The sequence below is a fragment of the Eubacterium sp. CAG:161 genome (assembly GCF_000432355.1).
In the GTDB taxonomy this organism is placed as follows: Bacteria; Bacillota; Clostridia; order Lachnospirales; family Lachnospiraceae; genus Eubacterium_G; species Eubacterium_G segne.
The window spans coordinates 27,001-111,675 of sequence record NZ_HF991862.1; the positions used below are offsets into that span (position 1 = coordinate 27,001).

Here is an 84,675-nt window from a genome sequence, read left to right on the forward strand (position 1 = left end):
CACCTGCCTGCAAACGCCACAGGGTGCTGTCATCTCTTCTATTTTTCCTCCTTTTCCTCCAACAATACATATTCCCATAAACTCCCTTTCTCCCTGACTTATGGCTTTGAAAAATGCCGTACGTTCAGCACAGTTTGTAGGAGTATATGCTGCATTTTCAATATTACATCCCGTGTATAACTTTCCTGTTTTTGACATGAGCACCGCTCCTACCTTAAAATCAGAGTAAGGGGCGTATGAATATTTTATCTGCTCTATTGCAAGGTTAATCATGTTTTTTATTGTATCTGTGTTAATATCGGTCATAACTTATCTCCCTTAATTTTTATGACTTCATTATACCACTTTTTTTGTTATTTATCTTGCTATAGTTCCTCCCCAATTATACTTTACTTCTTTGTAATTACTATCAACAACTGTTAATATATCCTCATATAAATACCTGTGACCTGCATATGTAGACATTAATGCATTATCATATAGTTTTTTTGCCACATCATATATGGAATAACTATATACTTTACTATAAAGGTAACTACCATCAGATAGTTTTGCATAAGCTCTTACATAATACTTTCTTGTATATGCAGCCACTGTTGTTCCGTTGTCACACATTGTCATAACATAATTTACAGCCGTTTCAGATGATGAATACTGTTTATTAATAATTCCATTTTCTGTTGCCTTCACTGTGGAAATATATTTACTTTCACTTCCAACATACATATCATCTTCACTTACACCATTTTCATATACACCGTAAACGTTACCAAATTCAGTCACTTCCATGCCGTCTATTTGCGGCTCCACGGTGGATACTGTTCTAATTCCCTTTAATACATTGCTAATCTGAAATCCCTGAACATTAACCTTATCTGATATGTTTTGCTGCTGATTCTCTATTAGTTCAATTTCTGATAACTGTAATATGTTTCCACTGTTTATTTCCAAAAAGCAAATTGCGAAATAGCAATACTTTCCCGGATTCTTTGATTTAAAAATAGTTCCTGTATAATTTTTAGCTGGTAAATTTCCATCTGACACAGCATCAATTATATTCCAGTTTTTTCCATCATTTGAACCCTTTAATATCCATTTTACGGGATTTCTTCCAGGATTATTTTGTGTGTCATTTGCAGTATATAAAACATATTCATCTATGGAAACCGGTTTAGTTGTCTTCCACTTTATATTTGCCGGTATGGTTTCCGTACAATATTTCGTGGATGTTGAACCGTCAAATGCCATATATGCATTTTCTGTTCTTATGGCATTTCCTGCATTCTTTGATGATACCGGTGAACCATTTACAGACACTGTTATTAACTCATCTCTTAATTTTTTTCCCTTTTCAATATCACTATCACTTCCTATTACGGCATTTTTCCCATTTACTTCGCTTAAATTGCCACCTGGTGCATCAAAATCTATTCCCAGCTCTTTTCTATAATTATCATAGGTACTCATTTGTATTCCGTTATCTGTTGTTATTTTGTAGGTATATTCCCCTGCAAATATTGCTTTAGTTGCACCTGCATCTAAAATATCCTGCAATTTTTGTTTGTTACCGCTATTAAGCCCTGCATTTTCTTCCGAATTAGGACATATAGCATATTTTGCACCAATGGCTTTATATAAAGATGTAAGGCGGTTATATCCATGATGGGCAACCTGAACCATATCACTTTTTAGCTCATTTCCGTACATTTTTTCCAATTGGTCACTTTTTGTAATATCCCCTAGCAACATAAGACTTTTTCCGTTTATTGTAATCTTAAGCACTGTGGATGCTGTATTCATGTCACCGCCTAAAGTGGTTTTTCCATCAGTACCTACCCAATCTTCATGCGTACACATTACGTCAAAATTAACCCCTTGCATTGAAAACCTCTGTCCTGTATGAAGAGATACATGATTAACATTCGGAAAATATGTGTTAAATGCCTTTTTCATTTTAAAGGTTCCCCCATCATAACCACCTACGACTCCATATGCCGGGAAATTAAACAACACACTTTCCACATCGATGTAGTCATGATACATTGTTACAAATTGATGTGCCCCAAAAACGTGATCTCCATGGGCATGTGAGAAAAACCATCCTCTTATTTTAACTTTATCATTTTCGGAGGTATTTGTTATTTTCCTCATAAAATTAAGTTCAGCTGCCATTGCCTCCTTTGATGACTGCCTTTCATGTCCACTGTCAATTAAGAACAGACTGTTATCTGCCAGCTTTATTATAAACATCATACCACAATCTATCTGCCAGTAATCCGTTACACTGGTAGTTGATTCTCCTTTAGTGTAATCTATGCTATACATATACATTTCTGTTTCACTGTCACCTGTCAGTTTTGTGCTGATGTTTGAAAGCAATGTATTTGAAGCATAATCGCATATTACCCTTACTTCATTTTTACTATAAGTATAATATATATAGTATATACGTCCGGCTTTAGTTAAAGTATAATACATATTGTTTTCCATCTCTCTCTTGCTCGTTTTCCCGTACCCTCTGCACACTAACTTGTCTACATAATCCTCAAAAGTGCTCCTACTTGTATCTTTTATTACAACCATCTTTGCATCCTCTGATGTGGTTCCATTTTCATCACTTGCCATACCCGGGCCACAATTATAAATGTTATCAGAAACCACTCCGTCAATGTATTTTGGCATATTTTCTAACTTAACATCTACTGTATCATTATCTGTGGGATTGCTTTCATATACAGCGTTTTTTTCAAAATAAAGCACCGGATAACCACCCTGACTGTTTTTCCTGTAGGCACTTGCACCCTCAGTATAAGCTGTTATTTTATTATACAATTCAGTTGAATTTTGAAATGTTTCTCCTGCTGTACCTGCTGTTGCATTACTGTTTAATTCTGTTTCATATTCACTTCTGCCTGACATATAGAAGTTTTTAAATTCTCCATTAGAAGGATTTCTAACTGCACATATTTCTGCCTCAAGTTTTTTCTCACTGGCATTATAGCAATATAATACAGACAACTTATTATCAGATGACAGGTTTGCATAACCAAATATTCCAAAATAATTTCCATATCCGTTTCTTGCCAATGTATTTCCATTATCAGTGTATTCCACTACATTTCCCACATTGTAACAATATCTTATTTTTCCACTCTTAACATATCCTATAATTCCTGCTGCTCTTTCCCCTTCTGTTTTATATACCTCTATATTACCTTTATTGGCACAATAACTTATATCAACATATGTAGAATTTTCATTAACGGAAGTTTGTCCCACAATTCCACCTATATTGTCCTTACCGCCATTTACAATAATCTCACCATTATTAATGGTTCTTGCTACTTTAACACCACTTTTAGCAACCACTAACCCTACTATTCCGCCAACAGCTCCTGATGTACCGTTGTTATAATCATTTTCTCCTCTTTGGGCTGACATGGCATTAACATTTATCTCACCATTATTCACAGAGTTTTCAATGGTACTTTCCTTTTGTTCATTTTTCACACCTCCTGCTATTCCACCTACATTTAGCGCCTCTTTCGTTCCTGTGGCGTTAATTGCTACATCCGTTGTACAGTCATATATATATCCTCCTGATAGTACAGCTGAAATTCCTCCTACATATCCACCTGCCACAGAAACATTTATACTTCCTGTAACAACCAAATTATGTATTTCTCCTGAAACATAATTAAACAGGCCTATTTTCTCTATTTCCTCTGTTGAATCCGTCCTGTTAATTCCTATCTTTATAGAATGTCCATTTCCATTAAATTCCCCTGAATAAGGTTCTGTTTCAGTTCCAATTCCCTGAAAATTTTCATATCCTGATAAATCAATGTCACTAGTAAGTATATAGTCCTTACCGGGATTTTCTTTTGCCCACATTAATTCCTTTGCACTTGAAATCTGATATGTACCATCAACCATTTTCGGTTGTGATAATTCATTTTCATCCGCCATTACATTCATACTTTTAAAGTCATGGGATATCCCTGAAAACATCTGAAAAACCGTGGCAATAATTACTATATAAGCCAATATTCTATTCTTCATAACAACTCTCCTCTCTTATGATAATAATATACTTAAATTATATAATGTTGTTTTTTCTTATTAAAGGCTTCTAATTTTATAATTGTTTCTTTTTTCAATGTGTTCCCACGTTATTTTCAACTTTTATAAAAAAAGCAGTTGTGGTATTTAATGGATATTTCACCATTAACACTCCAACTGCTAAATTAATTCTTTATATCATTTCATTCGTAAATTATTTACCGCTTGTAGCCTTAAGTCTTGTCATTGCTCTTGCAAGAGATGCTCTGGAGTGGTAATACTCCTGGATACTCTGCTTCTGTCTCAATTGCTCCTGAGCTCTTTCTTTTGCTTCCTCAGCCCTTACCTTATCGATTTCTTCCGGCCTCTCTGCAGTTTCCACCAAAACCGTAACTCGGTTATTTATGGTTTCAACAAAGCCTGCACCAACTACAACTGTTTCGTAGTCTTTTTCTCCGTCTTTTTTGAACTTCAAGACTCCATTTTCCACGGCACTTACCATATTTTCATGGTGTGCCATAATTTCTTCCTGACCGTCATGTGCCGGCACAATAACCGATGAGCATTTTCCCGAAAAGAACACTCTGTTTGCGGCAATTATATTTAAATTAAATGTATTTGTTGCCATATGTTACCCCATTCCGTTTTCATTTGAAAACAATGTATTATGATGTGAGTATCAAAAGCCAATTTTGTAACATTATTCAGCCATACTTTCAGCTTTTTTCTTTACATCTTCAATAGTTCCTACGTTAAAGAATGCATTCTCAGGATATTCATCCATCTCGCCGTCAATTATAGCCTTAAAGCCCTTTATTGTCTCGCTAAGAGGAACATATACACCTTTAACCCCTGTAAAGTTTTCTGCCACATGGAATGGCTGTGACAAAAACTTCTGGATTTTTCTTGCTCTATATACAAGCATTTTATCATCTTCTGATAACTCTTCCATACCAAGAATTGCGATAATATCCTGTAATTCCTTGTATTTCTGAAGAATTTCCTGAACCTTACGTGCTACATCATAATGTTCTTTTCCAACAATATCTTCCTCTAATATACGTGATGTAGACTCCAAGGGATCAACTGCCGGGTAAATACCCTGTTCAACAATCTTTCTTGATAAAACTGTTGTAGCATCCAAATGGGCAAATGTTGTAGCAGGTGCCGGGTCAGTTAAGTCATCAGCCGGCACATATACTGCCTGTACTGATGTAATTGAACCATTCTTTGTAGAGGCAATTCTTTCCTGAAGTTCACCCATTTCATTGGCAAGGGTTGGCTGATAACCTACCGCTGACGGCATACGTCCTAAAAGGGCTGATACCTCTGAACCCGCCTGGGTAAATCTGAAAATATTATCTATAAACAATAATACATTCTGATGTTCCACATCTCTAAAATATTCTGCCATTGTAAGTCCTGTTTCAGCAACACGCATACGTGCTCCAGGTGGCTCGTTCATCTGTCCGAACACTAAGGCTGTTTTTTCCAGAACCCCTGACTCTTTCATTTCTGTCCACAAATCATTACCTTCACGGGATCTTTCTCCAACACCTGTGAATATGGAATATCCGCCATGCTCAGTTGCTACGTTGCTGATAAGTTCCTGAATAAGCACTGTCTTACCAACACCGGCACCACCGAACAAACCGATTTTACCACCTTTTGCATATGGTGCTAACAAATCAATAACCTTAATTCCTGTCTCTAATATTTCCTGTGCAGGATTTTGTTCTTCAAAGCTAGGTGCTTCTCTGTGAATTACCCATTTTTCTTCACTGTCAGGCTGCTCGCCACCATCTATTGCCTCTCCTAATACGTTAAAGAGACGACCTAATGTTTTTTCACCAACAGGTGTCTTTATACCACTTCCCGTTGCCACTACTTCCATGTCTCTTGAAAGTCCCTCACTTGACGCTAACATTACACAACGTACAACATCATTTCCTATATGCTGTGCCACTTCCATAACACATTTTTTGTCACCGTTTTGTACTTCTAATGCATCTTTAATTGCCGGAAGCTTTCCGTTTTCAAAGACAACATCCACAACAGGACCTAAAACCTGTACTATTTTTCCTGTTTCCATATAAAATGTTCCTCCATTTTATGAATCTTAACTGTAGATAAATTCTATGTATTATGCTACTTTTTCTTTTTCTGAGACTTTGCACCTGCTATTACCTCGGTAATTTCCTGAGTAATGGCAGCCTGTCTTGCACGATTGTATAAAATACTTAATTCATGCAACATATCTTTAGCACTTTTAGTTGCAGCTTCCATAGCCATCATTCTTGCATTTTGTTCGCAGGAATAACTTTCAACTAAAGCACCATATACAAAACCTTCAATATATCTTGGAACAATTCTGTTCATAACCTCCTCCGGCGATGGTCTGAAGGATACCTGCTCTATAGGTATTCCTGCCGGAATCTGAACCTGAAAGTCTGCTTTTTTAAGAGGAAGTAACTGTAAAAGCTCCGCCTCTTCCTTTATGGGACTAACCATCTTTGTATATATAATATATATTTCATCAAGTTCACCCTTTACATATGAAAGAAGTAATTCCTCCGTAATGTTTCTTGCCCTGTTTAAGGTAGGATTCTGAACTGTGTAATGAAACTGCTTATCAATATGGCATCCTCTTTTTTCAAAATAATGCCTTCCTACCTCTCCCAGTACAAAAAGCTTGTGCTTCTTCTGACTTTTCAGATGTTCTTCTGCAATTTTTAATATGTTATGATTGTATGAACCTGCAAGTCCTTTATCCGCCGTAATAACAATGTACCCGGCTCTCTTTTCTTCAGGACTTTTTTCACTTGTTCTGAAAAATATGCTTTCCATATCCGGAACATGTCTTAAAATTCGCCCCATCTGAGACTGTAACGCGTAAAAATAAGGTTCCGTATCTTCCAGCATTTTCTTTGATTTTTTTAACTTTGACGAGGAAATCATATACATTGCATTTGTTATTTTAAGTGTATCATTGATACTCGCCATTCTCTCCTGAATTTCCTTTGTGTTTGCCATTTCTGACCTCTCTTACTTCAAAAATCCATCAATTACTTAGTAGCCTTATATTCATCAGCTGCTGCTAATATTGCCTTTGACAATTCATCTGATAAATCTTTTTTGGTCTCTATTTCCTCTGAAATTTCCGGATGCTTCAAATCAATATAATTTAATACTTCTCCGCAATATGACTTAACTTCATCAGTTGGAATATCATCAAAAACTCCATTATTTGCCATATGCAGTATAAGAACCTTTTCATGTAATGAATAAGGCTTACACAGCTTCTGCTTCAATAATTCCATAAGAGCTTTTCCGTGATTAAGCTGTTTCTTTGTAGTTTCGTCCAAATCTGATGAAAACTGGGTAAACACTTCCATTTCCCTATACTGTGCCAAATCAATTCTTACGCTTCCTGCTGCTTTCTTCATTGCCTTAGTCTGTGCCGCACCACCTACACGGGATACGGAAAGACCAACGTTTACTGCCGGTCTCATACCTGAGAAGAATAAGTTGCTTTCAAGGAATATCTGACCATCAGTAATTGAAATAACGTTTGTAGGAATATATGCTGACACATCTCCTGCCTGAGTTTCAATAATAGGAAGGGCTGTTATGGAACCGCCACCTAATTCATCACTTAACTTACTTGAACGCTCCAACAATCTTGAATGAAGGTAGAATACATCTCCCGGATATGCCTCACGTCCCGGTGAACGCTCTAACAATAATGATATGGCTCTGTATGCTACCGCATGCTTTGATAAATCATCGTATACAATAAGTACGTCTTTTCCCTGATGCATAAAATACTCTGCCATGGCTGTACCTGCATATGGTGCTATGTACTGTAATGATGCTGCATCACTGGCTGTAGATGACATTACTATGGAATAATCCATTGCCCCATGAGTTTCTAACGTTGAAACTATCTTTGCTACAGTTGATGCCTTTTGTCCAATGGCAACATATATACATATAACATCCTTGCCCTTCTGATTGATTATGGTATCTGTGGCAATGGATGTTTTTCCTGTCTGTCTGTCACCGATAATCAACTCTCTCTGACCACGTCCAATAGGGAACATTGAGTCAATGGACAAAATTCCTGTTTCCATTGGTGTATCTACTGATTTACGCTCTACAATGCCGGGAGCTTCATTTTCCACCGGCATGTATGCCTCTTCTTCTATGTTTCCTTTTCCGTCAATAGGTTCTCCCAATGCATTTACAACTCTGCCTATAAAACCTTTTCCTGCCGGAACTCCGGCTTTTTTCTTTGTTCTTACTACCTTAGTTCCTTCTTTGATTCCCGTATCACGTCCAAACAAAATGCATCCGATTTCATTTTGACGGATATCCTGAACCATTCCTTTTACTCCATTATCAAAAACAACAATCTCACCATACATGGCATGTTCGATTCCATATATGGTTGCAATACCATCGCCTACCCATATAACGGTTCCTGTTTCTTTTTCGCCATTTTCGTTGAAATCAAAACCTTCGATTTCACTTTGTATAATAGAGATTATATCTGTTGCACTAATCGCACTCACTTATTTCACCTCCCGGTTAATTTTTCTTCCAGCTGTCTTAAACGGTTTCTATAGCTTTTGTCATATTCTATATTTCCAACTTTTACTATGTAACCGCCAAGCAAAGTATCATCAACTGTTTTTTTCCAATCTATGGTGTAGCCGCTATACTTCTCTGAAAGTAATTCTTTTGCCTTCTCCTCTTTCTTTGCAGTAACTGATGAAGTACAAAAGAATTGTGCTCTTATTATTTTTTTCATTTTATCGCTATATCGATAATACTCTTTAAAAATATCTTTCATTTCACAGCTTTCATTATGCTTACACATAACCTGAAAAAACTTTACAAGTTTCTCTGAAATACCAGCCTTAGAAAAAATCTTTTCCAGTATATCCGCCTTTTTTTCATAAGGTATGGTTGGGTTATTCATAACCTGCTGTAACTTAGAACTCAAAAAGTAAATCTCCTGTGCTCTTTCTACTTCACTTCTGTCAAAAGATAAACGGTATAATACCTTTGCATTATTTACTGATTCTCTTGTCACTCTCATCACCTGATTTTATAATTTTTTCTGCTGCTACCATAGCAAGTCTGGCAATATCAGCCTGAGCTGCCCTTCTGGCACTTTCTTCCTCTCTTGCAATATCGGCTTTTGCCCTATCCATCATGGTTTGTGCTTCTTTTCTGGTTTTTTCCATAGTTTTAACCTTTTCACTTTCAGCACGTTCTCTTGCCTCCATGATAATCTTATCTGCTTCACCCTTTGCAAGACTTAACTGTTCCTCATAGTTCTTTTTCTTCTCCAATGCATCTTCGTTAGTTTTTTTAGCATTCTCTAACTGTTCATTAATTAAATCTTCTCTTGCTTTAATTACATTTAACACAGGCTGAAAAAGGAATTTTTTAAATATAAGGTACAAAACTAACAGATTGACAACTATCCATATAATGTTCCATGCATTTAAACTAAGCATATGCTTTCCTGCCTTTCTGCTTTATTATTTTAAAAGAAGGATTATTAACAATGCAATTACGAAACCATAAATAGCTGTTGCTTCTGCAAGTGCACATCCTAAAAGAAGTGACTTACTGATTTTTCCTTCTGCTTCCGGCTGTCTTGCAATTGCGTCACATGCTGATGCTGTTGCCTTACCGATTCCAATACCTGCTCCAATACCTGTTAATACTGCTACTCCTGCTCCTATTGCTACTAATAATGATGTTGACATATTGATTTCTCCTTTTCTTTCTTATCTATATTTTTTATTATTTATTCAGTGGCTTCTTTAATAAACAATGCGGTTAGAAATACAAATACATATGCCTGTATTAATCCGTCAAAAATATCAAAATAACAACTGAATACTGCCGGTAAAACCGGAGGAATTATAATTTTTATCAATTCCATAATTACAAAAGATCCAAGTACGTTACCAAACAATCGCATACACAATGACAACGGTTTAATGAAAATCTCTAAAACGTTTATTGGTAATACAATTGGCATAGGCTCTGCAAAACTTTTCAGCCAGCCCTTAGTACCCTTTTGTCTTATTCCGGATACTTCAATTAACACGATGCTCATAACTGCTAAAGCTACCGTAACATTCATATCCTTTGTTGGTGGTTTAAAACCTAACAGACCAATCAGGTTTGCAATACCTATGTAAAGTGCAACTGCCATAAGATATGGTATGTATGCAGTTCCATGCTCCCCTATTGTGTCCTTGAAGAAATTATACAGTCCCTGAACTGCTGTCTCCAGAACCAATTGTTTTTTACCAGGATTTTCAACCTTAAGATTTCTTACAAAAATAATACATAAAAGAAATACTACAGCCATTATAATCCAGGTTACCACAACCGATTCATAAATTGGAATCCCGCCAAAGATTGGAATTTCAAAAACTGTATCGCAGTTTAATTCTTCTAACAATCTGTCCACGATGTCATTCAACAGTTTCACCCCTTTCTAAGACAATTATTAATGTATTTTCTTCGATGTTTGTATTATACTTCCAAGTTTTGTAATATGTAAAATACATATTTGATATATTCATTATATTATTTTTGTATTATAATTTTGAATTAAGTTATATTGACGAGTTTTTTGTACAATTGTCACATTTTTATGGCAATTTTTACTATATTATTTTTTATGCTCGTGTCTAAAAAGCTATTTTTCACGAAAACATTGACATTTTTTTCACAAATATTACAATATAAGCACAATGTTAACTGTTTATTAACTATATTTTTGTGTTTTAGGAGGGCAAAAATTTGATTACATATGACTATTACAGAATATTTTATTTTGTGGCAAAATATAAAAGTTTTACAAAGGCTGCTGATATTCTTCACAATAACCAGCCTAATATTACAAGATGCATGAACAATTTAGAGCAGGAATTAGAATGTACATTATTTCTCCGTTCTAACCGTGGCATTGTTCTTACCCCTGAAGGCGAAAAATTATATAAGCATGTTGCCATTGCATACAAGCAGCTTTCTTTAGCCGAAGAAGAATTGCGTCAGGATAGAACCTTGGAAAACGGTATTATTACCATTGGTGCCAGTGAAAACGCCTTAAGGCTTTTACTGTTAAGCAAGTTGGAATTTTTTCGCAAGGAATATCCTAATGTGCGTATCCGTATACTTAACTACTCTTCTCCTGATGCCATTCGTTCATTAGAAGCTAATTTAATAGATTTTGCTGTTGTTACAACACCCTTTAAGTTAAAAAAGACCATGAATCAGTTTTCCCTTACCACATATGAGGAAATATTGATTTGTGGCCCAAAATATAAATATCTTACAGCTCACAAACAGTACCTAAAGGATTTAACAGAAATTCCTCTTATTACATTATCAGAAGGAACCGGAACTCATAAGTTATATAACAAATACTATATAAGTAATAATATTCCCTTTAACCCTGACATGGAGGTTGCCACCACAGATCAGATTCTTCCTATGGTAATCCACAACCTGGGCATAGGTTTTTATCCTAAGGAATTAGCAGAAGAGGTTATTGCTGCCGGCAAAGTTTTTCCTATTGAATTAGAAAAACCTTTACCTGAACGTGAAATATGTTTAGTAACCAACAAAAACATAGCAATGAGTACATCTGTAAGGAAAATAACGGATTTCATTTGTGAAAACATGTAATTATCTAATTTTTATACGGCAACATTATAAATAGTCTTAAATACACAAAAACAACCACGTTTATGGATAATCCCAAACGTGGTTGTCTTTTTATATCAATAATTTCTTATTAAATCTGTGGTCCTGCTGAAACTAAAGCCTTACCAACTTCATTTCCTTCGTACTTAGCGAAGTTCTTGTTGAATCTTTCAGCTAAGTCCTTAGCCTTAGCTTCCCATTCTGAAACATCAGCATAAGTATCTCTTGGATCAAGAATTGCAGGGTCAACTCCAGGAAGTTCTGTTGGAACTTCAAAGTTGAAGTAAGGAATCTTCTTTGTAGGTGCATCTAAAATATCACCATTTAAGATAGCATCGATAATTCCTCTTGTATCTTTAATTGAGATTCTCTTTCCTGTTCCGTTCCATCCTGTGTTTACTAAGTATGCCTTAGCGCCACTCTTTTCCATCTTCTTAACTAATTCTTCAGCGTACTTTGTAGGATGAAGCTCTAAGAAAGCCTGTCCGAAACATGCTGAGAATGTAGGTGTAGGTTCTGTAATTCCACGTTCTGTACCTGCAAGTTTTGCTGTAAATCCTGATAAGAAGTAGTACTGTGTCTGCTCAGGTGTAAGAACTGATACAGGAGGAAGTACTCCGAAAGCATCTGCTGAAAGGAAGATTACATTCTTAGCTGCTGGAGCTGAAGAAATTGGTCTTACTATATTCTCAATATGATTGATTGGGTAAGATACACGTGTATTCTCTGTTACACTCTTATCTGCAAAATCAATCTTTCCATTTTCATCAAGTAAGAAAATTACGTTCTTTGCTGCAGGTGCTGATGAAATAGGACGTACAATATTTTCAATATGATTAATTGGATAAGATACACGTGTATTTTCTGTTACGCTCTTATCTGCAAAATCAATCTTTCCATTTTCATCAAGTGTTACATTTTCAAGAAGTGCATCACGTCTGATTGCATTATAAATGTCAGGTTCTGAATCCTTATCTAAGTCGATAACCTTAGCGTAGCATCCACCTTCAAAGTTGAATACACCATTGTCATCCCAACCATGTTCATCATCACCAATAAGGAGACGCTTAGGATCTGTTGAAAGTGTTGTCTTACCTGTTCCTGAAAGTCCAAAGAAGATTGCTGTGTTTTCACCATTCAAGTCTGTGTTAGCTGAACAATGCATTGAAGCAATTCCCTTAAGTGGAAGATAGTAGTTCATCATTGAGAACATACCTTTCTTCATTTCTCCACCGTACCATGTATTAACAATAACCTGCTCACGGCTTGTAATGTTGAACATTACAGCTGTTTCTGAGTTAAGTCCTAATTCTTTATAATTTTCAACTTTTGCCTTTGATGCGTTGTAAACAACGAAATCAGGTTCAAAGTCCTTAAGTTCTTCAGCTGTTGGCTTAATGAACATATTTGTTACGAAATGAGCCTGCCAAGCAACTTCTACGATAAAACGAATTGCCATACGTGTATCTTTGTTTGCTCCACAGAAAGCATCTACAACATAAAGCTTCTTATTTGAAAGTTCTTTAATTGCAATATCCTTTACTGTTTCCCAAGCTTCCTTGCTAGCCGGATGATTGTCATTCTTGTATTCATCAGTTGTCCACCATACAGTGTCCTTTGAATTCTCATCTTCTACGATAAATTTGTCTTTAGGTGAACGTCCTGTGTAAATACCAGTCATAACGTTAACTGCACCAAGTTCACTTTCCTTTCCTTTTTCGTAGCCTTCAAGTTCCGGCTTTGTTTCTTCTTCGAATAATAATTCATAAGAAGGGTTGTACACGATTTCTGTGGTACCTGTAATACCATACTTGCTTAAATTAATCTCTGCCATGTTGCCTTAAAACCTCTTTTCTTCTTATTTTGTGATATAATTAATATCTGCCATGCAGAATATTATATCAACAATAGTAAAGAACCATACCGTACATATCCAGTCCAGGTTCCCTACCTTAGTATTATACATATTTAATTGATAAAATCAATAAAATTTGTATTAGAAAATTTTTATTTAAGATTTTAAACTAAAAGCCCACAGATTTTTTATCTGTCCTTCAATTTTGTCGTAATCCCATAACCGGCTCCTTGATCTGCTGTTAGGGTCATTTACTTTTACCTTATTATTTTGAGCAGAAGTAAGTACAATAAAATGTCCCTCCGTTGTAAAATCTCCCGGTCTTACACTGCAAATAATGGGATTTCCCTGCTGCAAATTAGACATAACCGTTTCTCTGTCAAGAGATATTTCCCTGCCATCTACGCCAAAATCTGCTGTCCCCTCCGTCATAAGACCCCAGGATGTTCCCGTATTTTCCACATAGTACCCATTATCCTGTGCGTACTTTGCTACCTCATATGGTGTCGCACTGTCATCATGAGTTAATCCTACAATTACCATGGATAAACACGTTGGTGCACACCCTGCCATTCCTATATCTGATTCTCCATAAGGTGCGTACCCCCATCTTTTATCCCACTGAATCAGTAATGGTATTTTCGCCTGTTTTTCTTTCTTTGTAAGACCTCCCTTTGCCTTATTACCTGAATCTAAGTATCCCTTAACAAATTCAATCATTTCAGGCGTATTGCAAAGAGATTTTATTATTTCCTGCGGATACTCATTTCTGTTATTATATATTGGCTTAAATTCCGGATATTTTTCAGATAGCCCGGCTAATTTTTTCTCTGCTTCATTATAATCTCTTTTTACGGGAGTTTCTGCTTTATATTTTGCCGTAACCTCTTCTGTGTCTGTTTGCTTTAGGTTTATGAGAAAACCTGCCCCTTTACTTCCTACAAATATTACAATAAGTATAGCTACTACAAAAATTGTCACCCTTACAACTCTTATTTTTCTCCTTCTTCTCCTTTTCATATGTAAAAAACCTCCTACAAGTTATACTTTGTTTTCATTAAAAGTTTAACTTATAGGAGATTTTTATGTTTTAATTATTTGTATAACCATTGTTTCAAAACACTTGCATATTTCTTACGAAATTCTTAAGGCTCACTTAATGGAAGTGCCACCTGAAAGGCAATGCTTTCATCCCTACTTTCTGCTGTAATTGTTCCGCCGTGAAGTTCCACTATTTCTTTTGCTATGGCAAGTCCTAACCCTGCGCCGCCGGTAGCTGTCCCACGGGAGGAATCCAGCCTGAAAAACTGTTCAAAAATACGCTTTAATTTTTCAGGTGCAATAGTCTTTCCCTTGTTTTTTATTTTGAAATATACAACATTGTCTTCTAATGTAAGACTACATTTTATTTCCGTATCATTATAACTGTAATTTATGGCATTTCTTATAAGATTATCAAATACCCTTAGGATTTTGTCAGTGTCACACATAATAAAAATGTCAGGAGTAATTGCCAGATTCCATGTAAGACCTTTTTGCATAAGAACCGGGATAAATTCATTGCACACCTGCTCAATCATTCTGCTTAAATTGGTTTTCTCCAAATCAATTTCAATTTTGCTAAGGTTAAATCTTGTAATATCAAAAAATTCATTAATTAGTTCCTCTAAGCGTTCTGCCTTCCTTAAAGTAATTCCCACATATTTTGCCCGTGTTTTTGCCGGTATGTCCGGTTCCTCACTCAGCAGGGTAAGGTAGCCTATAACACTTGTAAGGGGGGTTTTTAAATCATGGGCTAAATATACTATTAAATCATTCTTTCTTTGCTCCGCCTCTTTTGCAACCCTGGCATTTTTAATTGCTTTTTTTCTTAATTCATTTAACTGATCCTGAATTTCCTTCAAATCGTCATGAAGTATAATTGTATCCTCTGACAAATCGGCAAGTTTCTCTGAAGCCAAAGCAATTTCACCAATATATCCAATCCATTTCACCATAAAAAAACATGCTATAATAATCCATCCAATGCCCACAAAACCAATGCCTATCTGCCACTTGTTTTGGTCTATCATTTTTAGAAATATATAGGTAGGGTCATCTCCATACCATATTCTGGTATGACATAATATAACAGCTCCCACAGCCAACCCAATAACTAAAAGAGTAAAAACCGCACCTGTTACTATGTATTTTCTTATGAATCTCCCTGTTATTTTACTTTTCATTTATTTATTCCTCAACTATGTAGCCCACACCCCAAACGGTTTTTATATATTTAGGATTTCTTGCCGGCTCTTTCATCTTTTCCCTGATTCTCGCAATATGAGTCATTACTGTGTTGTTGCTGTCCATGTATTTTTCCTTCCATACAGCTTCAAACAGTTCCTCTGAAGACACTACTTTGCCTTTGTTTTCGCACAAATACCACAATATATCAAATTCAATGGGAGTGAGAAATATTTCTTTTTTATTTAAATAACAGCTATGATTTTCTTTATTGATATGAAGTCCCCTAATATCATATTGATTATCCTCCTGATTTTCCAACCCATTATATCTGGTATACCTTCTAAGCTGAGTTTTAACCCTCGCCAAAAGTTCTAATGGATTGAAAGGCTTTGTGATGTAATCGTCTGCTCCAATTGTAAGTCCCGTTATTTTATCCATATCTTCTACCTTTGCCGTTAGCATAATGATAGGAAAGTAAAACTTTTCTCTTATTTTTCTGCAAAGTGAGAATCCGTCAATATCAGGAAGCATAACGTCTAAAATTGCCAAATCTATGTCATTATTAAGTATACAGTTAAGGGCATCTTCTCCATTATAAAACTTGTAAACCTGATATCCGTCATTTTCTAAATAAATTTCAACTAAATCAGCAATTTCTCTTTCATCATCTACAATAAGTATCTTGTTCATAGTTTTTATCTTCTTTCTGCTACTAATAAATAATCTCTCTTTGCTCCAAATGCTTTAGTAACAGCCCCTAATACCGTTCCAACTAAGACTGCTGCCACAACAGTTCCCATGCCAACTGACCCAAACGCCTTTAGCACAACTATACAGGATATAAGAGATACCGAAACCATAGATACATCAAATCCTATTTTAACTTTGTTAAAAGCAATATTGGAGTTTTCAGTTATTGCCTGCATAGCACCTTCCCCTGCTAAGGGTACAATATCTGCCAGCAAATAAAAGAATATTTCCACGGCAATGAATACCGCGCTGCCAAGCATTAATGCTATCCTGATAATCATATTATCAACATCCGGTAAAAATGAAAACAGGTAATTAGAAAATGTTGTAAAGTATCCAAATACAATTCCCACAAATACCTGCAATAAATTTTTTATTTTAAAATCTTTTCTTAAAATTATTATTTGAAGAACCACCAGTCCTACATGAAAAAGTATTGTTGCTTTTCCCATTTCCATTCCAGTAATACATGTTATGGTATAAGGTATTGAGCTGACCGGCGAAACTCCAAAATCAGATTTCACTGACATTGAAATTCCTAATGTCATAATAAACAATCCTATAAAATAAACCGGTAATCTGGTGATGTAATTTTCCTCTTTTAGTTTTTTCTTTAGTAATTCCTGCATTGTTTGCCTATTCTCCCTTCCATTTCTTCAGCTATTTCCATACATTTTGATATATCAATTCTAAACTCTTCACCAAAACTTTCGCGAAACACTTCATATATTATTTCCCCTAATATTTCCTGACCTTTTACAAATCTGTCCAATATTAATTGACATTCGTAATCATACTCATCTTGGGGTGCAAATCCCATCAAATGAATGGGATCCCATTTTACAATAACCTCTTTTATGATATTAAACATAATTTTGCCTCCTGATTGTGAAATAAAATTATAAGCATTTTCGTTACTTACAACGTCATACTTTAAATATATTGTGCCTACATCCTTTTGTTGTCATCATAATATAAATGCTACCCTATTCGGTAGGCGGTTATCCTAATCCGTCCACATACCGGGCTAACCGCCTATCAATATCCCCTTTTTGTGTTTATGCCAGCATTAGCCCCAAAAGTCAACCAATTTTTTTGTATCGTCCTCTTCCTATAAACTCTATAATTCCATTATCCCTTAACATTTGTAATTGCTGTCTTATTTTTTCTTTTATATGATGGTTATCCGGATGTTTTCCCGCAAGAAACTCTTCAAATCTATACATCTGTTCCAAAGTAAAATTTTTATTTTCAATCATGTTAACACAATTTAGCACATCCAAAGTCCATCCCCTTGCATCCAACTTACTACCACGTAAAAATTCTGTTTTATGTACTTTTTCGATTATCTTTTCAATAGATACTTCCTTCTCATTTTGTACAATATAAATTCTTCCTTCTTCCGGGATTCTTCCCAATAAAATATTACATCCTGTCCAGCCTGCCCGTCTTGCTGTATCTGACAATGGCTTTCTCTTTTCTATTATGTCTGGCGAAAAAAAATATTTTGGTACCATAACAAAATTTTCAATCTGAAGATTGGTTTTGTTATAATGCATGAAGAAGAAATTAGGATTATTGACTGATGTAATCCTTTCAATCATTGTATTATATGCTCCATCATTTACCTTATTGCTAATAGATGTACCTTTGCTTTTTAACTCATATTCTTCCATACATGAAGGGCAAAAGAAATCAGCCACAGGTCTATTGTTTTCAAAATGAGATACATATGGATTACCACAGTAAGGACAAAACATATTTTTATCTACCCAATTTTCTGTCATAACTCTTATTTTTTGCGCATTACTTGAATAATTTTCTGCTTTTCTTCTATCCATTTGTAAATTCAAAACTATCACTCCAATACTGTTTGATATAATACGCTATTAAAACGTTCTCTTATTTTTTGTATATTTTCTTTCAATATTTCTACAAGTATACAGCTTCTTTTTTTATTCAAAGCAGCTACTCCTACAGCTCCGCTACCTGCAAATGAATCTAATACTATCTCACCTTCATAAGTAACATATTCCAATATTTGTTCACAAAGTTCTACCGGCAATTCACTCTGATGTATTTTATTTTTTCTGGCTACCGGCTGTACATCAAACATAGTAGGTAGCATTCCATTACATCCACTCATATAATGCTTTTTACCTGTTATATCGGACTTTTTTTTATCATATCGCATACTCCTGGCTTTCCCTTTGGAAAAAATCATTATGTCTTGCGTATTCTTTGCTTTTCTTCCGGTATTGCTTACAAATGTCCCCTTTTTCCAAGATACTTTAGAATAATAAACAAATCCGGCTTCTTTAGCATATTTCTTTATTTGATATAGATATTCGTAATTATTTTCGTTCTCCGCCGGTAATACTTCAACAAGAAAGCATCCATCTTTTAATACTCTGGCCTTTTCTTTAAAATCTTCTAATGTGTATCTAAAACAATCGTATAATGCAAAATTTCTTGTTCCACCTTTATTTGATTTTACATCTAGCCAAGGATGATCTGTGAATATACAATCAATGCTTCCATCCTTTAACATAGATAAATCTCTACCATTACCTTCTATTAGCACACACTGTTCATCTTTATTGTCAATAGTACAATATACACCCTTTGACACCCTTTCAAACTTAACACCTATTTTTTCATAAATACGTGCTCTAACGGTTTCCTGCGGCTTATCAGCATTTTGCTGATAAGCTTCTTGTAATGAAAAACTTTCACAATTCTTAAAACAATTAAATATCTTTTCTGCTAATGTCATTTTGTATAACCTCCTTCGATTTTGGATCTTGATCCTATCATAGGAATTACACAAATAAAAGTACTAAATTTTATATTATAAAATTTTACATGCGTAACTCTGAAATAAGTTTGATTACACTTCGTTTCATCTCGCCCATTTCAGATTTCTATGGAATTATGAATATACAAAAATACCACCTGCAATTTGCAAGCAATCATTATCCTTTTGGGAGCATTTGTAGAACAAGAAAAACCCATAAATATGTGTTTTATGTTCGGCAATGTTGCATAGTGTTATATGCTGATGGCTTTCCACACGTTCCCATAACTACGCATCAGCCTAATGTTTATAACAGCAACATTATTCCATCAATCCTAATATATCCTGCTCACTCCAATACTCATTCGGATATATTGATAATTCTTCTTTATGTTTACGAATAATTCTTCTTGGGGTTTCAGTATTATCATAAACATGCATAATATCGCATATATTAAGTAATTCTTTTATATTATTAATTGATTTATAATATCTTTCAATAACTTTACTGCTATCAACATTATGTCCACCTGCTGCTACCCGGGCTTCTATTCTGACAATATTAATTTGTGGATCAACTGTTAATACGAATACGCATTTTATAAAATATCCGTCTTCTTTCGCTTTTCTTAAAATGTTTAACTTATATTCAGATGACAAGACTGTTTCAAATGTAAAATCTTCTTTCTTGTCAATCGATTCATACCTCATCCTATCAACCATAAGAGCTGCTTTCATATTATCCATTCCTGTAGTTGCAACAACATCATCGGCATTAGTATATTTACCAACTTTATCGAAAAAAGTTGTTATTGTACTTTTTCCCGAGCCATTTGGTCCCGCTAATACAAGAATCATCGGTTTTCTATTTTGCATACTTTCTTTCTCCATTTGCATACTCAACATAAGCCCGCTTCTTTTCTTTATCGTAACCCGCTATAGGTTTTTTACAAATTTTTGCTTTATTTATTGCTGCCTTAACAGCCTCAACCGCTCTTTCATCCATTTCATTATCTGATTCTGTCAATGTACTTTTCTCTTCTTCTCTCGATACAACTTTTATAATTCTACCACTTTTAGTGCTTACAGTTGTCATATAAACATCCCTCCATTCTAATTAATATGAAAGTAACTTATTAATTACATTTAATCTTCAACTATTACAATATATTTTATCATAATTTATATAAAAAAACACCTTCGATCCGAATTTCTGAGGTGAAATAAACTTTTTTTCAGATTCCTATGGAATTATGAATATGCAAAAATATTGCTTGCGAATCTAAGAATCACAATGCAAAGAAAAAGCCCTTGAAGCCCCAAAACATCTGCGTAACTCTGAAATAAGCTCGATTACACTTCGTTCCATCTCGCCCATTTCAGATTCCTATGGAATTATGGACATCCCCCAATATTGCTTGCGAATCTAATAATGAGCCTCGAATCCGTTCGCTTCGCTCACTTCTTCTCGGTCATTCTTAGATTCTAATGAATCACAATGCAAAGAAAAAGCCCTTGAAGAATAAATTCTTCAGGGCTTTCCATTTGCATTGCGATTCGCAAGCAATCATTATCTCTTTGAAAACTGTGGTGCTCTTCTGGCTGCTTTGAGACCGTATTTCTTTCTTTCCTTCATTCTTGAATCTCTTGTTAAGAATCCGGCTTTCTTTAATACTGGTCTGTTTTCAGCGTCTGCCTGAACTAATGCTCTGGCGATACCATGTCTGATGGCACCAGCCTGTCCTGTATATCCACCACCATGTACATTTACAACAACATCAAACTTATCAGCTGCATCAATAGCTGCTAATGGCTGACGCACGATTACCTTTAATGTCTCAAGACCAAAGTAATCATCAATGTCTCTCTTGTTGATTGTTACATTTCCTTTACCAGGCATAATGTATACTCTAGCGATACTGCTTTTTCTTCTACCTGTTCCATAATACTTTTCTATAGCCATTATCATTTCCTCCTCTCAGTTAACTAAAATGTTAATTCTTCCGGTTTCTGAGCTGCATGTGGATGCTCAGCACCAGCATAAACAAAAAGTTTCTTCATCATGCTTCTTCCTAAAGGTCCCTTTGGAAGCATGCCTTTAACTGCGAGTTCAATAACACTTTCAGGTTTCTTAGCAAGTTTTTCCTTAAGTGTAACTTCCTTCATACCACCAACGTAGTCTGAATGATGATAATAAACCTTCTGGTCTAACTTCTTTCCTGTAACCTTAATCTTGTCAGCGTTTGTAATAATTACATAGTCACCTGTATCAATATGAGGTGTGAACTGTGGTTTGTTCTTTCCTCTTAAGATTTTAGCAACTTCTGATGACAAACGTCCTAATGTATATCCTGTAGCATCAACTACATACCATTTTCTTTCAATATCTGCTGGACTAGCCATATATGTTTTCATTGGTTTACCTCCTGAAATTTTGCTTATCTTTTAATATTTCTTTTATAAAACGTTCTATATCCATACCGGGGCTTTGGCTAAGACATAAAACAAACGTGCATAACACGTCACAATAGAACTTATTATATAATAAGTATTTTTTACTGTCAATTAATTTTTGTTGATTTTTTTAGTTTTTTCAATAAAAAACCATAGTTTCCTTATAATCAACCGGATTATATCATTAATCTACGCTGGAAATTACCCAAACACCATTTTCTGTAGATGCTGAAACGGTAAATCCATCATAATAAAACATTCCATCATATTCTCCGTCAACTAAGCAGCTCTTTGATTTGTCCATACTGTTGTACTGACCTATTGCAGCAACAAGCTGGTCTATTGTTTTTCCAACATAACTTTTAGCTGTAGCCTTAGCTTCTTCCGGACTAAGTGCTTTTGGTGCCTGTGTTTCCGTATTTTTCTTAACTTTCTTCTTTTTTACAACTTTCTTTGTAGGAGCCTCTGTTGTTTCCTCTGCCGTAGTCTCCTCCACTGTTGTTGCTTCTTCAGTTGTTACCTGTACTGTTGTTTCTGCTTTTGTTGTTTCATTATCTTTGCTATCTGAGCCACATGCAGTAATTGCAAATGCCATCATTGTAACTGTAGCAATCATTAAAATATTTTTTCTCATGTTCCATTTCCTCCACAATCATTCATTATACATTTATTTTATTTCTTGTAAACATCTTTTTGCGAAATTAATTATTTCTTAATCTATTCCTCAAGTTCCACTTCCACACCGCTGCCGGAAGTATAATATTCATTTCCCTTTTGAGAAATCACTTCCACATCATAACTTCCTGATGCAATTTCTGCCGTGTCAATATAAAGTCCAAAATGGTATCCATCTGCTTTTTCATTTTCATAGGATGCCGGGAATGCCTCAAAAGTATAAGAATTTTTATCATTGTACATTCTTACATATATATTTCCGTCATCGCTTAAATAGTTTTTGTCTACAGCACCTTTAAAGGGCAGATACTGGTTTTCACTGTCCACCATTTCAATAACAGACTTGCACTTATCCGTTGTCTGTACCGATAAGTTTTCAGTTCTAAGAGGCGCTGCCATATATGGAACTTCCTCAATAAGTGACGGAATATGTCTCTCAGTTATTTCAATAACAACTGCATCCGCATTATAATCATCCGCTAGATTTAGATTATATGGCACAGCCTTTGAAAAATAACCATGGTTATATTCATCTGCCACAAAGGGTAACAAAGCATTTCCAAAAGAATCCCTGTACATCACAATAGACCCTTTTTTAGAATCCTCTTTAGTTTCAAGAGAAATATCCTCCACGTTATTTGTCTTTGAAAGATATTCATATGTATGCTTTTTTTCGTAAATCACATTGTCATCCTTTTTCTTTCCCTTTGGGAAAAGCATACCATATAAATCTCCTGAGAAGTTCTTCTTAATAGTGTACTTTTCATTGCTGTAATCATAATGGCTCTTCCCTAAATCATCCAAAATCCAGCCACAAGCCATAGCTGCACCCTCATTATTCCAATGAGTGTCTAATTTATGATAAACACGTTTATTTACATTTTTAAACATCTGCTGCAAATCAAGAGTATTAACACCTAACTTTTCCATTTCAGCCTTTAACAGTGAATAATTGTTAACATCACTTATCTTTATGTATCTCGAAGGCATATACTCAGGATATAAGGCGTTTTTATCCGGTGCTGCTATAAACAAAAACTTTCTGTTATTGTTATTGGCGTTTTCCTGAATCAGGGAAAGTACCTTTGCACAGGAATATATTTTTCTCTCTGACAATGTGTTTCTTCCAATATAATCATCTAATGTTTCACTGAAAAACAGCCAGCCGTCTTTGCCTACAATTACATTGTCATTATTAGATTCCTTAAACACATTACTTTTAATGACACCGTCAGCCTCAATTAATTCCTGCCTGAAGGCAAAATTATCTGCGAAAAAATCCGTTAATTCCGAAAAATAATCTCCATTTATATGCCCATCTTTCTTTAATTCCGGGAAACCCTGAACCTGACGTTTTTCCGCATTTAAATCCGTCTTGTAAAAAAACATGGCTACTGACGGAAGACAAATTATTATAAAAAATAAAATTATGAATATTTTCTTTTGCATTCCAATCACCACCTAAAATCTAAAATAAATAAACGGATTATATGTAGCCGTTGCTAAATTTATAACACATAGTAAAACAAGCAAAATGTCAAATGCATAAACAGCTGTATTTATGGTGTATTTTGCTTTTACGCTTCTGCCATCTACATAGCTTAGCAGATTTTCCCTTACAGGATATGCAAAAACCACAGCCAATATCAAAATAAATATGTAATAAGGACTTAATAATTCAGCTATGTAGCTTACAGAATTTATTCCAAATGTAAAGCCTGTAAACATTGTTTTAATCATTCCAAAGCCTTCAGCCACCGTGTCTGCCCTAAACATAACAAAAGCTACTGTTGCCACCAACCACACATATATATTTTTTATGACTTTGTTTTTTATTTTTATGCCCTTTCCTACAGTGTCCTCTAAAACATTTGCCACACCATGAATCATTCCCCATACAAGGAAAGTCCAGTTAGCACCATGCCATATACCTGTAAGTGCAAAAACAATTAACTTATTTATTTCTGTGCGAAGTTTTCCTTTTCTGTTGCCCCCTAATGGAATGTACACATACTCCTTAAACCATGTAGAAAGGGATATGTGCCATCTGCGCCAAAATTCTTTTATGCTCTTTGAACAATATGGATGTTTAAAGTTTTCGCTAAATTCAAATCCAAATATTTTTGCCATTCCAATTGCCATATCAGAATAACCGCTGAAATCATAATAAATCTGTAAAGTATAGCTTATAGCTCCTACCCACGCCACAAAAAAGCCATAATCCCCTATGTTTAACTTAAATATGGCATCTGCTATATAACCTGCACCATTGGCTATAATTAGTTTTTTTGCAAGACCTCTTATAAACCGCTGAATGCCTGCAGCTGCCATATCTGTACTTGATTTTCTGCTATTTATCTGTTTTGCTATTTCATTGTACCTTATAATAGGGCCCGCAATAAGCTGTGGAAAAAATGATACATACAAAACAAGGTTAAATAGATTTTTCTGCTCTAATTCAGGTTCCCTGTAAACATCAATTACATAAGACAAAGCCTGAAACGTGAAAAAAGAAATTCCAATAGGAAGGGCAATATTAGGATTCTTTATATTTATTCCATTTATGTGATTAAGATTTTCCACAATAAATCCGGTATATTTAAACACTCCCAAAACTCCTATATTGGCTATTACAGCTAATATAAGACAAATCTTTCTGCCCGCCTGGTTTTCATTTTTTGAAAACACGCCAATAAGCCTTCCGAACATGTAGTTTACAGCAATAGAGGCCAGCATAAGTAAAATATACACCGGCTCTCCAAATGCGTAAAATATCAGGCTGGCTATAATTAACAGTGCATTCTTTGTCTTAATGCCCGGTGCACAAAAATACAATGCACACACTATCGGCAAAAAAACAAACAAAAATATCGCTGAACTAAATACCATACCGTACTCCTATTTTATATCTTTCTCTTATCTACTGCCCAGCATGAATAATTTTTATATGATAAGCCGTAGTACTTTTCATAATCCTTTGCTCTGGCAAATAATGTATCATAAACTTTTCCGTTAAGTTCCATCCATGCATGTTCCGTGTCATGAGCAACATAAACTGTTTTATATCCGCTTTCATGTACCAGAAAAGCTAATGCTGCTGCTTCCGAAACACAACATCCGTCTCCATTTTTAAAGATGTCATTGGCAAACGTTGATTCCCAGCCTTTTTGCTTATATATTTTGTTAAGGAAACGGTATCTCTTGTAAGGTGCCTTGGCAACCCAGTCAAAACATTTTCTCAACTTTACTTCCTTGCTGTCTGTAGCCTTGCAAATCTTATTTACCTTCAACCTTGCTGTAATCATTGTGTTAATTTTATCAATATTTAAATCTGTCTTTTCTGCCTTGCCCTTTTTATCCAGCTTAATTCCGTCCACCTTACGGTTTTTAAACATTTTTCCATTTACACGGCTGAAACAATAGTAATTTCCACGGCTTCTAAGCCATCCTAATGTCATTGTTCCGTCTTTTCCAAAGTGGTATGTTTTTCCCTTAATCTTTACAAAGCGTTTTTTCACATACTTTCCATTAACCTTATAATATGTATAACCGTTCTTTGTAACTAATTTTCCCTTCTTTTTTGCTGCCTTTTTCTTGGTATTCTTTGATACTGTAGTAGTTTTTTCAGACTTGCCATCCTTATTGTCTACTGTGGCTGCTGAGGTAACTGTTAATGTACCTATACATAAAAACAATGCAACTAACATTAATACTTTGTGAATATGTAATACTCTTTTCATTTTCTTTTCCCTTTCTCATTAAATGTGATGTAATTATGTCTTTTAATCATTGGTATACTAGCACTGCAACTATACAAAATCAACATTTTGTTTATTACATTTCTATTACAAAAATTAACAATCTATTCTTGGTATTCAATGCCTACTAAAGTAAGTCCTTTTGCCGGTGCTTTAGGCCCTGCCATGTACCTGTCTTTTGCCTCAATTATCTCCTTTACATGTTCTGGCGGATACACCTTGAGTCCCACCTTCATAAGGGTTCCCACTATTATTCTTACCATATTATAAAGAAAACCGTTTCCACTGATTTTAATTGCTATAATATCATTTTCTTTATTTATGTCTAATTCATAAATTGTTCTCACAGTGGTTTTCACCTGGCTTCCTGCAGAGCAAAAGCTGGCGAAATCATGTTCTCCAACTATATATCCGGCAGCTTCCTTCATCAACTCCACATCCAAAGGCATATATACGAAATGAGTATACAACCTTACCATAGGATTTGGAAATCTGCGGTTTAATATTTTATATTCATATGTTTTTTTACTGTTGCAATATCTTGGATGAAAATCAGTAGATACTTCTTCTGATTTCTGTATTCTAATATCCTCCGGAAGTCTCTGATTCAGTGCAAAACTGATTTTTTCAGGAGGTATTTTTGTTTCCGTATCAAAAACAGCCACATTTCCTATGGCGTGAACCCCTGAGTCAGTTCTGCTTGCACCAATTACCGCAATTTCTTCTCCAAGAAGTCTTGTTAATTCTCTATTTATTATTTCCTCCACCGTAATACCGTTAATCTGTGTCTGCCACCCGCAATAATTAGTTCCGTCGTAGGAAATTATCATTCTTACTCTTTTCATTAAAACCTGCTCTCTATATGAAATATGCAAACACTTTGTCTGCACCTATTACAACTACTATCATACATAAACTTAACGCGTATCCTATGGCATCCCGCTTAGCATATTTTAACGGTTTCATTTTCGTTCTGTTTCCTCCATGATAGCACCTTGCTTCCATTGCCGTTGCCAAGTCAATGGCTCTTCTAAGGGATGATATAAACAATGGAATAAGTATAGGTATTAAACTTTTTGCTTTCTGCAAAATATTTCCCGTATCAAAACTTGCCCCTCTTGCCTTCTGGGCTTTTGTGATTTTGTCTGTTTCCTCCATAAGAGTTGGGATAAAACGCAATGCCAGTGACATTATCATGGCAATTTCGTGAACCGGGAATTTCACTACCTTAAGTAAACCAAATGCCTTTTCCAGCCCGTCTGACAGGTCATTAGGAGTCGTTGTAAGAGTCATTATGGAGGTACATATAATAAGGTATATAAGTCTCACGGAAATATATAGTGCCTTTATAAGTCCCTCTTTTGTTACGGTAAGAAATCCTATTTCCAACAGAACTTCGCCTTTTGTCATAAAAATATTTAATACCACACTAAAAAGCAGTATAAATAAAATTCCCCTGACTCCCTTCAACAGTTTCATAAATGGAATTTTTGAAGCTTTTATAACTGCTGCCATAAATATTGTAAATAATCCATAACCTGCAATTGTATTTATCTGAAAAAGTACAATTATACAAAGCATCGTTCCTGCTAATTTGACTCTTGGGTCAAGTTTGTGAATTATTGAATTTTCGGGATAGTATTGTCCTATAGTAATATTTGCCATTTATCTTATCTCCCTAAACATTTAAGAATGTTTTCCTTTGCTTCTTCAAGATTAATAATATTTTCATCTACGTTGTATCCTGCTTTTTTTAATTCATGCATTACATAAGTTATTTGCGGGGCTGCCAGTCCCACCTTTTCAAGTTTCCTGTAATGGGCAAAAACCTTGTGAGGCACATCATCATACATTACCTCTCCGCCATTCATTACAATTATTCTGTCTGCATAATTTGCCACATCTTCCATGCTGTGGGACACCAGAACCACTCCTATTCCACGTTTTTCCCTTAAATCACTGATACATTGAAGAATTTTATCCCTGCCTTCCGGGTCTAATCCCGCAGTAGGTTCATCAAGAACTAATATTTCCGGATTCATTGCCAGTGTTCCTGCAATTGCCACTCTTCTTTTCTGTCCACCGGACATTTCAAAAGGTGATTTTTCGTACATTTCTTCGCCAATTCCCACCAGTTTCAGTGCCTCTTTAGCCCTAATCCGTGCATCCTCATTACTTAGTCCTTCGTTTTTCGGTCCAAAACAGACGTCCTTTAACACAGTAGCTTCAAACAACTGATGTTCCGGATACTGAAAAACCAAACCTACCTTGCACCTTAATTTTCGCAAATCAAAGTCCTTGTCAAATATATCTTTTCCATCATATAAAACTTTTCCTTCCGTAGGCTTTTCAAGGCCATTAAAATGCTGTATCAAAGTTGACTTTCCGGAGCCTGTGTGACCGATTATGGCCACAAATTCTCCTTTATTTATTTCCAAATCAACATTTTTTATGGCTGCAGTTTCCTGACTTGTTCCTTTTTCATATATATAACTTACATTTTCTAATTTAAGCGACATATTAATTATCTCTTTCCATCTTATTTATCTGTTCTAACAGCTGGTCTACAGTAAGTATTCCATCTTCTATGTCAAGACCGCTTTTCTTTAGCATATAACCTAATTCCGTAACCTGCGGCACCTCAAGTCCATATCCTTTTATTTCGTCCACCCGGGAAAAAATTTCTTTTGGAGTTCCCTGCATTGCCAACTTTCCCTTGTCCATAACAAAGATTTTATCTGCTTTAATTGCTTCATTCATATAATGAGTTATTAAAACAATGGTTATGCCTTTTTCCTTATTAAGCTGATGCAATGTTTTGATAACTTCTCTTCTTCCTACCGGATCAAGCATGGCAGTTGGTTCATCTAAAATAATGCATTTCGGTTCCATGGCTATTATTCCTGCAATTGCCACTCTCTGTTTTTGTCCACCGGAAAGCTTTAAGGGAGATTTGTGCCTGAATTTTGTCATTCCAACGGCACCTAATGCCTTCTCCACTCTTTTCCATATTTCCCCTGTGGGAACCGACATATTTTCCGGGCCAAAGGCAACATCCTCTTCCACCATGGTTGCCACTATCTGGTTATCAGGGTTCTGAAAAACCATTCCTGCCGTCTGTCTTATGTCCCACAAAAGCTTACCATCCCTTGTATCCATATCATCTACCCAGATAGTTCCGTCAGTGGGCATTAACAGGGCATTTATATGTTTAGCCAAAGAAGATTTTCCGGAGCCGTTATGACCTAATATTACAATAAACTGCCCCTGTTCAACATCAAGGGATACTCCGTCAATGGCCCTTACCGTCTCTGTTTCTTCATCAGCTGTTCTATATTCATGAATAAGATTCTTTATATTAATTATTTCCATTTTAGTCTCCGATTAAATTTTGCTACACCACCGCACTTATTTTATTCTATTTAGATTTTTTTTGCAACTTATATGCCAAATATTAGTTTAGACATTTGTAATTATTTATGGTATTTTATTGTGTGGAGGAATATTACAATGATTAATTCAATAAAAAACATAAGTATTAAGTTAAAAAAAGTTATTATCACTAACAAGGTTATTATATTAATGACTCTTCCATTCTTTGCAATGGATATTTTTACTCGTGCTTTCGGTCTTAAAATTTCATATTTTCCGATTTACTATCCGGCTCCTAATATTTTCACTTTATTGTGGATTGTATTTTTTATGGGAATTGTCACTTCCTTAAAAGGAATTGCCGGTAAAATTCTTTACTGGATTTTTTTCATTTTGTCCTTTGGGATGTTTTTGACTAACACCATTTATTATTCCCTTACAGGATTTTATTTTAGTTTTAATCTTACTAAATTGGCTGATGAAGGAAGTTCTTATATATTAGATACTATTGTTCATACAAATCCAGTTATATACATATTTGCCGTAATTGTACTTGTATACACTATTATTGTGGCAAAAAAGTATAAGAAATATGACGAGTTTCGTTTAAAGAGGCTGCTTATTTTTGTGGTGGTTTTTGTTATACTTCATCTTTTAGCACCTCTTATGTTTGGTCACTCCAGTTCAGGGCTTAAGTGGAATAACTTTAAAAAGCCAAGAAGCGTGTACGAAAATTATAGTGACAGCAACAAAAGTATGAGAATATCAGGACTTTATGAATATTCCGTTAGAAACTTTTATTTTACTTTCCTTAAACCTAAGGATAAAATCAGCAAGGAAGATAAAAAGTTTTTAGATGACATATATAATGCAAAAACCGAAGATGAAACTAATTCATATACCGGTCTATTCAAGGACAAGAACGTGATTTTCCTCCAGTTAGAAGGAATGGATACATGGCTTTTAAGCAAAGAAAATACACCTAACCTTTATAATTTACTTAATCACTCCATTAATTTCACGGATCATTATTCCATATATACCGGTGGTGGTTCTACCTTCAATTCAGAATTTGCAGTTAATGCGGGATTTACCACCCCAATATCTTATACTGAAAATGTATATACTTTTAACACTAATACCTTTGACAATTCCATGGCAAGGTTGTTTAAAAAGGCCGGTTACAGTGTTAATGCTTTCCATATGAATTCGGCAGATTTTTATTCCCGTGGCATTAACTACAAAAGCTGGGGATACGATAACTACTATGGTTTAAAGGATATTGCCAAGTATAATAATTTAGATTATGAGTTAGACAGGGAATTGATTCTTAACAAAACATTTTACAATAAGATGTTTAAGCAAAAGGGAAAATTTGTGGATTATATTATTTCTTATTCTCCTCATACACCTTTTACAACCTCCAAAGAGGTGGGAAAGCTTATTGCCGAAAAAAAATACGGTGTAGGTAATGTTCCCGATTTGTCGGAAGAGGAAACTGCCAAATTAATGGTGGGAGAAACAGATTATATGGTAGGTCTTTTAATTCAGGCGTTAAAAGATAATAACCTATACGATAATACAGTTATTGTTGCGTATGCAGACCACTATCTTTACACAATTAATGATAAGTCAGTTCTTGATAAATATAAGGAAACTGACAACAATCTTATTAATCATACACCATTCTTTATATGGAGTAGTGATGTTAAACCAACCGATGTTAATGAGGTTACAATGCAGATGAATATTCTTCCTACTGTGCTTAACCTGTTTGGAATAAAATATAACAGCAATAATTATATTGGAAAGAATGCTTTGGCAGATAATTACCACGGTTTTGCCTTTTTCAGCGATTATTCATGGTATGACGGAAAAGTCTACGTTGAAGATGGAAAAGTCACTAACGGTGGCAAAATCAGTCAAAAGAAGTTAGAACAAATGAGTATTTTGGTAAACGATACCATTAAGAAAAATGATTTAACCTTGAAATATGATTATTTCAGAAAATAATTTTTAATTTATAAAATAAGCTACAGCTTAAGTGTTGCCTTAAACTGTAGCTTATTTTTTATCCTACCTGCTCTTCTATATCTTCAATTGTAATCTTGCTGTTGTGGGGAATTGGCTTCCACTCAACCTTTTTAAACAATGCTACATACTGGGTATATCTTTGTATAATATCAAAAGTAGGCCAGGTAAATACATAAAGTACCTTTCGCCATATGCTAAACTTCGGTATTCTTCTATGCTCAATTATAAACAGATAAACAGCTACCCATATATTCACAAAATATCTTCCTATTCTATAGAATAATCTTATCCATATTGCCAGTAAAATGCTGAAAAAATAAGCTTTTACTCCCGAGTCTAGGGCTACAGTGGTATTACCTGTAAAGTGTCTCACAATGGCAGATAAATATGTATCATTGCTAAAGACGTACATTGTAGCTCCTGTATTCCACGCAACAAAAGGATCAATTATTAATTTCAGTAAAATCCACTTGGCTGCATAGACAATATTTTTAGGAAGAAGTTGTGCAAAAGTATCAAAGGACATAAATCTATGCCTTATGGTTCTTATTAAATAGCTGTACCATTTATCATCTTCATAGTGCTTTGTGTTTTTATCTATGAATATATTTTTAAACAAACCCCATCCACTTTCAGCAAATGCCTGAAGATGCCCCTTAGACCAACGTAACCTTTGTCTCAACGCTACCTTTAAACTAACAGGTTGTTCATCATAGAAGATTGCATCATCATTGTAGGATATTTCATATCCCTCCACAACGCAATCTGCTGTTAATGCCCTATCTTCCGTAAGGGATGTATATTTCCATCCGTCTTTTACTATTTCATTGGAAAACAGAAAACCTGTTCCCTGAATGTTAGTTGCTAAGTGAAGAAGAGAACGGGCTCTATGCCTGTATCGTATTGACCGTAACCAATGAATGGCATATGTGGATGCTATCCAGCTTTCCGTCCAGTTCTTTGTGCTTCTATATGATGTGATTATCTTCTCTCCTGCATCAAAGGAATCATTCATTCTTGAAATATAATCTTTTTTCAGCAAATTGTCTGAGTCAAATATAAAATACCCTTCAAAGGACTCTATGCCATAATCTCTTTGTATTTGTTCAAAAAGATACTTAAGGGCAAATCCTTTGGTTCTCTCTTCAGGATTAAAATGCTCATAGCATATGGCTCCCTTTTCTCTTGCCACCTTTGCTGTATTATCAGTGCAGTTATCTGCCACAACGAATATGGTTATTAGTTCCTGGGGATAGTCCTGCTTTCTTATACTGTTAATAAGATTTGCAATAACCGGTTCCTCATTTCTGGCAGGAATAAGCACTGCATATTTGTGCTGCTTCTTTGCCGGTTTAAATTTTCTGGTGGCAAACAAACCAATAAGCATATATGGTTTATCCTGTATTACAAGAATTCCCATAAATATTCCTACTACATAGCAAATCGCCAACACCGGCGACTTTATATTACACATAAAATCAACGATTCTGTCTATTATAGTCATTGACATAATCCACATGATTCTTTCCTCTCTATTCTGTAAAATCTATTACACTATACTAAGTTATATTAAAAAAAGCAAGTGGGAATGTTTTCATTTATGCACTATATAAAACAGGCTTTTACTTTATTTCTCTATATTACTTGCCACAATAAGTGGTGCGTTCTCCCCTTGTGTACTGTTTGCTATGTAATTATTATATTCCTTTTCATCTAATATCGCATTTCCTAAAATATAATCCTGGGATATCTCATTTCCTTCTGAATGGGTTATTTTATAAAAATACTTATATGTCTTTCCGTTACAAACATACTCATCCCCATATCTCTCGACACTTATTTTATTTATACCTGTGTCATCTTTTGAGGATTTGTTTATTATAGTTATTTCCTTTGCAGCCTTATTGTCAATAAATGCATCAATACTGTCACCTCGTTCTTTCTATACAATTTCTATAGAGTTTTTTTCTTTTAACTTTGTCAAATACAAAAAATAACAAATATTCATGGTTTTCAAAGAACCATGCCCCCACTCTTGTATAGTGCCGTTTATTTTTACTGTTAAACAAAAATAAACAGCCAACTATGTATAACATAATCGACTGTTTGTTTTATTTAATGCGAGCTTAACACTCAATATATTGCTATTATACTAATTCAAGTAATACTTCCATAGCAGCATCACCTTTACGCTGGCCAATCTTAACGATTCTTGTATAGCCACCCTTACGGTCTGCGTACTTAGGAGCAATCTCGTCAAATAACTTCTTAGTTAAATCAACTTTCTTTGCTTCATTCTTCTTGCCAGTTTTGTCTGTTACTGTGTAAAGAACCTTGTTCATCTGGCGTCTAGCATGAAGACGTGAAGGCTGGTCTTTCTTGATAGTCTTCTTTACTTCATCGTAAACTGTTACTTTCTTGCCATCAACTACTTCTTTAACTCTCTTGCCATCTTTATCTTTACGAGCAACTTTAGCTGTAACTTCAACTTCATCAAAGTTATCTTTTTCTTTTACAGCTAATGCAATAAGACCTTCAGCAACCTTGCTAATTTCTTTAGCTCTTGCTTCAGTTGTAACTATTTTGCCGTTATTTAAAAGACTTGTAACCTGACCTCTTATTAAAGCCTTTCTCTGACTTGAAGTTCTTCCAAGTTTTCTATAACCTGCCATTTTCTTACCTCCTGTTTTGTATTGTCACCATTGCTTAATAGTGGCAAATCGTCGGTGGGATATGTATATACCCTGCACCTCCTCTAACAAACTCATGTCTATTAGTTCTCGTCGCCTGGTTTCAATGCAAGGCCGAGTTCTTTTAACTTAGCAAGTACTTCTTCTAATGACTTACGTCCAAGGTTTCTTACCTTCATCATATCATCAGAAGTCTTATTTACTAATTCCTCAACTGTATTGATACCTGCTCTCTTCAAACAATTGTATGAACGAACTGATAACTCTAATTCATCGATGTTCATCTCTAACACTTTATCAATTTCATCATCGACCGGTTCTGCTATAACTTCAATATCCTTTGAAGTATCAGAAAGATCAATAAATAACTTTAAGTGTTCGCAAAGAACTTTTGATGCCAAACTAACAGCTTCATCAGTATCTAATGTTCCATTAGTATAAACATCTAATGTAAGCTTATCAAAGTCTGTAACCTGACCTACACGAGTGTTTTCAACTGACATATTAACTCTCTCTACCGGAGTGTAAATTGAGTCTACAGCGATAACACCGATTGGAAGATTATCATTCTTATTTTTCTCTGAACTTACATAACCTCTACCCTTAGTAATGATTAATTCCATACTAAGTTTGCTATCTGCACCACCACTAAGTGTTGCAATAACTAAATCCGGGTTTAAGATTTCAATATCAGAATCTGTCTGGATATCAGCTGCTGTTACGACCTGGTCTCCAGTTACATCAATATGAGCAATCTTCGGTTCATCTGTTGTACTGTTGTTTTTAATCTCAAGCTGTTTAATGTTCATTACGATTTCCGTAACGTCTTCTTTTACTCCAGGTACTGAACTGAATTCATGAAGAACTCCGTCAATCTTAATCTGGCTTACAGCTGAGCCTGGTAATGATGAAAGCATAATTCTTCTTAATGCATTACCAAGTGTTGTACCATATCCTCTTTCAAGAGGTTCAACTACAAACTTACCATATCTTCCATCATCTGATTTTTCTACTATAATATTTGGTTTCTCAAAATCGAACACTAATTAGCCCCTCCTTTATTGGGAATTGCTTAAGCCTACTGGGAACAATCTTAATAAAATATATGAATATATTATTTAGAATATAATTCGACAATAAGCATCTCATCTACAGGTACATCAATCTCTTCTCTCTTTGGAAGTTCCTTGATTTCACCTTTAAGATTATCCTGGTCTACTTCAACCCATGCTGGGACTGTTCTTCCACCAGTAACTTCGATGATATCTTTATATCTCTGTGAACCTTTGCAGTTCTCTTTGATTTCAATAACATCACCAACTTTGATTAAGTAAGAAGGAATATTTACCTGCTTTCCATTAACCAAAACATGCTTGTGATCTACGATCTGTCTTGCTTCTTTTCTTGTTCTTGCAAATCCCATACGGAATACTACATTGTCAAGTCTTGTTTCAAGCATGATCATAAGATTTTCACCTGTCTGTCCAGGTTTCTTCTGTGCCTTCTGATAGTAATTTCTGAAAGGCTTTTCTAATACACCATAAATGAATTTAGCTTTCTGCTTTTCTCTAAGCTGAAGACCATATTCACTCATCTTTCTGCTTGATCTGTTTAAATTTCTATTTGATTTCTTGTCTATTCCTAAATAAATCGGATCTAAACCAAGTGATCTACATCTTTTAAGAACAGGAACTCTATTTACTGCCATCTTTTCCCTCCTAAATTAGACTCTTCTACGTTTTGGTGGGCGACATCCATTGTGTGGTACTGGAGTTACGTCCTTAATAGATGTAACTTCAAGACCGCATGTAGCAAGGGCACGAATAGCTGCCTCTCTACCTGATCCTGGACCCTTAACCATAACATCTACTGTTTTCAAACCATGTACTAAAGCTGCCTTTGTTGCAGTTTCTGCTGCCATCTGAGCTGCATAAGGAGTAGATTTCTTTGAACCTCTAAATCCCAGACCGCCAGCACTTGCCCATGATAAAGCATTTCCTTCAGCATCTGTCAATGTGACAATTGTATTGTTAAATGATGCCTGTATATGTGCCTGTCCGTGTTCAACGTTTTTCTTAACACGCTTCTTTGTCACTTTCTTTGTAACTTTCTTAGCCATTTTCTAAACTAACCTCCCTTATGGGTTTATACTATTTTTTCTTGTTTGCTACAGTTCTCTTAGGACCTTTTCTTGTTCTGGCATTGTTCTTTGTGTTCTGGCCACGAACAGGAAGTCCACGTCTATGACGGATACCTCTATAGCATCCAATTTCCTGTAATCTCTTAATGTTTAATGCGATTTCTCTTCTTAAATCACCTTCAACTGTCTGACTTGCATCGATAACGTCGCTGATTTTCTTAACTTCTTCGTCAGTTAAATCCTTACAACGTGTGTCAGGATTAACGCCGGCTTCTGATAAGATTCTCTTTGAACTTGAAACACCGATACCATAAATATAAGTCAATCCAATTTCAACTCTCTTTTCTCTTGGTAAATCAACACCTGAAATACGAGCCATATGAATAACCTCCATTAGTTAAATTGTATGAATCTTCAAAATACGTAGCCCGTGTTTCCACGTCTGAAATGTTGTACGCTCCCAAAAATTCATATTTGTAAGTTTCAAACGAATAACCGGTTCAGCAAATTACCAGTCATTCTTTCTGAAAATATAAATCAATTATATCTTCTTTATTTCATAGTAACGTATATATAAAATATAGTTACTGCAGCCGCAAATTCGTAGTAAAACTACCTGATGCTCTCTAAATATAGCATCATTAATACGGTTAATACCGCATTACAATAAACAGCACAAATAAGTGAACAATATGTATCATTCACTTCTTTTCCGGATTAAATTAACCCTGACGCTGTTTGTGCTTAGGATTCTCGCAAATAATTCTTACGATTCCTTTTCTTTTAATGACTTTGCATTTTTCGCATATTGGTTTAACTGATGATCTAACTTTCACAGTAAATCCTCCTTCCACAAAAAAGTCCGAATATAATGTTATCATAAGATTATAATTATTACAAGGACTTTTTTTCAAAAAAATTATATTTTTTAGTTACTCTATAAAAAGCTGCACCAATTACAGCCTTTCTTCCTCTTAAGCTACGCCAACTCAATTCCGCTTCGCTTCATTGACCTTTCGCTTCTCTTCCTTATAAGCTGCGCCAGCTCAATTCCGCTTCGCTTCATTTCGCTGCGGGGCATACGCCCCATAATAATAAAATTTTGTGCAAGGGTTTGTATGTAAACATCCAAACCCTTTTACAAATTTTATTATTGCGCAGCTTATTTATCACGCCATATGATTCTTCCTTTTGAAAGGTCATATGGAGACATTTCTATTGTTACTTTATCTCCAGGGAGTATTTTGATATAGTTCATTCTAAGCTTACCGCTGATATGTGCGAGCACTATATGTCCGTTTTCAAGCTCTACCCTGAACATCGCATTTGGCAATTTTTCTACAACTGTTCCTTCTATTTCAATTACATCTGCCTTTGACATGATTTCATTCCTCCACTTTTATAGTCTTTTACAGTGTTAATATTTCCGGCTCTCCCTTTGTTATAAGAACCGTGTTTTCATAATGTGCTGCCAATGATCCATCGTCTGTAACCACTGTCCAGTCATCATCCATAAATGCCACATCTGCTCTTCCCATATTAATCATAGGTTCAATACAAAGTGTCATTCCTGCCTGTAACTTCATTCCTCTTCTTCTTTGTCTGAAATTCGGAATCTGCGGATCTTCATGCATTTCTCTTCCAATGCCATGACCTACCAAATCCCTGACAACTCCATATCCGAATTGATCAACATAATCATTTATAGCTGCTGATATTTCGTATAAGTGGCATCCCTCTTTTGCAAACTTAATTCCCTCGAAAAAGCTTTGCTTTGTTACCTCTAACAATTGTTTTGCATCATTACTTATTTCCCCAACAGGCAATGTTCTTGCACAATCTGACTGGTAACCTTTATAGCTTAAGCAAAAATCAAGACTTACAATGTCGCCATTGTCCACAAAGTGATCTTTTCTAGGTATTCCATGAACGACTTCGTCATTTACTGATACACACAACGCTGCCGGAAATCCTTCATATCCTTTACATGTTGGAATACAGCCATAGCTTCTTATTAACTCTTCTCCAATTTTGTCAATTTGATAAGTACTCATGCCCGGCTTTATTTCTTTTGCCAGTTCCTCATGAACCTTGGCAATGTATTTGCCGGCCTGACGCATAAGTTCAATTTCTCTTTCTGATTTAATTGTAACTGCCATTTTTATGCTCCTAAAATATCAACAATTGCATTGAATACATCCTTCATGTCAACTGTTCCATCAACACTCTTTAAAATTCCCTGTTCATTATAGTAATCTATAAGTGGCTGTGTCTGATTGTGATATACTTCAAGTCTGTTTAATACTGTTTCAGGCTTATCATCATCTCTTACAATAAGCTCTTCTCCACACTTATCGCACACACCTTCAACCTTTGTCGGGCTGTATACTACATGATATGTTGCTCCACAGCCTACACATGCTCTTCTTCCACCCATTCTCTTTACAATGTTTTCATCCGGTACGTCAACATCTATTGCGAAGTCAACTTTTTCACCCTTAGCTTTTAATGCTGTATCAAGAGCTTCTGCCTGTGGAATTGTTCTTGGGAATCCGTCTAAAACATATCCGTTTTTGCAATCATCCTGTTTAAATCTATCCATAATTAAGTCTAATGTTAATTCATCAGGAACCAACTGTCCCTTATCCATATAAGACTTAGCTTTTTTTCCTAATTCTGTTCCATTTTTAATATTTGCTCTAAAAATATCTCCTGTTGAGATATGTGGAATGCTGTATTTTTCAGCAATCATCTTTGCCTGTGTTCCTTTTCCGGCTCCAGGTGCGCCTAACATAATAATTTTCATATTTTTTTCCTCACACAATAAACAATAGTAGTTTTAGGGGGCAGCATAAGCCGTCCCCTAAATTATCTGATATCTTCTAGAATATTCCTCTGACTGTACTGTAACTGCGTTCTGAAACCATTGACTTAATAGTCTGAAGTGTTTCAAGAATAACACCTACGATAATGATAATTGATGTACCGCCAAATCCAACTTTTGCTCCTGTTACACCTGAAGCAACGATTGGAATAACCGCTACAATAAGGAGTCCTACTGCACCGATTAAAATTATATAATTTAATATCTGTGTCAAATATTCAACTGTTGGCTTACCGCTTCTGATTCCCGGTATAAAACCACCTCTGTCATTAAGGTTTTTAGCAACCTCACGAGGGTTAAATGTTATTGATGTGTAGAAATATGCAAAGAAAATAATAAGTAATATATATACTACAAATCCTATAGAATATTTCATATTCGCCGGATTACACCAATATGACTGACTAAGATAATGAGCCCATTCCGGATCTTTTCCGAAGAACTGAGCAATTACAACAGGGAACTGTAATAATGATGATGCGAAGATAATTGGAATAACTCCGGCAGTGTTAACCTTAAGAGGTATGTTTGACTGCTGTCCGCCAACCTGTCTTCTTCCCTGTACTTTTTGTGACATCTGCACTGCAATTTTTCGTGTTGCCCCCTGAAGGATTACTACAAGAACGATAATTCCCACAACTACTCCGATAATAATCAAAGCTGAAAGGCCTCTCATTCCTGGAGATATACCATCTTTAGCAACAAAGTTTGTAAATAAGTTGGCAATATCACTTGGCATACCTGAAACGATATTAATTGTAAGTACAATAGAAATACCATTTCCTACACCCTTTTCTGTGATTTGTTCACCAATCCACATAAGAACTGCTGAACCGGCTGTCATTGCCAAAATTCCTGTTACAATTACTCCCCATTTTCTTATGGCATGCATATCACCATACTTAATAGCGTCTGTATCAAATATTCCCTGATTTGCAAATCCAATAATCATGGCAGTTGACTCGATTAATGCAAGAGCAACTGTTAAATATCGTGTAACTTCTGCTAATTTCTTTCTGCCTTCTTCTCCATCTTTCTGAAGTTCATCAAGTTTTGGAATAGCAATTGTTAATAACTGCACGATAATAGATGCAGTGATGTACGGTGTAATGCTCAAAGCAAACACCGACATCTTTTCCATTGATCCACCAGTGATGGCAGTAAAGAAACTAAAGTTTTCATTTGAGAAATTGCTCATAATATCTTTTATTGCATCACCGTTTACAAATGGAATAGGTATCTGACTACCTAATCTTACAACTATTAACATCAGAAATGTATAAAGTAATCTTTTTCTTATCTCTTTAACTTTTAATGCTTTCTTTAAGGTTTCTAACATATTAGATCACCTCACAAGTTCCACCTGCGGCTTCAATCTTTGACTTAGCACCTTCACTAAAAGCATCAACTTTTACTGTAAGTTTCTTAGTGATTTCACCATTACCAAGTATCTTAACACCGTCTCTAGGATTTTTGATTACCCCAGCCTCAAGTAATGTTTCTACAGTTACTACTGTATCATTGTCAAATCTTTCCAAAGCTGTAACATTAATTCCTACAATGTTCTTTGTATTAATATTTGTGAAGCCTCTCTTTGGGATTCTTCTGTATAATGGCATCTGACCACCTTCAAAACCTGGTCTAGGGCTTCCTGAACGTGCTTTCTGTCCTTTATGACCTTTACCGGCTGTCTTGCCATTTCCTGAACCATGTCCACGGCCTCTTCTGAAATTATCACTATGTTTTGAGCCCTCAGCAGGCTTTAAGTTTGATAAATCCATTGTCGCACCTCCTTATCTAATTAGATTAAATTTCTTCAACTTTAACTAAATGTCTAACCCTCTGAATCATACCTCTGACTGCAGCATTGTCAGGCATTTCGACTGTCTTGTTAAGCTTTGTAAGTCCTAAAGCTTCTGCAGTCTTCTTGTTTTTTGGAACTGCTCCAATTGTTGATTTTACTAAAGTAATTTTTAATTTATCTGCCATTTTCATTTCCTCCTATTAGCCTAAAATCTCTTCTACAGTTTTACCGCGAAGTGAAGCTACTTCTTCCGGAGTCTTTAATGCAGCTAATCCTTCAATTGTAGCAAGAACTACATTCTGCTTATTCTTTGAACCTAAAGACTTTGTACGGATATTTGTGATTCCGGCAAGTTCTGCAACACTACGTGCAGGGCCTCCGGCGATAACACCAGTACCTTCCTTAGCTTTCTTAAGAAGTACTTCAGCACTTCCGAATTTTCCAATAACATCGTATGGAATACTGTTATTCTCATCTACAGGAACAGTAATAAGGTTCTTAATAGCATCTTCTTTACCTTTACGAATTGCTTCAGGAATTTCAGCTGCTTTTCCTAAACCTGCACCAACGTGTCCATGTTTATCACCAACTACTACTAAAGCTGCGAAACGCATATTACGTCCACCCTTTACTACCTTAGTAACACGTTTGATTGATACTACTGTCTCTTCTAATTCTAACTGACTTGCATCAATTATCTCACGTTTCATGTGTGTTACCTCCTCAACTAAAATTCCAGTCCAGCTTCTCTAGCTGCATCAGCTAATGCCTGAACTTTACCCTGGTATATAAAGCCGCCTCTGTCGAAAACAACTTCCTTAATACCCTTTTCTACTGCTCTTTCTCCGATAACCTTACCAACATATGCTGCGGCATCAACGTTATTAGTCTTTTCTAACTCTTTCTTAATGTCAGCTTCTAATGTAGATGCTGCAACGAGAGTTTTTCCAACTGTATCGTCAATAATCTGAGCATACATATGATTATCACTTCTAAAAACTGCTAAACGTGGGCACTCTGTTGTTCCACTTAAATGATTACGCAGTCTGTTATGTTTCTTAACGCGAACTTCGCTTCTAGATTTCTTACTAACCATCGTCTACACTCCTTTAATTATTTCTTACCAGTCTTACCAACTTTACGTCTGATAACTTCTGTTTCATATTTGATACCTTTGCCCTTGTATGGTTCAGGAGCTCTCTTGCTTCTGATTTCAGCAGCATACTGGCCAACTTTTTCTTTATCAATACCTTTTACAGTGATCTTATTCTGTCCGTCTAAAACAGTTTCGATTCCTTCAGGATCTTCCATTTCAACCGGATGTGAATAACCAAGTGAAAGAACTAACTTCTTTCCCTGCTTCTGTGCTCTGTAACCAACACCGTTTACTTCTAATACCTTAGTATAACCCTCTGTTACACCAATGATCATGTTGTAAATAAGTGTTCTTGTAAGACCATGTAAAGATTTGTTTTTCTTTAAGTCATTTGGTCTTGTTACAACGACATTGTCGCCGTCTAATTTAATGTCCATAGCCTCAGGTAAAACTCTTGAGAGTTCTCCCTTTGGTCCCTTGACAGTCACTTTATTATTTTCTGCTATATCAACAGTTACTCCTGCCGGTACAGCGATAGGCATTCTTCCTATACGTGACATTTCGCCTTACCTCCTAATTTTTATTTACCAAACGAATGCGAGAACTTCTCCACCTACGTTTGCTTTTCTTGCTTCCTTATCTGTAATCACACCTTTGTTTGTTGAGATGATAGCTACTCCAAGTCCACCGAGAACTCTTGGTAATTCATCTTTTCCGGCATAAACACGAAGACCCGGTTTTGAAATCTTCTTGATTCCTGTAATAACCTTATCGTTTTTGTCCTTACCGTATTTCAATGTGATTCTGATTGTTTTGAAGTTTCCTTCTTCTATAATATCATACTTTTTGATATATCCTTCATTTAAAAGAATGTCAGCAATAGCTAATTTCATCTTTGATGCAGGAACATCTACAGTATCATGTTTTGCAGTATTTGCATTACGAATTCTTGTAAGCATATCTGCGATTGGATCACTCATAGTCATAGTTTACTTCCTCCTTCAAATTTTCTCTTACCAGCTTGCTTTCTTTACGCCTGGGATCTGTCCCTTGTATGCTAATTCACGGAAGCAAATTCTGCAGATTCCGTATTTCTTTAAATAAGCATGTGGACGACCACAGATTCTACAACGGTTATAAGCCTGTGTAGAGAACTTAGCTTTTCTTTGCTGTTTAACTTTCATAGCAGTTCTAGCCATGGATCTACCTCCTAATTACTTTGCAAATGGCACATTAAATAATGTCAATAATTCACGAGCTTCTTCATCTGTGTTAGCTGTTGTAACAAAAATAATGTCCATACCTCTAACCTTATCAACCTTATCATATTCAATTTCAGGGAAGATAATCTGCTCTTTAATTCCAAGTGCATAATTTCCTCTTCCATCAAATGCGTTAGGGTTAACACCTCTAAAGTCTCTTACACGAGGAAGTGCAAGATTTACTAATCTGTCTAAGAATTCGTACATCTTATCTCCTCTAAGAGTTACTTTACATCCGATTGGCTGTCCTTCTCTTAACTTGAAGTTAGCTACTGAATTTTTAGCTCTTGTAATAACTGCTTTCTGACCTGTAATTGTCTCAAGATCCTTAACAGCTGTATCTAAAATTTTATGGTTTTCTTTAGCTTCGCCAACACCCATGTTTATTACAATCTTATCGAGCTTTGGAATCTGCATTACGTTCTTATATTCGAACTTTTTCTGCATAGCGTCCATAATCTCGTTTAAATAAGTTTCTTTAAGTCTGCTCACTTTTTCGGACCTCCTCTCTTAATTAATCGATTACGCTGCCATTTTTCTTGGCAATACGTACTTTCTTTCCATCTTCAACTTTAAATCCAACTCTTGTTACCTGTCCTTTAACAACAAGCATAACGTTAGAAATGTGAATAGGTCCTTCCTGTGTGATGATGCCACCATTCTGATTCTGAGCACTTGGTTTTGTGTGCTTTGTATGCATGTTGACACCTTCGACTGTTACAGTTCCGTTCTTAACGTCTACTGCACTAACTTTTCCTTCTTTACCTTTGTCTTTACCGGCAATAACTCTAACTGTATCACCTTTTTTAATCTTCATAGCTGACATTATGCATACCTCCTATAAAACTTCAGGTGCCAAAGAAACAATCTTCATAAACTGTTTGTCTCTTAACTCTCTGGCAACCGGCCCAAAAATACGAGTTCCTCTTGGGGTCTTATCATCTTTTATAATTACAGCAGCATTTTCGTCAAATCTGATGTATGAACCATCTTTACGACGAGCGCCCTTAACAGAACGAACTACTACAGCTTTAACAACGTCACCTTTTTTAACAACTCCACCTGGTGTTGCATCTTTAACAGTAGCAACGATGATATCACCAATATTAGCATATCTTCTAGTAGATCCGCCCATTACTCTGATTGTAAGTAATTCTTTAGCGCCTGTATTATCAGCGACCTTAAGTCTACTTTCCTGTTGAATCATGCTGTATTCCTCCTATCTCTATATAAGGCCTATTTAGCCTTTTCAATAATTTCAACAAGTCTCCATCTCTTATCTTTAGAAAGTGGTCTTGTTTCCATAACTTTTACTGTATCACCAATACCGCACTGGTTTTCTTCGTCGTGAGCCTTTAATTTGTAAGTTCTCTTAACGATTTTGTTATATAAAGGATGCTTTACATGATCCTCTACAGCAACAACGATTGTCTTATCCATCTTGTCGCTGACAACTTTTCCTGTACGTGTCTTTCTTAAATTTCTTTCCACAACAATTCTCCTTTCTTATTGGATTAACCTGTAACTATTCAGCAGCATTTGCCTTTTCAACTATTAAAGTCTGAATTCTGGCAATGTTTTTTCTAACTTCTTTAATTCTGCTTGTGTTATCTAACTGGTTTGTTGCGTTCTGGAATCTTAAATTGAAAAGTTCCTTCTTAGCAGCTACTAATTCCTCTTGTAAATCTGCAGCTGATTTACCTCTTAAATCTTCTACATAATCCTTAATTTTCACTGTTATCACCGCCTTCTAAATCTTCACGAGATACAACCTTGCATTTAATTGGAAGTTTGTGTGTTGCAAGACGTAATGCTTCTCTTGCTGTTTCTTCCGGAACACCGGCAATTTCAAACATTACTCTGCCCGGCTTAACTACTGCTACCCAATATTCAAGTGCACCTTTACCTTTACCCATTCGAGTTTCAGCTGGTGTTGCTGTTACCGGCTTATCTGGGAAAATCTTAATCCAAACTTTACCACCACGCTTTACGTAACGTGTCATTGCGATTCTGGCTGCTTCAATCTGATTTGACTTAATCCAGCCCGGTTCCATTGCTACGATACCGTATTCACCATATGAAATCTTGTTTCCTCTAGTTGCCTTTCCTCTCATAGAACCACGGAACTGTTTTCTATGTTTAACTCTTTTTGGCATTAACATTATTTATCGCTCCCTTCTTTAGTTGGAAGTATTTCGCCGTTGTAAATCCAAACCTTTACACCTACTTTTCCGTAAGTTGTATCAGCTTCCGCGAAACCATAGTCGATATCAGCACGTAATGTCTGAAGTGGAATAGTACCTTCGCTATAAAACTCAGTACGAGCCATATCAGCTCCACCAAGACGACCTGAAACAGATGTCTTGATTCCTAACGCACCGCTCTTCATTGTTCTGGACATTGCTGACTTCATAGCTCTTCTGAATGATACACGGTTTTCTAACTGTGTAGCAATGTTTTCAGCTACTAACTGAGCATCTTTGTCAGGTCTCTTAACGTCCTTAACGTCCATAAATAACTTCTTTCCTGTCATTTTCTGAACTTCAGCTTTTACTTTTTCAATTTCAGCACCGCCCTTACCGATTACGAGACCAGGCTTAGCTGTATAAACATTAACTCTTACTCTATCAGATGATCTTTCGATTTCAATCTTAGAAACACCTGTGTTGTATAATTTCTTCTTAAGGTATGTTCTGATGTTATAATCTTCGATTAAGTTATCTGCAAAATCTGCTTCTGCATACCACTTTGAGTCCCAGTCTTTAATAACTCCGACTCTTAATCCATGTGGATTAACTTTCTGTCCCATACTTTGCCTCCTATCTTATCTCTCATCAAGCACTACTGTAATGTGGCTGTTTCTCTTTAATATTCTATAAGCTCTACCCTGTGCTCTAGGTTTAATTCTCTTCATTGTAGGTGCTGAATTTGCATAGCATTCTGCAATGTAAAGTTTACTAACATCCATGTTATTGTTGTTTTCAGCATTTGCAATTGCTGAATTTAATAATTTTAAAATTACACTTGATGCGTATCTTGGATTGTATGTGAGAATACCGATAGCACTCTGAACATCCTTTCCTCTGATGGCATCTAATACGAAGCATGCTTTCTGTACAGACACTCTAGCGTAAGATAATTTTGCTGATGGTCTTGTATCTTTATTAGCATTTCTTTCTCTCTTTATCTGGGATCTATGTCCTTTTGCCATAGATGAGACCTCCTTTCAAATTCTAAAGGGTATTATTTCTTACCCTTCTTTTCATCTTTTCCATGTCCTCTGTAAGTTCTAGTAGAAACAAATTCACCAAGTTTATGTCCAACCATATCTTCTGTAACATATACAGGAACATGCTTTCTACCATCATGGACAGCGATTGTGTGTCCAACCATCTGTGGGAAAATTGTTGAACGTCTTGACCAAGTCTTAACAACTGACTTGTCGCCTGATTCGTTCATAGCATCAATTTTCTTTAATAAGCTCTCATCCGCAAATGGGCCTTTTTTTAATGATCTAGCCATTAGTTTCTACCTCCTATTTCATGTTCTTTCCGTCACGTCTTCTAACGATCATCTTGTTAGACTTCTTATTCTTTTTACGAGTCTTCAAACCAAGAGCCGGTTTGCCCCAAGGTGTACATGGGCCCGGACGACCAACTGGTGCACGTCCTTCACCACCACCGTGTGGATGGTCATTAGGGTTCATAACAGAGCCACGAACTGTAGGTCTGATACCCATATTACGCTTACGTCCTGCTTTACCAATGTTTACAAGACCGTGTTCAATGTTTCCAACTGTACCGATTGTTGCACGGCAAACGATAGGAACCATTCTCATTTCTCCTGAAGGAAGTCTAAGTGTAGCATACTTTCCTTCTTTAGCCATTAACTGAGCTACGTTTCCAGCAGCACGTACTAACTGTCCGCCCTTTCCAGGATATAACTCAATGTTATGAATTTCTGTACCAACCGGGATAGCTGATAATGGTAAGCAGTTACCAACTTTAACATCAGCATTTTCACCGTTCATAAGTACGTCGCCAACCTTTAATCCGCTTGGAGCAAGGATATAAGCCTTTTCTCCATCAGCATAGCTAATTAATGCAATATTAGCTGTTCTGTTTGGATCGTACTCGATACTCTTAACTGTTGCCGGAACATCAACTTTATTTCTCTTAAAATCGATGATTCTGTATTTTCTTCTAGATCCACCACCGTGGTGTCTAACTGTTATTTTACCCTGATTGTTACGACCAGCTGTTTTCTTAAGAGATTTTGTTAAAGACTTCTCTGGAGTAGCCTTTGTAATCTCAACGTTATCAAGCATGGTCATAGCTCTTCTTGAAGGTGTATATGGGTTAAATGTCTTAATTCCCATTTTATTTCTCCTTTCAAAATCAAACTAGATTTATTATCACGCTTCTATTGCGTTTAACATTACGACAGATTATTTATCTGCCCAAGTGATAAGTCTCCTTTTCACTTTTATCTTACAGTCCTGCAAAGATTTCAATATCAGCGCTATCTTCCGTTAACTGAACAATAGCTTTCTTTCTCTTTGCTGTCTTTCCTGTAACATATCCTCTTCTACGGTTCTTACCGTCTAAGTTCATTGTGTTAACCTTAGCAACCTTTGCTCCTTCGAACATTTTTTCAACTGCTTCCTTAACCTGAACCTTTGTTGCGTCTGTGTGAACGTAGAATGTGTATTTCTTTTCTGACATAGCGTTCATACTCTTCTCTGTAATTACAGGAGCGAGTATAACGTCATAATACTTAAGGTCTGCCATTATGCGTACACCTCCTCAATTGTTTCTACAGCTGCTTTTTCAACAACTACTGTATCGTACTTAAGGATGTCGTATACATTAATAGTATTTGTTAAAGCTGTCTTTACTGTAGGGATGTTCTTAGCTGACTTTACAACATTTGCATCGTTCTCGCTTAATACTACTAAAGCTTTGTTAGCTTTTAAGTTAGCCATAACCTTTGCAAATTCTTTTGTCTTTGGAGCTTCAAGCTTAAGCTCGTCAACTACGATTAATTTTCCTTCGTTAACTCTTGATGTCAATGCTGACTTAAGAGCAATTCTCTTTTCTTTCTTATTCATCTTAAATGAATAATCTCTAGGCGTTGGAGCAAATACAACTCCGCCACCTGTCCACTGTGGAGATCTTGTTGAACCCTGTCTTGCATGACCTGTTCCTTTCTGTCTCCATGGCTTTCTTCCGCCACCGCTAACCTCTGAACGGGTTTTAGCTTTCTGTGTACCCTGACGGTTATTTGCGAGCTGGTTCAATACTGCCTGATGTACTAAGTTTTCATTAACTTCAACACCAAATACTGCATCGCTAAGTTCTATTGTTCCAACTTCGCTTCCTTCCATATTTAAAACAGATACTGTTGCCATCTGTGTGTTCCTCCTTTCAAATACTACTTACCGGCTTTAACTGATTCTTTAATTGTTACTAAAGCTTTCTTAGGTCCCGGTATAGCACCTTTAACTAAGAGTAAATTCTTTTCTGCGTCAACACGAACGATTTCAAGGTTCTGTGTTGTAACTTTCTTGCCACCCATGTGACCAGGCATCTTCTTGCCCTTAAACACCTTACTAGGAGTTGAACATGAACCGTTTGAACCTGCATGTCTGTGGTATTTAGAACCATGAGCCATAGGTCCTCTTGACTGTCCGTGTCTCTTGATTGCGCCCTGGAAGCCTTTTCCCTTTGCAATTGCAGTAGCGTCAACCTTATCTCCTGCTTCAAATACGTCAGCCTTGATTTCATCTTTAACTGCGTATTCTCCTTCAAGTTTGAATTCTCTTACATATCTCTTGTAAGAAACTCCTGCCTTGTCAAACATACCTTTAACAGGTTTGTTAACAAGCTTTTCTCTGATATCCTGGAATCCAACCTGTACCGCACTGTATCCGTCATTTTCCACTGTTTTTACCTGAGTAACAACACATGGTCCTGCCTGAAGAACAGTCACAGGTACTAATTCACCATTCTCGTTGAATATCTGAGTCATACCAACTTTTGTAGCTAAAATAGCTTTCTTCATTTTAATTACCTCCTGTTAATCTACAGCGGATCGCTTACCGCGATCATCCTAGAACAGTTTCCGTAACTATTAGTTACTATATAAACCTTCAAGGATAACTCTCTAAAATTATTTGTCGTTCTTCATCTTAATATCGATGTACACACCTGCTGGCATTTCTAATCTTGATAAAGCTTCAACTGCCTTCTGGTTTGGAGCTACGATATCGATAAGTCTCTTGTGAGTTCTCTGTTCAAACTGCTCTCTAGAGTCTTTGTACTTGTGTACAGCTCTAAGAATTGTAACTACTTCCTTCTTTGTTGGAAGAGGTACAGGACCACTCACTTCAGTTCCTGTTTTCTTTGCAGTTTCAACAATTTTCTTTGCTGACTGATCTACTAATTTGTGATCGTAAGCCTTAAGTGTAATTCTCATTACTTGTGCCATAAAAAAAGCCGCCTCCTTTTCGTACTATTTAGCACGACAAGCGGTGACCGTACAACCTTTCCGTGTGTGTCCCAAATCAAAGGACCATAAACACGGTGTTTCCACTACCTCGGTGGACTGATTTTTGTACAGTGACTTGTCGCCAGTTTTCTAACTTGACATTCGCTCCACGGAAAACCTGCATCTGGTGCAGCAACCTCTCGCTTCTACGCTATCAATGTCACAGCAAGGAACAGTTTAGCATACACTGTTTCAAAAATCAACCCCTATTCCAATTTTTTTCCATAAAAAAATATGAAAGATTAGCATCCCTCTAAATCTTAGAGAGATGCCATATAAAAATCAACACTTATCCTTTCACAACTGTACTGCTCCAGTCGTAATCTTTTGTCTTATACTCCTTGTTCACTACTGATAAAATATCATTATATAAGTATTCATGATGCTCTTTTGAATTCATCTTACATCCCTGATATAATATATCAGCCACATCATAAATCGTATATGTATATGAATTTGTATATACATAAGTTCCATCGGATAGTTTTGCATATGCACGGATTCTCCATATATCACTATACTCTGGAGCTGTACCTGCAGCAAATTTCATTGTCATTGCATAACTTGTAGCAATATCCGAATCCGAAAACACTCTATCTGACTTGCCCGCAGATGTACTTTCATAACTGCGTACATAATAACTTGAACTTCCTACATACAGTTCCGATGCATCCACATAATCTGCCAGAGAATATATCAGTCCTGAACTTACAACTTCTTTTCCATTAATTTCACTATCCACAGAATAAACCACGCGCATACCCTTTGTTGTGGCACTTATCTGATATCCGTTTATTTCTATTCCACCGTTTATTGTATTTATAGTCTTTGTTGTTTCTTCCTGCGCCGTCATTTTTTCTGTTGTTGGCTCTTCTGTTGTTGGTTCCTCTGTTACAATATCCGATTCTTTTATAAACTTAAAATAATCAACATTTGCCACATAATAGCAATCACCGGTAGTAACGTATTTTACATATACTATATGGCTTCCCGCAGATATTTCGCTGTCAAGATTTGCAGTAACATTTCCGTATTCCTGCCACCACGAAGCATTATTGGTAAGAACAATTGTTCCAACTTTATTATCAAAATCATCCACATATATCTCGGCATTTCCAAGAGCTGTTCCTGTTGGACTGGAATAACAAAATTCTATTGCACTTGCATTTTCATTAAAGTTAACATTTTCATACGTCATATATACTCCATTTGAAACACCTCCAATATTATGTCCACCGCTGGCACTGCTATTTGTATCCACTACCCCTCCCTGGTTGGAAGTAAACTGTTCAGCCTCTATAATACCAAAAGCATCAAATACTTTTGTTGTCGTCTCTTCCTTTTCTTCAAGGGAAAAGCTTGTGATTACAAAATTTCCACCCGCAGGTACTTTTCCTAAATCTATAAATATTTGCGTATTATCTGCTGTCGGTGTGAAATCAATCTCAAAATCATTAGTTCCATTCACAAGTGTATATTTTTTTGCTGTCTGCGTCCCCTCATCCTTAAATGTAATTGTATCTGTCATATCCGAATTAAATGTTGCAGATACTTTACATGTGTATGTTTTTCCTATTGTTGTGCTAAGTATCTGAGTCTTCATCTGAACTCCCCACTCAGCTCCACTATATTTGTTAACATAAACTCCAAAGTCGTTGTAGGAACCACCATCTTTATAGCTTCCTGTCGGATTACCACCCCAATCTGATGCAAAGTATACAGACCAATAATTCAAATTTGTCCAATTTGCTCCTGCAGTGGTATATCCTGAAGGAGTGTCAGATGATACCGTGGTTGTTGTTTCTTCTACAGTACCACCTGCTGCGGATACTACTGCTGCATAAGCATTTGCAAATCCATAGGCATATGTATAATCTCTGCCGGAGTCTCCTAAGTCTTTGGCAGTATTAATAAGAATATTTTTTACGGTATTACTATTTAACCCTGCGTTCACGCTGTACATCATCGTTACAATAGCCGACACCATAGGAGACGCAAAGGAGGTTCCTCCTGCAACAATGGTATCTGAACCTGAGCCTGTTATATTCGGTGCATATATTGCTACCCCCGGTGCACAGATATCCTTATTCCATCCCCGGTTACTGGTTGCTGCAATATTATAACTCTCATCAACAGATATTACGGAAATCGTGTTTGCATAATCCGATGGATACGTTGCAACGTCAGATCCATTGTTTCCTGCACCGGCTACAACTGTTCCACCTGCTGCAACAAAGTTATTAATTGCAGCCTCTTCTACATCGTTTGCCCCCTCATGGGCGAGGCTGAGATTGGCAACCTTTGCTCCTACCTGTCTGGCATAATCAAGCCCCACTGCAATCTTATCCACATACATCTCAATTTTAACGTTAATTAATTCAGCAACATCATTATTAATACAGCTTGCGACTCCTGCAATCTGCGTTCCATTATTTGCGGTTCCCGCAAGAACACCTGCTACAGCAGTGCCGTGATTATTATTGTACATAGATGTACTTTGTCTTAACGGAATATAACTACCATCACTCAAAATTTCTGCCGACAAACTTGAACTTGCCTGAAGGTCTGCACTATTTAAATCTGCGCCACCATCTATTACTGCCACTTTGACCTTTGAATGGTTGACGCCTCGGATATACTGCCATGCATCTACCACCTTCATCGTTCTTAAATAATACTGGTTTGCCGCATATGTATCATTCACCAATTCATATGCTTCCGAAATCTGCTCAACCTTATCATTTCTTGCAACCTGCATTGTTTCATCATAGGCTCCATAAGCATCAACTGCCTTGTCCACTGTAAGACCCAAAGAGTTTTTTACTTTAACAATATATGTTCCATCCGTACATTTATATATATACTCACATTCTCCGTACTGATCAGCAACAATGTCTTTAATTTTCTGTTTTGAAATGTCCGCACCAAAAGTTAAAATGGATGTCCCTGCCTCATAAGAAAGTTTGTCTGCATTCTTTCTCTCTTTGGCAGCTTCTTTATATCCCTTTATAATACCTGCAGCTTTTGCATTTACATTTTCTTCAAATGCCTTACAACAGTCTGTATCTCCGTCTTTATAATATTCCGTGAGTATTTTGTTCACTGCCACCTCAAAATCATTTCCATTTAGTTCATTTACTCTGGCTGCTGCTTTACTGCCATCTTTTTTTGCTGCGACAACAATTTCTTTTAAATCTTTGTCACTAACAGCAAATTCTTTCAGTTCTGTTTCTGAAACAGATGGCCTTTCAGTAAAATCTGCTTTGGGTACAATCAGAGTGACCACCATCAGCACTGCCAGAATCAGACTGAACGTTTTTATTTTCCTACTTATCATTTTTTATTTTCCTTTCTTTTTTGTTGCATTCCTCTCTAGAGTATACATTTCAATATTCTATCTTAATTTAACACATTTAAATTTTAATTCTAGCACCCTATTTTTTAGAAAGTATACTTTTTTCTCAAAAAAATATCAGAAAAATTTTACATTTAACCCGAAAGAAACAAAAACAGCCACATACTTTGATATAAATAAAGTCCTACAAACAGCATATTTACACTGGTTGTAGGACTTTTCCCTTTTTACAACTGTAAAAAACAGGAGCATACCTTGCGTAATCCCCAACCGAATTTCAGCGAAGCGGAATTGAGGTTCGCGCACTTCTTATCTTAGACTGTATAAATTTAATTTTAGTCTAACGGAAGTCAGACCAAAACTTTTTTAGCTTTTTTAAACTGTCTATTCCTCGTATTAACGGTCTGTAAAAAACCTCGTTTGTTATACATCATTTATTTGTTTCATTATCTTTTATATATTGATGATTTTGGAAGTATTTATTTGCGTAAGTATTATAGTAGCATAACGAATTTAGAAAATATTTCATATCCTGCTGTTTTTCAGTTGATAATCCTAATGCTGCTATTCCACCATTATTAATCATTTCATAACAATATCCAATAACGCTAAACTCAAATTCACACTTTTTTGAGCAATTATCCTTTTCAGCAATTGTAAGTGTCAATTAATCGTCAAATCCATTCGCAGGAAAATTGAATTATCCCTGTATGACAAAGTCATTTTGATTCTTCCAATTCCATTGCCTCAATGGGCAACAAATTTACTTTTGACACCCATATCATTATTATGTTAATATATATCCGGTTGATTTAAACCTACTATTATAATAAGAGGAAATACGTTATGTGGATAGCAGATAATTGGAAAGATTATGAAGTTATTGATACTTCTTCAGGAGAGAAGCTTGAGCGTTGGGGAGATTACATTTTGTTAAGACCTGACCCTCAGGTTATCTGGAATACTCCTAAGAAAGATTATAGATGGAAAAAATTAAACGGACATTATCACCGCAGCAACAAAGGTGGCGGTCAATGGGATTTCTTTGATTTACCTGAGCAGTGGACTATTAATTATAAGAACCTTACATTTAACCTTAAGCCTTTTAGTTTTAAGCATACAGGGCTTTTTCCAGAGCAGGCAACTAACTGGGACTGGTTCTCTGAAAAAATAAAAAACGCCAACAGACCGGTTAAGGTTTTAAATCTTTTTGCCTACACAGGTGGTGCCACTTTGGCAGCCCTTGAAGCCGGTGCCATGGTTACTCACGTAGATGCATCAAAGGGTATGGTAACCTGGGCGAAGGAAAATGCTGTTTCGTCTAATTTAGCAGACCGTCCTGTAAGATGGTTAGTAGATGACTGTGTAAAGTTTGTGGAACGTGAAATAAGACGTGGGAACAAATACGATGCCATTATTATGGACCCTCCTTCCTACGGAAGAGGCCCTAAAGGAGAAACATGGAAAATAGAGGAGAATATTTTCCCATTTATTGAACTGTGTACTAACATTTTAAGTGATGACCCTCTTTTCTTCCTTATAAATTCATATACCACCGGATTACAGCCGGCAGTTTTAAGTTATATGATTAATACAGCCATTGTAAAAAAATTTGGTGGTCACGTTACTGCCGAAGAAATCGGACTTAATGTAACATCTAACGGATTGGTGCTTCCATGTGGAGCCTCCGGTCGCTGGGAGAATTAAAGAATATAAAATCTATATGGGAGTTTCCCATTATACAAAAAGTTTTCACCTTAATGTAAATTAAAGTGAAAACTTTTTTAAAATGCAACTTCTTCTATATTAAGTTCCTTATCCCTTATATCTGCACAAACAGACATAATATATCTTTCATCTAATTTCATCTGTAAAATCTCATATCCCGGATTATCCATAATCTTTGCCTTTCCTTCGGCAAAATTTACTTCAAAAGAATTAAGAGGTTTTCTAAGACCTATACCTACATTTTTCAAATATGCTTCCTTAACTGTCCAAACCTCATAAAACCTCTGGGTTTTAACATTTTCATCTTCTCCCTCATTTATATAGGTACATTCATTTTGGTGAAAATTCCGCTCAGCCACTAGCTGATTGTTTTTTTCCATTCTCTGAATATCAATTCCAATATTAAACCTTGAAACTGCTATAACCACATAATTTCCTGAATGTGAAATATTAAAAGAATCCTTAGTTCTCAAAAAATGAGGTTTTCCAAATTTATCAATTACTATTTCGTCATTTATATTATACTTTTCTTTTATAAATTCAATTAGAAGCCCTGCTCCTAAACACCTTAATTTGTCATCGTTTCTTTTAAGTCTGGCAATTTTCTCCTGACGTTTCTTACTTACCTTACTTAAATTCCTTTCAAAGATAAATTTATTTCTTAAAGGTGTAATATTAAAGTAATAAATATCCATAATATTCCTCTTTTGGTTTTTTATCAGACTTTAGTGTATCACATTTTTATGTTTATGGAAACTGATTTTTCCTTTAGTTTTCTAAACCTTTCATCAATTTCTTTTTGAATTTCCTCAACTACACTACTATATTCCTCTTTTACTAAATGTCTGGTTCTTCCCATCATGGAAAACCACTGTTTTACAGGCATTTTTTTGTTGCTGTTTTCATGATTATAATTAAGTTTTGTAATTCCCTTCTCCACTTCATATAATGGAAAATATCCACAATTCACTGCTGCTTCTATAACCGCCCTTTCCGTGGCAGGGTTGTCATTCCAATTGAGAGGACAGGCTGATAGTGCCTTTATATATGCCATTCCCTGATTTTTGGCATAATACGCCGCCTTTGCAGCCTTAGTAATAAAATCCTTAGGATTGCACTCTGCCACCGTTGCCACGTAAGGAATATTAGCCGCTGCCATTATTTCCGGCATATCCTTATTAAAAAATGTCTTTCCGTATTGAAGGGAACCCACATGGGATGTAGCACTTTTTGCCCCTTTAGGAGTAGAATAAGACAGCTGGTAGCCGGTATTCATATATCCTCCGTTATCATACTCAAATATAATCATGTTATGACCTCTTAAGGCTGTTCCAAGGGCTGACCCCATACCTATATCCATGCCTCCATCGCCGGTTACCATTATAAAAACAATGTCTCCTTTAGGTATTTCCCCTTTCTCCTGTCTTCTTTTACAGGCTTCTACTATCCCGCTCATAGTGGCAGCCCCGTTTTGAAAAAGATTATGAATATAGGGAACCCTGAAAGATGTTTTAGGATATGCAGTAGTTATAATCATTCCACAGCCTGTCTGAAACAAAAGCACCACCGGGTCTTCAATTGCCCTAAGAAGAAGATTTAAATTTACTAATATTCCACACCCCGGACAGGCTCCATGTCCCGGTGCAATTCTATCAGGCATTGCCGTTGTGGCATTAATCTGTCCCCCCTTTACCATTAAACCCTCTCCGGTATTTTTTACTTCCGTAATTCCTAACATTGTTCTTTCTTTATCTATCTTTTTAAGAAGATTACCCTGTACTTTTTCTTTGCCGCCTTTTGTTACACCATAATAACTAAAATCAGGGAGATTATCATATTGCTCCAAAAGCCATCTTCCATCAGATACGTCAAAGTCAATACCACCTAAGCCATATACCACTGATTTAATTTCCACATTTTTCTTTTTTCTTTGAAATGCCGCCCTAACTTCTAAGGATAGATTTCCCCCATTAGCCCCATAACTGTCCTGTCTGTCTGCCACAAGTATTTTACATTTATCTTTAACCCTTTTAACAACCTCATCAATGGGAAAGGGGCGGATTACATTAAGGGTAATGACGCCTGCTTTTATTCCCTCTTTTCTTAATTTATCAACTGCCACTGTAACTGTGTCAAAGGCAGAGCCTAACAGTATCATAACAATTTCAGCATCCTTTACCTTATACTCCTCCACCATTTCATAATGTCGTTGTGATAAATTTTCATAGCTTTTAAATATTTCATCAAGTCTCTTTCCTGCTAAGGTCACTGCCTCATACAACTGAAATCTGTTATTTATTAAATCAGGCTCATTCATGTATGAACCAATGGTTATGGGATTTTCAAGGTCTAATAAATCATGTTTTTCCTTCTTTTTTCCCACAAAATTCTTTACGTCTTCATCTGATTTGAAGCTATAGCTTCGTTTTTTCTGATGGCTGGTAAAAAAGCCGTCATATGCCACTACCACCGGCAGGCTGACACTTTCCCCTAATTTAGTGGCAATAATGTTAAAATCGTAAACCTGCTGCACACTATGGGCAAATAGAATAATCCACCCGGTATTTAGCATAAACATAATGTCGCTATGGTCTCCCTTAATGGATAAAGGCCCCGAAACCGTACGACACGCCACATTCATTACCATGGGATACCTTGTACCTGATTGCACCGGAAACTGCTCTAGGGCATACAAAAGTCCATTGGCACTTGTGGCATTAAAAGCCCTTGCCCCTGCTGCCGATGCTCCGTAACATATTCCTGCTGCACTATGCTCTCCTTCTGCCGGAATCATAGTTATGTCAACTTCTCCCTTAGCCCCCATTAAATCCAGATTTTCTGCAATTTGAGTAGAAGGAGTAATTGGGTAATAACCCATTATGTCATACCCTATTTGTTTCACTGCCAACGCTGCAGCTTCATTTCCTGATAAATATTTTTCCACCTGTTCCTTCATATCTTAAACTTCTCCCCCTTCTATTCTTTTTTCATCTAAAAAAGCCTCCGATGTAATATATCCGTCGGCACCTGTCTTTTCATAACAATCCGGTGTTTCCTTAAGTTCTATGTTGGGAATAAACCACGGCTTCACACTATAATCTTTCTCTTTTTCCTTTATTAAAGCCTGGGTAGGGCATATTTCCACGCACCTTAAACAGCCTTTACAATGAAAATAATCAAGTCCTTTATTCACCATCATTTCCTTCCCCTTATAAGTTTCTTTTTCAAACTGAAAAACCATATCAGGGCAGGTTACATCGCACATTCCGCAATTAATGCATCTCTCCTTTATAAACACCGGAATATACCCTTGCCTGGATGGGGACAAATCATTAGTTATGGTGCTTCCCATACTTAAATTTACTCCCCCTGTAAGCATGTTTTCATATCCTTTAGAATTGCCATTTTCTTTTGAATTTGAGGTAATCTTATAATTAGGAATATTACATTGGATGGCTTCATTATATCCTCTATATATTCCCTGCAAATTATTTTCCAGCACATCAGGGTACTTTGCCCCTAATACTTCACTGCATATTTTATTAACGCACTCCATGGGAATAAAACCGCTTGCTTTTGCCATGGCACCTAACATTACAACGTTAATTCTCGATTTGGTTTCCATGGCTATGGAAAGTGCCGGAACACATACCAGTCTTGCCCCGGATATTTCATTTGCCTTAAGGTAGGAATTAATTATATTTTCAGGTGCTATGTCAGAATTAATTACAATAACCGTATCATTACTACATCCGTTAAAAATCTCAGAATTTTGCATTAATGCCTCATGGAATATGCAGAGCATATGAGGTCTTTTAACCGGTGAATTTAGCCTGATTTCCATATCCTTTCTGCAATATCTTACATATGCCTTTACAGGAGTACCTGTTTTTTCTGAGCCATAACTTGAAAAACCGGCACTATTAAGTCCCAAAAACTTTAGTGCCAGTTCTCCTAACATTTTTCCGCAAAGGTTAGCTCCTAAACCACCTATGCTTTCTATTCTTATTTCATAATATCCTTCATCATTTAATAATGGTAATTTTACTTTTTCCATTCTTCTCCCCCACAATATTTTATTACCATTATTAGCAGATTTAATTATTTTATACTGATTTTTCCTTTTACACTATAGTCTGCCATATTAACAGCCCATATTGCTTTGCTGCAATCTGTAACATACAAATAATTATCTATATAAAATCCCCTGACATCGCTATACTCCTGCTCTCCTAACTTTAATCTTAAAAGTTGTTTGAACCTGTTATTTTCATACTTAAACAAATAGTAATACACGTCTTCTGAATAGTACTCATCACTGTAGTTGTCCTCATAAACAGGAATCCCTATAATATTTTTTTCACTATCTGCTAACAATGCTTTAGAATCGTAAAGTGCATCGCTGTAAGACTCTTTTTCCACCGTGTAAGAAGCCTTTCTCTCTGCCTTCTTTCCAGAAATTCCATACATGTCAATTTTAAGCTTAGATGGTTCATTTTCATCGTTAACTCCAATTCCCAGCATATTATTTTCGTCAAACATCTGGAGATAATCAGAATATCCCGGAATTTTAAGAGCTCCTGTTATCTTTGGATTTGCCATATCGGTAAAATCAACTGTAAACAGAGGATCTGTCTGTTCATAGGTTACAAAATAACCATAATTGCCTAAATATCTTGCAGCATATATATCCTCATTCTTTGCCAGACCTAAAATTTCACCCTTTTTCTTCATGGCACTGTCAAAGGTATAAACTGAATTATTTTCAGTTGATGTTATAACCTTGTCATCTATACACTCATCATCCACCTGCTTCCCATCTTTGTAATATACATATGAATCCTCCAAAGTGACTCCTTCACTAACATGGGCAACTAATCTTAAGTATCCATCCTTTTCATCTAAAGAAAACCTGTCATCGATTCTTCCATTAATACCGGTTCCTGCTATAAAGGTTATTTTTCCATCCTTATATGAATATTTTATTATTTCCGATTTATCACTTCTTTTTATGGCTTTTACCTGACGTTTCTTAGTATCCGCCTTTATTTTATCTAATGCGTAGTGATATTTTATTTTTGTCTTTTTATTTAAGTCTATTTTCTTATTTTTTACGTATTTATCAATTTTTGCTTTATAGTTTTCATCATCTGAAACATCCTCTTCATCAAACACCTGGCTTATAAGATAAATATTATTTCCACTAACATAAACATCACTGCTGCTACCTAAAACAGATACACTATTTTCTATTTTCTTAGCTGTATCAATGTTAATTGAAGTAATTATTGAATAGGAATTGTCCTCTGAAACATCCGGTATAAAAATATCCTTACATTCCACCTTTTTTTCGTTGACATAAGGTATGCAGTCATCCTTATCGGCATCCCATGAAGATATTGTATACAGATATCCATTGACAATCCTTGTTTCAGCTACACTTCCATCCTGATTGTTTTTACTTATAAGCTTCGGATTTTTAATGTCGGATATATCATAAATCAGGATATATGTTTTACTTTTTTTATTTCGTGCTATTACATCGTCTACAACTCCACATGTTGCTATCCTGTTGATAGTTGAAGCAATGGCTACTAAACGGTTATTTTCCACATATATTTCCCTTACACTGGTCTGTTTTCCCACTGTTTTCTCATCAAACATTATTGTGGATATATTTTTCATATTTCCGTTAGTTGCCTCAGTAATCACAACCTTATTATAGGCAAACTCTCCATTTTTTTTACATTTTTCCGTTAGGGTATAAATGTACTTTCCGTCAGTTTTTACACTATCCCCCTCATGGACACCTTCAGTCTGCTCATTAGTTTTTGAATAATTGTTTTTTCCTGTACCTGTGCTTCTGCTTACACCATCTGTTGCAGCATCTGTAGACTTTTTAACGCCCCGTTCATTGTCTTTATATCCAGGTACTTCTTCCTTAAGCCTTGACTTAATCTCATCATAGGAATCTGCGAATTTTCCTCCCTGAACATTTTTATTAATCTTAGATGGGGTAGCGTAATTATCGGCGTACATTTTTTCACCGCTGCTTTTATATACTTCTTTGGTATTAACATGATTCCATATTGTCATTCCTGCCACAAGGACAATACATGCCGCCACTGCTGTTGCCATTTTATAAATTCCGGTAAATTTCTTTTTTCTTCCGTTTCTAATACTTTTTATTATCTTTTCATTAGTTTTTTCATCAATTGTTATCTTTTCGCTGTCATTTATTAACATTTTGGCTATCTCAATATTTTTTTCGTCAAAATCTTCAAAATTTCTGCTCATTACTGCACCTCCAAATATTCTCTCATTTTTTCAAGACCTCTGTTCAGCCTTGTTCTTACTGTTGACGGGTTCATGGACAAAATCTTTCCCACTTCGTGGCTTTTGTATCCCTCCACCACACATAGTGAAACAATGATTCTGTCTGTTTTATTTAATTTTGATAGCGCTATCTGTATATCTGTTGCTTCTTCCCTATCTTCATATTTTGTGCTTTCCCTTAACTCCACATCTTCCATGGTTTTTGACTTTGGATTAAAAACTGAAAACTTATTATACTTGTCCTTTATCTTCCTGTTACATTTAGTTGTTAATATTTTTAATATCCACGGCTCAAAGCTATCAGGATTTTTTAATTTTGTTATACCTGTCAGGGCATCTAGCACAGTGTCACTTACCACCTCCTGTGCTAACAAAACATCTCCCATTATGTAAATGCCCATCTTATACAAATCATTGTTGATGGAGCAATATAACCTTTCAAAAGCTTTTTTGTCATTTCCCATTGCAAGGACTACGTCCTGTTTATCATATTTCATATTGGTACCTTTTCCCTTTTATTATGATTAATTAATCTTTTCATATATGTAGTGTACGGAAATATAGATTTTGTTGCAATAAAAAAAAATACACCGGAATGCTGTCTACACATTCCGGCATATTATTAAGTATTTGAGTTGCCGGTTTCCCGGCGAATTAAATTGGAGAAAATCTATGCTAACGCTTTGCCCAAAGCCTTGCACGCATCAATTGCTTCATCATCCGGTGCTTCATTGCATATAACAAAATCACATGCCATAACAGCACCATCATTTCTGCATGTCTCATCCCAGTTTCTCATCCACTCACCATCGCCCCATCCATAAGAGCCAAAAAGTGCTATTTTTTTGCCATTTAACTTCGCCTCGCACTGTGCAAATACAGGTTCAAATTCACCTTCTTCTAACTGTTCAGCTCCCATTGAAGGACATCCGAAAGCTATGGCATCATATTCATCCATCTTATCAGCACTAAAATCAGATACAAATATTACATCTGCCTGTGCTCCTGCTTCCTTTGCTCCTTCTGCAACATTAGTTGCCATAACTCCTGTATTTCCTGTTCCACTCCAAAAAACTACTGCCACTTTACTCATTAATCTTATTCCTTTCTGCCACAATATATTTATGGTTAATACTCCTTAGCTATAGTAAGGAATTATCCATTTTACGCTGCCACTGTAAGCTTCAAAATGCTTCTTCCGGCATTCCATAGTTTTGTATAAATCAATCTGCACTTATCATATCTGGCAAATTGTTTCACTGCTGCCGATTCGTCGCCATAAACCTTCCAATAACCACAACACTTGAAATTATCCCCTTTATTTTCAATAAATCCAATAACATCTTCCACCGGATAATCCAAAAACAATCCGATTTCATGGGGAAAGTCATTTAAATTTCTAAGCCTCTCTTTCAAATGTGCAATGGAATACTTTACATCACAACATGTATACCCACATTTTTTTAGCAGCTCCCATGTCTTCTCCTGCTTCAAATCCTCTTGCAGTCTATTAGTCCTATATACATATATTAATGCTGATTTTTCATTTTCCCGCAATATTTCTATGCTTATTCCTTTTTCTTCAAATATCGTGTTCATGTCTTTTACATTTTTGTAAACGTCTTCCCTTGTTAATCCATCCCATGTATAAAACCAGTTGAATAAACTGGCGGTTTTTAGAGATGCCAGAGTGGAAGAACACCATTCAATAAGATATTTTTCAAGCATGTTTTTTACCTTTTCACGTTAAAAGCTGCCATACCCGGATAAACTGCCGCATCTTTTAATTCTTCTTCAATTCTTAATAACTGATTGTATTTTGCCACACGTTCAGTTCTGCTTGGTGCTCCTGTTTTAATCTGGCATGTATTAAGAGCCACTGCCAAATCAGCTATAGTTGTATCTTCAGTTTCACCGGAACGATGAGATGATATTGCGGTGTATCCTGCCTTGTGTGCCATTTTAATTGCCTCTAAAGTTTCTGATACTGAGCCAATCTGATTTAATTTAATAAGGATTGAATTTCCACATCCTAATTCTATACCTTTTCCTAATCTTTCAGTGTTAGTTACAAACAAGTCATCTCCTACTAACTGAACCTTGTCTCCTAATTCTTTTGTAAGAACCTGCCATCCTTTCCAATCTTCTTCATCTAACGCATCTTCAATTGAGATGATTGGATATTTGTCAACTAACTTTTTCCAATGCTCAATAAGTTCATTTGATGTATATTTTGTGCCTGCTTTTGGTAAAATATACTCGCCTTTCTTTTCCCCTTTCCATTCGCTAGAAGCAGCATCCATTGCCAACATAAAATCTTTTCCCGGCTGGTAGCCTGCTTTTTCAATTGCCTTTAAAATATATTCAATAGCTTCTTCGTCACTCTTTAAGTCCGGTGCAAATCCGCCTTCGTCACCCACCGATGTAGCAAATCCTTTTTCTTTTAATAATGTGCTTAACTGATGAAATACCTCTGCACACCATCTAAGAGCTTCTTTAAATGTTTCTGCCCCTACCGGCATTATCATAAATTCCTGAACGTCTACAGTGTTTGCCGCATGAGCTCCACCGTTTAAAATGTTCATCATTGGAACCGGAAGTCTGTTTCCTGATATTCCTCCTAAAAATCTATACAAAGGAATGTCTAATGATATTGCAGCTGCTCTGGCACTGGCAATTGAAACTGCCAAAATGGCATTTGCTCCAAGATTTGATTTATCTTTAGTTCCGTCTGCTTCAATCATAGCCTTGTCAACTGCGTATATATCTGATGCATCCATTCCCTTTAACACATCATTAATAGTTGTGTTAATATTTTCTACTGCTTTTAAAACACCCTTTCCCTGATATCTGCTTTTATCACCATCTCTTAACTCAAGGGCTTCAAACTCACCTGTTGATGCTCCACTAGGTGCAGTTCCTCTTCCTACTGTTCCGTCTGCCAAATAAACTTCTGCTTCTACTGTAGGATTTCCTCTTGAATCCATGATTTCACGTCCTACGACTTTTTCAATCTGTAAATAATTCATTGTATGTTCCTCCATATTTCTATAAAAAATAAATTTTAGTCTTGAAATAATTAAGTAAGGAGTCCGAATGGAAGGCAGCTACCCCTTCCATTTCCCGTTCGGAGTCCAAATGTCTATTCAAAAGAGGTTAGTTATTTCTAACCATAGTTATAATATACTAACATTTTGATAAAAGTCAATAGGAAATTTGACATTTTTAATTTTTTAAGTTAGAAGTTAATGAAGGGAGATGGTGCATGTTTTTCTCATAATAGTGAGTTTATTTGTTTTTCCGGGGTGGGTACCATTGACCAGTTCAACTCGCCACTTCCAACTGTCCTTAAACACATTATCCACTAACAAATTTTATGCCACACCTATGTTGGCTTTCCAATCACAGCAGGTAACTACTATCTCAACCATTGTCCACAAAAAAGCACCACGTTAATGACTAACTTTCATTAACATGGTGCCTTTTTTCTAAAATGTCCTATAGATATCAACTCTCATACACATCCACAGATATTCTATAATGTTTAATCTATATACACATCCACTTTTATATTTCTATATCCTTCATGCTGCTTAAGCCTATTGCCAGAGTTGATGAATTATGCAGCAATGCCGACGTTGCCGGTTGTATCAGACCGCAGGCCCCAAGAATTATCAGTGCAGTATTTATACCAACAATTGAACGATAATTCCTATGTATCTTCTTCATAAGACCTTTGCTTATTTTTATAAGAGTAACTATCTGGCTTAAATCTTCACCATCTATAGTTATATCAGCTATATCTCTTGCTAACTGTGCGCCGTTGCTTATGGCAATACCCACATCTGCTTTTGATAAAGCCGGTGAATCATTTATGCCATCCCCAATCATTATGACACATCTGCCCTTTTTGGTTTCACTTTCAATAAACTTTGCCTTATCCTCCGGCAAAACTTCTGAATAATACTCATCAACACCTACCTTCGCAGCTATTGCTTTCGCAGTTCTGTCACTGTCTCCGGTCATCATAACCACCTTGCTGATACCATTTTTCTTTAATTCCCTTATGGTCTCAACAGACTCCTCCCTTAACGGGTCTTCAATAAGAATAACTGCAGATAGTTTGTTTTCAATGGCAAGATATAAATGAGAATACTCCGGTGGAAGATTTTTGAACAATTCTTCCTTTCCATCAGGAATAACGCAATTTTCATCTTCCATTACAAAATGATAACTGCCAATAATTGCACGCTTTCCATTAATTGTAGTAGCTATTCCGTGAGCTACAATATATTCCACCTTACTGTGAAATTCATCATGCGTAAGATTTCTGCTTTTTGCCGCATTAACAACAGCATTGGCCATGGAATGTGGAAAATGTTCCTCTAAGCATGCTGCGATTCTTAACAAATCATCCTTTGACCTGTCTTCAAATGCCACTACATCCACAACTGTAGGTTCCGCCTTTGTTAAAGTGCCTGTTTTGTCAAACACAATAGTATTCGCCACAGACATCTTTTCCATAAACTTTCCACCTTTAACGGTTATTTTATAGTCATTTGACTGTCTTATCGCTGCTAAAACAGATATTGGCATGGCAAGCTTAAGAGCACATGAATAATCGACCATAAGAATGGAAATGGCTTTTGTTGCATTTCTTGTAAGAAGATAAGTCAAAATCGTTCCTCCCAAAGAATATGGAACTAACTTATCTGCCAAATGCTCTGCCTTTCCTTCCATTGATGACTTAAGCTTCTCTGACTCCTCTATCATATCTACAATTTTGTCAAATTTACCTGAGCCACTGGTTTCCTTTACAATAACACCTATTTCTCCTTCTTCAACCACCGTTCCTGCATAAACATAATTTCCTTTTATTTTACGAACCGGAACAGCTTCACCGGTCATAGATGCCTGATTAATCATGGCTTCGCCATCTGCCACTTCGCCATCAAATGGAACTACTTCGCCCATTCTTGCAACAACTATGTCTCCCTTTTTAATATCTTTAGCCGGCACCATAACCTCTGTACCGTCCTTTTTCAGCCATACTTTGTTGATATTAAGTGACATACTACGTGCTAAATCACCTACAGACTTCTTATGTGTCCACTCTTCTAAGAGTTCGCCTACTCCTAACAGAAACATAATTGAACCTGCAGTATTAATATCGCCCCTAATCATGGAAACGCTAATGGCCGTGGCATCTAAAACCGGAACCTCCAATTTTCCCTTTGCCAATGTCTTAATTCCTATAAGAACATACTTAAAGGCACTATAAGAAGTTAAAGCGATTTTAACCGGCATAGGCAAAACCACACGGCATGCATAACGCATAAAAATTTTATTAATAAGTTTTTCCTTATAATACTCGTTAAGCTGGCGACCTGAATTTTCTAAATACTGTTCCGGTACATCTACCTTTTCATAAGAAAACCTCTTAAGCATATCCAAAACAGCCTGTCTGTCACCTGAATAACAAATGACCGCATCATTTGTTCTATTAAAAATCTGTGAAGAGATTATATTTTCCCTTCCCATAAGATAATACTGTAAAATATCTGCCTGTCTGAACGTCATATTCTTATAGACAAAATGTACCCGGAGTCTCCCCCTTATCTCATGTTTAATAACAAATTTCATTATTCTTCGCCACTTTCGTCTTCAACGCTTTCATCTTCAAAGCATTCTTCTGCTTTTCTGTCCTCGTTAATCTGCTGTGCTTCTGCATAAATGTCGCCGGCATTTTCCTGAACAGTTGTAACTGTGTCCATTACACAATCCTTAGCTCTAAGAACTGCTGCGGTGCAATTGGCATACACTTTCTTTGCATCTCTGCTTGAGAGAACTTTAATACCTGCTGTTCCAAATAATGTTCCTGCTGCAAATACAGCTACCTTCTTTAAAATATCCATTATAAAACCCTCCTATAATATGTATTGCCCCCTCCCTTCGGTCAGCGGCATTTCGTCGGAAACATCCCTTAAAATGAACTTCGTTCATTTAGTTTCCTCCTATAATATGTATTGCCCCTTCCCTTTGGTCAGCGGCATTTCGTCGGAAACATCCTTAGCCATGAAGTTGATTCATTATGTTTCCTTCTGCTTTTAGGTTTGTTACGCCTAACCAAATAATACTTCTTTTGTGAGAATTTTTCAAGTATTTTAAATAAGACCATCCCTTCAATGTTTAATTCAACATTAACAGAACAGCCTTATATTACTTACAGTGTACTCCATTAATCTTTAAAGGAAGAAATACACAATTTATCTTTAATTATTTCTGTCTTTTCAGCACTCATATATGGAATTTTATGTCCTGCATTAGAAATTGCTGCCAGTATTCTTATAAAGCCTTTGGTTATCCCCAGTTTATTTTCCAGAATATTCCGGTTAAAAGTAACAATTTGTATTTTTTCAAATTTTATTATAGTTGTAGTTGTGCCAAAAATTCCTGATTTTACTTTTATCTGGCTATTGCCAATATAACTTCCCTCTGTTTTGTATGACAATATGTTACATACAATAATCCACAACATAATTGCTGCCAATACCCCAATTTCTATTATCAACGGAATACCTAAAACAATATTACATACACAAAATGCCACTATACAGATTATATATTTTACAATAATCTTTAGCATCTTTATAACCCACACTGACTTTGGTTGTCTTTCTGTTTCACAGGAAAAGCTTTCGGAAAATTCCGGCAAAAGCCTTTTCATGATTTTTTCTGTGTTTTCCCAGGTATCATAAAAAGTAAAGTATGTCTGCTCCTGCTTTTCATCTCCCATGCCTACATTTACAATTTCCACTGCATATTTCTTAAACAATCTGGCAATAAAAGTCTGATGCACAATAATAGCATTTATTCTGTTGACAGGAATGGCAAAATTAACCTTTTTAAACAATCCGTGTTTTATATATATCTTGTTATTCTTTCTTTTAAGCTTAAAGTCATACAGCTTAAGGAAATTTTTAACAAAACCGGCTCCGGTGCCTAACGCCAGAGAAAATGCCACTGTAATCGCTACAACAAGTACTCTAAAACCATCTCCATCAAAGCCTGCTGCAACAAATTTCGGAATAATACTAACTATACTTCCAATACTTGCTATGAAAATAATTATTCCTAAAATACTTATTGAATATAATCCATTCATAATAATATTTCTTTTACCAGCAACTACATCATAATCTTCGCTATTTAAAATTTCCTGCTCTACCACATCATCCCCATCACCCTTTATCCGGTTTATATGTTTGATAATGTAATTTCTTAATTCCTCAGCCTCTTTTTTCTTTAGAATTATTTTAACATCCGTGGTGTTAGCTGTGGATAAGCTATCTGTATCAAATTTAACCTTGCAGGTTCCTATTAACATTTCAAACAGATTTTGTTCCATATTAACATTGGATATATTTTTAAACCCAATAGTATTCTTTAGTGAAATAATTGTATTTCTCTCCACTGACAATGTATCATTATCAATTACAATCCATGTTTTATACCATACCCTGAAACGCCATGCCACAAATATTGCTATAATCACAATAAAAATCAGCAAAATAAAGACAACATAAACGGTTTCTACTGAAAATCCTCCACGGGATATATCCACTATCATATCAATAATATCATCGGGACTTCCCATAATAATAACCACCAGTGCTATTAATGCTGCCCCAAATTGTTCCACAACACTGGTCCAATGATTTCTAAATCTCTTATTTTCCATAGTCCCACCTACTTATCATCCAGTTTATTTACGTTACTGCCTTGAGTTTCATGGTCTAAAACGTCACCATCTTTCTGTACATCAGCTTCTCTCTGGCGAACTGCTATTGTGTTTATCCTACTTTTAAGATTTTCAGCTATCTTTTCCGCCTTTTCTTCATCTAAAAACCTGATAACCACATCTCCTCCGGCAGTTGTTACCACAACTTTTGCCACCTTGCAGATTTTATCGAAAGGACCTCTTTGAATCTGCAACTTGTGAAGACGTTCAATAGGAACAATATTTCTTTCCACAAATATGTATCCCTCAACAATATCTATACACTCATCGTCAATTTTATACCTGTATCTGTGAAATCTGAAAACAGGACTTACTATACAATTTATTACCATCAAAATTGTCACTATAACAAGTATAACTGTTCCAATTGTAAGATTATTAGGTATAAAAATAGCAAGTTCCACTACAAGTGCAATAATAAGATATACCACCGTAGCAAAACCTGCTGCCATATACATGTTTTTTAAAGCTCTTTTAGATAATTTTTCGTACATATTAGTCCTCCTGTAAATAAACTTACTGTAAGTTTACCATATAGTTCATGACTAATCTACCAAAATCATCCATTGTCTTTATTCACCTATATTGTTTTTCATCTTTGTTAGAGATAATATTCTATGCCTTCACTTCCCCCAATACTGTAATGTCCTTTTCAATTTTTTCCTCTACTTCGTCTTTTATATTTTCCGGAAGTACCTCTAAAGTAAAGGCTGCCACTGAAAAAGGAACTGCGAAAAGGCTTGCCATATATCCGAACTCCTTACATGTAAAGTACGATATAGCAACTCCCACATGAAACCATATAAGAGAATTGCCATAAAATTTGCCTTTTTCTAACTGCTCCGGATTTTTGTCTAAAAGATATTCAGTAAAACCGATTACACACTGTTTCAAGTTATTAGTTGAAAAAATTGTTGCACTATTATATTTTCCAATGCCGTGAAAAACACTCCACTGGGTTGACATCATAAAAAATATAGGAAGAAGTCCCACCAGAGGATTGATACTTTTTGGCATGAAAAACAATGCAATCATAATTATAATTTCCACGGTAATTGCGTATTTCCTTGCATTAACATTAGTCCTTTTCCCTAAGCAAACACAAATTGCGATTGCCGTAATGTAAAGCACAAAAGCTAAAATTCTTAAGAAAAAATCAAAATAATTTTTTCCTAAAAGAGTACACACAATATCTATCATATTCGTAGTCTGGGCTGATCCCATATTTTCAAATCCATTAACTATGGCATATGCCCCAAAAAATCCACCAATTATGCACATAAGGCTATGAATGTACATTTCTTTACTTCGGAAGCTCATTTTCTAACACCATCCTTTATGTTTTCTTCCGAGATACTATCATAGCACTTTTTTGAAAATTGGCAAATTTATTTCTTATAATTCTCATAAGAAGGCTTTTTATAATCAGTTTCTTTCCATATTTTGTCGGCAACTCCTGCCCACTCTTTTGCATATTCACTACATTTTCCGCACAAATGCTCTACCGTCTCCGGTGACTGCAGGTCTGTTGACTTAGCTCTTGTCTCCTTCACCATTCTCTGAAGAATTTCAGGATTTTCCAACATAGGACATGGTCTTAAATGATTTTCGTTAAAAGGCTGATTATTTCTGTATGCCATAAACAATGGGCTTTTCAAAAGCTGCCCTTTCAATTTTGTGTGTCATTGTTCCCATATTACTTACCTCCATATTTCGACATTATCACTAATTTTTAAAAATTTAAATGTCCATTTTTTTACATATGTATAACTTGTTGGTAAGTATTATTATTTGAGTATTTTTAGAATATATTCTGAAATCCGTTTATAAATTAGTCGTACAAACCTATTTTCTTGTTTTTCCGGTTTTTACCTTACACCAATATGAATAAACTCTCTTTCCTTTTACACAATAATACGTTCTTATTCTCACATAATATTTTTTCTTTGTTTTTAACTTCTTTATGGTCTTTGAAGTTGTTTTATAGTTTGTGATTAAAACTGTCTTTGCCTTTTTAAACTTCTTAGAAGTGGAATACTGTATCTGATATCCTTTTACTCCCTTAATCTTCTTCCAGCTTATTTTCAATGATTTCTTAGCTTTTTTAATAGATTTAATTGATGTAGCTTTTGGTCTTGTAACTTTAGTTGATGTTCCGGAAACAGCTGTAGGTTTAGATACAGGCTTTGTGGTAGAAGGTTCTTTTGTAGTTTCTTCTCCACCTGTCACCTTTATATCTACAGATTTTACCAGGCGTGCATCACTTATGGTAAGTTCACCATTCCTACATTCTGATGTTGCCATATGCATATGAAAACCTAAATTATATTTGCCCAGGTCTAAACCTGATTTTTCCAAATCTATTATTAGCAACTTATCTGTATCATATAAAGATAATGCCTTTTCATCTGCTGACACAAAATTATTATCATAATATACATTTTTAAACCAGTATGGCTTTGACTTAATCTCATCACTGCCTGACTTACCTCTAAATTCCAACCTGAATGTAGAAATATCACCGGTATATCTTATTATCAGATATTTATAAGAGCTATCTGCCATTCCCTTAAAATTAACAAATCCCAACCACTGATAATCCTTATCTGTCCATAAATACGACCCAATCATTGCCTGATTTCCTTTTGGTTTTCCATCAAGAACAATATCATCTGCACTTTCATTGTAAGTTACTGTTATATTCTTTTTAGGTGTGACAGCTCTACCACCTGCAAACTGAGTTTTTAAATATTTATCTCTGTCTATTAACCACTGTCTTAGATATTCAATTGCACTGCTATAATCCTTCCACTTAGCAGTACCTGCATAACTAATGCCATCAGCGCTGTCTTTGTTGGTTACACTCCATCCTGCACCACCTTTTTTCTTTGGAAGATAATTTCTTGCAAAAGAGTTTTTATATGTAGATGTTATGCAGTTAATTGAATTGCCGGTATTTCCATAAATCATATTTGAAATAAGTCCTGATATCTGACTGTAACGTTCAGACACCGTATTATAAAACTCCGGCATTTCCATAAGTTTTTTAAACCATGTAAACTGCTGACACCATAATCCCTTACTACTGTCCCCATTCTCAAAATAAGTTGTGTAACTGTTAGGATTGGCATTTCCACTGGACAAATCCAAATCCCACAAAGGTCCTGCATACAATACACCGTCTTTTATGTAAAACCTTGTGGAGCTGTAATTAAAATCAACATTTTTAAACAATTCATTTACAATATAAAAATTAGCAAATGACTTTAAATCCACAAACTTAGATATTTCCTCAAAATCACCATTTTCCAATGCTGTTTCAAATCTGTTTAACACTGTAAGGGTCTGCTTATACTGCTGCGTACCTTCCGAAAGCCCTTCCGGGTCACCTACATTAAACCTTATTCCATATCTTATGGTTCTAAGATAAGTCCGTCCCTCTTCTGTTCTGTCATATTCCTTTTCAAGAAGAACATCATTTGAATCCTCAGTATTAATGTTTACTCTGCTTTCCCCCACTCCCACAGATTCAATTAGCAGATAATTTCCGTAATAAACATCATTTATGTATAAATCAACATATGTGCTTTTACTTGTATACTTAAGTCCCAAACTTGTAGCAAATTCCATAGCGAGACGATTTCTGATTAAAGACTTGTCAAATGCGTTTGCCAATAGACTCCATTTCTTTGCCTTGCCCATTCCAAACACATCTTTAGCCTTTGAGAATGAAATATTAAATGGCTTTTTATCAGCCACTGCTGTTGAATTTCCTCTTACCTTAATTGTTCCATCAGACTCTATTGTGTCATAAATTACATTATCTTCATACAAATCTCCATCTTTTTTATCTACTACAGTAATCTGTGCCGGAACCTTTTTATCCTTTGTTATAGTAGTTCCATCGGTAGTAACATAAATCGTACGAATGTCTCCCTGCTCTCTTTGTTCACCAGCAGATACGCTTTTTCCACTACATAACGCCCCTGAAATAACAACCAAAAATGTTGTCATTGTAATTAGAAATCTTCTAAGCATGATTCTTTCCTCCATCGTAAAAATTTCTATTTCCTTATTTAATCCGTTCATCTCATAAAAAAATTGTATCAGAGTATTTAACATTTTCAAATAATTTTAAAGAAAAAAATAAAAAGAGGCATAATGCCCAAAAGCAAAAGCCTCCTTTTATGCTATTTAACTATATTATTTAACAACAATATTTTTGTAGTTAAAGTCTGTTTTTTTGTAATTTTCATTAACAACCTTTAATATATTGTCGTACAAATATGTGTGACCTGCATTATTGCTCATTAATGCATTTTGATATAAATAATCAGCTATATCGTATATTTTAATTTTATTAACGTCACCATATACGTAATTTCCATTTTTTAATTTTGCGTATGCCCTAACGCTTATATTGCTGTTATAAAATGAAACATTCTTTATAAAAGTCATAGTCATTGCATAACTTTGTCCCTTTGAATAACTGCTGTAATTTTTTTCCATTCTTCCGGCATCACTTGCCTGATAATTTACTACAGCACTATTTGAACTTCCAATAACCATGTCCGAATCATTTACAGATAACCCATATATAAGGCCAACGGTTTCTACTTCACTGTTAGAATCTTCAAAAGAATAAATTACCCTATATCCTTCCTTAGTTGTGCTTATCTGGTATCCGTTGATTTCTAACTTAACATCTGTCTTTTCCGGCTGTGTAATTTCAGGCTCCGTCGTTTTTTCCGTAGGCTGTTCTGTAGGATTCTCACTTCCCGTGGCATCCTGCAAATACTTCCACGGTTCTGAACCATTGTCTGTAGCAACTCCAGGTGTATCTCCCTGTGTCCACCATGAAGCCTGCCATATTTTGCCATCATATAAAACCTTATCCCCCTGGTAATATGCAGTACCTTTTTTCCATTCCTTGATAACCTCGCCGTCTAATACATAATCATCATCTGAACCTGCCGGTGGGATAGTATACGCATTATCACCCATAAAAGTCTTAAAAACTTTAGTATGCTCATACATTCCCGTAATTCCCTTATTGGCACCATATTGCTGGCAGTCACGGTTTAAGCACCAAAAAGATGTCATTCCAATATTCTCTTTTATTGCCTTATCATTTACAACTTTAGAATATTCGGTAGTCCAAATAGGAAAACTTGCACTTTCTTCTCCTATGGAAACCGTAACGCCTACTTTTCCATAAGCTTCTGAAGAACTAATAGATTTTCCATTATTTCTATATGTGCTTAAAATCTGATTTGCTGTATTGTCAATGGCACGAACCGATGCACCAGCATATGTTTCCCCAGGTAAAATTGTAGCATCACCATAGCACATTGCCATGATATTTACCATTTTGATATCCACACCATTTTCCACATATGCCTCTAACGTACCAAGTCCTAAATCCGTCAGCCCCGTAGGTAACACCGGAAGCGTAAGCACGATCTCTACCCCTGTAGTCTCCTGCACTCTCTTAAGAGCCTTTGCATTAGCAATATTAATCTGCTTTCCCTGAGCACCACCTTCAATATCTAAGTCAAGTCTTGTAAGTCCATATCCCTGAATTACATCCATATATGAATTATACAGTATGTCTTCATCCTGAGTTTTCTGGAAAAAGTTTCCCTCGTTCAATCCTCCGATAGATACGATAACATCGCCACCTTTTGAACGGATATACTTAATAGATTCTTTAATGCCGTCAATCTGCCATGTATCAGTTGCTTTTTCGCTTAATGTGGAATAGCCACCCCATGACCAGTCAATAACCCCATCTGTAATGCCACCTGTTGCAGTAGTCATTATAAAACCTAAGTTATAATATAAAATCCCCGTATCCTTGTACATCTTCTCCAGACTAAGAGTTCCCGCCGAAGAATAATCCTTATCTGAAACATAAGATACAATATCCACAAAAGGTGCAAAGATATGATCCGGAATCTTCTTTCCTTCACCGACTCCGTAAGCTCCCCGGTCAGCGTAAATTGCTGCCTTAGCTGTCTTTGGCGTGATGGTCATTGAGCCGATAACCAACACAAATGCTAACAATCCTGTCAAAATCCTTTTTGACCACTTTTTTAAAATCCCCATTTACTTCCTCCTTAAAGAATTTTTTAACCCCTTAAGTATATCAAAAGTATAAAATCGTTTCCAGTAAATGTTGGATTAAAAATGATTTTATCTTTCTTCTCTGTAATAATTTAATCCCAGTCCTTCCGGAATATGATTTTTACCATTTTTTCTTATGCTTGCAATTATTATAACTACAGCTGTAACAATGTACGGACACATATCATATATCAAAGGATTAAGTCCCGGGATTTCTATGTACAAACGCATTATCATCAAAGCTCCAAAAATAATACTGCAAAATACTGATTTTAACGGATTCCATGATGAAAAAATAACAAGTGCCACCGCAAGCCATCCATATCCGCTAATACATCCGTGTACCCACACTCCTGCGTTGGTAACCATACACATGTACATACCTGCCACCCCACATAATGCTCCACCTATAATAGTTGCGATATATCGGTATTTACCTACTGAAATTCCTGCTGCATCAGCTGCCGCCGGATTTTCCCCTACTGCATTTAACTTTAAGCCTACTTTTGTTTTTCTAATTATAATAAAAGCTACAATTGCAACTATAAAGGAAAGATACACCATTCCATTGTAAGAAAACAACAGTTTGCCCACTACCGGTATTTTTGAGAGCCCCGGAATGTTTATTCCTGCAAAAACAGCTTTTGTCTTTCCTGATACTGAAATGTATCCTCCGTTACCTTGTCCCATAAGCTCTCCAAAGAAATTTCCTATTCCCGTTCCCATAATCGTTATTATAAGTCCTACTACATTTTGATTTACTCTCAATGTAACCGTCATAAAACTAAATAATGCCGATGCTAACATTCCGCTTATGGCACCCCCTAACAGTGCAAACACCCCTGCCCCTATTCCGGCTAAACCGATTTTTTCAGCTACCACAGCACATGCTAAAGCTGACACTGCACCAATGTACATAGTTCCTTCCACACCTAAATTCATATTACCTGATTTTTCCGTGATTATTTCTCCAACCGTTGCAAGAATAAGAGGTGCTCCGGCTAAAAATGCCGCAACCAAAAAATTTATAATCATTTGTCAACGCCTCCTTTTTCAAATACAACTTTGTAGTTTGTCATAAATTTCGCAACAAGCATAAATAATAAAATAATTCCTATCATAATATCAGCAAAAGATGATGGTATAAGAAATACCGTCTGCAAGTTATCTGCTCCTCTGTTTAAAACCGCAATTAGTAAAGACATTACCAGCATCCCCACAGGCCTCATTTCTGCCATCCATGACACCATAATCGCCGTAAATCCAATTCCACCGGCAGTTGATTCTGATAAAGTTCCATCAGCTCCCGCCACCTGGAAATATCCTGCCATTCCACACAAAGCTGCTGATAAAAACATAGTTCTTATAATTACCTTTGTTCTGTTAATTCCTGCATATTTTGCTGTATTTTCAGAATCTCCCACAATTCTTATTTCATAGCCATGCTTTGTTTTTTCCATATAAATATAATATACAACTAATAACACAACTGCGACTATCCAACCAATATGTATTCCAAAAATCCTCGGTAGTCTACTATAAAAACTCAACATTCTTATTTTTGGAAAGCTGTTAGTGGAATCCTGCCAGCTTGCCGTATTTTGCAGCAATATAATAATCTGCATTGCCACATAATTAAGCATCAGGGTAAGAATGGTTTCATTGGTATTAAACTTTGCCTTAAAAAATGCCGGCACGGCTCCATATATTCCTGCTGCCACTATTGCTGCTAATGCCATTAGAATTAACAGAATCCATTGTGGTATGGAGTCATTAACAAGGAATGAAACAAATGTTGCTGCAATTCCACCTATTAAGATTTGTCCCTCGCCTCCAATATTCCAAAACTTCATTTTAAACGCCAATGACAGTCCCACAGATGTAATTACAAGGGGAATAGTGTTTTTAATAGTCTCTCTTACAAGAAACTCCTTACCAAATGCTCCCTGAATCATGACTTCAAAAACCTTAACAGGATTAAATTTCATTATTAGCAACATTAAACTAAGGACAATGGCAGCTAAAATGAATGTTGTAAAGTATATAATAGGTATACTTTTCTTTTTTTCATTTCCACGCTTAACTATCCTAACAGCAGGTGCCTTAGATAAACTATTACTCATTTCCTTACACCACCTTTTCTGTCTCCATCATCAACGAACCAATATACTCTTTTGTTGTGCTTTTAGGATTAACTATTCCTGTAACCTCATAATCAGACATAACCATAATCCTATCAGCTATTCCCATAAGTACATCCAAATCCTCTCCTACAAAAATTATAGCCGTACCTTTTTCTCTTTCCTTATTTAAAATATTATAAATCATGTATGCTGATGTTATGTCCAAACCTCTTACCGGATATGACACAATAAGTACATCTCTTCCTTCTGCTATCTCTCTTCCCAAAAGAACCTTTTGAACATTTCCTCCTGAAAGCATTCTTACGGGAGTATTAACATCTTCCGTTGCCACATTTAGTTTTTCTACAATTTTTTTAGCCATTTTTTCATATTTTTTTCTGTGTAAAAAAATTCCCGGTTCATTTTTATAATTTTTAATCATCATGTTATCCACAAGATTTGATGACGGACTAAGTCCCATTCCCAGCCTGTCCTCCGGCACAAATCCAAAATCAATATTATTGCAGTTTCGCCATTCAGGCTTTTTATTTGTCAAATCAATTTCCTTTCCATGTGAATAATACTTTATTGCACCACTGCTTACACTTCTTATTCCATTTATGCATTCGCACAGTTCCTTTTGTCCACTGCCTGAAATACCTGCTACTCCAAGAATTTCTCCTGAAAAAAGTTCAAAGGAAATATTGTTTAAACCTTTTTTCTTATTTCTTCCAAGACAACATAAATTTTTTATTTCCAATATTTTATTATGACGTTTATATTCCGTTCTTTCTATCTCCAGATTAATCTGCTGTCCAACCATTTTACAGGCAAGTTCATGGCCATCAGTTTCTTTAGTCAGCAATGTATCAACGTGCCTTCCTTTTCTCATAATATACACGCGGTCAGAAATTTCCAAAACCTCATTTAGTTTATGAGTTATTATTATAATTGACTTTCCATCCTCTTTCATTGCCTTTAAAATGTTAAAGAGACTCTCTGCTTCCCCGGGAGTAAGAACTGCCGTTGGTTCATCTAATATTAAAATTTCAGCACCTTTTATTATTGCCTTTATTATCTCCATCGTCTGTTTTTCCGAAACGGACATTTCATATATTTTTTTATCGGGATTAATGTTAAATTTGTATTTTTTAGCAATATCTGAAATTCTGTCTTTAATTTCATTTTTGTCTTTAAAGCTATGTGATTCCAATGCTATTTCTATATTTTCAGTGGCACTCATATTAGAAACAAGTTGAAAATGCTGGTGCACAACTCCAATTTCCAATAAATCTGCATCTTTAGGAGATGTTATTTTTACCTCTTTTCCCTTATAAAGTATCCTTCCCTTATCCGGGTAATATAATCCACTAATCATATTAATAAGGGTAGTTTTACCTGAACCGTTTTCACCTAATATTGCCATTATTTCTCCCTTATGAAGTTTTAAGCTTATATCATTATTTACCTTCTGTTCTCCAAATGATTTACATAATCCCTGTGTTTCTAAAATAACTTCCATAATATCACTCCATTTCTCCGGTAGGAAATAACATTTATTTTTTAATATTAATTCCCTGAAGTACTTCGCCAAACGACGGTGACGATTTTGGTTCAACAAATACTTCTCCTGCTTTTACAAGTTCCTTTCCATCCCTGTTATATAACGGTCCTTCAAAAACATACTTCTTTTTTGTCTCAAATTCATTTTTGCAGCTTTCAACTGCTTTTTTCACTTTTTTAGCAGTAGCTTTATCTAAAAGTGAATAATTAATTTTATCAAGATAAATCATTCCGTTTTTAAGGGTTCCTGTGTAATCCACCGGTATTTTAGATGGTGTTCCGTCAAGAACATTTTGAACAGCCATTATAAGATATTTTGAAGTATCCCATCTTACTCCCGTAAGAACTGCTTTAGGTGCCACCTTGCTCATATCACTGTTGTACGGAATAAAATATGCCCCATTTTCCTGACAAACAGCCGCACCAGCCGTAGAATCAGCATGATGGCTTACAACATCGCATCCCATATCTATAAGGGACTTCGTTGCCTGTCCTTCTAATGCAGGATCATACCACTTATTAAGATAAGTTGCATTTACCTGTATTTTTTCATTTACGCTTTTAGCTCCTAAATAGTAGGCATCTAATCCGTTATTAACTTCCGTATAATCCATGGCACACACATAACCGATTTTGTTTGTTTTAGTAGTTAAACCTGATACCACTCCTGATAAATACCTAACCTGTGCAATATCACCAAAATAATTATGCACATTTTTTAATCCACTTGACTTTGCCTTTACTCCACTAAAATGGCAAAAAACAACACTTGGATATTCAAAAGCTACTTCTAACAGATAATCCTCATGACCATGGGACGTTGAAAAAATAATCTGACACCCATCTTCTGCTAACTCCCTAAATGCTGTTGCTGCTTGTGCCGTATCCGGCACATTATATTTATTTATAATTTGTGATTTATCAATTCCCAGTTCCTCAGCCATTTTCCATGTTGCTTTATTATGGTTATATGTATAGCCCTGATCACTTGGGTCTGAATAATGCACAAATCCTATTTTCAAATCCTTTTTATCTATTTTTGTTCCCTCTTTTACTCCTGTTACCTGACTTCCTGAACACCCTGTAAAAATAACTGAAATTAACATAAATATAAAAAGTAAAACACAAATTTTTTTCATATATGCCTCCTAACTCTTAAATCAGAAGTATGCATAAAAGGGGTCAGTGCACCATTACACGACCCCTTTGCCTTTTAATAAAATTCTAATTTTTATTTTGTCTGACTTGTCCAATCTTCAAGAAGTTCCTCTGAATCCACAACAAGTCCTAAATGAAGAGAAATAATCCTTAAGGCTGCTTCTTCAAGATGCTCGCTGCCCCTTGTTAAATCTCTTGGAACAACTATTCTGAAATCTCTGTTTGCTCCATCAAAAGCTGTGTTTAATACACAACAATCTGTCATACAACCTGTAAGAACAATTCTTTTTATTCCCATGTTCCTAAGCAGCATTTCAAGGTCTGTCGGATAAAATGCACTAAGTCTCTTCTTTGTACTTACAATTAAATCCTCATCATGAACATCAATAGAAAATTTATTCCACTTTGTTCCCTCAATGGCATGTTCTGCAATATTTGGTATCTCCCCTACAGTTATAGGAAATACCAGTCTCCATGCTGACGGATTTAATTTTTCATCTACACCACCTTTTCTTAAAACTGATCTCACATGAATAATTGGTATATCAAGTTTGCGACATTTATCCATAAATTCATTAAGAGGTTTAATTATCTGTCTTCCCCTAGGTGACGGACACGGACAATCCGGATCCTCTGATAAATGACCTTCATGCATATCTATTGTTATAACTGCTGTTCCTTCTTTTTCAAGAAAAATATCATGTATATTTTCCGGTACTTCTTTTCTTACATTATCAAAATAAGCCTGCATAATCCTAATCTCCTTTTTAATCTATATTCTAATTACTGTTCTGTTTTTTCAAAAAATGGTCTTAATAGTGAATTGTTTAATAAATTCAAAACAATTAACAATATAATACCAACTAACATTGGCTGTGTAACAATACTCTGCACTGCTGACGGGAGCATTGAAGTAAAGCTTTCAGGTAAAAACATACATCCGATAGCTATAATATAAGGAACAGATGCTGTAATTACATTCATATCATCCCAAGCCACATCCTTCAAATGCTGTACTCCGCTAAATGCAATCATACCAAATAAGATTACTGTTGCTCCATTTAAAACCGGTGAAGGAATTACCGCAATAAGCATACCCAGTTTTGGGAAGAAGCCAAGTACTATAGCTATAATACCCATTGCTAAAGTTGCGAAACGGCTTCCCACTCCTGTTGCTCTTATAATTCCGACATTCTCCGGATAAGTAGTTGTTGGACATCCGCCGACTACTGTTCCTAAAATATTTCCTACAGCCAGTCCGAATATGCCGCCATTGGCTCTATGTTCGTCAACCTGCTGTTCATCCCATCCTGCAATAAGGCTATACATACCAAGTGCTTCTGAAACTGAATGGAGGTAAGCCAAAAGCATCAGTATTACTACCCCAACATTTACCTTAAAGCCGTATGGCATAATCTTTGGAAGTCCAACAATTTTTGCCTGTGCCACGGAACTAAAATCTATGCCTGCTACAACTGCATAAAATATAGTTCCTACTATGATTGCCCAAAGAAGTGCACCTCTTTTCATTAGTCCCTTTTTGCCAAAAAGCATAAATCCTGCTGCAACAACGATTGTTATAAACGCTGCTGCCAAATTAACCCAGGGATATGTATCCGTTCCTTCTGTTCCAAAACATCCCGGAATTGCAATTTCTGCAAGCTGTGTACCTATTATCAGCATTAATGTTCCAAAAACAAGGGGTGATGTAAGAACCTTTGTTAATTTTCCTATTACACCAATTTTACCTATTGGAATAGATAAAACTGCAACAATTATACCTGCTATAAGCATTGAACCGTAAGCAGTTCCCAATCCATAAGCTGCTCCTGTTGTAAGTATGGCTGACATAAATACTGCTGTAGGACCATGCACTGCAGGTAGTTTTAAAATAAAAATGGACTGAAGTATGGTTACCAAACCTGCCGTAATGAAACATGACTGTACCATATATCCTATATCTGCGGAATTAAGTCCACAGGCAGAACCGATAATTCCCGGTACTGCAAGTAAAAAAGTAATTCCCATAAGATGCTGTATTGCAAATAATAGTAGTTCACCAATTGACATTTTTTCGTCAATTCCTACCGTTAAAGGTGATTTTTCTTTTTCCATATTTGTCATCTCCTCATATGTATCATTGATATTTTCCAGTTAACATTTCACTTTAGTATTAAGATGCTGCCGGCAATGCTTATCCTAAATACTATTCGAAATAAAAAAAGAGACAACTCAATCATTTTCAAATGACTCCGTTGTCTCCTGATAGAACAAATATTACTATTTTAGCGATTAATTATCAATATACAAAATGCACATTGTTTGTGTTTTCTTAGTGTGCAATTTGCACCTTTAATTACTATTTAAAAACAAATCATATATTTTTACTGCATTAAATATCTGATTACATGTATCCGCATCTTTCAATGAACATTCCAGTAATTCCTCTATTTTTTCAATGCGCTTAATCATTGTATTTCTGTGAATATACAAAGACTGGGCTGTCTGTGTCACATTTAATCCGTTTTCAAGATATTCCCTTAAGGTATCTAAAAGGCTCTGATTATATCTTCTGTCATATTCCATAACGGGAAATATATAATTTTCTACAAATTCATTTATTCTTTCCTTATCATCTATATAAAACAGCAGCTGGTATATCCCCAACTCTTTATAGTAGAACACACCTTTTTTCTGTATGGCTTTAACAGTTGTTTTTGCCTGTTGATAACTTTTCATCAGTTCCTGTGACTGATGTTCCAAAACCTCTTTCATATTTTCTCCTGAAGCACAGTCACCATTTTTGACCTTGTGAGTAACTTTTCCAATTCCCATTTGCATTTGAATATCAGCAAATTGTTTATTAAAAGTGTAATATATGGTTTTAATTGTATCTACAATTTTCTTTTCATTCATATCAGAAACTGAAATAATAAACGTTTGCCTGTTATACTTGTTGAGATAATTTATTTCTTCAAAATATCCCATAAAGCTTTGCATCATTTCTGTCATAATGCGTTCACTATAGTAAACACCTTTTCCGTTTTTAGAGCTTTTTCCCTTAAAATCGTACTTAATCGTAACTACAACTTTCCTGTCTAACAAATTATATTTTTCAAAATATTTTACGTATAAAGGATCTTCTATATTAATTTCCCCTGCAAGGAGCCTTTCAAGAAATTCATTGTGCATTCTCTCTTCTAACCTGTCATTAGCCACTACCATGGAAATACTTCCAATCACCTCAAAAAGTTTTGTTTCCCAAGGTGCTGTAAATAGTGCTAAATGTCTGTCTGATGCTACCTTAATCACTGAATCGGGAATGCTTTTTATATGCTTAGGATGTAACAGCATAATTATACATGCCGCCTGTCCCTGAGCAGACTCTACTACAATATTAGTGAGGAATTCTTCGGAAATTTCCAATCCAACTCCAGTCATAAGAATTACATCCCCACCAACAAGCCACTCACTAATGCTGGTAGTTTGAGCTATATTAGGCCATGACACACTTCGGTTAAGTCCGCTTTCTCCACTTACCAGTTTGAACTCTTTAAATGATTTAAGTTTTAGCAAATCCTTTACATATATCATTTTATATTCTCACCTCATAAAATGTTTTAAACTATAGTATCTACTGAAAATCTAGTTCCACAGGACAGTGGTCTGACCCCATTATTTCCGTATGAATTTTGGCATCCTTCATTCGTTCCTTTAAATCCTCAGACACAAGGAAATAATCTATACGCCATCCTGCGTTCTTTTCCCTTGCCTTAAATCTGTATGACCACCAGCTGTACACCGACTCCAAATCGGGATAAAAATATCTGAAGCTGTCCACAAATCCACTGTCTAACAACTCAGTCATTTTTTTTCTTTCTTCATCAGTAAATCCGGCATTTTTCCTGTTTGTCTTTGGATTTTTCAAATCAATTTCATTGTGTGCCACATTCATGTCTCCACAGACAATTACCCCTTTTTTCTCTGCAAGACTATTTAAATATTTTCTAAAATCATCTTCCCATTTCATTCTGTAATCAAGTCTTGCCAACTCATTTTGAGAATTAGGAGTATAAACAGTAACCAGATAAAAATCCTGATATTCTAATGTAATTACCCTGCCTTCTAAATCATGTTCTTCTATATTAATGCCATAAGAAACAGAAACCGGTTCATGCTTTGTAAATATTGCAGTTCCTGAATATCCCTTTTTAACTGCATAATTCCAATACTGATAATATCCCGGTAACTGAAGGTCAATCTGCCCTTTCTGCAACTTAGTTTCCTGAAGGCAGAAAAAGTCTGCATCTAACTTTTCAAAATCCTCCATAAAG

General features: G+C 35.7%; 91 protein-coding genes and 1 pseudogene. 3 read left to right on the top strand and 89 right to left on the bottom strand.

The window, feature by feature from the left end:
• From Q5O30_RS05320 to Q5O30_RS05365, 10 genes are all read right to left on the bottom strand, one after another.
• Positions 1–306: cytidine deaminase (locus Q5O30_RS05320; protein ID WP_302674604.1), on the bottom strand; the 306-nt coding region annotated here is incomplete at its 3' end.
• Positions 307–357: 51 nt separating this feature from the next.
• Positions 358–4,062, bottom strand: a complete 3,705-nt coding sequence (locus tag Q5O30_RS05325; protein WP_021952719.1) for a hypothetical protein — start codon at positions 4,060–4,062, stop codon at positions 358–360.
• A gap of 214 nt (positions 4,063–4,276) precedes the next feature.
• The gene (gene atpC / locus Q5O30_RS05330) at positions 4,277–4,690 is read right to left on the bottom strand and encodes an ATP synthase F1 subunit epsilon (protein ID WP_021952720.1); all 414 of its coding nucleotides are present in this window, start codon (positions 4,688–4,690) and stop codon (positions 4,277–4,279) included.
• A 72-nt stretch (positions 4,691–4,762) separates the two neighbouring features.
• On the bottom strand, positions 4,763–6,154 hold the full coding sequence (atpD, locus tag Q5O30_RS05335) for a F0F1 ATP synthase subunit beta (protein ID WP_021952721.1): 1,392 nt from the start codon (positions 6,152–6,154) through the stop codon (positions 4,763–4,765).
• Positions 6,155–6,210: 56 nt separating this feature from the next.
• Complete coding sequence (gene atpG, locus Q5O30_RS05340) at positions 6,211–7,095, bottom strand: ATP synthase F1 subunit gamma (protein WP_021952722.1); 885 nt, start codon at positions 7,093–7,095, stop codon at positions 6,211–6,213.
• Positions 7,096–7,127: 32 nt separating this feature from the next.
• Positions 7,128–8,636, bottom strand: a complete 1,509-nt coding sequence (gene atpA, locus Q5O30_RS05345) for a F0F1 ATP synthase subunit alpha (protein ID WP_021952723.1) — start codon at positions 8,634–8,636, stop codon at positions 7,128–7,130.
• A 5-nt stretch (positions 8,637–8,641) separates the two neighbouring features.
• A complete protein-coding gene (atpH, locus tag Q5O30_RS05350; RefSeq protein ID WP_302624937.1) occupies positions 8,642–9,160 on the bottom strand; it encodes an ATP synthase F1 subunit delta in 519 nt (172 codons plus the stop codon).
• Positions 9,138–9,590 carry a F0F1 ATP synthase subunit B gene (gene atpF, locus Q5O30_RS05355; RefSeq protein ID WP_021952725.1) on the bottom strand — a complete coding sequence of 151 codons (453 nt, stop codon included), beginning with the start codon at positions 9,588–9,590 and terminating at the stop codon, positions 9,138–9,140. The genes atpH and atpF overlap by 23 nt, the downstream gene beginning before the upstream one ends.
• 24 nt (positions 9,591–9,614) lie before the next feature.
• Positions 9,615–9,845 carry an ATP synthase F0 subunit C gene (gene atpE, locus Q5O30_RS05360; protein ID WP_021952726.1) on the bottom strand — a complete coding sequence of 77 codons (231 nt, stop codon included), beginning with the start codon at positions 9,843–9,845 and terminating at the stop codon, positions 9,615–9,617.
• A 41-nt stretch (positions 9,846–9,886) separates the two neighbouring features.
• On the bottom strand, positions 9,887–10,552 hold the full coding sequence (locus Q5O30_RS05365; protein WP_370553108.1) for a F0F1 ATP synthase subunit A: 666 nt from the start codon (positions 10,550–10,552) through the stop codon (positions 9,887–9,889).
• Positions 10,553–10,896: 344 nt separating this feature from the next.
• Between Q5O30_RS05365 and Q5O30_RS05370 the strand changes: the two genes are divergently transcribed.
• Positions 10,897–11,784 (top strand): LysR family transcriptional regulator, encoded by an 888-nt coding sequence (locus Q5O30_RS05370; protein ID WP_021952728.1) that lies wholly within the window; start codon positions 10,897–10,899, stop codon positions 11,782–11,784.
• A gap of 109 nt (positions 11,785–11,893) precedes the next feature.
• Here Q5O30_RS05370 and Q5O30_RS05375 read toward each other — a convergent pair whose 3' ends face one another.
• From Q5O30_RS05375 to Q5O30_RS05470, 20 genes are all read right to left on the bottom strand, one after another.
• Positions 11,894–13,636 (bottom strand): phosphoenolpyruvate carboxykinase (ATP), encoded by a 1,743-nt coding sequence (locus tag Q5O30_RS05375; protein WP_021952729.1) that lies wholly within the window; start codon positions 13,634–13,636, stop codon positions 11,894–11,896.
• 177 nt (positions 13,637–13,813) lie between these two features.
• Complete coding sequence (locus tag Q5O30_RS05380; protein WP_021952730.1) at positions 13,814–14,677, bottom strand: C39 family peptidase; 864 nt, start codon at positions 14,675–14,677, stop codon at positions 13,814–13,816.
• A gap of 125 nt (positions 14,678–14,802) precedes the next feature.
• Positions 14,803–15,882: a vancomycin resistance histidine kinase VanS gene (vanS, locus tag Q5O30_RS05385; protein ID WP_021952731.1), complete on the bottom strand. Its 1,080-nt coding sequence runs from the start codon at positions 15,880–15,882 to the stop codon at positions 14,803–14,805.
• Between the two features lie 4 nt (positions 15,883–15,886).
• Positions 15,887–16,576, bottom strand: coding sequence for a VanR-ABDEGLN family response regulator transcription factor (gene vanR, locus Q5O30_RS05390; protein WP_021952732.1), 690 nt, complete (start codon positions 16,574–16,576; stop codon positions 15,887–15,889).
• Between the two features lie 5 nt (positions 16,577–16,581).
• Entirely contained in the window at positions 16,582–17,265 is a 684-nt protein-coding gene (locus tag Q5O30_RS05395; protein WP_021952733.1) for a YitT family protein, read from the bottom strand.
• Entirely contained in the window at positions 17,250–17,507 is a 258-nt protein-coding gene (locus tag Q5O30_RS05400) for a DUF1871 family protein (RefSeq protein WP_021952734.1), read from the bottom strand. The genes Q5O30_RS05395 and Q5O30_RS05400 overlap by 16 nt, the downstream gene beginning before the upstream one ends.
• A 211-nt stretch (positions 17,508–17,718) precedes the next feature.
• On the bottom strand, positions 17,719–18,477 hold the full coding sequence (locus Q5O30_RS05405) for a DpnI domain-containing protein (protein WP_186840029.1): 759 nt from the start codon (positions 18,475–18,477) through the stop codon (positions 17,719–17,721).
• A gap of 17 nt (positions 18,478–18,494) precedes the next feature.
• Positions 18,495–19,412, bottom strand: coding sequence for a site-specific DNA-methyltransferase (locus tag Q5O30_RS05410; protein WP_021952736.1), 918 nt, complete (start codon positions 19,410–19,412; stop codon positions 18,495–18,497).
• 342 nt (positions 19,413–19,754) lie between these two features.
• The gene (locus Q5O30_RS05415; protein WP_021952737.1) at positions 19,755–20,309 is read right to left on the bottom strand and encodes a zeta toxin family protein; all 555 of its coding nucleotides are present in this window, start codon (positions 20,307–20,309) and stop codon (positions 19,755–19,757) included.
• Positions 20,299–20,529: a hypothetical protein gene (locus Q5O30_RS05420; RefSeq protein ID WP_021952738.1), complete on the bottom strand. Its 231-nt coding sequence runs from the start codon at positions 20,527–20,529 to the stop codon at positions 20,299–20,301. The genes Q5O30_RS05415 and Q5O30_RS05420 overlap by 11 nt, the downstream gene beginning before the upstream one ends.
• Positions 20,530–21,003: 474 nt before the next feature.
• Complete coding sequence (gene rpsI, locus Q5O30_RS05425) at positions 21,004–21,396, bottom strand: 30S ribosomal protein S9 (protein ID WP_021952739.1); 393 nt, start codon at positions 21,394–21,396, stop codon at positions 21,004–21,006.
• Positions 21,397–21,419: 23 nt separating this feature from the next.
• Positions 21,420–21,848, bottom strand: coding sequence for a 50S ribosomal protein L13 (gene rplM / locus Q5O30_RS05430; RefSeq protein ID WP_021952740.1), 429 nt, complete (start codon positions 21,846–21,848; stop codon positions 21,420–21,422).
• A gap of 223 nt (positions 21,849–22,071) precedes the next feature.
• A complete protein-coding gene (locus Q5O30_RS05435; RefSeq protein WP_021952741.1) occupies positions 22,072–22,521 on the bottom strand; it encodes a hypothetical protein in 450 nt (149 codons plus the stop codon).
• A gap of 83 nt (positions 22,522–22,604) precedes the next feature.
• Entirely contained in the window at positions 22,605–24,011 is a 1,407-nt protein-coding gene (locus Q5O30_RS05440) for a hypothetical protein (RefSeq protein ID WP_021952742.1), read from the bottom strand.
• 12 nt (positions 24,012–24,023) lie between these two features.
• A complete protein-coding gene (locus tag Q5O30_RS05445) occupies positions 24,024–25,451 on the bottom strand; it encodes an MBOAT family protein (RefSeq protein WP_021952743.1) in 1,428 nt (475 codons plus the stop codon).
• 14 nt (positions 25,452–25,465) lie between these two features.
• Positions 25,466–26,302 carry a hypothetical protein gene (locus Q5O30_RS05450; RefSeq protein WP_021952744.1) on the bottom strand — a complete coding sequence of 279 codons (837 nt, stop codon included), beginning with the start codon at positions 26,300–26,302 and terminating at the stop codon, positions 25,466–25,468.
• Between the two features lie 122 nt (positions 26,303–26,424).
• Complete coding sequence (truA, locus tag Q5O30_RS05455; RefSeq protein WP_021952745.1) at positions 26,425–27,165, bottom strand: tRNA pseudouridine(38-40) synthase TruA; 741 nt, start codon at positions 27,163–27,165, stop codon at positions 26,425–26,427.
• A gap of 13 nt (positions 27,166–27,178) precedes the next feature.
• A complete protein-coding gene (locus Q5O30_RS05460) occupies positions 27,179–27,985 on the bottom strand; it encodes an energy-coupling factor transporter transmembrane protein EcfT (RefSeq protein ID WP_021952746.1) in 807 nt (268 codons plus the stop codon).
• Positions 27,986–27,990: 5 nt separating this feature from the next.
• Positions 27,991–28,839, bottom strand: a complete 849-nt coding sequence (locus Q5O30_RS05465) for an energy-coupling factor transporter ATPase (protein WP_021952747.1) — start codon at positions 28,837–28,839, stop codon at positions 27,991–27,993.
• A gap of 1 nt (position 28,840) precedes the next feature.
• Positions 28,841–29,692, bottom strand: coding sequence for an energy-coupling factor transporter ATPase (locus tag Q5O30_RS05470; protein WP_021952748.1), 852 nt, complete (start codon positions 29,690–29,692; stop codon positions 28,841–28,843).
• A gap of 138 nt (positions 29,693–29,830) precedes the next feature.
• On the opposite strand from Q5O30_RS05470, the gene Q5O30_RS05475 reads away from it, so the two are divergent.
• A complete protein-coding gene (locus Q5O30_RS05475; RefSeq protein WP_021952749.1) occupies positions 29,831–31,705 on the top strand; it encodes an LTA synthase family protein in 1,875 nt (624 codons plus the stop codon).
• A 58-nt stretch (positions 31,706–31,763) separates the two neighbouring features.
• Here Q5O30_RS05475 and Q5O30_RS05480 read toward each other — a convergent pair whose 3' ends face one another.
• From Q5O30_RS05480 to Q5O30_RS05650, 35 genes are all read right to left on the bottom strand, one after another.
• Entirely contained in the window at positions 31,764–33,236 is a 1,473-nt protein-coding gene (locus Q5O30_RS05480; protein ID WP_302674605.1) for a glycosyltransferase family 2 protein, read from the bottom strand.
• Positions 33,237–33,873: 637 nt separating this feature from the next.
• Positions 33,874–34,398 (bottom strand): bL17 family ribosomal protein, encoded by a 525-nt coding sequence (locus Q5O30_RS05485; RefSeq protein ID WP_021952751.1) that lies wholly within the window; start codon positions 34,396–34,398, stop codon positions 33,874–33,876.
• Positions 34,399–34,499: 101 nt separating this feature from the next.
• Positions 34,500–35,459 (bottom strand): DNA-directed RNA polymerase subunit alpha, encoded by a 960-nt coding sequence (locus tag Q5O30_RS05490; protein ID WP_021952752.1) that lies wholly within the window; start codon positions 35,457–35,459, stop codon positions 34,500–34,502.
• 71 nt (positions 35,460–35,530) lie between these two features.
• Complete coding sequence (gene rpsD, locus Q5O30_RS05495) at positions 35,531–36,124, bottom strand: 30S ribosomal protein S4 (protein ID WP_021952753.1); 594 nt, start codon at positions 36,122–36,124, stop codon at positions 35,531–35,533.
• A 15-nt stretch (positions 36,125–36,139) separates the two neighbouring features.
• Positions 36,140–36,535 carry a 30S ribosomal protein S11 gene (gene rpsK, locus Q5O30_RS05500; protein ID WP_005362186.1) on the bottom strand — a complete coding sequence of 132 codons (396 nt, stop codon included), beginning with the start codon at positions 36,533–36,535 and terminating at the stop codon, positions 36,140–36,142.
• Between the two features lie 31 nt (positions 36,536–36,566).
• Positions 36,567–36,935 carry a 30S ribosomal protein S13 gene (gene rpsM / locus Q5O30_RS05505; RefSeq protein WP_021952754.1) on the bottom strand — a complete coding sequence of 123 codons (369 nt, stop codon included), beginning with the start codon at positions 36,933–36,935 and terminating at the stop codon, positions 36,567–36,569.
• Positions 36,936–37,278: 343 nt separating this feature from the next.
• Positions 37,279–37,392: a 50S ribosomal protein L36 gene (rpmJ, locus tag Q5O30_RS05510; RefSeq protein WP_118588738.1), complete on the bottom strand. Its 114-nt coding sequence runs from the start codon at positions 37,390–37,392 to the stop codon at positions 37,279–37,281.
• Positions 37,393–37,535: 143 nt separating this feature from the next.
• Positions 37,536–37,688: a hypothetical protein gene (locus Q5O30_RS05515; RefSeq protein WP_302674606.1), complete on the bottom strand. Its 153-nt coding sequence runs from the start codon at positions 37,686–37,688 to the stop codon at positions 37,536–37,538.
• 30 nt (positions 37,689–37,718) lie between these two features.
• On the bottom strand, positions 37,719–37,937 hold the full coding sequence (gene infA / locus Q5O30_RS05520; RefSeq protein WP_005362190.1) for a translation initiation factor IF-1: 219 nt from the start codon (positions 37,935–37,937) through the stop codon (positions 37,719–37,721).
• Between the two features lie 28 nt (positions 37,938–37,965).
• Positions 37,966–38,715: a type I methionyl aminopeptidase gene (map, locus tag Q5O30_RS05525; protein WP_021952755.1), complete on the bottom strand. Its 750-nt coding sequence runs from the start codon at positions 38,713–38,715 to the stop codon at positions 37,966–37,968.
• A 2-nt stretch (positions 38,716–38,717) separates the two neighbouring features.
• Positions 38,718–39,362 carry an adenylate kinase gene (locus Q5O30_RS05530; protein WP_021952756.1) on the bottom strand — a complete coding sequence of 215 codons (645 nt, stop codon included), beginning with the start codon at positions 39,360–39,362 and terminating at the stop codon, positions 38,718–38,720.
• Between the two features lie 76 nt (positions 39,363–39,438).
• Positions 39,439–40,779 (bottom strand): preprotein translocase subunit SecY, encoded by a 1,341-nt coding sequence (secY, locus tag Q5O30_RS05535; RefSeq protein ID WP_021952757.1) that lies wholly within the window; start codon positions 40,777–40,779, stop codon positions 39,439–39,441.
• Between the two features lies 1 nt (position 40,780).
• Positions 40,781–41,221, bottom strand: coding sequence for a 50S ribosomal protein L15 (gene rplO / locus Q5O30_RS05540; RefSeq protein ID WP_021952758.1), 441 nt, complete (start codon positions 41,219–41,221; stop codon positions 40,781–40,783).
• Between the two features lie 25 nt (positions 41,222–41,246).
• Complete coding sequence (gene rpmD / locus Q5O30_RS05545) at positions 41,247–41,429, bottom strand: 50S ribosomal protein L30 (RefSeq protein ID WP_021952759.1); 183 nt, start codon at positions 41,427–41,429, stop codon at positions 41,247–41,249.
• 15 nt (positions 41,430–41,444) lie between these two features.
• Positions 41,445–41,954, bottom strand: coding sequence for a 30S ribosomal protein S5 (rpsE, locus tag Q5O30_RS05550; RefSeq protein ID WP_021952760.1), 510 nt, complete (start codon positions 41,952–41,954; stop codon positions 41,445–41,447).
• Between the two features lie 17 nt (positions 41,955–41,971).
• Complete coding sequence (rplR, locus tag Q5O30_RS05555) at positions 41,972–42,340, bottom strand: 50S ribosomal protein L18 (RefSeq protein ID WP_021952761.1); 369 nt, start codon at positions 42,338–42,340, stop codon at positions 41,972–41,974.
• Positions 42,341–42,357: 17 nt separating this feature from the next.
• On the bottom strand, positions 42,358–42,900 hold the full coding sequence (gene rplF / locus Q5O30_RS05560; RefSeq protein WP_021952762.1) for a 50S ribosomal protein L6: 543 nt from the start codon (positions 42,898–42,900) through the stop codon (positions 42,358–42,360).
• Between the two features lie 24 nt (positions 42,901–42,924).
• Positions 42,925–43,326, bottom strand: coding sequence for a 30S ribosomal protein S8 (rpsH, locus tag Q5O30_RS05565; protein WP_021952763.1), 402 nt, complete (start codon positions 43,324–43,326; stop codon positions 42,925–42,927).
• 27 nt (positions 43,327–43,353) lie between these two features.
• The gene (locus tag Q5O30_RS05570; RefSeq protein ID WP_021952764.1) at positions 43,354–43,539 is read right to left on the bottom strand and encodes a type Z 30S ribosomal protein S14; all 186 of its coding nucleotides are present in this window, start codon (positions 43,537–43,539) and stop codon (positions 43,354–43,356) included.
• A gap of 15 nt (positions 43,540–43,554) precedes the next feature.
• Positions 43,555–44,094, bottom strand: coding sequence for a 50S ribosomal protein L5 (gene rplE, locus Q5O30_RS05575; RefSeq protein ID WP_021952765.1), 540 nt, complete (start codon positions 44,092–44,094; stop codon positions 43,555–43,557).
• Positions 44,095–44,116: 22 nt separating this feature from the next.
• A complete protein-coding gene (gene rplX, locus Q5O30_RS05580) occupies positions 44,117–44,428 on the bottom strand; it encodes a 50S ribosomal protein L24 (RefSeq protein ID WP_021952766.1) in 312 nt (103 codons plus the stop codon).
• 12 nt (positions 44,429–44,440) lie between these two features.
• Positions 44,441–44,809: a 50S ribosomal protein L14 gene (gene rplN, locus Q5O30_RS05585; protein ID WP_021952767.1), complete on the bottom strand. Its 369-nt coding sequence runs from the start codon at positions 44,807–44,809 to the stop codon at positions 44,441–44,443.
• Positions 44,810–44,838: 29 nt separating this feature from the next.
• Positions 44,839–45,093 carry a 30S ribosomal protein S17 gene (gene rpsQ / locus Q5O30_RS05590; protein WP_021952768.1) on the bottom strand — a complete coding sequence of 85 codons (255 nt, stop codon included), beginning with the start codon at positions 45,091–45,093 and terminating at the stop codon, positions 44,839–44,841.
• A gap of 34 nt (positions 45,094–45,127) precedes the next feature.
• Positions 45,128–45,337 (bottom strand): 50S ribosomal protein L29, encoded by a 210-nt coding sequence (rpmC, locus tag Q5O30_RS05595; protein ID WP_021952769.1) that lies wholly within the window; start codon positions 45,335–45,337, stop codon positions 45,128–45,130.
• Positions 45,327–45,764, bottom strand: coding sequence for a 50S ribosomal protein L16 (rplP, locus tag Q5O30_RS05600; protein ID WP_021952770.1), 438 nt, complete (start codon positions 45,762–45,764; stop codon positions 45,327–45,329). The genes rpmC and rplP overlap by 11 nt, the downstream gene beginning before the upstream one ends.
• Complete coding sequence (gene rpsC / locus Q5O30_RS05605) at positions 45,764–46,411, bottom strand: 30S ribosomal protein S3 (protein ID WP_021952771.1); 648 nt, start codon at positions 46,409–46,411, stop codon at positions 45,764–45,766. Before rpsC ends, rplP begins: the two co-directional genes overlap by 1 nt.
• 15 nt (positions 46,412–46,426) lie before the next feature.
• The gene (gene rplV, locus Q5O30_RS05610) at positions 46,427–46,813 is read right to left on the bottom strand and encodes a 50S ribosomal protein L22 (RefSeq protein ID WP_021952772.1); all 387 of its coding nucleotides are present in this window, start codon (positions 46,811–46,813) and stop codon (positions 46,427–46,429) included.
• 32 nt (positions 46,814–46,845) lie between these two features.
• Positions 46,846–47,124, bottom strand: a complete 279-nt coding sequence (gene rpsS / locus Q5O30_RS05615) for a 30S ribosomal protein S19 (protein WP_021952773.1) — start codon at positions 47,122–47,124, stop codon at positions 46,846–46,848.
• A 13-nt stretch (positions 47,125–47,137) separates the two neighbouring features.
• Positions 47,138–47,980, bottom strand: a complete 843-nt coding sequence (gene rplB / locus Q5O30_RS05620; protein WP_021952774.1) for a 50S ribosomal protein L2 — start codon at positions 47,978–47,980, stop codon at positions 47,138–47,140.
• Positions 47,981–48,092: 112 nt separating this feature from the next.
• Positions 48,093–48,392, bottom strand: a complete 300-nt coding sequence (rplW, locus tag Q5O30_RS05625) for a 50S ribosomal protein L23 (protein WP_021952775.1) — start codon at positions 48,390–48,392, stop codon at positions 48,093–48,095.
• The gene (gene rplD / locus Q5O30_RS05630; RefSeq protein ID WP_021952776.1) at positions 48,392–49,012 is read right to left on the bottom strand and encodes a 50S ribosomal protein L4; all 621 of its coding nucleotides are present in this window, start codon (positions 49,010–49,012) and stop codon (positions 48,392–48,394) included. The genes rplW and rplD overlap by 1 nt, the downstream gene beginning before the upstream one ends.
• A gap of 23 nt (positions 49,013–49,035) precedes the next feature.
• A complete protein-coding gene (rplC, locus tag Q5O30_RS05635) occupies positions 49,036–49,665 on the bottom strand; it encodes a 50S ribosomal protein L3 (protein ID WP_021952777.1) in 630 nt (209 codons plus the stop codon).
• A 108-nt stretch (positions 49,666–49,773) separates the two neighbouring features.
• Complete coding sequence (rpsJ, locus tag Q5O30_RS05640; protein WP_021952778.1) at positions 49,774–50,091, bottom strand: 30S ribosomal protein S10; 318 nt, start codon at positions 50,089–50,091, stop codon at positions 49,774–49,776.
• Between the two features lie 349 nt (positions 50,092–50,440).
• Positions 50,441–53,488, bottom strand: a complete 3,048-nt coding sequence (locus Q5O30_RS05645; RefSeq protein WP_021952779.1) for a S8 family serine peptidase — start codon at positions 53,486–53,488, stop codon at positions 50,441–50,443.
• Positions 53,489–53,936: 448 nt separating this feature from the next.
• On the bottom strand, positions 53,937–54,173 hold the full coding sequence (locus Q5O30_RS05650; protein WP_021952780.1) for a hypothetical protein: 237 nt from the start codon (positions 54,171–54,173) through the stop codon (positions 53,937–53,939).
• Positions 54,174–54,352: 179 nt separating this feature from the next.
• Between Q5O30_RS05650 and Q5O30_RS05655 the strand changes: the two genes are divergently transcribed.
• Positions 54,353–55,213 (top strand): class I SAM-dependent methyltransferase, encoded by an 861-nt coding sequence (locus tag Q5O30_RS05655; RefSeq protein ID WP_021952781.1) that lies wholly within the window; start codon positions 54,353–54,355, stop codon positions 55,211–55,213.
• 77 nt (positions 55,214–55,290) lie between these two features.
• Here the strand turns inward: Q5O30_RS05655 and Q5O30_RS05660 are convergent, their stop codons facing one another.
• The 24 genes and pseudogenes from Q5O30_RS05660 to xth form a co-directional block, all read right to left on the bottom strand.
• Entirely contained in the window at positions 55,291–55,929 is a 639-nt protein-coding gene (locus tag Q5O30_RS05660) for a 4'-phosphopantetheinyl transferase superfamily protein (RefSeq protein WP_021952782.1), read from the bottom strand.
• A gap of 38 nt (positions 55,930–55,967) precedes the next feature.
• Positions 55,968–58,190, bottom strand: coding sequence for a thiamine pyrophosphate-dependent enzyme (locus Q5O30_RS05665; RefSeq protein WP_021952783.1), 2,223 nt, complete (start codon positions 58,188–58,190; stop codon positions 55,968–55,970).
• Between the two features lie 3 nt (positions 58,191–58,193).
• Positions 58,194–59,291 carry a 2-oxoacid:acceptor oxidoreductase family protein gene (locus tag Q5O30_RS05670; RefSeq protein ID WP_021952784.1) on the bottom strand — a complete coding sequence of 366 codons (1,098 nt, stop codon included), beginning with the start codon at positions 59,289–59,291 and terminating at the stop codon, positions 58,194–58,196.
• Positions 59,292–59,335: 44 nt separating this feature from the next.
• The gene (locus tag Q5O30_RS05675) at positions 59,336–61,531 is read right to left on the bottom strand and encodes a beta-propeller domain-containing protein (protein WP_021952785.1); all 2,196 of its coding nucleotides are present in this window, start codon (positions 61,529–61,531) and stop codon (positions 59,336–59,338) included.
• Positions 61,531–62,067: an RNA polymerase sigma factor gene (locus Q5O30_RS05680; RefSeq protein ID WP_021952786.1), complete on the bottom strand. Its 537-nt coding sequence runs from the start codon at positions 62,065–62,067 to the stop codon at positions 61,531–61,533. Before Q5O30_RS05680 ends, Q5O30_RS05675 begins: the two co-directional genes overlap by 1 nt.
• Before the next feature lie 173 nt (positions 62,068–62,240).
• Positions 62,241–62,663 carry a flavodoxin gene (locus Q5O30_RS05685; RefSeq protein WP_021952787.1) on the bottom strand — a complete coding sequence of 141 codons (423 nt, stop codon included), beginning with the start codon at positions 62,661–62,663 and terminating at the stop codon, positions 62,241–62,243.
• Between the two features lie 71 nt (positions 62,664–62,734).
• Entirely contained in the window at positions 62,735–63,298 is a 564-nt protein-coding gene (locus Q5O30_RS05690) for a DUF3793 family protein (protein WP_021952788.1), read from the bottom strand.
• A gap of 5 nt (positions 63,299–63,303) precedes the next feature.
• Positions 63,304–64,599 carry a phosphopyruvate hydratase gene (gene eno / locus Q5O30_RS05695; protein ID WP_021952789.1) on the bottom strand — a complete coding sequence of 432 codons (1,296 nt, stop codon included), beginning with the start codon at positions 64,597–64,599 and terminating at the stop codon, positions 63,304–63,306.
• 538 nt (positions 64,600–65,137) lie between these two features.
• Positions 65,138–67,213: a heavy metal translocating P-type ATPase gene (locus Q5O30_RS05700; RefSeq protein ID WP_021952790.1), complete on the bottom strand. Its 2,076-nt coding sequence runs from the start codon at positions 67,211–67,213 to the stop codon at positions 65,138–65,140.
• Complete coding sequence (locus tag Q5O30_RS05705) at positions 67,213–67,485, bottom strand: DUF6110 family protein (protein ID WP_021952791.1); 273 nt, start codon at positions 67,483–67,485, stop codon at positions 67,213–67,215. The genes Q5O30_RS05700 and Q5O30_RS05705 overlap by 1 nt, the downstream gene beginning before the upstream one ends.
• Positions 67,486–67,808: 323 nt before the next feature.
• Positions 67,809–69,311, bottom strand: a complete 1,503-nt coding sequence (locus Q5O30_RS05710) for a PH domain-containing protein (protein WP_021952792.1) — start codon at positions 69,309–69,311, stop codon at positions 67,809–67,811.
• 8 nt (positions 69,312–69,319) lie between these two features.
• The gene (locus Q5O30_RS05715; RefSeq protein ID WP_021952793.1) at positions 69,320–69,865 is read right to left on the bottom strand and encodes a PH domain-containing protein; all 546 of its coding nucleotides are present in this window, start codon (positions 69,863–69,865) and stop codon (positions 69,320–69,322) included.
• Between the two features lie 121 nt (positions 69,866–69,986).
• On the bottom strand, positions 69,987–70,691 hold the full coding sequence (locus Q5O30_RS05720) for a YoaK family protein (RefSeq protein WP_021952794.1): 705 nt from the start codon (positions 70,689–70,691) through the stop codon (positions 69,987–69,989).
• Between the two features lie 68 nt (positions 70,692–70,759).
• Positions 70,760–71,035: pseudogene (locus Q5O30_RS05725) on the bottom strand (pyrroloquinoline quinone biosynthesis protein PqqE); the annotation flags it as partial.
• 181 nt (positions 71,036–71,216) lie between these two features.
• Positions 71,217–73,409, bottom strand: coding sequence for a CotH kinase family protein (locus tag Q5O30_RS05730; RefSeq protein ID WP_021952796.1), 2,193 nt, complete (start codon positions 73,407–73,409; stop codon positions 71,217–71,219).
• Positions 73,410–73,574: 165 nt separating this feature from the next.
• Positions 73,575–75,479 (bottom strand): carbohydrate-binding protein, encoded by a 1,905-nt coding sequence (locus tag Q5O30_RS05735; RefSeq protein ID WP_021952797.1) that lies wholly within the window; start codon positions 75,477–75,479, stop codon positions 73,575–73,577.
• Positions 75,480–75,566: 87 nt separating this feature from the next.
• The gene (locus Q5O30_RS05740; protein ID WP_021952798.1) at positions 75,567–76,532 is read right to left on the bottom strand and encodes an ABC transporter permease; all 966 of its coding nucleotides are present in this window, start codon (positions 76,530–76,532) and stop codon (positions 75,567–75,569) included.
• Positions 76,529–77,620 carry an ABC transporter permease gene (locus tag Q5O30_RS05745; protein ID WP_021952799.1) on the bottom strand — a complete coding sequence of 364 codons (1,092 nt, stop codon included), beginning with the start codon at positions 77,618–77,620 and terminating at the stop codon, positions 76,529–76,531. Before Q5O30_RS05745 ends, Q5O30_RS05740 begins: the two co-directional genes overlap by 4 nt.
• 4 nt (positions 77,621–77,624) lie before the next feature.
• Positions 77,625–79,142, bottom strand: coding sequence for an ABC transporter ATP-binding protein (locus tag Q5O30_RS05750; RefSeq protein ID WP_021952800.1), 1,518 nt, complete (start codon positions 79,140–79,142; stop codon positions 77,625–77,627).
• 34 nt (positions 79,143–79,176) lie between these two features.
• Entirely contained in the window at positions 79,177–80,322 is a 1,146-nt protein-coding gene (locus Q5O30_RS05755) for a BMP family ABC transporter substrate-binding protein (protein WP_021952801.1), read from the bottom strand.
• Positions 80,323–80,414: 92 nt separating this feature from the next.
• Positions 80,415–81,092, bottom strand: coding sequence for a cysteine hydrolase family protein (locus Q5O30_RS05760; protein WP_021952802.1), 678 nt, complete (start codon positions 81,090–81,092; stop codon positions 80,415–80,417).
• 32 nt (positions 81,093–81,124) lie between these two features.
• A complete protein-coding gene (locus Q5O30_RS05765) occupies positions 81,125–82,456 on the bottom strand; it encodes a uracil-xanthine permease family protein (RefSeq protein WP_021952803.1) in 1,332 nt (443 codons plus the stop codon).
• A gap of 237 nt (positions 82,457–82,693) precedes the next feature.
• Entirely contained in the window at positions 82,694–83,935 is a 1,242-nt protein-coding gene (locus tag Q5O30_RS05770; RefSeq protein ID WP_021952804.1) for a PucR family transcriptional regulator, read from the bottom strand.
• A gap of 40 nt (positions 83,936–83,975) precedes the next feature.
• Positions 83,976–84,675: exodeoxyribonuclease III (gene xth / locus Q5O30_RS05775; protein WP_302674607.1), on the bottom strand; the 700-nt coding region annotated here is incomplete at its 5' end.

Bases quoted from the DNA above. Each gene is read 5' to 3' on its own strand.
- truA (WP_021952745.1), bottom strand. From the start codon at position 27,165: ATGAAAAGAGTAAGAATGATAATTTCCTACGACGGAACTAATTATTGC.
- rpsM (WP_021952754.1), bottom strand. From the start codon at position 36,935: ATGGCTCGTATTTCAGGTGTTGATTTACCAAGAGAAAAGAGAGTTGAA.
- rpsS (WP_021952773.1), bottom strand. From the start codon at position 47,124: ATGGCTAGATCATTAAAAAAAGGCCCATTTGCGGATGAGAGCTTATTA.
- Q5O30_RS05440 (WP_021952742.1), bottom strand. From the start codon at position 24,011: ATGCAAAAGAAAATATTCATAATTTTATTTTTTATAATAATTTGTCTT.
- rpsD (WP_021952753.1), bottom strand. From the start codon at position 36,124: ATGGCAGTAAATAGAGTTCCTGTTCTTAAAAGATGTAGATCACTTGGT.
- atpE (WP_021952726.1), bottom strand. From the start codon at position 9,845: ATGTCAACATCATTATTAGTAGCAATAGGAGCAGGAGTAGCAGTATTA.
- Q5O30_RS05450 (WP_021952744.1), bottom strand. From the start codon at position 26,302: ATGAAAAGAGTATTACATATTCACAAAGTATTAATGTTAGTTGCATTG.
- rplX (WP_021952766.1), bottom strand. From the start codon at position 44,428: ATGTCAGCTATGAAGATTAAAAAAGGTGATACAGTTAGAGTTATTGCC.
- secY (WP_021952757.1), bottom strand. From the start codon at position 40,779: ATGTTAGAAACCTTAAAGAAAGCATTAAAAGTTAAAGAGATAAGAAAA.
- rplP (WP_021952770.1), bottom strand. From the start codon at position 45,764: ATGTTAATGCCAAAAAGAGTTAAACATAGAAAACAGTTCCGTGGTTCT.
- Q5O30_RS05415 (WP_021952737.1), bottom strand. From the start codon at position 20,309: ATGCAAAATAGAAAACCGATGATTCTTGTATTAGCGGGACCAAATGGC.
- Q5O30_RS05765 (WP_021952803.1), bottom strand. From the start codon at position 82,456: ATGGAAAAAGAAAAATCACCTTTAACGGTAGGAATTGACGAAAAAATG.
- Q5O30_RS05690 (WP_021952788.1), bottom strand. From the start codon at position 63,298: ATGCTTGAAAAATATCTTATTGAATGGTGTTCTTCCACTCTGGCATCT.
- Q5O30_RS05715 (WP_021952793.1), bottom strand. From the start codon at position 69,865: ATGTACGAAAAATTATCTAAAAGAGCTTTAAAAAACATGTATATGGCA.
- Q5O30_RS05410 (WP_021952736.1), bottom strand. From the start codon at position 19,412: ATGACATTAGCAGAAAAGATATTTAATTGTTTTAAGAATTGTGAAAGT.
- Q5O30_RS05445 (WP_021952743.1), bottom strand. From the start codon at position 25,451: ATGGTATTTAGTTCAGCGATATTTTTGTTTGTTTTTTTGCCGATAGTG.
- Q5O30_RS05375 (WP_021952729.1), bottom strand. From the start codon at position 13,636: ATGGCAGAGATTAATTTAAGCAAGTATGGTATTACAGGTACCACAGAA.
- atpG (WP_021952722.1), bottom strand. From the start codon at position 7,095: ATGGCAAACACAAAGGAAATTCAGGAGAGAATGGCGAGTATCAATGAT.
- rpsI (WP_021952739.1), bottom strand. From the start codon at position 21,396: ATGGCTATAGAAAAGTATTATGGAACAGGTAGAAGAAAAAGCAGTATC.
- rplW (WP_021952775.1), bottom strand. From the start codon at position 48,392: ATGGCAGACCTTAAGTATTATGACGTTATACTCGCTCCTGTAATTACA.
- Q5O30_RS05655 (WP_021952781.1), top strand. From the start codon at position 54,353: ATGTGGATAGCAGATAATTGGAAAGATTATGAAGTTATTGATACTTCT.
- vanR (WP_021952732.1), bottom strand. From the start codon at position 16,576: ATGAACAAGATACTTATTGTAGATGATGAAAGAGAAATTGCTGATTTA.
- Q5O30_RS05740 (WP_021952798.1), bottom strand. From the start codon at position 76,532: ATGATTATAAATTTTTTGGTTGCGGCATTTTTAGCCGGAGCACCTCTT.
- rplR (WP_021952761.1), bottom strand. From the start codon at position 42,340: ATGGTTAGTAAGAAATCTAGAAGCGAAGTTCGCGTTAAGAAACATAAC.
- rplF (WP_021952762.1), bottom strand. From the start codon at position 42,900: ATGTCACGTATAGGAAGAATGCCTATCGCTGTACCGGCAGGAGTAACT.
- Q5O30_RS05745 (WP_021952799.1), bottom strand. From the start codon at position 77,620: ATGAGTAATAGTTTATCTAAGGCACCTGCTGTTAGGATAGTTAAGCGT.
- Q5O30_RS05530 (WP_021952756.1), bottom strand. From the start codon at position 39,362: ATGAAAATTATTATGTTAGGCGCACCTGGAGCCGGAAAAGGAACACAG.
- infA (WP_005362190.1), bottom strand. From the start codon at position 37,937: ATGTCAAAGGCAGATGTAATTGAAATAGAAGGAACAGTTGTAGAAAAA.
- atpF (WP_021952725.1), bottom strand. From the start codon at position 9,590: ATGCTTAGTTTAAATGCATGGAACATTATATGGATAGTTGTCAATCTG.
- Q5O30_RS05730 (WP_021952796.1), bottom strand. From the start codon at position 73,409: ATGCTTAGAAGATTTCTAATTACAATGACAACATTTTTGGTTGTTATT.
- rplM (WP_021952740.1), bottom strand. From the start codon at position 21,848: ATGAAAACATATATGGCTAGTCCAGCAGATATTGAAAGAAAATGGTAT.
- eno (WP_021952789.1), bottom strand. From the start codon at position 64,599: ATGAATTATTTACAGATTGAAAAAGTCGTAGGACGTGAAATCATGGAT.
- Q5O30_RS05400 (WP_021952734.1), bottom strand. From the start codon at position 17,507: ATGTTTAATATCATAAAAGAGGTTATTGTAAAATGGGATCCCATTCAT.
- rplO (WP_021952758.1), bottom strand. From the start codon at position 41,221: ATGGATTTATCAAACTTAAAGCCTGCTGAGGGCTCAAAACATAGTGAT.
- rpsJ (WP_021952778.1), bottom strand. From the start codon at position 50,091: ATGGCACAAGTAATGAGAATTACACTTAAGGCTTACGATCACAAATTA.
- rplD (WP_021952776.1), bottom strand. From the start codon at position 49,012: ATGGCAACAGTATCTGTTTTAAATATGGAAGGAAGCGAAGTTGGAACA.
- rpsC (WP_021952771.1), bottom strand. From the start codon at position 46,411: ATGGGACAGAAAGTTAATCCACATGGATTAAGAGTCGGAGTTATTAAA.
- Q5O30_RS05380 (WP_021952730.1), bottom strand. From the start codon at position 14,677: ATGAAAAGGAGAAGAAGGAGAAAAATAAGAGTTGTAAGGGTGACAATT.
- Q5O30_RS05760 (WP_021952802.1), bottom strand. From the start codon at position 81,092: ATGCAGGCTTATTTTGATAATGTAAGAAAAGAAGTACCGGAAAATATA.
- Q5O30_RS05480 (WP_302674605.1), bottom strand. From the start codon at position 33,236: ATGTCAATGACTATAATAGACAGAATCGTTGATTTTATGTGTAATATA.
- Q5O30_RS05720 (WP_021952794.1), bottom strand. From the start codon at position 70,691: ATGAGCTTCCGAAGTAAAGAAATGTACATTCATAGCCTTATGTGCATA.
- rplB (WP_021952774.1), bottom strand. From the start codon at position 47,980: ATGGGAATTAAGACATTTAACCCATATACACCTTCAAGAAGAGCTATG.
- Q5O30_RS05420 (WP_021952738.1), bottom strand. From the start codon at position 20,529: ATGACAACTGTAAGCACTAAAAGTGGTAGAATTATAAAAGTTGTATCG.
- Q5O30_RS05750 (WP_021952800.1), bottom strand. From the start codon at position 79,142: ATGGAAGTTATTTTAGAAACACAGGGATTATGTAAATCATTTGGAGAA.
- rplN (WP_021952767.1), bottom strand. From the start codon at position 44,809: ATGATTCAACAGGAAAGTAGACTTAAGGTCGCTGATAATACAGGCGCT.
- rpmD (WP_021952759.1), bottom strand. From the start codon at position 41,429: ATGGCAGATAAATTAAAAATTACTTTAGTAAAATCAACAATTGGAGCA.
- Q5O30_RS05660 (WP_021952782.1), bottom strand. From the start codon at position 55,929: ATGGATATTTATTACTTTAATATTACACCTTTAAGAAATAAATTTATC.
- Q5O30_RS05645 (WP_021952779.1), bottom strand. From the start codon at position 53,488: ATGATAAGTAGGAAAATAAAAACGTTCAGTCTGATTCTGGCAGTGCTG.
- Q5O30_RS05395 (WP_021952733.1), bottom strand. From the start codon at position 17,265: ATGCAGGAATTACTAAAGAAAAAACTAAAAGAGGAAAATTACATCACC.
- rpsH (WP_021952763.1), bottom strand. From the start codon at position 43,326: ATGACTATGAGTGATCCAATCGCAGATATGCTTACAAGAATTCGTAAT.
- Q5O30_RS05325 (WP_021952719.1), bottom strand. From the start codon at position 4,062: ATGAAGAATAGAATATTGGCTTATATAGTAATTATTGCCACGGTTTTT.
- Q5O30_RS05755 (WP_021952801.1), bottom strand. From the start codon at position 80,322: ATGAAAAAAATTTGTGTTTTACTTTTTATATTTATGTTAATTTCAGTT.
- Q5O30_RS05470 (WP_021952748.1), bottom strand. From the start codon at position 29,692: ATGGAAATAATTAATATAAAGAATCTTATTCATGAATATAGAACAGCT.
- rplV (WP_021952772.1), bottom strand. From the start codon at position 46,813: ATGGCAAAAGGACATAGATCCCAGATAAAGAGAGAAAGAAATGCTAAT.
- rpsE (WP_021952760.1), bottom strand. From the start codon at position 41,954: ATGAAACGTGAGATAATTGATGCAAGTCAGTTAGAATTAGAAGAGACA.
- Q5O30_RS05770 (WP_021952804.1), bottom strand. From the start codon at position 83,935: ATGATATATGTAAAGGATTTGCTAAAACTTAAATCATTTAAAGAGTTC.
- Q5O30_RS05465 (WP_021952747.1), bottom strand. From the start codon at position 28,839: ATGTCGCTTAAATTAGAAAATGTAAGTTATATATATGAAAAAGGAACA.
- Q5O30_RS05675 (WP_021952785.1), bottom strand. From the start codon at position 61,531: ATGAGCAGAAATTTTGAAGATTTTGACGAAAAAAATATTGAGATAGCC.
- Q5O30_RS05685 (WP_021952787.1), bottom strand. From the start codon at position 62,663: ATGAGTAAAGTGGCAGTAGTTTTTTGGAGTGGAACAGGAAATACAGGA.
- Q5O30_RS05485 (WP_021952751.1), bottom strand. From the start codon at position 34,398: ATGGCAGGTTATAGAAAACTTGGAAGAACTTCAAGTCAGAGAAAGGCT.
- Q5O30_RS05570 (WP_021952764.1), bottom strand. From the start codon at position 43,539: ATGGCTAGAACTGCTATGAAAGTTAAACAGCAAAGAAAAGCTAAGTTC.
- Q5O30_RS05705 (WP_021952791.1), bottom strand. From the start codon at position 67,485: ATGGATATTTTAAAGAAGGTAGCTGTATTTGCAGCAGGAACATTATTT.
- Q5O30_RS05405 (WP_186840029.1), bottom strand. From the start codon at position 18,477: ATGGATAGAAGAAAAGCAGAAAATTATTCAAGTAATGCGCAAAAAATA.
- Q5O30_RS05435 (WP_021952741.1), bottom strand. From the start codon at position 22,521: ATGAGAAAAAATATTTTAATGATTGCTACAGTTACAATGATGGCATTT.
- rplC (WP_021952777.1), bottom strand. From the start codon at position 49,665: ATGAAGAAAGCTATTTTAGCTACAAAAGTTGGTATGACTCAGATATTC.
- atpC (WP_021952720.1), bottom strand. From the start codon at position 4,690: ATGGCAACAAATACATTTAATTTAAATATAATTGCCGCAAACAGAGTG.
- Q5O30_RS05680 (WP_021952786.1), bottom strand. From the start codon at position 62,067: ATGAAATATGATAAACAGGACGTAGTCCTTGCAATGGGAAATGACAAA.
- Q5O30_RS05460 (WP_021952746.1), bottom strand. From the start codon at position 27,985: ATGGCAAATATTACTATAGGACAATACTATCCCGAAAATTCAATAATT.
- Q5O30_RS05700 (WP_021952790.1), bottom strand. From the start codon at position 67,213: ATGAAATTTGTTATTAAACATGAGATAAGGGGGAGACTCCGGGTACAT.
- Q5O30_RS05475 (WP_021952749.1), top strand. From the start codon at position 29,831: ATGATTAATTCAATAAAAAACATAAGTATTAAGTTAAAAAAAGTTATT.
- Q5O30_RS05710 (WP_021952792.1), bottom strand. From the start codon at position 69,311: ATGGAAAATAAGAGATTTAGAAATCATTGGACCAGTGTTGTGGAACAA.
- vanS (WP_021952731.1), bottom strand. From the start codon at position 15,882: ATGAAAAGTAAAATAACAGGGAGATTCATAAGAAAATACATAGTAACA.
- map (WP_021952755.1), bottom strand. From the start codon at position 38,715: ATGGCAGTTACAATTAAATCAGAAAGAGAAATTGAACTTATGCGTCAG.
- atpD (WP_021952721.1), bottom strand. From the start codon at position 6,154: ATGGAAACAGGAAAAATAGTACAGGTTTTAGGTCCTGTTGTGGATGTT.
- Q5O30_RS05670 (WP_021952784.1), bottom strand. From the start codon at position 59,291: ATGGAAAAAGTAAAATTACCATTATTAAATGATGAAGGATATTATGAA.
- Q5O30_RS05735 (WP_021952797.1), bottom strand. From the start codon at position 75,479: ATGGGGATTTTAAAAAAGTGGTCAAAAAGGATTTTGACAGGATTGTTA.
- Q5O30_RS05665 (WP_021952783.1), bottom strand. From the start codon at position 58,190: ATGAAGGAACAGGTGGAAAAATATTTATCAGGAAATGAAGCTGCAGCG.
- rpsK (WP_005362186.1), bottom strand. From the start codon at position 36,535: ATGGCTAAGAAAGTTACAAAGAAAGTGACAAAGAAGCGTGTTAAGAAA.